The sequence below is a fragment of the Nonomuraea sp. MG754425 genome (assembly GCF_021699195.1).
Lineage (GTDB): Bacteria > Actinomycetota > Actinomycetes > Streptosporangiales > Streptosporangiaceae > Nonomuraea.
The window spans coordinates 1-91428 of sequence record NZ_SSXE01000011.1 but is presented as its reverse complement, the minus strand read 5'-3'; the positions used below and the strand labels follow the sequence as shown (position 1 = coordinate 91428).

The 91428-nt window shown below is 71.0% G+C and carries 78 protein-coding genes and 3 pseudogenes; 36 read left to right on the top strand and 45 right to left on the bottom strand.

Translation table 11 applies throughout. The features are described 5' to 3' along the window. From FAF44_RS06235 to FAF44_RS06185, 11 genes are all read right to left on the bottom strand, one after another. On the bottom strand, nucleotides 1-4213 hold a 4213-nt coding region (locus tag FAF44_RS06235), incomplete at its 3' end, for an AMP-binding protein (protein WP_237102062.1). Then, nucleotides 4206-4511 carry an acyl carrier protein gene (locus FAF44_RS06230; RefSeq protein ID WP_237102061.1) on the bottom strand — a complete coding sequence of 102 codons (306 nt, stop codon included), beginning with the start codon at nucleotides 4509-4511 and terminating at the stop codon, nucleotides 4206-4208. The genes FAF44_RS06235 and FAF44_RS06230, both read right to left, overlap by 8 nt. 28 nt (nucleotides 4512-4539) lie before the next feature. Then, complete coding sequence (locus FAF44_RS06225; RefSeq protein WP_237102060.1) at nucleotides 4540-5886, bottom strand: hypothetical protein; 1347 nt, start codon at nucleotides 5884-5886, stop codon at nucleotides 4540-4542. A 42-nt stretch (nucleotides 5887-5928) separates the two neighbouring features. Beyond that, complete coding sequence (locus FAF44_RS06220) at nucleotides 5929-6780, bottom strand: hypothetical protein (protein ID WP_237102059.1); 852 nt, start codon at nucleotides 6778-6780, stop codon at nucleotides 5929-5931. Nucleotides 6781-6871: 91 nt separating this feature from the next. Continuing rightward, entirely contained in the window at nucleotides 6872-8566 is a 1695-nt protein-coding gene (locus tag FAF44_RS06215; protein ID WP_237102058.1) for a condensation domain-containing protein, read from the bottom strand. Next, nucleotides 8563-11205: an FkbM family methyltransferase gene (locus FAF44_RS06210; protein ID WP_237102057.1), complete on the bottom strand. Its 2643-nt coding sequence runs from the start codon at nucleotides 11203-11205 to the stop codon at nucleotides 8563-8565. Before FAF44_RS06210 ends, FAF44_RS06215 begins: the two co-directional genes overlap by 4 nt. Beyond that, nucleotides 11198-12151 (bottom strand): TauD/TfdA family dioxygenase, encoded by a 954-nt coding sequence (locus tag FAF44_RS06205; RefSeq protein ID WP_237102056.1) that lies wholly within the window; start codon nucleotides 12149-12151, stop codon nucleotides 11198-11200. Before FAF44_RS06205 ends, FAF44_RS06210 begins: the two co-directional genes overlap by 8 nt. Next, a complete protein-coding gene (locus tag FAF44_RS06200) occupies nucleotides 12148-13422 on the bottom strand; it encodes a M20 family metallo-hydrolase (protein ID WP_237102055.1) in 1275 nt (424 codons plus the stop codon). Before FAF44_RS06200 ends, FAF44_RS06205 begins: the two co-directional genes overlap by 4 nt. Nucleotides 13423-13427: 5 nt before the next feature. Continuing rightward, entirely contained in the window at nucleotides 13428-16631 is a 3204-nt protein-coding gene (locus tag FAF44_RS06195) for an amino acid adenylation domain-containing protein (RefSeq protein WP_237102054.1), read from the bottom strand. Then, the gene (locus FAF44_RS06190; protein ID WP_237102053.1) at nucleotides 16621-17844 is read right to left on the bottom strand and encodes a cytochrome P450; all 1224 of its coding nucleotides are present in this window, start codon (nucleotides 17842-17844) and stop codon (nucleotides 16621-16623) included. The genes FAF44_RS06195 and FAF44_RS06190 overlap by 11 nt, the downstream gene beginning before the upstream one ends. An 8-nt stretch (nucleotides 17845-17852) precedes the next feature. Next, nucleotides 17853-19850, bottom strand: coding sequence for a carbamoyltransferase C-terminal domain-containing protein (locus FAF44_RS06185; RefSeq protein ID WP_237102052.1), 1998 nt, complete (start codon nucleotides 19848-19850; stop codon nucleotides 17853-17855). A gap of 505 nt (nucleotides 19851-20355) precedes the next feature. Here FAF44_RS06185 and FAF44_RS06180 point away from each other — a divergent pair. Continuing rightward, nucleotides 20356-20823, top strand: coding sequence for a hemerythrin domain-containing protein (locus FAF44_RS06180; protein WP_237102051.1), 468 nt, complete (start codon nucleotides 20356-20358; stop codon nucleotides 20821-20823). 119 nt (nucleotides 20824-20942) lie between these two features. Here the strand turns inward: FAF44_RS06180 and FAF44_RS06175 are convergent, their stop codons facing one another. Continuing rightward, nucleotides 20943-21641, bottom strand: a complete 699-nt coding sequence (locus tag FAF44_RS06175) for an SDR family oxidoreductase (protein WP_237102050.1) — start codon at nucleotides 21639-21641, stop codon at nucleotides 20943-20945. A 157-nt stretch (nucleotides 21642-21798) separates the two neighbouring features. Here FAF44_RS06175 and FAF44_RS06170 point away from each other — a divergent pair, with 157 nt between their 5' ends. The 5 genes and pseudogenes from FAF44_RS06170 to FAF44_RS06150 form a co-directional block, all read left to right on the top strand. Beyond that, the gene (locus tag FAF44_RS06170) at nucleotides 21799-22689 is read left to right on the top strand and encodes a helix-turn-helix domain-containing protein (RefSeq protein WP_237102049.1); all 891 of its coding nucleotides are present in this window, start codon (nucleotides 21799-21801) and stop codon (nucleotides 22687-22689) included. Nucleotides 22690-22880: 191 nt separating this feature from the next. Next, nucleotides 22881-23423, top strand: coding sequence for an RNA polymerase sigma factor (locus tag FAF44_RS06165; RefSeq protein ID WP_237102048.1), 543 nt, complete (start codon nucleotides 22881-22883; stop codon nucleotides 23421-23423). 97 nt (nucleotides 23424-23520) lie between these two features. Continuing rightward, nucleotides 23521-24021: a hypothetical protein gene (locus FAF44_RS06160; protein WP_237102047.1), complete on the top strand. Its 501-nt coding sequence runs from the start codon at nucleotides 23521-23523 to the stop codon at nucleotides 24019-24021. Nucleotides 24022-24302: 281 nt separating this feature from the next. Then, the gene (locus FAF44_RS06155) at nucleotides 24303-24698 is read left to right on the top strand and encodes a hypothetical protein (protein WP_237102046.1); all 396 of its coding nucleotides are present in this window, start codon (nucleotides 24303-24305) and stop codon (nucleotides 24696-24698) included. Nucleotides 24699-24710: 12 nt separating this feature from the next. Beyond that, nucleotides 24711-26234, top strand: a pseudogene (locus FAF44_RS06150) (BTAD domain-containing putative transcriptional regulator); the annotation flags it as partial. A 264-nt stretch (nucleotides 26235-26498) separates the two neighbouring features. Here FAF44_RS06150 and FAF44_RS56330 read toward each other — a convergent pair. The 5 genes from FAF44_RS56330 to FAF44_RS06130 form a co-directional block, all read right to left on the bottom strand. Then, complete coding sequence (locus FAF44_RS56330; protein WP_368857755.1) at nucleotides 26499-26750, bottom strand: helix-turn-helix domain-containing protein; 252 nt, start codon at nucleotides 26748-26750, stop codon at nucleotides 26499-26501. A gap of 274 nt (nucleotides 26751-27024) precedes the next feature. Further along, entirely contained in the window at nucleotides 27025-27570 is a 546-nt protein-coding gene (locus FAF44_RS06145) for a GNAT family N-acetyltransferase (RefSeq protein WP_237102043.1), read from the bottom strand. Nucleotides 27571-27690: 120 nt separating this feature from the next. Then, entirely contained in the window at nucleotides 27691-29025 is a 1335-nt protein-coding gene (locus FAF44_RS06140) for an IS4 family transposase (protein WP_237102042.1), read from the bottom strand. A 389-nt stretch (nucleotides 29026-29414) separates the two neighbouring features. Then, nucleotides 29415-30857, bottom strand: coding sequence for an MFS transporter (locus FAF44_RS06135; RefSeq protein WP_237102041.1), 1443 nt, complete (start codon nucleotides 30855-30857; stop codon nucleotides 29415-29417). Between the two features lie 155 nt (nucleotides 30858-31012). Next, the gene (locus FAF44_RS06130; RefSeq protein ID WP_237102040.1) at nucleotides 31013-31708 is read right to left on the bottom strand and encodes a methyltransferase domain-containing protein; all 696 of its coding nucleotides are present in this window, start codon (nucleotides 31706-31708) and stop codon (nucleotides 31013-31015) included. Here FAF44_RS06130 and FAF44_RS06125 point away from each other — a divergent pair. From FAF44_RS06125 to FAF44_RS06095, 7 genes are all read left to right on the top strand, one after another. Then, on the top strand, nucleotides 31707-32174 hold the full coding sequence (locus FAF44_RS06125; protein ID WP_237102039.1) for a MerR family transcriptional regulator: 468 nt from the start codon (nucleotides 31707-31709) through the stop codon (nucleotides 32172-32174). The genes FAF44_RS06130 and FAF44_RS06125 overlap by 2 nt on opposite strands. A 388-nt stretch (nucleotides 32175-32562) precedes the next feature. Beyond that, complete coding sequence (locus tag FAF44_RS06120) at nucleotides 32563-33663, top strand: tyrosine-type recombinase/integrase (RefSeq protein ID WP_237102038.1); 1101 nt, start codon at nucleotides 32563-32565, stop codon at nucleotides 33661-33663. A gap of 94 nt (nucleotides 33664-33757) precedes the next feature. Then, nucleotides 33758-34144, top strand: coding sequence for a tetratricopeptide repeat protein (locus FAF44_RS06115; RefSeq protein WP_237102037.1), 387 nt, complete (start codon nucleotides 33758-33760; stop codon nucleotides 34142-34144). Between the two features lie 76 nt (nucleotides 34145-34220). After that, the gene (locus FAF44_RS06110; protein WP_237102036.1) at nucleotides 34221-34742 is read left to right on the top strand and encodes a hypothetical protein; all 522 of its coding nucleotides are present in this window, start codon (nucleotides 34221-34223) and stop codon (nucleotides 34740-34742) included. A 235-nt stretch (nucleotides 34743-34977) separates the two neighbouring features. Continuing rightward, nucleotides 34978-35511 carry a hypothetical protein gene (locus FAF44_RS06105; protein ID WP_237102035.1) on the top strand — a complete coding sequence of 178 codons (534 nt, stop codon included), beginning with the start codon at nucleotides 34978-34980 and terminating at the stop codon, nucleotides 35509-35511. Between the two features lie 161 nt (nucleotides 35512-35672). After that, nucleotides 35673-35825, top strand: a complete 153-nt coding sequence (locus tag FAF44_RS06100) for a hypothetical protein (protein ID WP_237102034.1) — start codon at nucleotides 35673-35675, stop codon at nucleotides 35823-35825. Nucleotides 35826-35958: 133 nt separating this feature from the next. Next, complete coding sequence (locus FAF44_RS06095) at nucleotides 35959-36162, top strand: hypothetical protein (RefSeq protein ID WP_237102033.1); 204 nt, start codon at nucleotides 35959-35961, stop codon at nucleotides 36160-36162. 104 nt (nucleotides 36163-36266) lie between these two features. Here FAF44_RS06095 and FAF44_RS06090 read toward each other — a convergent pair whose 3' ends face one another. The 3 genes from FAF44_RS06090 to FAF44_RS06080 all read right to left on the bottom strand — a co-directional run bounded on the left by FAF44_RS06090 (nucleotide 36267) and on the right by FAF44_RS06080 (nucleotide 39316). Continuing rightward, on the bottom strand, nucleotides 36267-36803 hold the full coding sequence (locus FAF44_RS06090; RefSeq protein WP_237102032.1) for a dihydrofolate reductase family protein: 537 nt from the start codon (nucleotides 36801-36803) through the stop codon (nucleotides 36267-36269). 39 nt (nucleotides 36804-36842) lie between these two features. Beyond that, complete coding sequence (locus tag FAF44_RS06085) at nucleotides 36843-38456, bottom strand: MFS transporter (RefSeq protein WP_237102030.1); 1614 nt, start codon at nucleotides 38454-38456, stop codon at nucleotides 36843-36845. A gap of 65 nt (nucleotides 38457-38521) precedes the next feature. Next, the gene (locus FAF44_RS06080) at nucleotides 38522-39316 is read right to left on the bottom strand and encodes an alpha/beta fold hydrolase (RefSeq protein ID WP_237102029.1); all 795 of its coding nucleotides are present in this window, start codon (nucleotides 39314-39316) and stop codon (nucleotides 38522-38524) included. A gap of 22 nt (nucleotides 39317-39338) precedes the next feature. Between FAF44_RS06080 and FAF44_RS06075 the strand changes: the two genes are divergently transcribed. Continuing rightward, on the top strand, nucleotides 39339-40115 hold the full coding sequence (locus FAF44_RS06075) for a TetR/AcrR family transcriptional regulator (protein ID WP_237102027.1): 777 nt from the start codon (nucleotides 39339-39341) through the stop codon (nucleotides 40113-40115). A gap of 9 nt (nucleotides 40116-40124) precedes the next feature. Here the strand turns inward: FAF44_RS06075 and FAF44_RS06070 are convergent, their stop codons facing one another. The 3 genes from FAF44_RS06070 to FAF44_RS06060 form a co-directional block, all read right to left on the bottom strand. Continuing rightward, entirely contained in the window at nucleotides 40125-41297 is a 1173-nt protein-coding gene (locus FAF44_RS06070) for an MFS transporter (protein ID WP_237102025.1), read from the bottom strand. A gap of 5 nt (nucleotides 41298-41302) precedes the next feature. Then, a complete protein-coding gene (locus tag FAF44_RS06065) occupies nucleotides 41303-41791 on the bottom strand; it encodes a hypothetical protein (protein WP_237102023.1) in 489 nt (162 codons plus the stop codon). Nucleotides 41792-41991: 200 nt separating this feature from the next. Beyond that, complete coding sequence (locus FAF44_RS06060; protein WP_237102021.1) at nucleotides 41992-43215, bottom strand: GNAT family N-acetyltransferase; 1224 nt, start codon at nucleotides 43213-43215, stop codon at nucleotides 41992-41994. A gap of 67 nt (nucleotides 43216-43282) precedes the next feature. Between FAF44_RS06060 and FAF44_RS55690 the strand changes: the two genes are divergently transcribed. Both FAF44_RS55690 and FAF44_RS06050 read left to right on the top strand, forming a co-directional pair. Then, nucleotides 43283-46048 carry an AAA family ATPase gene (locus tag FAF44_RS55690; RefSeq protein ID WP_237102019.1) on the top strand — a complete coding sequence of 922 codons (2766 nt, stop codon included), beginning with the start codon at nucleotides 43283-43285 and terminating at the stop codon, nucleotides 46046-46048. Between the two features lie 39 nt (nucleotides 46049-46087). Then, entirely contained in the window at nucleotides 46088-46744 is a 657-nt protein-coding gene (locus FAF44_RS06050; protein ID WP_237102018.1) for a hemerythrin domain-containing protein, read from the top strand. Here the strand turns inward: FAF44_RS06050 and FAF44_RS06045 are convergent. The 3 genes from FAF44_RS06045 to FAF44_RS06035 form a co-directional block, all read right to left on the bottom strand. Continuing rightward, nucleotides 46680-49871 carry a BTAD domain-containing putative transcriptional regulator gene (locus FAF44_RS06045; protein ID WP_237102017.1) on the bottom strand — a complete coding sequence of 1064 codons (3192 nt, stop codon included), beginning with the start codon at nucleotides 49869-49871 and terminating at the stop codon, nucleotides 46680-46682. The genes FAF44_RS06050 and FAF44_RS06045 overlap by 65 nt on opposite strands. Nucleotides 49872-50066: 195 nt before the next feature. Continuing rightward, nucleotides 50067-50921, bottom strand: coding sequence for an NAD(P)H-binding protein (locus FAF44_RS06040; RefSeq protein WP_237102016.1), 855 nt, complete (start codon nucleotides 50919-50921; stop codon nucleotides 50067-50069). Next, nucleotides 50918-51949, bottom strand: a complete 1032-nt coding sequence (locus FAF44_RS06035; protein ID WP_237102015.1) for an NADP-dependent oxidoreductase — start codon at nucleotides 51947-51949, stop codon at nucleotides 50918-50920. Before FAF44_RS06035 ends, FAF44_RS06040 begins: the two co-directional genes overlap by 4 nt. Before the next feature lie 718 nt (nucleotides 51950-52667). On the opposite strand from FAF44_RS06035, the gene ltrA reads away from it, so the two are divergent. The 4 genes from ltrA to FAF44_RS06015 all read left to right on the top strand — a co-directional run bounded on the left by ltrA (nucleotide 52668) and on the right by FAF44_RS06015 (nucleotide 56316). Continuing rightward, nucleotides 52668-53888 carry a group II intron reverse transcriptase/maturase gene (ltrA, locus tag FAF44_RS06030; RefSeq protein ID WP_272894124.1) on the top strand — a complete coding sequence of 407 codons (1221 nt, stop codon included), beginning with the start codon at nucleotides 52668-52670 and terminating at the stop codon, nucleotides 53886-53888. 157 nt (nucleotides 53889-54045) lie between these two features. Then, nucleotides 54046-54438, top strand: a complete 393-nt coding sequence (locus FAF44_RS06025) for a MarR family winged helix-turn-helix transcriptional regulator (protein WP_237102013.1) — start codon at nucleotides 54046-54048, stop codon at nucleotides 54436-54438. A 112-nt stretch (nucleotides 54439-54550) separates the two neighbouring features. Continuing rightward, nucleotides 54551-55066, top strand: coding sequence for a metalloregulator ArsR/SmtB family transcription factor (locus FAF44_RS06020; RefSeq protein WP_237102012.1), 516 nt, complete (start codon nucleotides 54551-54553; stop codon nucleotides 55064-55066). Further along, complete coding sequence (locus FAF44_RS06015) at nucleotides 55063-56316, top strand: MFS transporter (protein ID WP_237102011.1); 1254 nt, start codon at nucleotides 55063-55065, stop codon at nucleotides 56314-56316. Before FAF44_RS06020 ends, FAF44_RS06015 begins: the two co-directional genes overlap by 4 nt. Nucleotides 56317-56493: 177 nt before the next feature. Here FAF44_RS06015 and FAF44_RS06010 read toward each other — a convergent pair whose 3' ends face one another. The 3 genes from FAF44_RS06010 to FAF44_RS06000 form a co-directional block, all read right to left on the bottom strand. Continuing rightward, nucleotides 56494-57546 carry a protein kinase family protein gene (locus FAF44_RS06010; protein ID WP_237102010.1) on the bottom strand — a complete coding sequence of 351 codons (1053 nt, stop codon included), beginning with the start codon at nucleotides 57544-57546 and terminating at the stop codon, nucleotides 56494-56496. A gap of 39 nt (nucleotides 57547-57585) precedes the next feature. Further along, complete coding sequence (locus FAF44_RS06005; protein ID WP_237102009.1) at nucleotides 57586-58122, bottom strand: DUF302 domain-containing protein; 537 nt, start codon at nucleotides 58120-58122, stop codon at nucleotides 57586-57588. 176 nt (nucleotides 58123-58298) lie between these two features. Then, nucleotides 58299-59195 (bottom strand): aminoglycoside phosphotransferase family protein, encoded by an 897-nt coding sequence (locus FAF44_RS06000; RefSeq protein ID WP_237102008.1) that lies wholly within the window; start codon nucleotides 59193-59195, stop codon nucleotides 58299-58301. A gap of 91 nt (nucleotides 59196-59286) precedes the next feature. Between FAF44_RS06000 and FAF44_RS05995 the strand changes: the two genes are divergently transcribed. Together FAF44_RS05995 and FAF44_RS05990 are read left to right on the top strand one after the other, a co-directional pair. After that, on the top strand, nucleotides 59287-59838 hold the full coding sequence (locus tag FAF44_RS05995; protein ID WP_237102007.1) for an NUDIX hydrolase: 552 nt from the start codon (nucleotides 59287-59289) through the stop codon (nucleotides 59836-59838). A gap of 278 nt (nucleotides 59839-60116) precedes the next feature. Next, on the top strand, nucleotides 60117-60386 hold the full coding sequence (locus tag FAF44_RS05990) for a hypothetical protein (protein WP_237102006.1): 270 nt from the start codon (nucleotides 60117-60119) through the stop codon (nucleotides 60384-60386). A 40-nt stretch (nucleotides 60387-60426) separates the two neighbouring features. Here FAF44_RS05990 and FAF44_RS05985 read toward each other — a convergent pair whose 3' ends face one another. Next, the gene (locus tag FAF44_RS05985) at nucleotides 60427-61299 is read right to left on the bottom strand and encodes a class I SAM-dependent methyltransferase (protein WP_237102005.1); all 873 of its coding nucleotides are present in this window, start codon (nucleotides 61297-61299) and stop codon (nucleotides 60427-60429) included. Between the two features lie 181 nt (nucleotides 61300-61480). Between FAF44_RS05985 and FAF44_RS05980 the strand changes: the two genes are divergently transcribed. Next, nucleotides 61481-62224: an rRNA methyltransferase gene (locus tag FAF44_RS05980; protein ID WP_237102004.1), complete on the top strand. Its 744-nt coding sequence runs from the start codon at nucleotides 61481-61483 to the stop codon at nucleotides 62222-62224. A gap of 47 nt (nucleotides 62225-62271) precedes the next feature. On the opposite strand, the gene FAF44_RS05975 is transcribed toward FAF44_RS05980, so the two are convergent. Genes FAF44_RS05975 through FAF44_RS05965 form a run of 3 tightly spaced genes read right to left on the bottom strand, consistent with a single transcriptional unit; the run spans nucleotide 62272 to nucleotide 65875 of the window. Then, entirely contained in the window at nucleotides 62272-63366 is a 1095-nt protein-coding gene (locus tag FAF44_RS05975) for a sensor histidine kinase (protein ID WP_237102003.1), read from the bottom strand. A gap of 12 nt (nucleotides 63367-63378) precedes the next feature. Further along, nucleotides 63379-64395, bottom strand: coding sequence for an acyltransferase (locus tag FAF44_RS05970; RefSeq protein ID WP_237102002.1), 1017 nt, complete (start codon nucleotides 64393-64395; stop codon nucleotides 63379-63381). Next, nucleotides 64385-65875, bottom strand: a complete 1491-nt coding sequence (locus FAF44_RS05965; RefSeq protein ID WP_237102001.1) for an alpha/beta hydrolase — start codon at nucleotides 65873-65875, stop codon at nucleotides 64385-64387. The genes FAF44_RS05970 and FAF44_RS05965 overlap by 11 nt, the downstream gene beginning before the upstream one ends. Nucleotides 65876-66250: 375 nt before the next feature. On the opposite strand from FAF44_RS05965, the gene FAF44_RS05960 reads away from it, so the two are divergent. Both FAF44_RS05960 and FAF44_RS05955 read left to right on the top strand, forming a co-directional pair. Then, nucleotides 66251-66652, top strand: coding sequence for a cupin domain-containing protein (locus tag FAF44_RS05960; RefSeq protein ID WP_237102000.1), 402 nt, complete (start codon nucleotides 66251-66253; stop codon nucleotides 66650-66652). A 23-nt stretch (nucleotides 66653-66675) separates the two neighbouring features. After that, entirely contained in the window at nucleotides 66676-67698 is a 1023-nt protein-coding gene (locus FAF44_RS05955) for a zinc-dependent alcohol dehydrogenase family protein (RefSeq protein ID WP_237101999.1), read from the top strand. A 45-nt stretch (nucleotides 67699-67743) separates the two neighbouring features. On the opposite strand, the gene FAF44_RS05950 is transcribed toward FAF44_RS05955, so the two are convergent. Beyond that, a complete protein-coding gene (locus FAF44_RS05950; protein ID WP_237101998.1) occupies nucleotides 67744-68007 on the bottom strand; it encodes a hypothetical protein in 264 nt (87 codons plus the stop codon). 32 nt (nucleotides 68008-68039) lie between these two features. Next, nucleotides 68040-68903 (bottom strand): helix-turn-helix transcriptional regulator, encoded by an 864-nt coding sequence (locus FAF44_RS05945; protein ID WP_237101997.1) that lies wholly within the window; start codon nucleotides 68901-68903, stop codon nucleotides 68040-68042. A 101-nt stretch (nucleotides 68904-69004) separates the two neighbouring features. Here FAF44_RS05945 and FAF44_RS05940 point away from each other — a divergent pair, with 101 nt between their 5' ends. Beyond that, complete coding sequence (locus FAF44_RS05940) at nucleotides 69005-69505, top strand: cyclophilin-like fold protein (protein WP_237101996.1); 501 nt, start codon at nucleotides 69005-69007, stop codon at nucleotides 69503-69505. A 41-nt stretch (nucleotides 69506-69546) separates the two neighbouring features. Continuing rightward, complete coding sequence (locus tag FAF44_RS05935; RefSeq protein ID WP_237101995.1) at nucleotides 69547-70965, top strand: hypothetical protein; 1419 nt, start codon at nucleotides 69547-69549, stop codon at nucleotides 70963-70965. An 84-nt stretch (nucleotides 70966-71049) separates the two neighbouring features. Here the strand turns inward: FAF44_RS05935 and FAF44_RS05930 are convergent, their stop codons facing one another. From FAF44_RS05930 to FAF44_RS05920, 3 genes are read right to left on the bottom strand one after another with little or no spacing between them, the layout of a single operon-like run. Continuing rightward, complete coding sequence (locus FAF44_RS05930) at nucleotides 71050-71670, bottom strand: dihydrofolate reductase family protein (RefSeq protein WP_237101993.1); 621 nt, start codon at nucleotides 71668-71670, stop codon at nucleotides 71050-71052. Then, nucleotides 71670-72176 carry an SRPBCC family protein gene (locus FAF44_RS05925; RefSeq protein ID WP_237101992.1) on the bottom strand — a complete coding sequence of 169 codons (507 nt, stop codon included), beginning with the start codon at nucleotides 72174-72176 and terminating at the stop codon, nucleotides 71670-71672. The genes FAF44_RS05930 and FAF44_RS05925 overlap by 1 nt, the downstream gene beginning before the upstream one ends. Then, nucleotides 72169-72525: a metalloregulator ArsR/SmtB family transcription factor gene (locus FAF44_RS05920; RefSeq protein ID WP_237101990.1), complete on the bottom strand. Its 357-nt coding sequence runs from the start codon at nucleotides 72523-72525 to the stop codon at nucleotides 72169-72171. The genes FAF44_RS05925 and FAF44_RS05920 overlap by 8 nt, the downstream gene beginning before the upstream one ends. Nucleotides 72526-72819: 294 nt before the next feature. Here FAF44_RS05920 and FAF44_RS05915 point away from each other — a divergent pair, with 294 nt between their 5' ends. Beyond that, entirely contained in the window at nucleotides 72820-73356 is a 537-nt protein-coding gene (locus FAF44_RS05915; RefSeq protein ID WP_237101988.1) for an EF-hand domain-containing protein, read from the top strand. Nucleotides 73357-73516: 160 nt separating this feature from the next. After that, on the top strand, nucleotides 73517-74053 hold the full coding sequence (locus FAF44_RS05910) for an EF-hand domain-containing protein (protein WP_237101987.1): 537 nt from the start codon (nucleotides 73517-73519) through the stop codon (nucleotides 74051-74053). On the opposite strand, the gene FAF44_RS05905 is transcribed toward FAF44_RS05910, so the two are convergent. After that, entirely contained in the window at nucleotides 74030-74593 is a 564-nt protein-coding gene (locus tag FAF44_RS05905) for a chorismate pyruvate-lyase family protein (protein ID WP_237101986.1), read from the bottom strand. The genes FAF44_RS05910 and FAF44_RS05905 overlap by 24 nt on opposite strands. 278 nt (nucleotides 74594-74871) lie before the next feature. Between FAF44_RS05905 and FAF44_RS05900 the strand changes: the two genes are divergently transcribed. Beyond that, nucleotides 74872-75795 (top strand): class I SAM-dependent methyltransferase, encoded by a 924-nt coding sequence (locus FAF44_RS05900; RefSeq protein ID WP_237102063.1) that lies wholly within the window; start codon nucleotides 74872-74874, stop codon nucleotides 75793-75795. Between the two features lie 46 nt (nucleotides 75796-75841). Here FAF44_RS05900 and FAF44_RS05895 read toward each other — a convergent pair whose 3' ends face one another. Further along, the gene (locus FAF44_RS05895) at nucleotides 75842-76927 is read right to left on the bottom strand and encodes a DUF5937 family protein (RefSeq protein ID WP_237101985.1); all 1086 of its coding nucleotides are present in this window, start codon (nucleotides 76925-76927) and stop codon (nucleotides 75842-75844) included. A 99-nt stretch (nucleotides 76928-77026) separates the two neighbouring features. On the opposite strand from FAF44_RS05895, the gene FAF44_RS05890 reads away from it, so the two are divergent. Together FAF44_RS05890 and FAF44_RS05885 are read left to right on the top strand one after the other, a co-directional pair. Continuing rightward, nucleotides 77027-78328, top strand: coding sequence for an MFS transporter (locus FAF44_RS05890; RefSeq protein WP_237101983.1), 1302 nt, complete (start codon nucleotides 77027-77029; stop codon nucleotides 78326-78328). Beyond that, nucleotides 78322-78666 (top strand): hypothetical protein, encoded by a 345-nt coding sequence (locus FAF44_RS05885; protein ID WP_237101981.1) that lies wholly within the window; start codon nucleotides 78322-78324, stop codon nucleotides 78664-78666. Before FAF44_RS05890 ends, FAF44_RS05885 begins: the two co-directional genes overlap by 7 nt. Before the next feature lie 34 nt (nucleotides 78667-78700). Here the strand turns inward: FAF44_RS05885 and FAF44_RS05880 are convergent, their stop codons facing one another. Then, on the bottom strand, nucleotides 78701-84706 hold the full coding sequence (locus FAF44_RS05880) for a DNRLRE domain-containing protein (protein ID WP_237101980.1): 6006 nt from the start codon (nucleotides 84704-84706) through the stop codon (nucleotides 78701-78703). 545 nt (nucleotides 84707-85251) lie between these two features. Further along, nucleotides 85252-85743 carry a WD40 repeat domain-containing protein gene (locus tag FAF44_RS05875; RefSeq protein WP_237101978.1) on the bottom strand — a complete coding sequence of 164 codons (492 nt, stop codon included), beginning with the start codon at nucleotides 85741-85743 and terminating at the stop codon, nucleotides 85252-85254. Nucleotides 85744-86302: 559 nt separating this feature from the next. Here FAF44_RS05875 and FAF44_RS05870 point away from each other — a divergent pair. After that, nucleotides 86303-86764, top strand: a pseudogene (locus FAF44_RS05870) (zinc-binding dehydrogenase); the annotation flags it as partial. A gap of 146 nt (nucleotides 86765-86910) precedes the next feature. Here FAF44_RS05870 and FAF44_RS05865 read toward each other — a convergent pair. After that, the gene (locus tag FAF44_RS05865) at nucleotides 86911-87828 is read right to left on the bottom strand and encodes an NADP-dependent oxidoreductase (protein WP_237101974.1); all 918 of its coding nucleotides are present in this window, start codon (nucleotides 87826-87828) and stop codon (nucleotides 86911-86913) included. 268 nt (nucleotides 87829-88096) lie between these two features. On the opposite strand from FAF44_RS05865, the gene FAF44_RS05860 reads away from it, so the two are divergent. Genes FAF44_RS05860 through FAF44_RS05850 form a run of 3 tightly spaced genes read left to right on the top strand, consistent with a single transcriptional unit; the run spans nucleotide 88097 to nucleotide 89908 of the window. After that, nucleotides 88097-88666 carry an RNA polymerase sigma factor gene (locus FAF44_RS05860; protein ID WP_237101973.1) on the top strand — a complete coding sequence of 190 codons (570 nt, stop codon included), beginning with the start codon at nucleotides 88097-88099 and terminating at the stop codon, nucleotides 88664-88666. Then, nucleotides 88663-89361, top strand: coding sequence for a hypothetical protein (locus tag FAF44_RS05855; RefSeq protein ID WP_237101971.1), 699 nt, complete (start codon nucleotides 88663-88665; stop codon nucleotides 89359-89361). The genes FAF44_RS05860 and FAF44_RS05855 overlap by 4 nt, the downstream gene beginning before the upstream one ends. Before the next feature lie 49 nt (nucleotides 89362-89410). Beyond that, nucleotides 89411-89908, top strand: coding sequence for a DinB family protein (locus FAF44_RS05850; protein WP_237101970.1), 498 nt, complete (start codon nucleotides 89411-89413; stop codon nucleotides 89906-89908). Between the two features lie 165 nt (nucleotides 89909-90073). On the opposite strand, the pseudogene FAF44_RS55685 reads toward FAF44_RS05850, so the two are convergent. After that, nucleotides 90074-90332: pseudogene (locus tag FAF44_RS55685) on the bottom strand (hypothetical protein); the annotation flags it as partial. A gap of 25 nt (nucleotides 90333-90357) precedes the next feature. Continuing rightward, nucleotides 90358-91428, bottom strand: a 1071-nt coding sequence (locus FAF44_RS05840; RefSeq protein WP_237101968.1) for a hypothetical protein, incomplete at its 5' end; no start/stop codon positions are given.

Here is a 91428-nt window from a genome sequence, read left to right as displayed (position 1 = left end):
GGTCAGGGGAGTCGAGGGCCTCGTCGAGTGCGGCCAGGAGGTCCGCGGCGTGCGCGGGGGCGTAGCGGCCGGGGTCGTAGTCGATGACGGCCTCGACGTGCCGCGGCCCTGGACGCAGCGACAGCGTGGCCTGATAGGGCAGCGCCGGCGAGCCGGTGACGGCCCCCGCCAGGTCCCGCAGCCGGTCGGCGAGCGGATCGGCCGCGGGCCGGCGGGGTGGGCGGCCGACGATGTCCAGGGCGAAGCGTCCCACCCGCGAGCCGAGGTCGGCCCGTCCCGACCAGCGCAGCGCGCCGTAGCCGAGACCGGAGTCGGGGACCTCGTCCACGTCGCGCCGGCACTCCTCGATGGCGGCGGCGCTCAGCGGGACGTGCCGCAAGGCCACCGGATGGTGCACCGCGACCCAGCCCACGGCGCCGCTGAGATCCATGGCCGGCACCGCCAGGCGGCCGTTGCGTTCCAGGTCCACCACGCTGGCGCCGGGGCCTTCCACCGCGTACAGGGCATGGCCGAGCGCGGCCAGCAGGGTGCGTGACGGCGGGGCCGAGGCCCGCGTCAGGCGCTCCCGTCCGGCGGGGATGCGGCGGACGGCGCGCTCACGGTGCCGCGACCGGTCGGCGAAGTCCGAGGTGCGGCCGCTGCCCAGGATGCGCCGCCACTGGTCGGCGTCCAGATCGAACGCGCCGAGGTCGCGCTGCGCGGCGACGGCCCCGGCGTACGCCGCGAAGGTGTGGTCGACGGCGGCCGGACCCCGGTCACCGGGGCCGCGCAGCAGCCGGAGCAGCCGGTCCTCGATGACGTTCCAGGACCAGACGTCGACCACCAGGTGATGGGCGAGCAGGAGCAGCGCGCCCTGGCCGCGCGCGTCCCGCAGGGCCAGCGCCCGGAGCATCACGCCCGCGAACGGGTCGAGCTCCGCGTGCAGCGCGGCGATCACGGCGGACAGTTCCGCGTCGCCGGCGTCCGCGTCGACGGAGGTCACCGGCACGGGAGCCGCCTCGCCGGGGACGAACCGCCGGCCCTGGCCGTCGAAGCGCGCCCGCAGGAGGGGAGTGGCGGCCACCAGGTCGCTCAGGGCCCGTTCGAGGGCGCCGGTCGCGGGCAGGCCGGCGAAGGCGATCACATGACGCTGCGCCCAGGCCCGCGGACGCTCGGGTTCGAGCGCCTGGAACCACTCCTGAGCCGGCCCCAGCGGGATGTGCCGCTCAGCGGACGCGGCCCCGGATACGGACGCGGTCAGCTCGCTCTCGTCCCGCTCGTGCAGCCGGGCCAGGTCGAGATAGCGGGGACGGGCGTAGACGTCGGCGGGCGTGAGATCCAGCCCCGCGGCGCGGGCGAGGCGGACGAACCGCAGCACCGTCAGGGAGTCGCCGCCCTGCTCGAAGAAGGAGTCGTCGGGGCCGGGGGCGGCCCCGACGGCCTCGGCCCAGCAGCGGCCGAGCACGTCGTCCGCCCGCGGCCCCGCCGCGTCGCGACCGGCCGTGGCGGTGGGCGGGGAAGGCAGGTGGTCGCGTGGCAGCGCCGCCTCGTCCACCTGGCCGTTCGCCCGGCGGGGCAGGACGTCCAGGGCCACGAGGTGATGGGGTTGCGCGGCGGCCGGCACCCGATCGCGCAGCGCCCGGCGCAGCGCGGCGACGTCGGCGCAGCCCTGGACGTACAGCGTCAGGACGGTCCGGCCGGCCTCGAAGCGTTCGGCGGCGAGATGCGCGTCGGCGCACAGCCCGCCGGCGCGGGCGGCGGCCTCGACCGCCTGCGGCTGCACCCGGATGCCGCGCACCTTGACCTCGCGATCCAGGCGGCCGCTCACGACGAACTGCCCGTCCTGCGTGAGCCAGGCCACGTCGCCGGTGTGGTAGACGCGCTCGGCCGAGCCGAACGGGTCGGCGCCGAACGAGCGCCGCGTCAGCGGTTCGTCGCCGAGGTAGCCGAGGGCGACGCCCGCCCCCGACAGCATGAGTTCGCCGGGCACGCCCGGCGGCGCGCCGGCCGCGCGGTCGATGACCACGCGCGCGCCCAGGCCGCGGATCGCCCGGCCGATGGGCACGGGGTCGGCGGGGTCGCGCAGTTCGGCCACGACGGCGGTGACGGTGGCCTCCGTGGGCCCGTAGATGTTGAACACCCGGGCGCCGGGAAAGGCCCGCACGTCGGACGCGACGCAGGAGTCCCCGGCGGTGGCGATCATGCGCAGGGTGGGCAGGCGCTCGCCGGCGAGGAGCCGGAACAGCATGGCGGGCAGGAAGGCGTGGGTGACCTCCTGGGCGCGCATCCGCTCGGCCAGCGGCGGGCCGCCGACGGGGTCCGTGTGCACCAGGGTCGCGCCGGTGAGCAGGGCGGTCGTCACGTGGCAGATCCACGGGTCGGTCGTGGGAGGCGCGATCAGCAACATCCGGCTGCCGGCGGAGATGCCGTAGCGGCCGGCCTCTCCCCGTACCAGGTTGTTGAGGGCGTCCCGGCTGACCAGCACGCCTTTGGGCACGCCGGTCGAGCCGGAGGTGAAGATGACGTACGCGGGGGAGCCGGGACCGAGAGGTGGGCGCGGGCCCGCCGGGCCGCCGGAGCAGGCGGCTTCGAGGCCGTCGGCGGTGAGCCGGGCGGCGACGGGCGTCGAGGCCGCCGCGGGCGGCTCCGCCGGGGTGTAGACGGCGCCGAGCCGCAGGACGGCGACGAACGCGGCGATGCGGTCGAAGGTGGCCGGGCCGTCCACCACCACGAGGTCCCCGTGACCGACGCCGGCCGCGCGGAGCCGGCCCGCGAGGTCGTGGACGCGGGCGAGAAGATCCCGCGCGCTGTGGGCGCGATCGTCCACGAGCACGGTCCGTGTGCCGGCGGCGGCCAGGCTCCGCACGATGTCGTCCTCCGGCGGCGCGAACGGGTGCGGCGGGCTCGGCGTCGCGAGCGCCGTGACGCGCGCCCGCGCCGACGGCGGCAGCAGTTCGTCGCCCCCGCACCGTACGCCCGGATCGCACTCCAGCCCGGCGAGCGTGGCGTCCATCGTCTCGCCGACACTGGCGACGAGCGGGGACAGCGGGCCGGCGGGCCCGGTGCGCAGGTGCAGGTGCACGCCTCCGTCGGGTTGCTCGCGGGCCACCGTGGTCAGGCCCGCGACCTGGTCGGTGCTGCGGAGGGTGATCGCGGTGACCTCGGCGTCCGGCAGGGTGAGCGGGGCGGCGGTGAAGGGCTGCATGATGAAGGCGGTCGCGTCACTCCGGCCGGCGCTCAGGGGCACGCCCAGACCGTCCAGGACGTCGAAGCCGACGACGGCGTGCCGGCGGAGCAGGAGCAGGTCGCGGGTGACGGCGGCGGCCTGCCGGCCGACGGGACGGGCCCAGTCGTGCCGCACCCGTACCGGCAGCAGGGCGGTGAGCTGGCCGAACGTCCGCAGCGCGCCGACGTCCCTGGTGTCGACCGCCACCTCCGTGCTGATGTCGCCGGTGCCCAGATGGCGGGCGACGGCGTGCGCGTGCGCGGCCAGGAGGGCGCCGGCCATGGTGGCGCCCAGCTTGCCGGCGGCGGCCCGGAGCCGCGCGGCACGGTCCGGCGGCAGGCTCAGCCGCCACTGCGCCGCGCCGCCGGCGGCGGGGGGCGGCGTGGCCGGGTCGAACCCGGCGAAGGCGTCCTTCCAGTAGGCGGGGCTCCCGGTGTCGGGCCGCGTGGCCGACAGCACCGCCGCGTAGGAGGCGGCGGCGGGGCTTCCGGCGGCGGGGTGAACGCCGGGGGCCATGTCGTCGTAGCAGGCGGCCACGGCCTCGTGCAGCAGGGCCAGCGATCGGCCGTCCGCCACGACGTGGTCGAAGACCTCCAGGACGACCCACCGGTCGTCGTGGACCCGCCAGATGTGCACCGTGCCGAGCGGCCCGTGCCGCAGGTCGAACGCCGCCGCCGCGTGCTCCTCCAGCCGGTCGGGCAGGGCGGGGCCGGGCCGCCCTGCCGCCGGCGGTCCCGACGGGCGCAGGTCGGCGCGGCGCAGCCGGAAGCGGGGCGTGGACCCCACCTGCCAGGAGCCGCCGGGCATGTCACCGCGCCAGCGCAGCCGCAGCGCGTCGAAGCCGCTCAGCGCTTGGACGTAGGCGGCGGCCAGGCGCTGCTCGTCCAGGGCTCCGGAGATCTGGAAGGCGCTGGTGCAGGCCGGCCCGCCGTGGGCGGCGGCCCGGCCGGCCAGCAGCCGTTGCTGGGCGGGATGGGGCGCGATGCCCCCGGCGGCGGGTTCAGTCACCGGTGCCGTGCCCCGTGCGCTCGCGGATCAGGGCGGCCAGCCGGCGGGCCGTGGGGTGGTCGTAGACGTCCACCGGGTCGAGGGAGACGCGGTACTCGCGGAAGAGCGCGCCGATGATGCGGACGATCTGGATGCTGGTCAGCCCATGGCTGAGGAGATCGTCGTCGGGGGGCAGGTCGGCGATGACGATGACGCCGCAGATCTCGCTGACGCGCCGGGTCATCGGGTCGTCCGTGCCCCGGAAGCGGTCGCCGCCGGGCCCGGCGGCCATCGGGGTCGTGGGGGTGTCGATGGTCACTGCTCCTTGTCGTGAAAGGCGGGGACGGTCACGCCGGTGCGCTCAAAGCCTGGGCACGGTCGAGGAAATCGGCGACGAGGCGGCCGGCCGCCGCGGGGTCACTCGCTCCGGCCCTCCAGACGATCCGCCCGTCACCGGTGTGACCGGCGGACGCCGGGGCCAGGAACACCGTCACGTCCGCCTTGGCGGCGCTGTCGGGAGGAGGCAGCGGCGTCCAGCGGACGGGGCCGGTCCGCCGGTGCGCGTGGCGGTTCTCGAACGACAGCACCGCCTGCGCGGGGCCGCCGCCCAGCGCGGTCTCGACCTCGGTCAGCGAGGCATGCGCGCGGTCGGCGGCGAAGGTGAGGGAGCGCTGCCAGCGGCCGATCGCCTGCCGTGGCGTCAGCGCCGGATCAGGGGCCTGGGCGAGTACCGGGACGAAGGCGACGTAGCAGCCGACGACGTCGGCGTCGGCCGCGCCGGTGCGGCGGGTCATGGGAACGTGCAGCGCCAGCCGGGGCGGGCGGGCGCGGGCGGCGAGCGTCTCCGACAGCGCGGTCCCATAGACGGCGGCGACGGGGACGGCCAGGTCCGCGGCCCTGGCGGCGGCCGCGGTGCTCAAGGACTCCGGGAGGGCGAAGCGCAGCGGCGGCTCGGGGGCCGCCGGAGGCCCGGTCGTGGCGGGCGACGTGCTGGGCAGGGTGCCGAGCCCGCCGGCGCGCAGGTGCCGGGCGATCTCCTGGGCGGCCCGCCGGGCGGCCTCCCGCGCGTCGGGGGCGAGGCCGGCGGCGGCCCAGCGCGCGTACCGCCGGTCGTGCTGCTCGGGGACAGCCCGCTGCGCGATCCGCCGGAACATCTCGCTCCACAGCAGGTCGGTGGCGTGCTCGTCGAGCAGGACGTGATGGGTGACCAGGGTGCAGACGGCCTCGTGACCGCCGGACGGCTCGGCGGAGGGCAGCCGGAAGACGATCAGCCGGGTGTACGGGGTGTCGGGGTCGAACAGGTTGACGACCCGGCGGCGTTCCGCGCCCAGCCGCTCGGCCACGGCCTGGTCCGCTTCCGCCGGGCTGAGGCTCGACATGTCGGCCTGTTCGATGACGAAGGCAGGGACGCCCGAGCCGGGTTCGGCGCGGACCTCGATCTCGAAGGCGGAGTCCAGGTCCAGCCGCCAGGCGAAGACGTCGTGGCGGGTCAGCGTCGCGCGGGCCGCGTCGAGCAGCGCGGCCCAGGAGGGCAGGCCGCGGGCGCGTACGGAACTGAGCATCGTGTAGGCGCTGGGATCGCCGGCCCTGGCCTGGGCGCTGAGGATCGCGAGCTGGACGGCGGACAGGACCCGGGCGGTGCCGCGGCGGTCCGCTTCGACGGCCGTCAGGCGTTCGTCGGCGTTGCCGGTCATGGCTGCTGCTCGCCTCCTTCGGCGCTCGGAACGGGAACCGCCTCAGGAGGCGGCCGGCGCGGGGGGCCGGGTCAGCCAGTAGCCGCACATCAAGGTCCGTCGCTGGACGCCCGGCTCCCCGCCGAGGACGCCGTGCAGGGCATCGGGGGCGTTGGGCATGACGAACGCCCGGTTGGGCGCGAAGCCGAGCTGGTGGACCGCCTGGTGGTCGGCGTTGGAGGTGAAGGTGAGCGGCTGGACGTCGCCGGCCTGCGCCGGGTACAACGCGGTCCCCCAGCGGGTGGCGCTGTCGGGGGTGACCGCGCCCTTCAGGTCGAGGTAGACCACGATGGTCAGCAGCTTGGGCAGGGCGTCGACGTGCGCGCCCAGCGCGTCGCTGACGCCGGCGTCGAGGTTGGCGTACAGCTTGAAGTTGGCGGTGTCGAGGCCGCTCAGGTCGGGTGCGGCGAGGTTGCGCTCGACGGTGCCGGCGAACCGGGTGAACAGGCCGCGGACGAACCGGGGATGGCGCAGGGCCAGTCGCAGGCGCAGCCAGGTGTCGCCGGCCAGGCCGTCGCCGGCCAGCGCGTTGTCGACGATGCGCTGCCTGCGTTCGCCGATGTAGGCGGTCGGGGCGGCGCCCGGCAGCCCGGTGACGGCGGCGAAGGCGTCGGCCGCCGGCCAGTCGCGCAGGACGTCCTGGTAGAGGCGCTCGGGCAGGAAGTCGTCGATCGTGGCGACGGCGAAGGGCCGCTCCAGCACCCGCATGCGGTCGAGGGTGGGGGCGAGGTCGGTCTCGGGCACGCCGGTGAACTCGTCCAGCGCTCCGGGGCCCTGCTCGTAGCGGGTGAGGAAGTCCTCGACGAGCGGGTACGCCGCGGCGGTGGCGGGTCGGGCGGTGACGTCAGGGGTCATGTGCGGTGTCCGATCAGGCGCGTGGGCGGATGGGATTGGACGGATGGGATGGACGGGGGTACGGCTGCGCGGGGGTGTCTCCCGCCCACCGTCACGTCCGGGTGTCGATCGCGGCGGCCACCCCTTTCAGGGTGGGATCCTCGTAGACCACGGAGACGGGCAGCTCGATCGCGAACGTCTCACGGACCTGAGCCACCATCAGGGCCACCAGCAGGGAGTGCCCGCCGAGGTGCAGGAAGCTCGCGTCCGGCTCGATGTCGTCGGTGTGCAGCAGGTCGGCCCAGATGCCGTACAGCGTCTCCTCGGTCGCGGACAGCGCCGGGGGGCCGGCGCCCTGGCCGGCGTCCACGGAGGTGGGCGGGGCGGGGGCGGGCCGCAGGTCCGGCACGGGCAGGTCCCAGTCGCGGATCGGCAGGTCCGGCTCGGCGGCGACGATGCGCAGGGCGTCCTGATAGGCACGGGCCAGGTCGTGCGCGGTCCGGGCGTCGATCGTGTCGGTGCGGTGCAGCAGCCGGCCGGCGAGGACGCCCTCGTCGTCCGACCAGAGGTGCAGTTCCAGCGGGTAGCGGATGTCGACGCGGTCGATCGGGAAGCGCTCGATGCGCAGTCCGTCCAGCTCCACGTCCTGGTAGGGCAGGTTGGCGAAGGCCAGGGAGAGCTGCGGCAGCGGTCCGATGCGGCCCGCGTGGAGCTGGGCGAGCCGCCGCACCACCTCGTGGTAGGGAGCCTGGCTGTGGTCGTAGGCGTCGAGCGCGGTGGCGCGCGTCTGCCTGAGCAGGTCGCGGAAGGTCATGGCGTCAGTGAAGCGGAAGCGCAGCGGCAGCACGTTGACGAAGAAGCCGATGAGCGACTCGAAGTCGGGCGGGCGTTCGCCGTAGGGGGTGTTGACGATGACGTCGCTCTGCCCGCCGGCGTGCCGGATCACGGCGGCCAGGGCGGCGTGCAGGACCATGAACACGGTCGCGCGTTCGTGGCGGGCCAGCGTGCCCAGCGCGCGGGAGGTGCCGGCGTCGACGGCGAGTTCGAGGCCGGCGCCCAGGCCGCCGGTGGCGGCGGGCCGGCGGACGTGCGGGGTGAGCGGGAGCTCGGGCAGGTCGCCGACGCCGTGGAGCTGGGTCTGCCAGTAGGCGAGATGGGCGTTCAGCACGGCCGGGTCGCGATCCTGCTGCCAGGTGACGAAGTCGCCGTACGTCGCCGGCAGCGGGGCCGGCGGGGAGGGCCGCCCGGAGCGGTGGGCGGCGTACGACTGGGACAGCTCGGCGGCGAACAGGCTCTTCGACCAGCCGTCGCAGATGATGTGGTGCATCATCCAGAAGAAGATCTGCTCCTGGTCGGCCACGGTGAGCAGCAGGCACCGCAGTCCCGGTTCGGCGCGCAGGTCGAAGGGGACGGCGGCGGCGGCGTTCAGGATGGCCGAGGCCGCTCTGTCGCGCTCCGCGGCCGGGAGGTGCCGCAGGTCGTGGACCGGCAGGTCGACGGGGCGCGCGGGGTGCACGGCCTGGGTGCGGCTCTCCCCGTCGTGGACGGGGAAGGTGGTGCGCAGCACGTCGTGCCGGGCGACGACGTCGGTGAGGCTGCGCCGCAGGGCCTCCTGGTCCAGCGGGCCGGTCAGTCTCAGCGCGGCGGGGACGTTGAAAGCGGGGCTGCCGGGCGCGGCGCGCTGCTGGAGGGCGATGCCGTGCTGTCCCGGCGACAGCGGGCGGGTGCGGACCGCTTCGCCGCCGGCCGCGGCCCGGTCGTGCCGCTCGTCGAGGTCCATGTCGGGTCCGTTCTCGCTGGGGGTCATGGCAGCTCGCGCGGGGGCAGCAGGTCGTGCACCGCGGCTGCGAAGGCGTCGAGTTCCGGTGCTTCGAAGAGGGTCCTGATCGGCAGGTCCGGCAGGTCGTAGCGGCGGCGGACGCGGGTGATCACCCGGGCGGCCGACAGCGACGTGCCGCCGATGGCGAAGAAGTCGTCACCGCCGCCGACCGGTTTGCCCAGGATGTCGCCCCACACGGTCGCGATCTCGGCGGCGAGCGGGCCGGCGGCGGGCCGGTCCGCGGCGGCGGGCGCGGCCGGAAGGTCCCGCAGGAGCGCGCCGCGATCGATCTTCCCGCTGGTGGTCCTGGGCAGGTCGTCGAGGATGGTCACCGTGGCCGGTCGCGCGTGCGGGGGCAGGCGATCGGCCAGGTGCGCGGCGAGCTGACGATCGGACACCGCGGTGACCTCGTTCGTGCCGGGCCGGTCGGGAGCCGCCGGGACCGGCGGCGGGGCGTCGGGGCGGCGCGCGTACAGATAGTGCAGCGCGGAGCCGGTGAACATCTCGTCCTGCCGGGTGACGACGGTGTAGCCGCGCCGGGTGAGCAGGCCGGTCATGACCGCGAGGCGCCCGTCGATGTCGTGGACCTCCGCGACGATCTGCTGAATGTGGTCCCAGTGCCGGTCGTCGATGCCGGACAGCAGGTCGAGCTCCGACTTCTGCACGTCGATCTTCAGCAGGTCGACGCGGGCGATGCCCTCGGCGTCGATGACGTCGCTGAGGCGCGTCAGCCGGCACGGCAGCGCGCGCTGGACCAGCTTCGCCTCGGCCAGGTCGTCCAGCAGGCCGTGCAGTTCGTCCCGGCCGGCGAGGGCGTCCTGCCGGACCTGGTTGGCGATGATCGCGGTCAGGGTCTGCAGCTCCTCGGCGCTGTCGGCGTGCACCGAGGACAGGCCCGTGCTGTGCGGATACCACGTCAGGGTCGCCGTCCCGGTGTGATCGCTCAGCCCCTGGACGCGGACGGTGACGTTACGGCAGCCGTTGGCGCGCAGGTTCGCCCTGAGCAGGCCGGCGGTGGGCAGCGCCGGCTCGAAGGCCAGGACGCGGGCGTCCGGGTGGCGGGCGGCCACGCTGAGGGCGAACAGGCCGACGTTGGCGCCGGCGTCGATGACGTACGCGTTTGCCGGCAGGCCGATGCCGTGCCGCAGGTAGATCTCCCGCTCGAAGATCTCCTCGTACATGAAGTCGGACTCCGCGCGGTGCAGGTCCATGATGCGCAGCCCGTTCGGCAGCCGGCGCAGACGGTCGGACAGGTCCTGGCTCAGGTGACCGTCGCGCAGTCGGGCGAAGGCCAGCAGGCGGGGACCCTGCTCGGTGGGCAGTGGCACCACGGCGGCCTCCGCCACCGCCGGGTGCTCGCGCAGCGCCGTCTCGATCTGCGCGAGATCGACCCGCTTGCCGCTCACCTTGACCAGGCGGTCCGCGCGGCCGGCGAAGGCGAGGTCGCCGTGCTCGTCCAGGCGCCCCAGGTCGCCGGTCCGATAGCGCCGGACGGGCCCGCCGTCGTGGCCGGGGCCGGGCGGGAAGCGGTCGGCGGTCATGGCGGGATCGCCCCGGTAGCCGAGGGCGAGGCTCGGGCCCGCCACGGCGATCTCGGCCGCGCCGTCACCGGCCGGCGCGGCTCCCGCGTCGAGCAGCTCGATCTCGACGCCCGGCAGCGCAGTGCCGATCGGGACGATCGGGGCCGTGTGATCACCGCTGCCCAGGGGGTGCAGGCAGACGATGCCGGCGGTCTCGGTCTGCCCGTACATGTTGAACATGGCCAGATCGGGCCGCCCGCAGGCGGCGCGCCAGGCCGCGACGAGCGGGCCGGGCAGCGGTTCGCTGGCGAGCAGCAGCAGCCGCAGGCGGTCACCGAGCGCCGCGCCGGCCTGCTGTGGCGGCAGCCCGTCCACGGCGTCGAGCAGCACCGACAGCAGCGAGGGGATCAGATCGGCGACGGACACGCCGCTGTCGCGGATCAGCCGCAGCAGCGCGTGCGGGTCCAGGCGCTGGTGCGGCGTCGCGACGACCACGCGGGCCCCGTACAGCAGCGGCAGGAACAGTTGCCGCACGGAGGAGGAGAACGCGAAGGAGGCCACGTGCAGGTAGGCGTCGTGCGGGGTGATGCCGCCGACCGCGGCGGCGAGGGCGTGCAGGTTGTGCCGGACGGCGGCCTGCCCCACCTCCACCAGCTTCAGCGTGCCTCCTGACCCGGAGGTGGGCATCACGTAGGCCAGTCCCGGCCTCGGCGCGGCGGCGCCGGTCGCCGGCGTGAGCGGCTCGCGCGGGTCGCCGGCGAGCGTGACCAGGTCGCCGGCGTCGGCGAGCACCAGGTCCGGGCGGGCCTGCTCAAGGATCAGCCGGCGCGGGGCGTCCTGGTCCAGCGGCAGGTACGCGCACCGCGCCCGCAGGATGCCGAGCAGCGCGGCGACCGTCTCCAGGTCGCGTTCCGCGGGCAGCGCGACCAGGCCGCCGGGCGGCACCCCGGCCCGGCCCAGCCGGTCGGCCGCCAGACCGGCGGCCCGGTCCAGCTCCTGGTAGGTCAGGCTCCGGCCGTGGCACTCGACGGCGACGGCCTGCGGCGTGCGCTCGGCCCAGCGGGCGCAGGCGTCGGCCGGCCACGTCCCCGACACGGACTCAGCCATGGTGACCGACCTGCTCGACCTCGGCCAGGAGGGTCGGGCCGCCCATGGCGACCAGCACTTCGCGCTGACCGGTGAAGGCGGCGCGGCCGTGGGCGGTGAGCATGTTGTCCAGGAACAGCAGGTCTCCCGGCTGCCAGTCGAACTGCCGCCGCTCGGCGTGGTAGGCCGCGCGGATGGTCTCCAGGACGTGCGGCTCCAGGTCGCCGCCGTCCGGGAGCCTGGCGTCCATGGGCAGGTCGTCGCCGTAGATCTCCCGCCACAGGGCTTCGAGGTCGGGGCCGCCGTTGGAGGGATGCCACTGGTGGGCCTGGTTGAACCAGACCCGCTCGCCGGTGACGGGATGGACGATCGCGGCCGGCCGGACCTGGCTCGTCCGCAGGGTGCCGTCGCCCAGCCAGGTGAAGTCGATGTCGTGCGTACGGCAGTAGGACTCGACCGCGGCGGGATCGTCGTCGGCGAAGACCGTGGGCCAGCCGACCCCGGCGCCCTTGCCCTCGTGCATGTGCCGCAGATAGCGCACGGCCGTCGGCGCGGCGGCGCAGCCGGCCACGACGCGCGCGTAGATCCTGCGGCTGTCGGCCAGGGGGGTCTGGCCGCCGCTCCCGGCGGCCCTCCTGCAGTAGAAGGCCAGCGTCGCGGGCCAGCGGGTGCTGTAGGACAGCTCGTTGTGCAGGGCGATGACCTGGTCGGCCGCGTATTCCGTCGAGGTGTAGACGCCGTCGCCCACCGCGCTGCGCGGCGAGGCCCCCTCGACGTAGTCCATGAGCGGCCCGAGCACCACCGCGGCGGCCTCGCGGAACCCGCCGGGAGGCAGGACGGCGAAGCCGCGGACGAGGACGGCTCCCTCCGTGCGGAGCAGGTCACGGATGTCGTCGCGGTGGCGTTCCAGCCAGGTGGTCAGGGTGGGGCCGGAGCGCTGGGGGGAGAGCAGGGACGGCAGGGTCATGGTCGGTACCCGTTTCGGCGGTCGGGGCAGGCGAGGAGGCGGAGCGTCGCGCCGAGGAGCACGCGGGCCCCGGCGAGCAGGTCGGCCGGTGCGGTGTCCTCCTGCGGCACGTGGCTGACCCCGCCGATGCTCGGCACGAAGATCATTCCGGTGGGCGTGATCCCGGCCATGATCTGGGCGTCATGGCCGGCCCCGCTGGACATGACGCGAGCGGCCAGGCCCAGCGCGGCGGCGCTGCCGGCGATGTGCCGCCGTATCCCGGCGTCCATGGCCGCCGGCTCGGAGCGGACCATCCGCCGGCACCGGACGCCGAGCCCGAGGCGGGCCGCGATGGATCCCGCCTGGTCACGTACGGTGTCCTCCGCCTTGGTCAGCCGGGCCGCGTCCGCGTCGCGCAGGTCGACCAGCAGGCGGGCGTGGCCGGCGAGGGTGTTGGCCGAGTTGGGCTCCACCTGGAGGTGGCCGACGCTCGCGACGTGGCAGAGGCCCTGGGCGGCCAGCTCGCGGGTGGCGATGACCAGATGCGCGGCGCCCAGGAGCGCGTCGGCGCGGGCGTTCAGGGGGGTGGTGCCGGCGTGCGCGGCCTCGCCGATGAGGTCGACGGCCAGCACCGCCCGGCCGGTGATGGCGTCCACGATGCCGATCCGCTCGGGACCGGCGTCCAGGATCGGGCCCTGCTCGATGTGGAGTTCCAGATAGCCGCGCACGCTGGGCGGCGGCCACACCGCGCTGGGCAGCGCGTCGAGGTCGCCGCCGGCCAGGGCCAGGGCCGGGGCGAGCGGACGGCCCTCGTGGTCGGCCGGTGGTCCGGGCAGGGAGCCGAGCAGTCCGGCCGCGACCATGGAACCCCAGAACGCCTGCGGGAACAGCGCGCCCTCCTCGTTGGCGAAGGCGATGGCGACCACGTCGCAGTCGAGGTCGATGTGCCGTTCCGCGAGGACCTGGACCACTTCCAGCGCGGACACCACCCCGTACGCGCCGTCCAGCCAGCCGCCGTTGACCACGGTGTCGAGATGCGAGCCGAGCAGCAGGGCCGGGCGGGTCCTGTCGATGGCGGCCCGGCCGAACAGGACGTTGCCCGCGGCGTCGACCTCCGCGTGCAGGTTCGCGCGCCGCGCCTGGTCGATGAGGAAGGCGTCGGCCTGACGGCCGGCCTCGCTGAAGCCGGGCCGCGTGATGCCGCCCTCCGCCGTGCGGCCGAAGGCCGACAGCTCGCGCAGGCGACGCAGCAGCCGCTCACCGTCGATGTCCGGTTCCCCGCCGGAGCCCATGGGAGTCACCTCTCCTCCGCACCGCGTGACGTGCCCGCCGGCCCTGGTGGTGCCGGGGGGCGGCCCTGCTCCAGCAGGGCGGCGAACTCACCGAAGGTCGCGCTCCCGCGGATCAGGTCCAGGACCTGTTCGACCGGCAGGACGCCCGCTTCGGCCAGCAGGGCCGCGACCTGCACGTCGCGCGTCAGGTCGCCGTCGGACGTGGTGAGCGGGGTGCTCACCGTCACCTCGGCGAGCCCATGGACCCGCCGCCACGCGTCGGCCGCCAGCTCGCCGCGTGCTGAGACCGCCGCCGCCCGGACGTGGGCGCTCATGGCCTGGTGCCGCCCGGGAGCCGGCAGCGCCTTGCGGTCCACCTTGCCGTTGCTGTTCAACGGGATCTCCGGCACGGGGATCAGGAAGCTCGGCACCAGGTAGTCGGGCAGGGACTCGCTGAGAAAGGTCCGCAGCACCTCAGGGGTGACGTCGCCGCGGGCGACGTAGTAGCCGGCCAGCGCCACCGTCTCGCGGGTGGCGCCCACCCGGGTCACCGCCGCCTCCGCGACCATCGGGTGCCGCGCGATGGCGGCCTCCACCTCGGCGGGGTCCACGCGGTAGCCCCGGATCTTGAGCTGGTCGTCGACCCTGCCCAGGAACTCCAGCACGCCGTGCGGCGACCAGCGGCCGATGTCGCCGGTGCGGTAGAGGCGCGCGCCGGGCCGGGGGTCGAACGGATCGGGGACGAACCGTTCGCGGGTGAGCTGCTCGCGATGGGCGTACCCGCGCACCACGCAGGCGCCGCCGATGTAGAGCTCGCCGGGCACGCCGATGGGCAGGGGGTTCAGCTCCTCGTCGAGGACGTACATGGTGGTGTTGGCGATGGGACGGCCGATGGGGATCAGGTCGCCGTCCTCGGTGTCGTCCACGACGTGGACGCTGTTGCCGACCGACGCCTCGGTCGGGCCGTACTCGTTGAGTATCGGCGTGTCCGGGTCGAGCCGCCGCCAGTGGCGCAGCGCGCGTACGGAGAAGGCGTCGGCTCCGACGACCAGCGTCCCGGCCAGACTCCGGGCGACGGCCGGCCGGAGCAGCTCGCTGAAGGTGTCCAGTTGCCCCGGGGTCAGTTTGATGAAGGTGAACGGGGCCAGCCGCGCCAGCGCGTCGGCGACGTCGAACAGGCTGAGATCCTCGCCGAGGACGCACACCCGCTCGCCCATCAGCAAGGGGATGTAGAGGTTGGGCACGACCATGTCGAAGGCCACGGAGGAGAAGACCGGCGCCCCGCCGCGGCCGCGCCGGGCGTACACCTCGATGCCGTGCAGCAGGTAGTTCGCCACGCCGCGGTGCGGCACCTCGACGCCCTTCGGCCGGCCCGTCGAGCCCGAGGTGTAGATGACGTACATCAGGTCATCGGCGTCGCTGGTGCGCCCGAGGTCCGTGCCGGGCAGGCGTGCCTCGTCGGGCGCGGGCTCGTCGACGCGGAGGACGCGCCAGGGCCCCGGCGGCAGGGTGCCGGCGTGGCGGCCGTCGGCCAGGACGAGCACCGCCCGCGAGTCCTGCAACATGTACGCCGTGCGCTGCGCGGGCTGGTGCGGATCCAGCGGGACGTAGGCGGCCCCGGCCTTGATGACCGCGAGGAAGGCCACCAGCAGGTTCGCGTCCCGGGAGGTGTGGACCCCCACCGTCACGCCGGCCCGCACGTCGTGTGCTCTCAGGCGGCGCGCGAGCCGGTTGGCTTGGGCGTTCAGCTCCTCGTAGGTGAGCGTGACCCGGCCGTCGGTGACGGCGGTGGCCTGGGGGGTGCGGCGCACCTGCTCCTCGAACAGCTCGTGGACGGGGCGGCCGAGGTCGTAGGGGCGGGGGTGGCGATTCCAGCGCGTCAACGTCAGGTCGCGTTGCGCGGCGGTCAGCGCCGGCAGCGCCCGGTGGTCGTCGTCGCCGGACAGGTAGTGGCGCAGCGCCTCCAGGTGCAGCCGCATGACCTCGTCCAGTTGCCCGGCGGTGAGGCCGGGCGCGGCGGTGATCCGGAGCAGGACGCGGCCCGTCGCCGTCGCGTGGCAGAACTCCGCGGCGATGGTGCCGCTGAAGGGCAGGAAGGCGTGGCCGAGCTCCGCCGCCGAGCGCCCGGCACGTGGGGTGCCCGCCAGCGGCGTGATGCTTCCCTGCCCGCCGTCCAGCAGGTCCGCCTCGATCGACCGGGTGCTGTAGACGAAGGTCGCGTCGAGCACCCGGTCCACGCCGCGGATCCGGTGCAGCCGCGCGGGAGAGAAGGCGCGGGCGTCCTGGGCGGCCGTGCGGGCGTCCCGTACCCGGCGGACCGCGGCCTGCCAGGAGGACGGCAGCGCGACCAGGACGGGCAGGACGGCGGTCAGCATGCCCACGGGACGCGGCCCGCCGAGGTCGTGGAGATCCGTCTCCACCTCGATCGCGACACGGGAGCGGCCGGTGCTCAGCGCCACCGCCTTGCCGTGCACGGTGAGCAGGATGTCGGCGATCGAGACGCCGTGCCGGTCGCTCGCCCGCCGCAGCTCGCCGACCAGTTCCGGTGGCAGCTCGGTCGTCAGCCGCGGCGGCGGGCCTGGCTCCGCTCCGGCGGGCCCTTCCCGCGCGGGGGCGATCCAGTGCTCGGGCGCGGCCGCGGCGACCTCGCGAAAGCCGGCGGCCCACGCCTGGACCGCCGCCGCGTCGGGACGCGGCAGGGTGACGGTCGCAGGCGGCCAGGCCGCTTCGCCGCGGGCGGGCGCGGTGCGGTAGGCGGTGAGCACGTCCAGGAGGAGGTCCGTGAGGCTGTGACGGTCGAGGACGGCGGAGTGGGCCACGAGGACGAGGTGGAACTCCGCCTCCGTCACGCGATGGCCGCTCACCCGCACGAGCGGGGCCCGGCTCAGCTCGAACGGCTTCGCGGCCTCCGCCCGGATCCACCGGCGCAGCTCGGCGCCCGGATCGGGCCGGCCGCGCAGATCCTCGACGGCGGGGGCGAGCTCGGCGGCGGGGTCCACCACCTGCCGTGGCTCCTGGCCGGGACGCAGGTCGAACCGGCTGCGCAGCGCGGGATGCCGGACGGCCGTCAGGCTGACCGCCCGGCGCAGGCGCGCGTCGTCGAAGGGGAGGTGACAGACGAGGTGGGCGACGGCGTTGACGGGGCGGGAGCCGGACGTGCCGCGCACCGGCCACATGCGCGCGAGCTGGTGCTCCGAGACCTGCGACCAGGTCCGTGCCTCACTTCGCATCGTGTCCCCCTTCGTACCTGAGCAGGCGGGCAGGGAGGTGGTCGTAGCCCCAGGTGCGGTTCGATCGCGACCGCCGCGCGCCGCCCGTCACTTCGATGCGGGTCACCCGGACGGCCAGCTCCTCGATGAGGATGCGCAGCTCCTGCTGGGCGAACCAGGCGCCCAGGCAGAAGTGGCTGCCGGCGCCGAAGGTGAGATGGCGGTTGGGCGTGCGGCCGACATCGAAGGTGTGCGCCCGGGGGAAGGCGCTCTCGTCCCGGTTGACGATCGGGTTCCAGATCGTCACCCGCTGCCCTTCCTTGACGAGGGTGCCGTCGATCTCGACGTCCTCGGTGGCGGTACGCATGACGTTCAGGCTCGGCGCGGACCAGCGCAGGACCTCCTCGACGGCCGTCTCCACGAGTGACGGGTCCGCCCGCAGCCGCCGCCACTGATCGGGATGCTCGCCGAAGGCCACGGCGCATCCGGTCAGCGCCTGCCGGGTGCTCTCGTGCCCACCGGCCAGCAGGAGGTGGACGTTGAACAGGATCTCCTCGTCGCTGAGCCGTTCGCCGGCCGCGGAGCGGGAGTTCGCCAGGGCGCTCAGCAGGTCGGGCCGTGGATCCTTCTTACGTCGCGCGAGCACGCCGGCGAAGTGGACGAAGAGCTGGGTGTTGGCGGTCGTCACCTCGGCCGGCGAGACCACGGCGGCCTCAGGCCCGGTGGTGGATCCGAACGCGGTCTCCGTCCACCTGGCCACCGTTCCGCGCTCCTCCGGGTCGATGCCCAGCAGACCTCCCAGGGCCGCCATGGTCAGGCGGCTCGCGACCTCGGTGACGAAGTCGAACGGCCCGGCGTCGGTGAACTCGCCGATGGCCGCGCGCGCCGCCCCGCGCACGTCCGGGAGGAGTGCGCGCAGCGCGGCCGGCGTCAGGTGCCTGCTGATGACGGCCTTGATGCGACGGTGTTCGCCGCGGTCGGACAGCACCAGCATCTTGCCCGCCGCCGGCAGGCGGTCCGCCGTGAGCTGGCCCACCTGGATGCCCTGCTCCGAGGTGAAGGCGCGGGGGCTCCGGTAGACCTTGAGCGCGTCGGCGTAACGCGTCAGCGCCCAGAAACCGGCGCCGTCCCCCAGGTCGTTCCAGTAGACGGGGTGGCGTTCCTGGAGGAACCTCAGCTCGGTCAGGCCGCCGGTGGAGGCGTAGAGGTCCGGATCCGCGAGATCGATGGTCATGGCCCGGCTCACCCGCCCCCCTCTGCGTCGTACTGGGGCAGCGGGAAGCGGGGTTCGGCCAGTGCGGGGACCCCCGCCCAGCGCACCAGCCCGCGGCGGCGCAGGTCCAGGGTCAGGTCCACGGCCTCGTCCTCGGTGACGCCCAGGGCGATGGCGATCTTCCTGACCGGCAGGTCGCCCGTCGCGTACTCCAGCAGTTGCCCGACGTGCGGGCCGGACTGCCGGGCGGGGACCGCCTCGCTCCGCTGCGGGCACAGGGCGGCGAGGTCCGGGCCCTCGATCTCGTGGTCGCCGAGGAAGAGGCGGTCGAGCCGGGTGCCGTACAGGAACTCCATCGTGTGGCGGGGATCCTCGACGATCGGCCTGCCCCGGATGTTCAGACTGGTGTTGAGGACCAGCGGCAGGCCCGTGAGCCGGTGGAACTCCTCGATGAGCGCCCGGAAGCCGCCGGGCAGGTCCGGGCCGACGGTCTGCAGCCGGGAGGTTCCGTCGACGTGGACGACCTCCGCCACGAGCCCGGCGCGTTCGGGCCGGACCGGGCAGATCATCAGCATGAAGGGGCTGTCGCGGGCCGGGAGGTCGAACCATCGCGCGGCGTGCTCGGTGAGGATCGAGGCGGCGAACGGCCGGAAGGACTCCCGGAACTTCACCCGCGCGTTCAGCCGATCCTTCATGCCGGCGATTCCGGGGTGACACAGGATCGACCGCGAGCCCAGCGCGCGCGGCCCGAACTCCGCCCGGTCCTGGAACCAGCCGACGATCTCGCCCCGCGCGATGGCCCGGGCGCCGGCCTGGGCCGCCGAACGCGGGCTGTGGTGACGGACGGCGGACAGGCCCCACTCCCTGGCGAGGGCGTCGATGGTGCGATCCGGTGCGGTGGTCAGGCGCGCGGGGCCGAGGAACGTGTGCCGCATCGGCGGGCCACCGCTGCCGCCGCCGGGGTTCTTGAGCAGGACGTGATGGGCGTACAGCGCGGCGCCGACCGCGTTCCCGTCGTCGGTGGCCGCCGGGAAGATGTGGAGGTTCTCCAGGCCGAACTCCCGGGCGACCCGGGCGTTGAGCATGGAATTGAGAAAACAGCCGCCTGAAAGCACCAGATTCGAACTTCCGGTGCGGGTCAGGAGATCGCCGATCAGATGCATGCAGGCTTCTTCGAATTCCGCCTGGATCTGCGCGGCCAGGTCTTTGTGGAACTGCTGGATCGGGCCGTCGGCGGGGCGGGGGAGTAACTTAACCTCGGCACCGTGACGGACCGCGACTTTGAGATCGACCAAGGCGTCCACCGCGTTTTCGAAGGACAGGGAGCCGCCGTCGGCGGTGACGAAGAGATTGCCGGGCGAGAGCCGCCGGCCGTAGGCGGCGAGGCCCATGGTCTTTCCCGCGTCGTCATACGTCGATCCGTTCTCGGAGAACCCCAGGGCCAGCGTGACGACCCGATAGAGTTCGCCGATGCCGCTCAGTTCGCCGGGAATCCACAGGTCGCCGTCCCGGCGCCGTCCCGCGATGCGGCCGTCTTCGCGGACGTTGCGCCAGACGAGCCGGGGGTCTTCTCCTTCGCGGAAGCTGAAAGCGCTTTCCCGCTCGCGCGCGCGATTGATCAGGGAGCCGTACGAATCGATGACGAGCGCCGCCGCCTCGGGCAGGCCGCTGGTGTAGAAGGCGGCGCTGGCGTGCGCGAGGTGGTGGCCGGGATGCGGCAGGGTCAGGCAGGAGTCCCGGTCCGCCAGCGATCCCAGGGTGTCGATCAACTGGTCTTCCGCGGCCTGGTCCGGTGACTCCGTGGAGGTGGTGATCCAATAGTCGACGCCGGACGCCGTCAGGCCGGCCGAAGCAAGGAGATCGCGTGTCAACCGGGCCATCGCCGGGGCGTACACGTGCGGGGGCACGATTCCCCGCTTGACGCCGGTGGTTCGTTCCAGAGCGAGCGCGGCGGTGACCCGTCCATCTTCGACCAGGCAGGCGCTGCTGTCGTGGCTCAAGTTGTAGCCGACAATTCTCAGCGGCATGTCCCATGTCCTTCCGAATGGCCGAGATCCTGGGTTCGGTGCTGGCGCCGTGGCGATGCGGCTAATGGGTGCGCGGTCGTTCTCATCGGCGTTTCAAGGTGCTGCCGCCGCGCCACCGTGAATGGGCCGCGTGAGATCTGCCGCTGGACGGAAGGCGATTCTGCCCCTGCTGGAATGCGCTGGCTGAGTGCATGCTGATCGGCTCAGGTTGGCGTCCTTTCCCGTTGACGCGCCAGTTCACCATAGGTCAGCGAATGCATAAATCTTGCATATGTCATGCATGCGGTCATGACCGGTTCCTACGTGATCGCCGCCGCCCGGTCGGCCGGGCCTGCGCGACCACGAGGCCGGGACGGCGCGAGCCTGCCGCCCGGCCCGAGTTGATCGCCCGGGGGCCGTCGGTCTAGAGTTCCGGGCAGCGTCGCGTGCCGGTGGCGGACTGCGTCAGGCATGGAGGCGTCGGATCCGGAAGGTGGTCGGATGACCCTTTCCCCGTTCCCCACCCGTGGGTGAGGGCGAGCAGCACAGGCTCACAGCCTGGAACCTTGAACTGCAGGCGGCGCATCAACGCCTGCGCCGCGCACTGCGCCTCGCGCGCGAATCCCTGGAAGCCGGGGATCCCACCGCGGCACGGGCAGACCTCCTGCTGTACTGCAAGGGCTTTTGTGCCGCCCTCGACGGGCATCACGTCCGCGAAGACGCCGGCCTCTTTCCCGAACTGTCCGCGCGCCATCCGTCGCTGCGGCCCACGATCGCCAAGCTCCGGCAGGACCACGAGATGATCGCGGTGCTGCTCGAGCGGTTCGACCGCGCGATCACCTCGGGCGCCACCCCGAACGAGCAGGCCATGCACCTGGACGGCCTCTCCGCGATCATGGAGTCGCACTTCCGGTACGAGGAGCGCGAACTCCTGGGCGTCCTGTCCACGCTGGACCTCGACGCCGATCCGCATGACCTCCTCGGACCGCTCTGATCGCGTCCCTGGCCGATCTCGGCCTGTCAGCCGAATCTGCCGGTCAGTGGCGTGTTCCGGGCAGCGCACCTGCCTGACGTGCCGCACCCCCGGTCAAGCCGCAGGGCGTCGGATCTGCCTCAGACGGGCTGGCCGACCGGCCGGATGGTCAGGGTGTTGAGGTCGACGCCGGCCGGCTGGCCGAGGGCGAAGCAGATGGCTTCGGCGACGGGCTCGGGGGACAGGGCGAAGGGCGGGACGCCGCCCTGCCAGAAGGCGGTGTCGGTCATGCCGGGGCTGACGAGGGTGACGCCGATGCCGCGGCCGGTGGCGTACATGCGCAGGTTCTCGGCCATGCCGGTGACGGCCCACTTGGTGGCGGAGTAGAGGTTGGCGGGGCTGTTCTTCAGGCCGGCGACGCTGCCGACGAGCACCAGCCGCCCGCCCGTGGCCTCGAGGTGGGGCAGGGCGGCGTTGGCCAGCAGGGCGGGGCCGAGGACGTTGGTGAGGACCATGGGCGCCCACAGTTCCGGGTCGCCGTCGGCGATGGTGCGCGGGTGGTCGGCGGGGACGAAGCCGGCGTTGGCCACCGCGGCGTGCAGGGCGCCGAAGTGCGCCACGGTGCGGGTCACGGCGGCCTGGGTGGCCGGCCAGTCAGCGGCGTCGGCGATGATGCCGAGCAGCCGGTCGGGGTGGCCGGTCTCGTCGAGGAAGGACTTGAGTCTGGCCTCGTCGCGGCCGGTGACGGCCACGCGGTGGCCGCGGTCGAGCAGCAGTCGTGCGGTGTGGGCGCCGATGCCGCTGGTCGCGCCGGTGATCAGTACGGTCTTGCCGGTCATGGTCATGCTCCCGGATGTCGGAGGTCCTGGTGGTGCCACCTGCTGAGCCCAGGAAACCCGGCCGGCCGCGCACGCGGCAGAGCGCGTTTATCGGGGGGACAAGCTCAACCCCTCTAGCGCTGCCACTCGCGCGAACGCTGCGGTTACCGTGGAAGGCATGGACGACCGGCCCGACAACCGTGCCCAGATCCGGGACTTCCTCACCACCCGGCGCGCGAAGCTGACCCCGGAGCAGGTCGGGCTGCCCGCCGGCGGCCGGCGCCGGGTCCCCGGGCTGCGCCGCGAGGAAGTCGCGGTGCTGGCCGGTGTGAGCACCGAGTGGTACACGCGGCTGGAGAAGGGCCACATCAGCGGCATCTCGGAAGAGGTACTCGACGCGGTCGCCCAGGCCCTGCGCCTGGACCAGGACGAACGCACCTATCTGTTCGATCTGGCCCACGCCGCCCGCCGCGCACCTTCGCGCCGCACGGACGTCCAGGTCCCGCCGCCGGTCCAGTGGCTGCTGGACTCCATGACGATGTCGGCGGCGTTCGTACGCGACGGCCGCCAGGACATCGTCGCCTGCAATGCGCTGGCCCGGGCCGTGCTCGCGCCGGTCTTCGACAGCCCTGTGACCACGCGGCACGGCCGCGCCAACATCGCCCGCTACGTCTTCCTCGACCCGGGCTCGCAGCAGTTCTTCGTCGACTGGGACGAGGCCGCCGTCGTCAGCGCCGCGCTGCTGCGCGCCAAGGCCGGACGCGAGCCCCACGACCGGGCCCTGCGCGACCTCGTCGGTGAGCTGTCCACGCTCAGCACCGAGTTCCGCGGCCAGTGGGCCGCCCACGACGTGCGTATCCGCCATGACGGCAGCAAGCAGCTCTGGCATCCGCAGGTCGGCGACCTGGAGCTGACCTACCGGTCTCTCGACCTGCCCGTGTCCAGCCGGACGGTCTACGGCCTCACCGTCTACACCGCCGAACCGGGCAGCACCTCCGAAGAGCGGCTCAAGCTCCTGGCCAGCCTGGCGGCCACCCAGCCGGCACACCGTGCCGGCCGGCCGCGTTGAAGCGCGCCGGCCCGCTCACCGGCGCAGCCGGACTGCTGCGCCGCACACGTCAGGCGGATCGCCAAGACGACGGTGATCGCGCCGCCGGTGGCGGCATCTTCGAGGTCTGCCTCATGTGATGTGCGTCGATCCGCTCAGGCAGCCGGGAACTCGACGCTTCGCGCGGACAGTACAGATACGTGGATATGTCGATGCGTGCCCGGATCCGCTCGGGGGATAAGTCGGCCTTCTCGCAGCTCTTCGATGAGTACGCCAAGGCCGTCCACAACCATGCCTTCCGTCTGACCGCCAACTGGAGCGAGGCCGAGGACGTCATGGCGCTGACGTTCCTGGAGGCTTGGCGGTTACGCGGCAGGATCGACGCCGAGGGCGGTTCGCTGCGGCCGTGGCTGCTCGACATCGCCACCAATGTGGCTCGCAACAGCAGACGGGCGGCACGCCGCCACGCCGATGCGCTGTCTCGGATGCCGAGGGAGGAGCCGGTGCCCGACATCGCCGACGAGGCGATCGGGCGCATGGACGACGCCGAGCGACTGGCCGCGGTCAAGCCGGCCTACGGGAAGCTGCGCAAGCGGGAACAGGACGTCTTCGCGCTGTGCGTCTGGGCCGGGCTCGACTACGCCCAGGCGGCCGAGGCGCTCGGCCTCCCGTGGGCACCGTCAGATCCCGTCTGTCGAGAGCCCGCGGAAAACTCGCCGCATTCGGGGAACTCGCCGCGACGACCCGACAGGTAACAGGTGACCGAGGCCCCGTCACGGAGGAGATTCGATGAACATGCCGGCTGAGCGTGGTCTTCCGGAGGGCCGTCACCGACTGCTCAAGGAGTTCGTGATGACCGAGATCGAGCAGAGCCCCCGCACCCGTCTGTCCCGGTTCAAGGTGCTGGCCCCGGTGGGCGCGCTCGCCGCCGCTGCGGCGGTGGCCGTCCCGCTGCTGTTTGGCGGCCCGGCGTACGCGGTGTCCAAGGCGTCCGACGGATTGATCGACATCACCATCAACGAGGCGAAGGACCCCGCCCTCCAGGCCGAACTGCGGGACCTCGGCGCGAACGTCATGGTCAGCTACGTGCCCGCGGGCAAGAAGTGCGGCCCCGAGCCGCGTGCTCGCTTCCTGGGCAAGGAGGAGGCGCCGCTCACGGTGTTCCCGCCGCCCGAGGGGCACGACGGCGCCTTCGTCGTCGACCCGGAGGTGATCAAGGAGGGGCAGACCGGGGTGCTGGAGTTCAGCGTCAGCGACGACGAGAAGGTGGCGGGCATCTGGGCCCGGGTCGCCGAAGGCCCGGTGGCCGACTGCGAACTGATCGACACCACGGACGCTCCGCTCTCGCACTGATGATCCCGGTGCGGCGGTCCGCCTTGGCCATCCTCGTACGGGGGCGACCGCCGCGCAGTGAACGCCCGCCGCGCTGCCGAGCGCTGTGCCCGGACATTTGCCGGACTTTTCTTTTGCCGGTGGAAAAGGGAGTGGGCCGGGAGTAGTGAGTTCGCGCTTTGGTACGCGGTGAAGTGTAGATGCCGAATACGACCGTGGACGGACGACTTGGCCGCGCGTTCCGGGGAGTGTGGGGGCATGGCAGGAATCTGTTCGGGTAAGGCGGAGAAAAGGACACGACGATGAATGTCAAGCTTTCCGGTCTGCGCCTGGCCGCCGTGGTCGGATTGATCGCCGGTGCGATCGGCATGGTCGTCCAGGGTGTGTCAGGCGTGCCCATGCCGGTCGTGCCGCCGGGTCTGGTGCTGCTGGTCGGGTCGGCGCTGCTGATCGTGTTCACCAGGTGGCGCTGGACGCCCGCGCTCGGTGTGCTGGTCGCGCTGGCCGAGGCCGCCGCCATCGCCATCGGCCAACTCGACCGGCTGGCGGATCCGTCCTCGGCGGGCGTCTTCCTGGGCACCTGGGTCAGGGCTCTCGGCGTCGTGCTGGCGATCATCGCTGGTGTCGCGGCCGTCGTGGCCGCCTACCGTCGTACTGATCGCACGAGTCACTCCAGCGGAGCCGGGCGATGTCCGTAATAAGTCCGGGAAATGCCCGGCCGGATCGGTCACCGGATCGACGGTGGGGGACAATCGGTCATGGACGGCGCCGTGGATTCATGGGGTTCAATGGTGTTCGAAGATACCGATCTCGCATTCAACGTGCTCGGGCCGTTGGAGGTATACGTGCGCGGCCGGCTGGTGCCGGGCCAGCCGGAAGCGCCGCGCCGCGCCGTGCAGTTGATCGTGTCACGGCTGCGCACGCTGCTGGGCGGAGCCGTCATCGTCACGTGTGCCGACGGTTACCTCATGGAGGTTCGACCCGAGCGGCTTGATCTGGGACGGTTCCGATACTGGCTGGAGCAGGCGGACATGGCCGTCAAACGGTCGGATCCGCAGACGGAGGCCACCGCCCTGACCGAGGCGCTGGCCCAGTGGCGCGATGAACCGCTGGCAGGCGTCCCGTCCGACTTTCTCGAACAGCAGGTGTGCCGGTTGGTGGAGCAGCGGTTGCGGGCGCTGGAGCGGCGCTTCGACGTCGATCTGCTCCTGGGCCGCCATCGCGACCTCGTTGACGAGCTCATGGAGGCGACCGCGCGGCATCCGTTGCGGGAGCGGTTCTGGGCCCAGCTCATCATGGCTCTGCATCAGAGCGGCCGGAGAGCGGAGGCGCTGGAGGCGTATCACACCGGGCGGCGACACCTCGTCGAGGAGTTGGGCATCGAGCCCGGCGAGGAGCTGCACCGGCTGCAGGTGACGGTTCTCAGGCACAGACCGGACGTCCCGGAGGTCCCGGCGACGGCTCTCCCCGTGCCGAGGCAGTTGCCGTCGCCGATCCCGGTGTTCGTGGGGCGGCGGCGGGAAATCGCCGAGCTGGACCGCCTGACCACCGGCCAGGTGCGCAATCTGGGATCGATCGTGCTGATCAGCGGCACCGCCGGGGTGGGAAAGACCGCGCTGGCACTGCACTGGTCCCGCCGCGCGGTCGATCATTTCCCCGACGGGCAGCTATGGGCCGACCTACGCGGCTACCCGTCGTTCGATGACGAGGCCGGAGCAGGTGCTCACCTCGTTCCTGCGCGCCCTGCGCGTGCCGGAGCGGGAGATCCCACCGGACCTGGAGAGCCAGAGCGCCCTGTGTACCGATCGCTGATGGACGGCCGGCGCGCGCTCGTCGTGCTCGACAGCGCGCCTACCGCCGAACAGGTACGCCCGCTGCTTCCCGGCAGCGCCTGCAACACCGTGGTCGTGACCAGCCGCTCGCGACTCACCGGCCTGGTGGCCGCCGACTGCGCCCGGTCGATCGTCCTGGACGTCCTCAGCCGTCAGGACGGCGTCGAGATGCTCACCACCAGGCTCGGGGCCGATCGGATCGGCGCCGAGCCCGCCGCCGCGCGGCGGATCGCCGAGCGGTGCGCACAACTGCCGCTCGCGCTCGCCGTCACCGCGGCCCGCGTGATCCAGCAGCCTCATCAGACCTTGGCGGCGGTCGCGGACCGGTTGCTGAGCACGCGGGAGACCCTGGACGAGTTCACCGATCCCGACACCGCCATCGATGTCCGCGCCGTCCTCTCGTGGTCCTACCGGACGTTGAGCGAGCCGGCCGCCCGCCTCTCCCGGCTCCTGGGCGTGCACCCCGGGACCCGGATGACCGCCGCCGCCATGGCCGGTTTGGCCGCGGTGCCGGTTGACGACATGCTGCCGCTGCTGAACGAACTGACCGACGCCCACCTCGTCACCGAGTCCGCACCCGGGCGCTACGGCCTGCACACCCTGCTGCACGTCTACGCCACCGAACTCGCCCGGACGTACGACAGCGAGGCTGAGCGGCAGGCGGCACTACGCCGGGCCCTCGACCACTATCTGCACACCGCGTACGCCGCCGCCACGCTGATCGAGCCGGCGGGCGAGCTCGTCGGGGAACCGGCGCAGCCCCTTGTCGCGGCGGCCCGGGCGCGTCAAGGCGTCCAGGCCGCCTTGACGGTAGTCGGCCAGCCACCGCTGCAGCGTCCGATAGGAGACGCCGCCCTCGTCCTGGGCCGCGGCGAGCTGCGCCAGCGGTACTCCCTCGTGCAGGTGCGGCGCGAGCATCTCGTACCGGCTCATGGCCAGGGCGCGCCCCGCTGCCCGGCCTGGCTTGTGCGTGGTGTGCGCTCGCGGTGCTCACCTCGTTATCGTCCGTCCCCACGATGACCAGCCACCACACCCGCGGGTGCCGCGGTTGCGATAACCCGCGAAAGCGGTGACGCTGCCGAGCCGATTCCCGGCATTGCGGGACCCGGGCTCGGGCGCCAGTCAAGCGACGAGGACGGTGGCGATCATCGTCGGTTGTTCCGGTCTGGCGGACGTGGCACAGCGCTGCCGTTCAACTGGTGCGCTCCCAGGTCAGCAGCTTGAAAGGGCCTTCTTTTCGCTCCCGGATGACGAGGGCGTCGTTCGTCAGGTGGAATCCCGCGGAGGCGGCGACCGCCTGGCTGCTTTCGTTCGCGGGCTCGATGCGGAGAAGGATCCGGGTCATGCTCAAGTCCTGGAAGGCATGAAGAGTCATCAGCTCAACAGCTCGCTTGGCCAGCCCCTGCCGTCTGTACTGGGGGCCGATTCCGTACGCGATCTCTGCTTCACCCGGGTTTCCCGTGCCGCGGAGAAGGACCTCTCCTCGTGGCCGATCGTCCTGGACGGTGATAGCTAGGTTGATGCCACGGTTCTCCGCCCTGGCCTGTTGGGCTTTGGCCAAGTACGCCGTAGCGGCGGCCAGGTCGAAGGGGGAGCGGAGTGGCGTCCAACGATCCATTTCCGGATCGTCGAAAAGCTCAACCATGACCGGTAGGTCCTCGTCCCTCCACTCACGTAACCGGAGGTCGAGCTCTCGCACTTCAAGTGATCGTCGCGTCGGCGGGCTGGTGTTGGGCATGATGTTCCTTGGATATTCCGACAGAGGCGCACGAATCTAGAGGAACCTTACTGGGGTTGGGTATCTGTCGGAGTCGGCTAGACCGAGGTTTTGGGGAGGGTTAGCGGCAATGCCGGGAAGTTAAGGATCTTGGGTGTTCGTCAACTCGGGGTCGGTGTGGATGTCGATGGCGGTGGTCGTTCGGTAGTTGGTGCGGTCTACCTGGCCTTTGGCGCGGTGTTTGGAGATTGCTCGTTTGACGATGCGCGGGCAACTGCGCTCACGGCGGGCGGGCAGGAGGTCGTCCAGGACCGCGCGACCGATCCGGCCGACCAGGTCGATGACCGTGTCGGCGATAACACCGGCCGCGTGGATGACCTGGTCGCGGGCGGCCAGCAGTGCGGTGGTGAAGCTGGCTCGTTCGGCCGGGTCGCCGGTGCCGGCGGTGGCATCGGCCATCGCCAGCCGCAGTGCCTGGTAGGTGGTGAGCAGTGCGTAGATCTCCTGGTCGACGCCTTGAGGGGTGCGGGCGCGCAGGACACGGCCGCCTAGGATGGTCGATTTCAGCTCCGCGTAGGTCGTTTCGATCTCCCACCTGTGGTGATACAGCTTCACGATCTCCAGCGCCGGGTAGCGGGCAGAGTCAAGCAGGGTGGTGATCAGCCGGTAACGGCCGGTACGGCGGCCACCGCCTCGCAAGGTCAGGGTGATCTCGGCGTCGATCACCCGCACCGGCACCCCGCCCAGCACCGATTGCCATGATCCGTCCGCCAAGGTCTGCAGCCGGGCGAACTTCCGGCCGTTCTTGCAGCGGATCAGCAGGTCCGCGCCGCTGCCGCCCGGACCGGCGATCGCGGTGACGAGCCCGGCGACGGCGAACCCCCGGTCGCCGAGCAGCAACATCCCCCGCTTGAGGCAGCCGAACACCTGCGGCGCGTAGCTGGTCTCGCCCTTGCCGAACGGCCCGAACGCCACGCCCAGCAACGTGCGGCTACCACACACCACCACCGCGACCAGCCGGACCAGGGGATAGCCCGACCCGCCGTGCGAGCCGCTCTGATGCCCGTAACACCCCAGGTTGGCCGGGCTGTCCGGCACGCTCATCGTGGTGCCGTCCATCGCACACACCAGCAGCCCCCGCCATCGCACGGCCCCGGCCGGCGCACCGGCCGGCAACTCAAACAACGCCCTCAACGGCGCGACCCCCACCCGCCGCAACGCCTGAGCCAGCCCCGACGACGACGGCGCCGGCCACCACCCATCCAGCCCAGCGGTCAACCGGGCCCACACCCGCCGATACCCCTGCCCCTCGAACAACCCACCCGCCAGCAGCAGATACACCACCACCCGCGACGGCAACCGGCGCACCCGCCGTTCCACCCCACCGGCCTCGGCCAGCACGGCATCAACCATCTCAAACGGCACGACCTGCGTCAGCTCACCCAGATGTCCCGGCGCGAACACCCCCGCCGCCACCTGCCGAACCGAACCCATAGCGCAGGCCACAACCGACCTGGCAGACTCAACACCCAACGGAGATCCAGTAGTGATCGAACGGACGATGGTAAGAGATCACCCGTTCTACTGGATCTCCGTTCTCACGTCCCGGAGATCAACAAACCCCTGAACATCACCCAGGATCCTTAACTTCCCGGCATTGGGGTTAGCGGTGCAGGCGACTGTTCAGGAGTGGCGGTCTTGCGGGACGTGGCGTTTTCCGCCTTGGTGGCGATGAGCTGGGCTCGGGGCAATCGAGGAACTGTGGCAAGAAGTGCGCCGCCTGAAACGGAGCGGGTAGGTCCTGAAAAGGCGGCGTGATTTGGCCCCGCCTGCCTGCCCACTGATGGGCGGCGAGACCGGCCGCGTCAGCGGGCGTCCGGGACGCCGGTCATCTGTGGCTTTCCGGACGGTACGAGGACCAGCGAGACCGCCGCGGCCACGGCGGCGACGACGGTGAACATCGTGTAGACGTTGGTGAACCCCTCGATCGAGGGTGTGACGGCGAGACCCGAAGCGGCAACGGTGGAGCCCACCGCGACAAAGATGGCCGAACCGGTTGGATTGAAGGTGTAGACCATACCCGATACCAACCCGGCCTCCTCCTGAGTGACTCGGCCGAGGGCAGCGGTGGTGGCGGCGACGAACACCGGGGCGCCGCCCAGCGCGAACAGCACGGCGCCGGGAAGTGCCTGGGCGTAGACGTTGCCGCTTGCCGACAGGCCGATGAGCAGTCCGTTGCCGATGGCGACCAGGGCCAGGCCGGCGACGGCGACGGGGCGAGTGCCGATGATGCCGACCAGGCGGCCGCCCGCGATGGCACCGACCATCGTGGCCAGGGCCGTGGGCAGGAAGAACAGGCCGGTCTCCAGCGCGCTGTAGCCGCGAAGGTGCTGCAGATACTGCGAAGTGATGAACAGGTCCGCGACGGTCACGCCGGCCGCGACGAGCATGAGAAATGCGCCGGTCGCGACCGGACGACGCACCAGCATGTCCGGGCGTATCAGGGGATTCCGCACGTGGCGTTCGATGACTGTGAACGCCACGTACAAGACGGCAGCGGCCGCGATGGGCACCAGCGTGCCGGGATCCGCCCAGCCGTGGTCACCGGCGTTGGTCATGCCGTAAATGAACGAACCGGTGGCGGCGGTGACGGTCACCGCGCCCAGTACGTCGACGCGCCGGTTGGCGCCCGCGATCCGGCGCTCTGGCACCAGGGCCCGAATGGCGACCAGAGCGACGACGCCGATCGGGATGTTGATGAAAAAGACCCAGCGCCAGCCAGGACCGCTGGTGAGGAGCCCACCAGCGAACACCCCTACGGCGAAGCCGATGCCTCCGAGAGAGGACCACACGCCCAGCGCCTTGTTGCGTTCGGCGCCGTGGAAGATGCCGGTGAGGGCTCGCAGCGCGGCCGGGGACAGCAGCGCGGCCCCGATGCCCTGACAGAGGCGGCCACCGATCAGCAGGTTCTCGTCTTGCGCCAAGCCACTGGCCAGCGAGGCGAGGATGAAGACCACCAGACCGGTCAGGATCATGGAACGCGCGCCGAAGACGTCGGCGAGCCGGCCGCCGAGCAGCAGCAGCCCGCCGAGGAACAGCACGTAGACGCTGACCACCCAGGTGAAGGCCCCACGGCTCAGGCCCAGATCGGCGCCGAGGTCGGGCAGGGCGACGTTGATCACGGTGAGGTCCAGCATCAGCATGAGCTGCGCCGTGCATATCACCGCCAGCGCCTTCCAGCGGCGGGGGTTCGCAGGCTCCCGCGGCTTGTCCGCGTCACGCACCGGATCTTGACGTTTGTGCATCATGTCCTTTCATAATCGTCGTCATAGCGGTCGGCTGGCTGCACGCCGTACTGCGTAGCACCGCGCCGACAAGCGTGATCTTCTGTTGTTGGAGAAGCTCAGATGGATGGTGGGCAAACGGACGCGTGCTTCGCGCCCGCAGCGAAGCCAGCAGATCGCTATCCCTGCGCGGCAACGAGGAACATCGGCACCGCGACGAAGATCCGGTTCGTGCGGGCACGCTCGGCCTGCTCGGCAAGCCAGCTCTCCTCGTCGGTGATCCGGTGCAGCAGGGCGAGCGCGGTGTCATCGGTGAACACACTGGTGCGCACCTCGACGACCGGGTCGGTGAACCCGGCATCGAGCAGCAGGTTGCGGTACCTGCGGGCGACGCGCGGCGACGGGAGCGAGTCCGCCTTCGCGTGGACCAGCCGGCGGGTGGTCTCCGGCTCGCCCGAGTCGATGACGATCGTGTCCCAGTCCTGGCCGAGCAGTACGGCCCGGCCGCCCGGCGCGAGAACCCGGCGGGCCTCGGCCACGGCCCGCACGGGGTCAGAGAGCGTGTGCAACACCTTGTCCGCGCGGTAGCCGGCAACCGACCCGGACTCCAGCGGCAGCTCGCAGGCATCGCCGACGTGGAACTCGCCGGCCGGCCAGCGCTCCCGGGCCACGGCGATCATCTCGGGGTCGTGGTCGACGCCGACCGCGCGGGCCTCGCGCTCGGCCAACTCGGCGACCGCGCGGCCACCGCCGCAGCCGACGTCGACCACGGTTTGGCCGGTGAGGTCGCCGAGCAACTCGTAGGAACGTGTGCGCAGCTCGACAGACATAGGCTGCGCGTCGACGGCGTCGAGGACAGCAAGCAGATTGGACATGCCCGCCATGGTGGTACTTAATGTCGACATGAAGTCAAACCCGATGACAATCGGCCAGGTGGCCGACCGCTTCGGCCTGCCGACACACGTACTGCGGCACTGGGAGTCGGTGGGCCTGCTCTCCCCCGGCCGCGTCGCCGGCGACCGCCGCCGCTACACCCGCGACGACCTGTTCCGGGTGGCGTCGATCGTGATCGCGAAGCAGGCCGGCCTGCCGCTGCCGGATATTCGGGAGTTCCTCGCCGCGCGCGACCCAGCCACCCGCAAGGACGTGCTGCGCCGCAACCAGCGCGTGCTGCAGGCCAGGATGGCAGCCCTGCGCTCAGCTCTCGATCTCCTCGAAGCCGGAATGAACTGCTCGCACGAGGACATCACGACCTGCCCGAACTACCAGGCCCACCTCGCGGGGACGGTACTGGCAGGGGCCAATGATCGAGTGGATCAGTGCTCCTTCCTGATCACCTGAGGGGTATCACTGTTCGTGGTCACCGGAGGCGTAGCGGCTCCACGGGCGCCGGCCACCACAGCGGCCACCCTGCTGGCGTTCACCCTGCTTCGCGCCTGACCGGATACGGGCCCCGCCCCGCCGAGCACGCCCAGCCCTCACCCATGGAGGCCAGCACGTAGAGAGGTCTTCGAAGAGCCCTCGGCCGGCCAAGTTCGCAATTCAGCAGGCGAACGCCTCCGACCACCCTGTCCCCCCTGGCGAGCTTGTCCACGGGACATGGCCAACGCATCACTTCTCTTCAGGAAACAGCCCTTCCGTGAAGTAACCTGGCTCCACGCCGTCTCCCACCCGCAGCTCGGCATCCACGGCTGCCGGGCAGGATCGCGCCGAAATCACTTCACGAAAGGTGGTCGGGCTCCCCGAGCGCCGCGATCCGGCCGACGACAGCCTGTCGGTATGGACGGAGCGCTACCTCGATCTGGCCGTGCGCGGGGTCCGCTCAGCGAAGGTGACCGCCAAGATCTCCCGGCATCTGCGGCGCTTCGGCGCCTGGATCACCGGCGGCCTCGGGCACGACCGGCTCTCGGCCGTCACCGTGCGCGAGGTGAGCGCCTGGCGCGATCACCTGGCCGCCGCCGGCAACCGTGGCCGCGACGGCACGGCCGCGCCGATGGCCGCCGCGACCGTCAACAACCATCTCGCGCACCTGTCGGCGCTGTTCTCCTGGATCAGCGCACACGCCCCCGAAGGGCTGCTACGCCACGGCGATCCGACCAAGCAGGTGGCCTCATTGCCGCTGCCCGCCCCGCAGCCGCGGGCACTGGCCGCCGCCCAGGTACGCACCGTCAAAAACGTCGTGGACCGGATCGAAACCTTCCATGAGCTCAAGGGCCGCCGTCACCGCGGCACCGCGGCCCGTGCTCACGCCCATGCCCGCCCGCTGCGCGACCGGGCCATCGTCTATCTGCTGTTCGGCACCGGGCTGCGCCGCGCCGAGTTGGTCGGTCTGGACCTGGACCAGTTGCAGCCGGCCGATCCCGGCCGGCTGCGCCAGGCCAAGAAGGCCCGCCTGACCGGCGTGCGCGGCAAGGGCCGCACCAGCCGGACCGTGTTCCTGGGCCGCGACGCCCGCCAGGCGCTGGCCGACTACCTGCAACAGGAGCGGCCCGGCGACGCTGCGGCCAGCACTGGGGCGACCGCGCTACTGCTGTCGGCCGCCTCCATCGCCGCCCGCCGCCCCGACGGCCGCCTCTCGGCCCGCTCGATCAACACCATCGTCGGTGAGATCGGCCGCCTGCACGACGCCCAGATGGCCGACCCCGAGCGCAGGCTCGGCACGCTGCGCCCGCACGACGCCCGCCACACCTTTGCCTATGCGCTGTCACAAACCTCCGGCCACAACCGCGCCGAACTCGAGCGCCGCCTCGGCCACGCCAACGACCGCTACCTGCGCCTGTACACCAACCCACCCGACGACATCGCCGCCAGCTACGTCGAAGACCTGTGACCAGGAGACCTGGACACCCCAACATGACGAAAGCGTGGCAGCAATAGCGACGCTAACTGTGGCACGTCACAGGCACGGCCTCTGGGAGGACCGTGTGATCGCGCTCCGATCCGCGCTGGAGGCCACGCGCCGCCTGGACGACCCCGCCGGACAGGCGCCCGCACACCTCGGCCTCGCCCGCGTTCTGGGGCGGAAAGGCGACCTGCACGGGGCCCTGGACTGCTACCACTTGGCGTTGCGCATCCAACGAGTCCTCGGCCATCGGCATGGCGAGGCCATGACGCTGAGCCGCCTCGGTGACACCCTGCACGCGCTCGGCAGGGACTACGCCGCCGCACACGCATGGACGGTGACGCGCACGATGATCGGCCGGCCCGGCAAGCCGAGAACCGGCCGCGCCGTGGGCCGGCGTCTGTTGGACGGGGTCATGAGTGATCACCAAACATCCGGATCTCACGCGGCACGCCGAGGCCGCCCCTGACGAGCGGGGCGCCCGCCGAGTTGGGCTGGACCGGTTCGATTGACGCGTCGGTGAGCCGATACGAAGATTGCCCGGCATGGGATGGAACACTTCCGCACTTTTCGTGCGGGGCCGGTCGATCGACGAGGTCGTCGCCTGTCTGCCGGACGACACCGATTACCTGCCGAGCGGTGACCGATCGAGCGCCGACCAGGCGTGGAGCAATCGTCCCTGGCAACGCCTCCACCTCGCCGACACGGCCGGCTGGTGCCAGATGTGGGACCCCGCCCAGCGGATTCCGACCGACATCGACAATCTGCTCAAGACCGGTGCGCTCGGCGCGTTGAAAGGGACGCGAGCTCTGGCGGTGCTGTTCTCCAGCGTGTCGAGCATTTACGGGTTGTGGCTCCACGATGATGGCGAGCTGGTCCGGGGAATGCTTTTTCACGACGGCGAGCCGGTGATCGACCTGGGCGAGCCGCTGCCGGTGGAGGCCCGCGTCGATATTCCGGAGTGGGGTCCTGACGAGGATTTCCTCTGGGCGTTCATCAACGACGTGACGGGCCTGACCGCCACGGTCGACCAGGTTTTCGAGGTGTACGAGACCATAAGACGCTGAATCCGGCTGACGTCATCCGCAATGCCCGCCAAAAGCCCGGTCCCTGGCCTGGTCACAGCGCGATCCGGCCGGTCGCACCCGTCACGCCTCGCGGGCGTGGCGGGGTCGTGCCGTACGAAGTCCGGAAAATGTCCGGTCGCATGGCCTTGATCGGCCATTGTCAGATGCGGAAAATGGGGTCGCATGCCTTCGCAGCCGTCCCGGACACGTGCCGCCAACAGCGTCAGGAGGCCATGTGGCACTCCCACAGAAAAACCGCCGGCGGGCCGGAGCCGCCATTTCCGGTGCTGCGGCCGTGCTCATTGTCCTGACGAGTGCGGCGGTCAGCGTGATGATCGCGGTCACCACGCCGACGGAAGGCCGAACGTCGGACACCTCTTCCCAAGAGCGAATTCATCTCACGAAGGCGGACACGCCTTTCTCGTCGCCCACTCCGGGAACACTTCAGGCGCCGGTGCCGACGAGCGCTCCCTCGCCCTCCTCCCCGCCGCAAGCACAGCCCGGCCCCACCTGGACCGGAAAACCGGGCGGAGAACTCCCTTACGGGACGTTCAGCAAGGAGGAGTGCGTCAAGCGCGGCGAGGACGGGCTGGCAGCACAGAAATGGTCCGCCTACGCCTGCAAGCAGCTCCCGAAGCGTGACGGGCCGCCGAAGTCCGGCGAACTCGTGGAAGACCTCGAGGTCGTCAGCGGGCGCGCCACCGGCGATCACCGGCTCTGGGTGGTGGACTGGCTGTGCGTGATCAGGATGGAAGAGAACTGCGAGTGAACGGCCGCCGGCGCAGTCGATCCGGCGGCGTTCGCCCGCAAACCCGCCCCACCGGCGCTGTTCGACGTCCTCGGCGAGCCGCTGCCGACGGTGGAACTCGCCCGCCGCTGCCCCCCACCGACTGGTGGCCGGCCGGGGACGCGAGTGAGGTCCGCGCGGCGGTGGCCGCATCCGGCTGGGACGTCACGGCGATCGACCCGCTGAACCTGCTGGCCGCGCCCCCGGGCCTGCTGCCGGAAGCGCCGTGGCCCGGGATGGCGGCGCTAGCGGTGCTGTGGGTGGCCGTCAGTGCCGGAGGCGCGCGGCTGACGTGACGCTCCGGGAGAGGCGCCTGGCCCGCGTCGCTGAGCCTGGTGCGGCGGCGCTCGCGGATGGGCCCGATGAGGCCGTCGCCGATCCCGGAGATGGTCCTGAAGGATCGGGGCTGAAGAAGGTGCAGGCCGTCATGTGACCACTGACCAGCAGGAAGGTGGTGACGACGGCGGCGCGGACGACACGGTCACCGAACAGCAGGTTGGCCGGCACCGTCAAGGTGATCAGGCCGAGCAGGACGGTACGGCGGTCCAGCCGCCCGATCACGACGGGAACCAGCAGCGCGCTGAGGGAGGCGACCAGACCGGGGACGGTGAGCATCAGCCCCGCTGTTCATGATGCCGAACTCCCGGTGAGGGGTGGGCGAGGCCCGTCGATCCCCGGACCACGGGAGCGGCCTGGTCCGCCCCCGTGGTCCGGACGGGCTTTCGTGAAGGGACGGGTCAGGTCTGCTTGCGGTAGACCATGATGACCGTCCCGCTGCTGGTGCTCTTGACCTCGGCGAGGTCCAGCCGCATGGCGGGCAGGCCGTCGAAGAGCCGCTGGCCCTGGCCGACGACCACGGGGTGCACCAGCAGCCGGAGCTCGTCGAGGAGGTTCTGCCGCAGCAGGGAGCGGACGAGGCTGACGCTTCCGCCGACGCCGATGTCCTTGCCCGGCTGCCGCTTCAGCTCGTCGACGGCCGCGGCGAGGTCGCCCTTGAGCAGGACGCTGTTGTTCCACTCGAGGGTGTCGAGGGTGTCGGAGACGACGTACTTGCGGATGTTGTTGAACGTGCTCGCGAACGGCTCGTCGGTGGAGGTGGGCCAGTAGGAGGCCCAGTCCAGGTAGGTGACGCGGCCGAGCAGGACGGCGTCCTGGGCGTCGAGCTGGGCTTGCATCTCGGCGGCCATGCCTTCGTCGAAGTCGTGCTGCCACTGGTCGGGCCCTTCCACGACGCCGTCCAGGGACATGAACAGGCCGGCGAAGATCTTGCGCATGATTTTCTGTTCCCTTCGGTACTGCGGTGTTCGAAATGGTCAGGCGGAGATGTTCACGGGTGATGATTGTTCGGTGGTCATCGTGGTCGCGCGGGGCTCCGGCTCGATCGGGTCCGGCTGCTCCGGCGCGGCAGGGCCGGGGGAGCGGACCCCGCGCAGCGCCGTAGCGGTGACGAGGGCGAGCGCGAGGAAGGCGACGATGCTCAGGGCCGCCACCGTGGTGAGGCCGGAGGTGAACGCGGCCCGGGCATTGCCGAGCAGTTCCGCGCCGATCTCGGCGGGCAGCCGCGGCGCGGTGATCACCGCGCCGACGATGCCCTCCCGCGCGCTCTGGCCCAGGTGTTCCGGCACTCCCGGGGGAAGCGTGAACTGGCTGCGGTAGATGGCGGTACCCACACTGCCGAGGGCGGCGACGCCCAGCGCGACACCGAGTTCGCCGCTGGTCTCCGACATCGCCGACGCCGAGCCGGCGCGTTCGGGTGGTGCGGCGCCGATGATGAGGTCCTGCACCAGCGGCAACCCGACGCCGACCCCGATCATGATGACGACGAACGCGGGGATCAGCACGGCCAGCCCGTCGGCGGTGGGTGTCTGGGTCAGCACGGCGAAGCCCACCGCCGACAGCGCCATCCCGGCCGTGATGACGGCACCGGGACGGAACCGGCGGCTGAGGCGTGGCGCGAGGTTGCCGGCGACGACCATCCCCAGCACCGCGGGCAGTTGCCACAGTCCGGCGTGCAGCGGGGACAGTTCGGCGACCGTCTGGAGATAGAGGTTGATCAGCAGCCAGACCCCGCCCATGACGGCGCCGCTCAGCAGCCCGAGCGTCAGTGCGGCGCTCACTTGGCGGCCGGCGAACAGGCGCAGGTCCAGCAGCGGCGCCGCCAGGACGCGCTGACGGCGGACGAACACCGCTCCCAGCGCCAGACCGGCCACGATGGCCACCGCCGCCTCGGGTCGCAGCCCGTTGGCGGCCAGGTCCTTCAGCCCGTGGACGACCGGCAGGATGGCCGCGAGGGACAGCGCCACGCTCAGCGGGTCCAGCGGTCCGGCCTGGGCCGGGTCACGGTATTCGGGCAGCAGCAGCGGGCCCACCACCACCAGGAGCAGCATCACCGGGACGCCCAGCAGGAAGGCCGAGCCCCACCAGAAGTTCTCCAGCAGGGCGCCGCCGACCACCGGGCCGACCGCGACGCCGCCCATGAAACAGCTCACCCAGACCGCCAGCGCGGTCGTCCGCTGCCGGGGGTCGCGGAACATGTTGGTGATCAGGGCCAGGGTGGACGGCATCAGCGTGGCACCGGCGATCCCCAGCACGGCACGGGCGATGATCAGCGTCTCCGGGCTGCCGGAGCAGGCGGCCAGGATCGAGGCGGCCCCGAACAGGACGGCGCCGATCAGCAGCAGCCGGCGGCGGCCGATGCGGTCGCCGAGCGCGCCCATGGTAACCAGGAAACCGGCGAGCAGGAATCCGTAGATGTCGGTGATCCAGAGCTGCTGGGTGCCGCTGGCGCCGAGATCCGCCGCCAGTTGCGGCAGGGCCAGATACAGCACGCTGGTGTCCAACGCCAGTAGCAGGGTGGGCAGAGCCAGCACGGCGAGCCCGGTCCACTCCCGCCGCGTCGCCCTGAGCGGTGCTGAGGACGAGGTCACGTTGTCTCCTCTCGTCGGACCGCCCGGCCGGTGGTCGTCCCCACCTGTCTTCGGGCGGCGTACCGCTAGCTCAGGATTTTGTGGAGGGTCTGGGCGAACTCCTCCGGATGGCTGTCGAAGCCGCCGTGGTTCCCGGGGAAGTCGACCAGCTCGGTGCCGAGCCGCTCTGCGAGCGCGGCGGCGGCACGCTGGGGGAAGGTGCCGACGGAGGCCCCACCGCCGGCGGCCACGATCCGGGTGGATGCCGCGCGCAGGGCAGCGAGGTCGGGTTCGTACAGCGTGATCGGCAGAAGGCCATGACCGAACAGGCGCTCGCCCGCGGCCACGTCCTCCTCGGACGGCTCCTGCGGCTCGCCGTCCGGCATGGGGGGCGCCTCGAAGCCGCCGAATTCGAAGAACTGGCCCCATGCCGCCCCCTGGCCGTGGGCGCGGTAGGTGTCATGGATGTCATGGAGCGCGGCCCGCGCCTGCTCCCTGTCCGGCAGCAGGTCGGCCAGGGGAGGGTCGTGGGCGACGAGAGTGCGGAGCCGGTCCGGATACTTGGCGACGAGCGCGAGACCGATGACCGCACCGCCACTGTTGCCGAACAGGTGCACGGGCTCCGGCTCCACGAGGTCGAGCACCGCCTTGACGTCGTCGGCGAGCACCTCGGGCATCGCGTCCTGCTCACGGTCGGCGATCGTGCTGCGCCCGAATCCCCGGGGATCGATCGTGACGACGGTGTAGTGCTCGGTCAGCTTCGAGACGAGCGCGGCGAAGCCGCTGCCGTCCATGGGATGGCCGATGACCGCGAGCACCGGCCCGCTGCCCCGGACTTCGTAGGAGATCTGGGCACCCGGCACGTTCACCGTGCGTGACATGGCTACTCCTCAAGGTTTATCAGTGGAACTGGACGGTATAGTACTGACGGGCGTACGGAACTGTCTAGTACTCTTCGTTCAGTTCGACTTTGAGGAAGGTGACGTGAACCCACGAGAGCGGACGCAGCAGAGCGGCGGCCGGCCGGCGGCCGTCAAGCCGGACGACGACATGGAGGTCGGCCGTACCGAGCGGAAGCGACGCGCGATCCTTCAGGCGGCCACCGAGGTGTTCCTGCAGAACGGCTATCTGGGAGCGAGCATGGATCAGGTGGCCGCCCGAGCCGCCGTGTCCAAGCAGACCGTCTACAAACAGTTCGAGGACAAGGAACGCCTGTTCGCCGAGATCATCCTGGGCACCAACGATCAACTGGTGAACGGATTCGGGCAGGCCGCCCATCGTCTCGACCAGGCCACCGATGCGCGGCAGGCGCTGCGCGAAGTCGCGCGCGGTTTCCTCGAAAGCCTCACCCGGTCGGACGTCATCCAGTTGCGCCGGCTGGTCATCGCCGAGGCCGACCGGTTCCCCGAGCTGTCCGGAGCCTGGTTCGAGCACGGCTTCCACCGGTCGCTGGTGCTTCTGGGAGAGGCGATGCAGCGGCTTGCCGAGCGCGGGATGCTACGCGAGCTGCCCGATCCGACCCTGGCCGCCTACCAGTTCGCCGGGCTCATCATGTACAAGCCGATGAACCAGGTGATGTTCGCCGGCACGCTGGCCAAGCCACCCATCGAAGAGCTCGAACGCATCGCCGACGAGGCGGTGCAGGTGTTCCTCGCGGCCTACGACGGTGACCGCGCCTGACCGGGATGCTCAGCGGTGCGGCCCCAGGCTCAGCAGGCCCAGGAACACCGCACCCAGCACCGCGGTGACCATGAAGGCGCCGAGCACCATCGTCGGTCCCAGCTCGGCCTCCAGGATCCAGCCGCCCAGCGAAGGAGAGACGATGGCGCCGGCGCGGCCGAGCCCATGGGTCCAGCCGATGGCCGTCGCGCGCAGGGCGACCGGATAGGAGTCGGCGACAGAGGCGGTGATCAGGTTGAGCGCGCTGTGCGCACCGGCGCCGATGAGCGCGATCAGGCCGAGGAAGACGACGGTGCTGCCCGGGTGCAGCACGCAGCCCAGGATGCCCAGACCCGCCAGCAGGGCGCTCAGCCCCGCGACCCGCCTGGTTCCCCAGCGCAGGCACAGCGCGGCCAGCGCGAACGATCCGGCCAGCGCGCCGAGGTTGAGCACCGTGGAGAACCGCAGCGCGGAAGCGAGCGGGTGACTCAGGTCGTGCATGAGGGTCGTCAGCCAGGTGTTCAGCCCGTACCAGGTGAGCAACATCATGAGGTTGGCCAGGGGGAACAGCATCGTGCTGAGCAGCAGCCCGGGTGCGAACAACACGGAGAACCCGATCGGATCGGGCGCCCGGCCGCGGTACTCCGCCGAGTCGGGCAGCCGCAGGAAGGCCACGATCAGGACGATGACCGAGGCGACGCCGCCGATGAGGAACATCACGCGCCAGTCGGCGACGGGCAGCACGACCAGCCCGGTCAGGGAGGCGAGCATGCCACCGGCGGGCAGGCCCGCCATCAGCACGGTGAAGACGACTCCGGTGCGATCCGCCGGCGCCAGCTCTCTGGCCAGGGCCAGCACGACGGGCAGGACCGCGCCCATGCCGACCCCGGCCAGCAGCCGGAAGACGCCCAGGTGCCAGGGCGCTCCCGCCAGGGCGCACGCGATCGTCCAGACGGTGAACCAGGCGAGCGAACCCAGGACGAACGGCCGGCGGCCGAACAGGTCGCTGAGCCTGCCGACGACCAGGGCGCCGACGAGCATGCCCAGGTAGGCCGCGCTGCCCAGCGTGCCGGCGTCGGCCCGGGTGAGCTCCCATCCGGGCTCCCGCAGCAGGGACGGCAGCAGCGCGCCGTACACGATGAGGTCGTAGCCCTCGGCGATCACCACGAGTGCGCAGATCGTGATGGCCGACCACCTGCCCACGCCCCTCATTGCGGATGATCACCCCGGGTCCTGGGGATCCTGCGTCGCGGTTTGAAGACCGACAGCGCCGTCGCCGTCACCAGCATGACCAACTGCGCGGCAGGCACGGCCACCTGGCCCCACTGCCGGTCCGTCGCGACGCCCCGTCCGCCCGCGGTGGCGGCGGCCATCCCCACGGGATCGAACAGGAACGCGCCGAGGCAGATGACGCCCAGGATCAGGACCAGCTTGGCCGCCACCCAGGAGTGGCGGAACACCCCCCAATGGCTGCTCAGCCCCAGCGTGACGCCGGTGGCCAGAGCGGTGAGGCTGAGCGGTATCCCGCCCGCGAACACCAGGAACGGCATCAGGCGGTAGGCGGCGTGCGCCAGCTCCGGCTCCTCCGCCAGGGTCGCCGCCGTGTTCAGCACGACCAGTGCCCACACCTCACCGAGCAACGCCACCGCTGCGATGACGTGGACGACCAGGACCGTCTTCCTGATACGCGGCCGCATCGCACCCGCCTCCCTCCCCGAACCCGACGGCCTCATCCTCGCCGCTTCGCCCAGGTCCGGGCGTCGGCCGGAGGGAGGCCGTCCGGGTACGCCCAGGAGCGTAGGGCGACCGGCCGAGGCCGGGGCCCGCCGAGAGCGGTCGCGGTGACGTCAAGGACGATCTGGTCCTCCGGGCGTGCCTGGATCCGGCCGGACGCCGATCAGAAGGCGGGGAACGCCCAGCCTGAGGGGTGAAACGGTGCCCGCTCGCCGCGGAAGGCGAGCGAGGCGGCGGCGAGCGCCCCGGGGCGCAGTTCCTCCACCCGGCCGGCCGCCGCCAGGGCCGCCAGGGTGGTGCCGCCCAGGTAGGCCGCGCCCAGTTCGGCGGAGGTCAGTCGCAGGTCGGGCCGGGTCCGGGTGCGTTCGCAGGTGACGGAGTCGCCGTCGGCCCGCAGGCGGTAGCGCCCCGCGTTCCACGGGCAGAACGTGTCCTGCACCTCCAGGACCAGCTCCAGCGGGGCCGAGTAGCGGCGTGCCGTCAGCGCGCGGTCGACGTCCACCAGGCGGACCCAGAGGTTGTCGATCACGGTGGTGCGGGCCGCACGCGGGTCGGTCAGCAGGTGCTTCAGCGGGTCGTCGACGGCTCCGTCGTAGCTGAGGCCGGCGTGGGCGTCGAGGTCGATGAGGTAGCGCCACAAGGCGGCGTTGGACTGCCGGGTGGTGGCCGCGACCTCGATGACCTGCGCCAGCCGCGGCTTGGAGCGGTAGAGGGCGTAGCCGGTGACCTCGCCGCCGGGTTCGAAGTGGACGGCGAAGCGCAGTGCCGTCCCGCCGTCGCGCGCGCGTTCGCCGTCGGCCAGCCTCGCCTCCCAGAACCGGTCCGTACGGTCCACCCAGCCGACCCCGGCAAGGCGGGCGGTGTCGTAGACCTTCTCCAGCAGCGGCCGGGCCTGCCGGCGGTCGAGCAGGCGGATCGTCCCGTCGCCGAGGTCGGTGCCGGGCCTCAGGGCCAGGAGCTTCTTGTCGGCCTGGATCTCGGCCACGTGGCTGGCGACGCCGTAGCCGAAGCGGCCATAGATCGTGGCCTCGGCGGCGTTGAGCGCGGTGATCGGTTCGCCGCCTGATTCGTGCAGGTCAGTGAGCTGCTTGCGCATCATCTCGGTGAGGATGCCGCGGCGCCGGTGCGTGGGCAGGACCGCGACGAGCGTGATGCCGGCGACGGGCGTCACCGCGCCGGGGATCGTCATGACGCGGCCGTAGATCGACGCGCCGCCGACGATCTCCTCGCCGTCGAAGGCGGCGATCGTGCGTCCGGGCTCGATGGAGACGGCGGCGTTCCTGAGGCCGCCCTCGTACCAGTCCTGGCCGTAGGTCGTGGTGATCATGCGAGCCCACGCGTCGAGCTCGTCGGCGCGGATGGTCCGCAGGGGGTACGTGGCTGTCATGCTTCGACAGTGACCGGGTAAACAGCCGTTGCGCATCGAGTGATCTGTGTATTTATATGCTGGTTCCGTGGTGGCGGAGCGCGTGGTCAGCCCGGTGTTCATCGGCAGGGGCGAGGAGCTGTCGGCACTGGCGGCGGCCCTGGACACGGCTGTGGGGCAGGGGCCCGCCGTGGCGCTGGTGGCCGGGGAGGCCGGGATCGGCAAGTCGCGGCTGCTCGCCGAGTTCGCGCGGTCGCTGGGCCCGGCCGTGCGGGTGGTCGAGGGCGCCTGCGCGGAACTGGGCAGTGACGGCCTGCCGTACGCGCCGTTCGTGACGGTGCTGCGCAGGCTGATCCGGGTCGAAGGGGTGCTGCCTGGGCCCTACCGTCAGCTTGCCCGCTGGTTCCCGGAGCTCGGCGAGGCGGGCGACGCGGAAGGCGGCAAGCACCGGCTGTTCGAGGAGGTCCTGACGCTGGTCGAGCGCGTGGCCGCGGACCAGCCGCTGGTCGTCTCGATCGAGGACCTGCACTGGGCCGACGCCGCCACCCGCGAGTTGCTCGGCTTCCTGGCCAGGAACCTGACCCAGACCGGCGTGCTCCTGGCGATCACCTACCGGCCGCCGGAGACGGGCGACGGGCGGCTCGGGCCGCTGCTGTCGGAGCTGGGCCGCCGCCCGCGCACCACCACGCTGCGCCTGGACCGCCTGGACCGGCAGGGCGTGGGCCGGCAACTGGCCGCGATCCTCGGCGCCGAGCCGGACACGGCCGCGGTACGCCGCGTCCACGAACGCAGCGACGGCAACCCGCTGTTCGTCGAGGCGCTCGCCCGCGCCGGTGAGCGGACCCCGGACAGCCTGCGCGACCTGCTGCTGCACGGCCCGCGGTCGCTGCCGGGCCCGGCCCGCGGGCTGCTGGGCATCGCTTCGGTCGCGGGCGGCCGGGTCGGCCACCGGCTGCTGGCGCAGGTGGCCGGGCAGGACGGGGCCGAGCTGGACACCCTGCTGCGCGAGCTCGTCGACCGCGGCCTGCTCGTCACGGCAGGGGACGGCTACGACTTTCGCCATGCCCTGATCCGGCAGGCGGTGTACGAGGACCTGCTGCCCGGCGAGCGGGCGCGCCTGCACGCGTGCTACGCCGGGGCCCTGCGCGACTCCGGCGCCCACGCGGAGCTGGCCGCGCACGCCTACGCCGCCGGTGACCGCGGCCCGGCCCTGTCCGCCGCCTACCTGGCCGCGAGCCAGGCGCGCAGGTCCTACGCCTACGAGGAGCAGGTCCGCCTGCTCGATCAGGTCCTCGAACTCTGGGACCCGCGGGCGCGGCTGGGCGCCGACCGGATCGATGTCCTGACCGGCGCGGCCGAGGCCTGCATGCTCAGCGGCGACTACGCGCGCGGGGTCGAGTACGCCAGCGCCGGGCTGGCCGCCGTGGACGAGCGGCGCGAGCCGGAGCGGGCCGCCCAACTGCTGGAACATCGAGGCAGGCTGCGGCATCGGCTGGAGGCGACCGGCGTCGCCGACTGGGAACGGGCCCTGGAACTGGTGCCCGCCACCTCCGACGGCGTTCAGCGGGGGCGGCTGCTCGGGGTGCTGGCCATGGGCCTGCTGCCGGAGACGGACAGGGCCCGCGAGCTGTTCGCGGAGGCGCTCGCCATCGGCCGGCGCACCGGCGATGCCACGGTGACGGTCCGTGGGCTGCTGGGCGTCGGGTCCCTGACGCGCGACCTCGGGATGCTGGCGCAGGCCCGGACGCTGGCCGCGCGGCTCGACGGCCACGACCTGCTCATGACCGTCCCGATGTACGAGGCCACGCTGCACACCAAGGCGGGCGACCAGCACCACGCCATCGAGGCGGCCCGCGACGGCATCCGCCACGCCCGCCGGTACGGGCTGGGCCGCAGCCGGGGCGCCGAACTCGCGCGCTTCGCCGGATACAGCCTGATCCTGGCCGGGGCGTGGGACGAGGCGTCCGCCCTGCTGGAGGAGAGCCTTCAGGAGGATCCGCCACCGCTGCCGCGGCAGGCCCTGCGCGCGCTCGACGGCTACCTGGCGCTGCTGCGCGGGGACCTGGCCAGGGCGGCCGCCGCCGCGGCGGACGTGGAGCACCCCGGTGACGGAGGTCTGTTCCCCCGCTATCGGCTCCTCTGCCTGCTCGCCGTCGCCCAGGGCGACCACGAGAGGGCCGGCCTGCTCCTGGACCGGGCGCTGGCCGATCCGGCGCTCACCCGGATCTACAGCAGCGACGCCCGGCCGGTCCTGGTCGCCGGCGCATTGGCGCAGCGCAGCCGGCTCACCCACGGTGACGGTGCGGACCTGCGCAAACGGGTCGCGAAACGGCAGGCCGAACTCGCCGCGGCCGATGCGACGCTCGGCGTGGACGGGCCGCTCGACCGCGCCTGGCAGATCATGCTGCACGCGCTGATCGAGGACGACGGCTGGGACCACGTCGCGGATGCCTGGCGGGACCTGCGGCAGCCGTACGAGCTGGCGCTGAGCCTGTTCCACGGCGCGCGAGCCGCGCTGGCGGCGGACGACCGGGCCGGGGCGACGGCCCGCCTCAGGCAGGCCGCGCGGCTGGCCGAAGACCTGGGCGCCGCGCCGCTCGCCCGCGAGATCGCCCTGCTCGGCCGGCCCCGACCGGCTCAGGACAAGCTCACGGAGCGCGAACACGACGTGCTCAGGTTGATCGCCGAGGGCCTGAGCAACCGGCAGATCGCCGCCCGGCTGCACATCTCACCGAGTACGGCGGGAGTGCACGTCTCCCACATCCTGAGCAAACTGGGCGCCACGACCCGCACCGAGGCGGCGGTCATCGCCCACCGTCAGCAACTCGTGCACAAGCGGCAAGTCGGCGACTGATCGGTGACAAGTGGCCGGGCGCAGGCTGAGGCCATGGAGATGACCCGAACCATTCAGATCCCGGCCGTTGCCGTACGACGCCCGGAAGACCCCGAGCCCGATCTCACCGCGATGTACGTCATCCACCGGGCGATGCTGGGTGACCTGCGTCGCCTGGCCGAAGACCACGGCGGCGGCGACGCGGCGATCCGCCGCTATGCGACTCTCCTGCTGTTCGAGGTCGACCATCATCACACCAACGAGGACGACCTGCTGTGGCCCGTCATCGAACGCGCCGCCGGCCGAGCTGTCGATCTGGCGCCGTTCACCGACGACCACCTCGCGCTGGAGGCGGTACTGGCCCGCTGCCGGGCCGCCCTCACCGGGGACCTGACCCGGCTGCGTCAGTCGCTCGGCGAGTTGCACGCGATGCTGGTCGAGCACATCGCCGATGAGGAGAGCGAGGTCTTCCCCATCATCAAGCGCTTCGTCCCGGCGGACGCCTACCAGTGGTGTGAGGACCGGATAGCCCGGCGGGCCGGGCTCGGCCAGATGCGTTTCACCGTCCCGTGGCTGTCCAGTTGGGCGACCTCGGAGGAACTCGACGGCATGCTGCGCCGGGTCGGGTCGCGCTTCCGGCTCGCGCTGGCCCTCACCCGAGGCCGGTACCAGAGGCTGGAACGAGCCGCGATCGCGCTGCCTCGGCCCACGCCCTGACCCCTGCCCGCTCGGCGATCTCCAGGGCCTGACGGAAGTGCGCCGTGGCGGGCCGGCCGAGGTACCCGGCCAGGTCACCGAGAACCTGCGCCGTCGGCCAGACGGCCAGGTATCCGGTGCCGCCCACCGGCATGCCGGCGTACGGAAGCAGTGCCTGGTAAGCCTGCTGGACGCGCGCGGTGTCGCCGAGAGCGATCCCGAGCAGGCCCCGAACGGTCGTGAGAAGGTGCCAGAAGTAGTCATGCCTGATGGGTGGCGGCTGCTCGCCGGCCGATTCGCGAGCCTCGGCCACCCGTCCGGCATGACACAGTGCCAACGCGTACAGCTCAGCAGATTGATCGCGCCAGGACTCATAACCGGCAAGGGCCGAAAGGGCGGCCAGTTCGGGCAGCAGCGGCGTGAGGTCGCCGCGCATCAGATGCAGGCCGTACCTGGCGAGGGCGAGCAGGCCGACCTCGTGCTGCCACATGCCCAGCCGCCCGGCCAGTTCGGCTCCCGTCCGCAGGTGGGCGTCAGCTCCGCGGTCGTCCCCGGCCAGTCCGGCGCGCAGCCCGCGATAGAAGCTCACCGCGGCCCTGGAGATCGGCAGGTCGTAGCTCTCCGCCACCCGCAGGGCCTCCGAGGCGTGCGCGTCCGCCGCGGTGAAATCGGCACGGCAGGTGGCCGACAGCATGAGGACGAGGTGACCCAGCGCCTCGACAGTGACCCTGGGGCCGGACAGTTCGAGGAGCTCACGGCCGATCTGCTCGCGTTCGGCCAGCTCACCGTGGCGGAAGGTCTGGTGGAAGGCGCCGTTGAGCGCGAGGATGAGCAGCTCGGGGTCACCCAGCCGGCGTGCCATGGCGACGGCCGCCCGTGCGGCGTCGTACCCGCGTTCGGTCGCCTCGCCCTCCAGCTCGAAGGCGAGCGCGGTGAGCAGGCGGCAACGGGCCACGCCATCGGCCGGTGGCAGGCTGTCCAGAGCATGCTCGACCGCCTCCACGAGGTCGGTGTCCAGCCGGGCGTACTCCCTGCTGCTCCAGAAGGTGGGCACCTCGAACGAGGCGATCACCCGCGCCAGCAACTCAGCATCGCCGTACGGCAACGCGGCCCTGACGGCCTCCTCCCGATGGGCACGGGCCTGCACCAGCCGGCCCGTGTTGGCCATGGCGGACACCATGGACAGCGTCAGATCGAGCCGCTCGCGGGGATCGCCCCGGAAGTGATCGATCGCCTGCTGCCACAGCGCCACGGCCTCGTGATGGGCGAAGCGGCGCTCGGCCTGACGCGCGGCCGGCACGGAGTAGTGTGCCGCCTCCGGCGATCGTCCGGCGGCGGTGAAGTGGTAGGCCAGGGTCGCGACGTCGTCCGGATGGTGTCGCTCGATGGCGCGGGCCACCCGCTCGTGCAGGCGCAGCCGGCGGTTGCGGGAGATGTCTTCGTACAACATGTCGCGGACCAGCATGTGGGAGAAGGCCAGCCGCGCGTCGGCCCGCTCGGTCAGCAGACCGGTGACCAGTCCGGCTTCCACGGCGTCCAGCAGGCCGTCCTCCTCGCCGCCGCTCACGGCTGCCAGCGTGTCGAGGTCGCACTCCCGGCCGATGACCGCGATCGTGCGCAGGACGGTCTGGGCGGGCGCGGGAAGACGAGCGACCCGGCGGCGCAGCACGTCACGAACCCCGGCCGGTACGGCGAGCGTGCCCTCCGCGTTCAGCAGTTTGGCCATCTCTCTGACGAAGAACGGGTTGCCGCCGGTGCGCTCGGCGATCTGGGCCACGACGTCGTCGTCGGCCGGGCAGATGAGCCGTACCAGATCAGCCACCTCAGCCGGAGCCAGCCCGGTCAGCTCGATCCGGATCGGCTCATGCGCGGCCAACGTGGCCAGCGCATCGGCGAGGTCATCGGTGATCGCGGTGTGCCGATACGAACCGATGACGACCACCGGCAACCCTTTGGCGGACGAGACCACATGAGTCAGCAGCGCCAGGGTTTCCGCGTCGGCGCGGTGCAGGTCGTCCAGAACGATCAGCACGGGCGCGCAGGAGGCGAGGAACGCGCCGACGGCCTGGTGCAGGCGGAACCGCGCCGCCGCCACATCGCCCGCCGCGGGCACGTCCGCGAGCAGCGGCGCCAGGGCCTGCGGATCCTCCGGCGGGGTACGGGCCGTCAACGAGCGCAGCAGCTCGGCCCACGCCCAGGCGGGAGGCGCGCCCTCGTATTCCGGGCACCGTCCCCAGCCGGTCGTCCAGCCCTTGGCGACCCGCACCTGCTCCAGCAGGGCGGTCTTGCCGGCACCGGGCTCACCGCTGACCAACACGACGCCGCTCTCGACCGCCGCGACCGCGACGCGTTCGGCCCGCCTCCCCACATAGGGCTGAGAGAGCACGACCGGGCGCTCAGGCACGACCTGCGGCGACGCGTTCTCCGTCAGGTGCGCCGCCTGCGCCAGGACATCGGCCTCCAACTGCCGTAACTCCGGCCCTGGGTCGATCCCCAGATCCTCGGCCAGCCGAGCGCGAGCCCTCCGCAGCGCGCTGAGCGCCTCACCCTGCCTGCCGCACCGGTACAGCGCTCTGGCCAGCAACGCCCAGGCCCGTTCGCGCAGCGGATGCTCATCGACCAGCCGTTCCAGATCCGGTACGACGGACGCCGCCCCGCGCGACCTGATCACCGCGTCCGCGTGCCGTTCGAGGGCTGACAGCCGCAACTCGTCCAGTCTGGCGATCTCGGCGTCGGCCCAGTGCGCCCCCATGAACTCGGCATATGCCGGTCCGCGCCACAGTTCCAGGGCCTTGGCCAGCTTCTCGGGGGTACCCGTCGGATCGCGTACCGCGCGTTCGAAGGCCCAGGCGTCGACAGCCATCGGATCCACGCTGATCGCGTATCCGGGCGGGACGGTCACCAGCACCTTCGCAGGGGCACGCGGCGGGCGGTCCGGCTCCAGCACGCGGCGCAGATTGGAGATGTAGGCCTGCACCGCGGCCAGCGCCTTGGGCGGCACCTCGTCGGCGTACACGTCCTCGATCAGCCGGTCGACGGAGACCGCCTGCCCCCCGGCGGCCAGCAGCCGGGCGATCACTGATCGTTGCCGTGGCCGTCCGAGCGCCACCGGCTCGCCGTCGAAACAGGCGGCAAGGGGACCGAGCACCTGAAAGGTGAGAACGACGCCACCTCCTCGCACCGGAGCTGCTCCAGCCACGATATCCAGCCTCGCCCCGACGACGCGATCCGCGGAGGGTCGGGGTGGGCGCGGGCGGCGCCGTCGGCGTTGACGGCCGCCGCGATCGCGATGGCGTGCTGTCTCGGCTGCCGAGCTTCCTGGAAGGGAGGTGCCGGTACGCGGCTACGGGGCCGGCATCGGGCTTCTCCTCCATTGGTCGAGGTGGGCGTCGATGAACTCGCCCATCGAGGTGGGCTCGCGCCCGGTGATCCGCTTCACGGCGGGGGAGAGCTCGCTGAAACCGCCGTGCCGGACGCGGTGGTAGAGGTCGTCGAGAATGCCCGCCATCCAGGGGTCGAGGCCGTCGAGGGTTTCGCGCGGGGGCGGGTCCTCGGCGCGGATCCGGTGGCCGAGACGCGCGGAGAGCTCCTGCGCGACGTTCGCGACCGGAACCGCGTCCGGACCGGTGATCGTGTGCGCCCGGCCGTGGTGATCCTCCGGCGCGCGCAGCGCGGCCACGGCGACGTCGGCGATGTCGCGTGCGTCCACCCACGCGATCGGGGCGCCGCCCGAGGGCAGGCTCAGGACGCGGTCGTCCCGGATGGCGTCGCGGTAGAACCGAGGGTCGGTCAGGACCTGGTGGAACCAGGACGGACGGAGCAGGGTCCAGGAAGCGGCCCGAGTGACGACCGCGTCCTCGACCCGGCGCGCCCAGTGGTCCGGTGAGAGGGTCTCGGCCCCCTGCTCTGACAGCAGGACGACATGCGCGTCCGGGTTCACCTCGACCAGCTCGGCGACGAGTCCGGGGGCGTCGGGACGGTCGGGGCGCATCAGGTAGATCGCGTCCACGGCGGCGACCGCCGCGCGCCAGGTCGCCTGGTCGTCCCAGTCGAAACGGACCGGATGGGTTCCGGTGTCCGGCGTCCTGGCGGGCTGCGACGACCCGGCGTGGACGAGGATGCCGGAGCGGCGTAGCCGGGCGGCCACCTCGCGTCCTGTCTTGCCTCGGGCTCCGGTCACCAGCACTGTGCGGGTCATGCCTGCTCCTGGAGCCGGACGACGGCCTTGCCGATCGTGGGCGCTCCGCTGTGCAGCAGGCCCAGCAGGGCTTCGGGTATCCGTTCGATGCCGTCCAGGACCGTCTGCCGGTGGACGATCTCGCCCGAGCGTACCCAGGAACCCACCTCGGCGCGGAAGGCGGGCATCTGGTCCTGGTGGTCGGTGACCAGGAAGCCGCGCGCGGTCGCCCGCTTGGTGACCAACTGGTAGAGGTTCCGCAGGCCGTGCGGCTCCCGGCCGTCGTACTGGCTGGCCATCCCGCACAGGGCCAGCCGGGCGCCGACCCGGAGATGGTCGATCGCGGCCTCCAACTGGGCGCCGCCGACGTTGTCGAAGACCACGTCGATGCCGTCCGGGGCGGCCTGTGCGAGGCGCGCACCAGCCGCACCGTCGTGATGGTCGAAGGCGGTGTCGAAACCGAGGTCGTCGACCAGATGGCGCACCTTGGCGGACGATCCCGCACTGCCGATCACCCGCTTGGCCCCCCGCAGCCGGGCGATCTGACCGGCGATGCTCCCGACCGCCCCGGCCGCTCCCGTGACGAACACCGTGTCGCCGGAGCGCACCGACGCCACTTGGGTGATGCCCAGCCATGCGGTCAGGCCCGTCGCGCCGAGCACGCCGAGATGGGTTTCGGCGGGCAGATCGTCGGTGTCGATCGGTACGATCCCGGCCGCGTCGATCACGGTGGCCTCACGCAGGCCGAGGAAGTGCTCGACCACCTGGCCCGGCTTGACCCCGTCCGCACGGGACTCGACGACCACGCCGATCGCTCCCCCTTCCAGCGGCGCCCGCAGCGGGAAGGGCGGGATGTAGGACGGGCGGTCGTCCATCCGGCCACGCATGTACGGGTCCACCGACAGGTGCGTGTTACGGACCAGGACCTGGCCGGGCCGCAGTTCGGGAATCTGGGTTTCGACCAGCGCGAAGTCGTCGGCCGAGACCTGCCCTTGCGGCCGTCGCGCCAGGTGCCATTCCCGGGCTCGTCCCTTGCTGGTGACCGTCATCGGAATACCTCCCGTAGATACTTGAGCCAATCAAGCATCTACACCTTGGCACATATACTTGAGTTCATCAAGTTCTTGGTAGAATCGGCGCCATGTTGCGTCCTGGAAGCTGGTCCAGGCCCACGGGTGAAAGTCCCGTCCGGGTAGGCACTGGAGCGCCCGGTAGCAGGCCCCGGTCCGTCGTGGAGACATGGCGGGCTGAGCGGGGTGTCGAGAGCCTCTTTGGAGGGAGCGAGCACGCGGGCCGTAGCGTTAGGCGAACCTTGCAGCCTCGTCAGATTCACAACGGAGAAGCCGAGCCGCTCATGTCACGGCGAAGGCCATGTCCGGTGGGCCTTGTTCCAGGGTCAGCCCGCCAGGTTCTCCCGGGGTACGGAGGATGGCACGTGTGCATGGTCTGGGCCGGAACAGGAGAGACCCGTCTGACCACGCCTTTCGTCGGGCAAGAGACCGGGCGTATAAGCCGATGGTGAAGTCGCTCGGAGGGCAGCGGGAGTCCGAGGGGGTCGTAGTACCGCTGATCGGCGTGCACCATAACGCGCCGGGAGGGAAGGACCCTCGCTTTGATCATGTTCGCGGCGAGGGTAAGCGCGAGGGCATGGCCGGGGTGACCCGGTCCAACCACCCCGATGGGCGAGCGTCCATCGCCAAAGTGCGAAAACTTCAACGCGGGCTATGGACTGCGGCCAAGCAGTCTGAGGAGCGGCGTTTCCACGCCCTGTATGACCGTATCCACCGGGGTGACGTCCTGTGGGAGGCGTGGGAGCGAGTCCGGAGGAATCGGGGAGCGGCCGGGGTGGATCGGATCACCCTGGCGCACGTGGAGGAGTACGGGGTCGGGCGGATGCTCGCCGAACTCCAAGACGATCTCCGGGCAGGTGTGTACCGTCCCGCGCCGGCCAGGCGCGTGGACATTGCCAAGTCCTCAGGTGGCAAGCGGCCCTTGGGGATACCGACGATTCGTGACCGGGTGGCGCAGGCGGCGGCCAAGCTCGTACTGGAGCCCATTTTCGAGGCGGACTTCTTGGAGGTCTCCTACGGGTTCCGGCCGAAACGGTCGGCGTTGCAGGCCAAGGAGATGATCCGTAAACGGTTCATCGATGGCCACACCCATGTCGCCGAGTTCGACATCGCCAGCTTCTTCGCCGAGATCGACCATGGCCGGTTGCTTGCCGAGGTGGGGCGGCGGGTGTCGGATCGCCGGGTTCTCAAGTTGATCCGCTTGTGGCTTCAGGCGGGGGTGATGGCGGATGGGGAAGTCGCGCGGACGGTCGCGGGCACTCCTCAGGGCGGAGTGATTTCGCCTTTGTTGTCCAATATCTACCTGCATCTTCTCGATGCCGAGCTGAGCAGGCGGGGGGTGGGGGTGCTGGTGCGGTACGCGGACGACGGTGTCGTCTGTTGCCGGTCGGCCGCCCAGGCCCACGCCGCGCTCGCGGTGGTAGAGGGGGTCCTCACGTCGCTGGGGTTGAGGCTGCATCACGGCAAGTCGAAGGTTGTTGACCTCAGGGAAGGCCGGGAAGGTTTCGACTTCCTGGGCTGTCACTTCCGGGCTCGTTTTTCGGGCCGGATGTGGGAGAAGTACGGCGTGGTCCGCTTCTACCTGCATCGCTGGCCCTCGGCGCAGGCGATGAACCGCTTGCGTGAGAAGGTCCGGACGCGGACGGGTCGCCGCCGGTCGGGAACGGATATCCGGGTGATCATCGCGGATCTCAATCCGGTCCTGCGCGGCTGGGGCAACTACTTTCGCACCGGGAATGCCGCCAGAAAGTTCGGTCAGGTGGATGACTACGTGGTGTGGATGCTGCGCCGCTTGATGATCAAGAAGCGGGGTCGCAATCTGCGGGCGGGTCAACACCAGGCATGGACTCGTGAGTGGTTTGAAGGGCATGGCCTGCTCCGCCTACGCGGAACCGTCCGCTATCCGAAGACGGCGTAACCACGTCGAGAAGATCATCGGTAAGCCGTGTGCGGGAAAACCGCACGCACGGAATTGAAAGGGGGATGGGGAAACGGGCCTACGGGCACCGCGCCCCTGACTACCAATGGCTGCACCTTCGGGGCCCGTCGCCGCATCGACCGATGCCGAGCGGGCGATGTTCGACTTCGTCGACGCCTACGACCGCGCATACGAAACGGCCGCCCTGGAGCACGGGCTGAGCGTGGCGCAGGCCTGTGTGCTCGGGCGGCTCACCCGGCAGATCGGGATGCGGGAACTGGCCGACGAACTCGGCTGCGACGCGTCCAATGTCACCCAGATCATCCGCAGGCTCGAGGCGCGCGATCTCGTCCACCGTCGGCCTCACCCCGACGACGGCCGCTCCCGGCAGATCGTCCGGACCGCCGATGGAGCCGCCCTCTACGCCGCCTTCGAGGTGTCCTTCGAGTTCGCCCGGTCCGCCACCGCCAACCTCAGCGCCCGCGAACGGGACCAACTGGCCACCCTGCTCCGCAAGGCCCTCAACGGAACACGGGAGCCGAACGGCTGACCCTTCGGGGGTGCTGCACCTGGGCTGCTGCTCGATCGGCTCGGACCGGTGCCCGCCCTGACTCCCAAAGACATGTTTGCGCTTTCCGTATCAGGTGGTGAACAATGCCGGCATGCACGACTCTGACACCGCACGTCTGCGCGCCTTCGCCCATCCGCTTCGACTACGGATCCTGTCGCTGCTGACCGGCACCAGCATGAGCGCCGCGGAACTCGCCCGCGAACTGGGCGACACGCAAGCCAACGTGAGCTACCACCTGCGCATGCTCCGCCAGGCAGGGCTGGTCGAGGTGATGGAAGAGGTTTCGGTGCGAGGGGGCAAGGCCAAGCGTTACGGCCACGACCCGTCCAGTGGGGCCAACATGCCCATGACGATCGGCGAGGAGCAGGTGCTGATGGCCGCCGCGCTCAGCACCGAACTGCGCCGGCGAGCCGACAGCTTCAAACCGGGGTCGAAGAACGCGGTCGTCGACGCCGACCTGTGGGTCACGCCGGAGTTGTGGTCGGAGATCCGGACGGCGGCGCTCGAACTCGCCCGCCGACTGCACGCCGGAGCCATGCCGCCGCACGCGTCGGGGACGATCCGCACCAGCACCACCATGGCCCTGTTCGAGATGAACGAGCAGTGAGCCGCGCGGTCCAGCCCTTACGGCACAAGAACTTCCGGTGGCTCGCCGCGGCCAGGACGATCGACCACCTGGGCAACGGCATGGCCCCGGTCGCGCTGGCTTTCGCCGTGCTGGATCTGACCGGTTCGGCGGCCGATCTCGGCCTCGTGGTCGCCACGCGGGCGATCGCCAGCGTGGCGCTGATGCTCTTCGGAGGGGTCCTCGCCGATCGGCTGCCGCGCAGGCTGATCCTGGAGGGCGCCGCGCTGCTCGCGGCGGCCAGCCAGATGGTCGCCGCGGTCGGCGTGCTCGGTGGGTTCGCCTCCATCCCGCTGCTCGCCACCCTGGGTGCGATCAACGGCGCCGCAACGGCGGCGACGATGCCGGCCGCGTCGGCGATCATGCCGCAGACGGTTCCGGCTGATCTGCTCCGCGAGGCCAACGCCCTGGTCAGGACCGGCATGTACAGCGCGATGATCATCGGTGCGTCGGCGGGCGGCCTGGCGGTCGCCACGGTCGGCTCCGGCTGGGCGTTGGCCATCGACGCGGCGACTTTCGTGGTGACGGCAGGATGCTTCGCGGGCGTGCGCACTCCCACGACGTCGGGCCGGCCGCGCAGCCGACCGCTCGCCGAGCTGTACCAAGGGTGGCGGGAGTTCAGCAGCCGCAGTTGGGTGATCGCGATCGGCCTGCAGTTCCTGGTGCTCAACGCGGTGTTGTCGGGAGCCGTCCAGGTGCTCGGCCCGGTGATCGCCGACGACACGATCGGACGTACGGCATGGGGGCTGGTCACCTCCGCCCAGATGCTGGGCGCCGTGCTGGGGGGCGTACTGGCCGCGCACTGGCAACCGAAGAGGGCCTTGCGGTACGGCGCGGCGCTCGCCGCGGTCACAGCCGTACCGGTCTTCATGCTCGCGCACCAACCGCACCTCGTCGCATTATCGGCCGGGATGCTGGTAGGCGGTCTGGCGATCGAGCAGTTCGGGGTGGCATGGGATGTCTCCCTGCAGGAGAACATTCCCCCGGAGGTCCTCGCCCGCGTCTATTCCTTCGAAGCCGTGTGCTCCTACGCCGCCATTCCGCTCGGGCAGATCGTGGCTGGGCCACTCGCCGCGGCCATCGGCATCACCACGACGCTCGACGCCGCGGCAGCCTTGATCATCCTGGCGACTCTCGGGGCCCTCACGGTGCCCGGCGTCCGGCATCTCTCCAGACGCACCGGCGCCGAGCCCCTGCCCCGTCCGATCGACCAGGCCGGCGCGACACAGTGAACGCGCCAAGATCCAGCAGCACCGCACGGGCGCGGTACAGGAGTCCGTGGACGCGGGTCGAGGTTGAGATCCGCCGTCACGCACGTACGGGCCTGCGCCCGTGCGCCGGTTCCGTCCCTCCGTCTGATGGCCTGGAGGTCAGGGGAAGGACGGTCTCACCCGAGCGGGAGGTGACCTTCAGCCGATCGGCAGGGCGTGCCGTTCGGCAACCTGGCGGATCTCCTCCAGCGGGTACGGCGTCTTCCTGCTCTCACTCTGCAGCTCGTGGTAGAAGTCGTTCAGCACGGTGGCCAGCGGGCTGTGCCGCGACAGCAGGGCCGCGACCCCGCCGGGCACGCCGGCCGGCCGCTCTCCCGCCGCCCAGTCCCGCACCAGTTCGCGCCGCCCCGGCCAGTCGGCGCCGTGGAAGGCGCCGGCCAGCCAGTTCACCAGGTACGTCAGCGTGTAGGTGCGGTCGTAGGTCAGGTGCCGGCGATAGAAGAGCTGTTCCCCCTCCGACAGGTCGAATCGGGACGACACGGCCTGCCCGAAGTCGGTCAGGTAGCAGCGGCGCCCGTCGGTGAGGACGTTCTTGAAGTGCGCGTCGAAGTGCAGCAGGCCGCCCGCGTTCATGACGGACACGGCCGCACGCAACCCCTGGTCCGCCAGGGCGCACGCGCGGTCGGCGTCGCCCGCGCGTACCCGCTCCTCCAGCCACTGGTGCAGGTTGTACGGGAAGTGCTCCAGGAAGAGCGTCAGGCTCGCCGGAGCCCCGGCCAGCGCCTCAAGGCGGCGGCGCACGCCGGGCTCGCCCTCCCAGAACGTGACCGCCCGATCGATGTCGGCCAGCTCTCCGTACAGCGGGGCGGGCTCGGCGTCAGGCAGCACCCGCCAGTGATACAGCAGCGGGAAGCCTGGGCAGCGGCCGGACAGCACCCACTCGGTGGTCATCGTGTGCGCGGCCAGCTCGCGCCAGGCGCCGAAGCCGGGCGAGCCGATGCCGTACTGGCAGAACGGCGGCAGCCCGAACAGGTCGGCCGTCGAGTGCGGGTGGCGCAGTTCGGGCTCGGTGAGGGGCACGCGTTTGACGAAGACCGAGGTGCCGCCGACCTCCAGCCGCGCGGACGTCCCGCCGATGCCGGTTCCGAGCGGCACGGCCGCGCGCTCCAGCAGATCGGCCAACTCCCGGTCGCCGTAGCGGGCCATGGCCGTGGAAACGTCATGGTGGGCGGTCAGCCGGGTGTCCGTCATCGTGATCACGTTACCGGCTCGACGAGAACATCGGCTTCGTCAGCGTCGAGCCCGAAGTTCGCGCGGCACCGGGGCGCCGAGCGCATCCAGCAGGCCGGCCAGCTTGTCGTCGAGCTCGCGTCCCACGGCGGCGATCTCGGGGTTGCCGTAACTGCCGAAGCGGCTGCTGGGCAGGTCGACCTGCAACGTCACGACACCGGACGCGCCGGCGCAGAGCACCGTGCGGAGCGGGGCGCTCAGCATGATCGCGGGGTCGTGGTGGAACATCCGCTGCGCGATCGTGTGGTTGCCCATGAGGTACTGGACGCACGGCCACTCGTCACCGGCCAGGCTCATGAGTGGCGTGATGTCGAAGCGCCAGAAGATCACGAAACCGTGCGGGGCGTTCTCGCGGGCCTGCTCGATCACCTCGTCCCACGACGCCTGCCGCCGGACGAGATCCTCGACGCGGGCGGCGTCCAGGGCGGGTACGAGCCTCTCGTAGGTGCCCATCGCCTCGGCGAACGAGCCGGGCACGGGAATCTGCAGGCGCACGTTGCTGTGCGTGATGGACGTCGCCGTGTTCGGAGCCTGCATGACCGTCCCCCTTCCCGCCTTGGTCCACTTCTAGCGGGTGCCGGGTTCGTGTGTCGAGGTGACACGCGCCGCCGGTCCGCGATCCCGGCTCGACGGCCGACGGCATGGGGCGATCGGCCGGCACATGAGCCACGGCGCGCCGGCCGAGATCGAGGACAAGCTCGAAGGCGCGGGCGTCAAACGCCTTTCAGGACACGATCAAGTGCCGCCCGGCCCGCGGGTCCCCAGTGCGGCTTGCCTCCGGGCAGGCCCCGGTCTCCGTTCTGCCCCATGAGCATCAGGAAGAGGCTCTTCATGGCGGCCAGCCCCCGGGCGCGCCGGATCGCCGCCTCGTCCGCGTGCGCGTACGCGTCGAAGAACCGTGCGGCCGTGCCCGCGGGGAGCAGCACCCATGCGGCGGCGAGGTCCCACGCCGGATCGCCGGCGAACAAGGCGCCGAAATCGATGACGCCCGAGAGCGTCCCGTCCGAGACGACGACGTTCGCGGGATGGAGGTCGCCGTGCACCCACAGCGGCGGGCCCTCCCACTCGGGGGCCTCGACGGCATCGGCCCAGACGGCCCGGACGGCGCGGACATCGCCGACGGCGTCGGGGTCAATGGCCTGCAAGAACTGTTCGAAGCCGCCTGTGCACCCCTTGGGGTGAGCGCCGAGGTCCGAACTTGCCGGGGCGTCGGCGGGCGCCTCCACATGGAGCGCCTGGAGGAAGCCCGCCAGCGTGTCGGCCGCGTGGGTGCCGCGGCTGATCGAGCCGTGGTCCAGCGGCTCGCCGGGAACCCAGGTCAGCACGGTCCAGTGCTTGGGGAAGCGTTCGGACGGTTCGCCGGACCGCACCGGGGCCGGCACCGGGAGCGGTAGGCGCGGGCCCAGCACGGGTAGCCATCGCCGCTCCTTGAACTGGAGTTCCGCGGTGGGGTCCATACGCTGCATGCGTACGACCAGCTCGTCCCCGAGACGCCACATCTGGTTACCCCAGCCGCCCGCCACCTCGCGGATGGTCAGCCCCGCGAGGTCTGGATGTTGCTCCAGCAGCAGTTCGCGGACCAGGTTCGCGGTGATCTCGATCTCGGTCATGCGGAGTAATAGTACCGAGGCGCCGGACGGAGCAGCTCTCACTCCCTCTGACGGCACCGATCAGGATCAGTTGATCCATAGGCTTGGTCGGGTGGGTGATGCCAGGGCCAGTGAGTGGACGCTGATGGGTGAGCTGGACGAGCCGGCCGGGTTCCTGGAAGTCCGTGGCCGCCGATACCGCTACCCGGACGGCAACGAGGACGTGTGGGACATCCTCATGGGCGGCGCGAGCGTCGCCGTCGTCGCCGTGACCGACGACGAGCAGGTGGTGCTGGCCCGGCAGTACCGGCCGGGGCCCGGACGGGTGCTGCTGGAGTTGCCGGGCGGAAACGCTGACGGGGACGAGCCGGTCGAGGCCGCGGCGGCTCGGGAACTGCTGGAGGAGACCGGTTACGAGGCGGCGACGCTCGAAGTGGTCATGCAGACCTTTCTGTCGTCGTATGCCGCGCATCGCCGCCACGCGGTCCTGGCCCGCGGGTGCCGGAAAGTCGCCGAGCCGAGGCTGGACGACGCCGAGTTCATCGAGACCGTGCTGATGCCGGTCGGCGCGTTCATCCAGCACGTGCTCAGCGGGCAGATGACCGACACCGACGTCGCCTTCGCGGGGCTGGCCGCCGCCGGATACCTGAAGCCGGCCGGCTGACTGTTCGCACGCGCCGCTGAGCGCCTCCAGGGGCGCATCCGCAACCCCCCGACGGCACCGTGGTCCCGCGCGTCATCTGTGGCCGGGATCGTCAGCACCGTACAAGCGCATCACCGAGGACCGGAACTGTCTGGCCGCGTCCCGCGCATCCAGGCGGCCGATGCGGAGGTGATGGTCGGCTGCGTGGCCGAGCGCGATCGTCGCGGCGATCAGCCAGCCGGTCTCCAGGTCGGTCGTGAACTCGCCGCTGTCACGGCCGCGGCGGATCGGCCCGCACCTTGACCGACGACGCGGTCTGGATGACCGACGGCACGGAGCTCACCCGCGCCCAGTTGATCGCCCACGCGGCACCGGCCCGCAAGAATGTCATGTCCGTCCAGATGCGGATCGACGACCTGTTCGTCAACGGTCACGAGTTCGGCGCCCGCTGCCGCCTCACCACAGAGCATCGCAAGCTCGGGCATCTGGTGATCGAATGGATCATGATCGGCGAAGTCGCCGACGACGGCCGGGTGCGGCGTATCCACCAACTCGGTCGTACCGCATAAGGGCTCCAACCGGCCGGCCTGTGCGGACCGAACACACCTGCTAACGCTGAAAGTGCCAGAACAGCATCGACGGCGTCCCGACGATTGCCGCGTGCGCCGCCTCGGGCGCCAGGTCGCACAGGGCCCACGGCCATACGTCCCACGGCTGCAGGAGCTCGGTTCGTTCGCCGGGCGCCCCTGGTGAGTGCAGGGGCTCCTCGCACCGCCGTACCTGGAGTCCGGCCGCCAGCGCGGCCCGCAGGTAGTCGCCGACCAGGTGGCGGTAGGTGGCCACCCTCCCCGGACGGCCGTCGGGCAGCCGAACGGGCGGGACCACCCCCCGGGCCACGCCCTCGGGATGGATGTCGGCGATCACCAGGTGCCCACCGGGCCGCAACACCCGGGCGAACTCGGTCAGGGCCGGGCCCAGCGCGGGCACATGTGTCAACGCCAACGAGCAGACCACCAGGTCAACGGATTCGCTGGGCACCGGCAGCGACGACAGGTCCCCCAGGTGGAACTCCGCCTGGGGGACCCGCCGGCGCGCCCGCTCCAGCATGTCGGGAGAGCTGTCCACGCCGCGCACCCGGTGGCCGCGCCCGGCCAGACAGGCCGCGATCCTGCCGGTGCCGCACGCCGCGTCCAGCGCCTCGCCGACCGGCAGCCCGTCGACGATCTCCCTGATGAAGGGCTCGTCGACGTCGAACGCGGCATTGGGCCCGTCGTAGGTCTGCGACCAGATCCGGTAACCCTCCACGGTATCCACGGAGGCAACCTCGACCGCGGCGCCGGAAAGGGAGTCGTCGTCAAGGAACGTGCGAATCTCGGACAGGCGCTTCTCGATGAACGCACGGTCGTGCTCGCCGGTGTGGGCCCGCATCAGGGCGATGCCCTCAAGCCCGAGCACGTACGCCAAAGGATGCTCGTAGATCACCGCGACACGCTAACCGTGGCTGCTGCGGAGAAGCCATCGAATTTCGAGCGGACGGGGGCGCGCCGGGATGACGGGAGACACAAGATGGGGCGAAGATTCCCCCTATTCTGTAGCTCGTGGGGAATCGAGGACATTCGGCGTCGGGGAGCGTGGTGGTGGACGAGGCCGACCGCCGGACCGCATGACGTACCGCCACGCGATCGACCGGACCAATCATCAGGACCTGGCCAGCGGCGCGGTGCTGCATTCGGCTCCAGGGTTTCCCGCGTTCCCCGTCCGGCTGGCCGGCGAGATCTTCCAGCGTGCGCTGGCTCTGCGCGGCGGCGACCGTCCCGCCGTGCTCTGGGACCCCTGCTGCGGCAGCGGTTACCTGCTGACCGTGCTGGCGTTGCTGTACCGGCGGCAGATCGCCTCGGTGCTGGCCTGCGACCTCGCCCCCGAAGCGCGACACCTGGCCGCACGCAATCTCGGCCTGCTGAGCCAGGCCGGTCTGGCAGCTCGCGCCGCCGATCTGGAAGAGCGCGCCGCCCGCTTCGGCAAACCGGCCTACGACTCGGCCGCGCGTGCCGCCCGCCGGCTCGCCGCCGGACTCGACGCCGCCGGAGGGGACGTGCCGCACGCGGTGCGCCAAGCCGACGCGCTCGACCCCGCCCAGCTCCAGCGGGCACTCGGCCACCACACACCCGACATCGTGATCACCGACGTCCCCTACGGCGAACAGACCCACTGGCACGGACCCAGCGCGGCGGCAGGGGTCACCGGCCTGGTCGAGGCGCTCACGGCCGTGCTCCCGCACGACAGCGTGATCGCGGTGACGGTGCGGGGCCGCAAGGTTCCCACGGACCGCGGGCCACGCCCCCAGGCATCCTTCAAAATCGGCACCCGAGCCGTCGCGCTGTTCCGAACGTCCGCACCTTCGTGGTGAGGTCCTTGCCCGGGGCCGCTGAGCGCGATAGGCAGGCGGCACCTTGATCACGTCTTCTCCGGCAGTGGGATGCGGGCGTGTACGGTGAAGCCGCCCTCATGGGCGGGCCCGGCGCGCATCTCACCGCCGCACAGTGACACCCGCTCGGCCATCCCCGCCAGCCCGAGCCCCGGCCGGACAACACCGGGACGCGGTCGCCCGTCATCGTTGATCTCCACCTCCACCAGGTCGGGCAGGTACGCCAGCCGTACCCGTGCCCGTGCTCCGTCCGCGTGCTTGCGCGTGTTGGTGAGCGCCTCCTGAACGATGCGGTAGACCGCGTGGTCCACGGTCGTCGGCAGCTCAACCGCCTCTCCCGAGGCTTCCAGCGTCGCGTTGCCCGACTCCTCGATCAGCGCCGGCAGCCGCGCCACCCCGACGCCCGCCTGGTTCTCGATCGGCTCGCCGTCGGTACGCAGCACGTCCAGCAGGCGGCGCATCTCCGTCATCGCCTGGCGGGCGGTGTTCTCACCGGTGAGCAGGGCGAGCCGGGCACGTTCCGGGTCGGTCGGGATCGTCCGCCTGGCCACGCCCATGTAGAGGCCGACCACGCTGACATGGTGGGCGATCACGTCGTGCAGTTCGCGGGCGATGCGGCGGCGTTCGGCGCGAACCGCGTTCTCGGCGATCTGCACCTCACGCCGGTGGGACAACTCGGCCTGCAGGCGCACGATGTACCCGGCCGCCACCGGCAACGCCGGGGCCAGTGCGAGAGGCAGGATCATCGCGGGCGAGCCGCCCGCGATCGCCGCCGGCATGTTGTGGACCACCCAGCCGCCGGCCACGGCCAGCGCCGCCGTGACGATCGAGGCAGGCGCCGGGGTATGTCTGCCCACGGTGTAAAGAGCGATGAGCATGGCGCTGACCGGCGCATCGTAGGGGAACGGCAGTGTGCCCACCAGGTAGAGCACGCCGACGAGCCCGGCCACGACGATCGGCTGCCGCCGCCGCAGCAACATCAGTCCCGCCGACGCCACCGCGATCGACACCACCCTGACGTCCAACCCCGTATACGGGAAGCCGAGCAGCTCGGCCGCCAGCACCAGCGCGGCCGTCGCGGCGTCGCGCACCCAGGGGCGATCCCGCCAGATCGTGCTGATCATTCCTCCAGGGCATCACAGGTGGCGAGCGCGGGGCAATCGCCGTCGGGGCCGCGGCGGGCTTGCCGGCACCAGCAGCCCGATCAGCACCGTCGCGCAGAGCGGCAGCCAGGCCAGCCGCAGTGCCGGCCAGGCCGCGCCGGTCGGCTGGCCGGTGAGCCCGGCGATCGGGCCGAATCGGAGCGTGACCAGCGAGATGAGGGCGAGCGCCGTCTGGTGCCAGAGGTAGAGCGGGACCGCGGCGTCGCTGATCACGGCCGTGATCCTGAAGCCTGTGGCGCGATGGCCGAGTCGGTCGCCCGCCAACGCGGCGAGCCCGCACTGCGCGCAGCCGAAGGCGAGCAGGACCGCGTTCGGCGGTGCGACATCCGGCATCGGCACGCCCGCCGTGCCGATCGGGTGAGCGCCGAGGACGATCAGTGCCGCCGCGAGTATCCCGCCCCCGCCGAGCAGCCACGCGCCGTTGATGCGGCGCTGCCTCCATGCCAGACCCAGAAGGAACGGCACCGCCCAGACCGAGACCGCGTTGACGTAGCCCAGCCATCCCGACGAGGGCCAGGTGAAACGGAGGAAATCGACGACGGCCACGCAGAGCGCGGGAACGAGAGCCGCCTTCCAGCCATGGCCCAGCACCGCCCGGCGCAGCCACGGAGCGATCGCGGTCAGCAGCAGGTACGGCACCAGGAACCACAGCGGCTGGAGCACGGAGCCGAGGATCTCCCGGATGGTGGCGAGGGAGAATCCGTTGACCGACAGGACGGCCGTGCCCGCGGCCCAGGCGAGCAGGAAGGCCGGCACCGTTCTCAGAGGCGGCGCGCTCCGGGGCTCCCCACATGCGTATCCGCTCGCGAAGAAGAACACCGGCAGGGTCTGCAGCAGCCAGGTGACGGGCGCCCACTCCGGCAGGGCCATGGGTGTGCTCGTCACGTGCAGGCCGTCCGTGACGACGTAGGAGGTGACGAGCCACTGCCCGAGGACACCGGCCGTGACCGACGCGGCGAGCAGCACGTCGACGCGCTGCTCACGACGCACGCGCCGTCCCCGTCACCGCGATGTGCGCGATCCGCGCCAAGGTCGGGCTGCCCGGCCTGAGGTACGTGTGATGCCGGACGTCGCCGCCATCGACGATCCGCGCGCCGAACTCGGTATTCACCGGATCGGTGCCGAACCCGAACGGCCCGATGAGCACGCCGGGGCGGAACACGTCGTCGTTGCCACCGAGCGCCGCCCAGACCCGCGCCCGAGTACGCAGGTCCGACACCCTCCTGACGCCCAGGCCAGGACTCCCCGTGACGATGAGGTCGTCGACCGGTGATCCCGCGACGGCGCGACCGCAGACCACGGAGCCATAGCTGTGGCAGACCAGGCTGACCCGTACGTTCGGCGGCAGCGCGGAGATCAAGGACCTCAGCCGCTCGGCCCCCCGCTCCGCCGGCCAGGTGGTCACGATCTCCGGGTTGACCAGGTCGGGCGTGTCGTAGCCCAGCCAGCCGAGCACCGCGGTCCCCGGGCCCAGGGTGGCGGCCTCGTCGTGGAGCGCGTGGGCGGCCCGCCCGGGGCTCTCCGGGGAGTCGTCGAAGGAGGCCAGACTCTGCCCGGAGCCGGGCACGTAGACGATGACCCTCGCCGCGCCCGCGAGATCTCCCACGACCTCGATCGCCTGGCCGTCGCCCTTGCGGCTCAACGCCAGGAACTGGCGGCCGGGCCACGCGGTGCGGGCGTAGCGGTCCTGGAGCGCGGGAGCGGTGAAGGAGGGCGGGAGAGGCAACTCGTCCACCACCGGCCGACCGGCGGCAGCCGTTCCCACGGCGAGCACGACGGCCGGCAGCAGCGCCCGGAAGGGCGGCGTACGCGAACGACGGGCATGCGCCGCCGAGCGGGACTCCACCCGTTCGTACACGGTGACCGCGTACGGGCGCACCGGGTGCTCGTACGGGTGCTCGCTGACCTTGCGGAAGCCCGGGTTCTCGTCGAGGTGCCGGTAGAGACCGCGGGCCTCGGGCCATTCGTGCACCAGCACCAGGACGGCACCCGGCTCCATGAACGAACGGAACCGCCCGAAGAGCGCGCGCAGCCGTTCGCCGCGGCCCGCGTAGTACAACGTTTCGGCGCAGATGACCAGGTCGAAGGTACCGCCGGGGTCCTCGTTGAGCAAGTCCAGCGTCGCGAACCGCGCCGCGCCGCCCGCCTTCGCCGCCGCCCGGCTGACCGCCCGATCCGAGATGTCCACCCCCCAGCACTCCGCGCCCGGGTACGCAGCGGCCAGCCGGCGGGTGAACGCCCCTTCGCTGCATCCCACGTCCAGGATCCTGCGGTAGGCGCCGTGGGGCACGTGCCGCAACGTCGTCTCGTACTTGTCGATCTCATAGGGCTCGGTCTCGTATCGCCACGGGTCAGGAACGTGATGAACCCACTCGAAGTAGTGGCGGAGGAAGCGACCCTGGGCGGAGGCGGGAAGCAGCGAAAGGAGCCGGTAGAGCAACCGGTGCAGGCGATCGTGGACGGTGGGCATGTGTTCAAGCCTGCTGATGCCCACGCCTGAGTTCATCGACGGTGGGAACGATCTCTCGCCGAGACCACGTTCCTGGCGTCGCGACGTCTTCAGTACTCCAGTACTGGGACACAGGGCCTTCCGGTCCCGGGCGCGCGCCGGGCAAAGGAACGCTGTGGAGCAGGCCATCTTCTCCCACCGGGACAGATAGCCGAACCGGTTGGCGGAAACAGGGCGGCTGAAGGAGGTGCTGCCGATGCCGAACGACAAGCCCACCGGCGCGCAGGCCAGGTTCGGGAGCTCAGGCACGCGATCACCCATCCGGCCCGCTGCGCCGGCCGGCCGGACGCGATGACCCAACCGAAGAAGATCATCCAACCGGGAGGCTGACCGACCATGCAGCTCATCAAGCAGCCGCCCACCAGCAAGGCCCCGGCGGACCTGTTCACCGGGGACGTCTGGTGGGATGTGATCTACCGGGGCGAGGAAGCCTCGCGGGCACGGGCGAACATGGTCCGCTTCGCGCCGGGCGCCCGCACGGCCTGGCACTCCCACGGGCTCGGCCAGACCCTCTACATCGTGGCGGGCGTCGCGCTGATCCAGTCGCGTGGCGGGCAACTGATCGAGGCCCATCCAGGCGACATCATCCACACCCCGCCGGGCGAGGAGCACTGGCACGGCGCCGCTCCCGACCACTTCATGATCCACCTGGCCCTGTGGGAGGGCGACGACACCACCTGGCTGGAGCACGTCAGCGACGCCGACTACGGCGCGGCACGCTCCAGCACCCGCCACTGAGACCACACCGAAGGGAATCCATCATGCGCGGAGTAGTCCTGCACGCCCCGGGCGACGTCCGGGTCGAGGACCGGCCGGACCCGGCGATCATCGAACCCACCGATGCGGTCATCCGGGTGACCGCGTCCTGCGTGTGCGGGTCCGACCTGTGGCCTTACCGCGGGGTGGAGCAACTCGACGGACCTGCCCCGATGGGCCACGAGTACGTCGGTGTCGTCGAAGAGGTCGGCAGCCAGGTCACCACGATCAGGCCGGGCCAGTTCGTCGTCGGCTCCTTCTTCGCCTCTGACAACACCTGCGAGATCTGCCGGTCGGGCTACCAGAGCGCGTGCGTGCACCGCGTGCTGATGGGCGGCATCGGCACCCAGGCCGAGTACGCACGCATCCCGCTCGCCGACGGCACCCTCGTCGCCACGCCCGGCATGCCGGAGCCTGACCTGGTCCCGAGCCTGCTGGCCGCCTCCGACGTGCTGGGCACCGGCTGGTTCGCCGCCGTCGCCGCACAGGCCGGGCCCGGCAGGACGGTCGCCGTGGTGGGTGACGGCGCGGTGGGGCTGTGCGCGGTCCTGGCCGCCAGGCAACTCGGCGCCGAACGCGTCATCGCCATCAGCCGTCACGACTCCCGCCAGCGGCTGGCCGTGGAGTTCGGTGCCACCGACATCGTCACCGAACGCGGCGACGACGGCGTCGCCCGCATCAAGGAACTCACCGATGGGCTCGGCGCGCACAGCGTCGTCGAGGCGGTCGGCACCCAGGAGTCGATGACCCAGGCCATCGGCTCCACCCGGCCCGGCGGGCACATGGGTTTCGTCGGCGTCTCCCACGACGTCTCCCTGCCCGGCGACGAACTGTTCTTCTCCCTCATCCACCTCCACGGCGGCCCCGCGCCGGTCCGCCAGTACCTGCCGGAGCTGATCGACCTCATCTGGAACCGGCGGATCGACCCCGGCAAGGTCTTCGACCTCACCCTGCCCCTGGATCAGGCGGCCGGGGCCTACCGCGCGATGGATGAGCGCCGCGCCATCAAGGCCCTGCTACTGCCCTGACCCCCATTCGTCACCGGAGCCTCGGGACCATGCTCTCGCCTTCCATCACGCGGACTCGCAGACGCAGAGCTGAAGCGGCGAGTCCACGGCGAAGGGCCGGCCGGACCAGTCGCCGAAGCGCTCGACGAGCCGAAGGCCGCCGAGCGAGACGAGCAGCGGCAGTTCCTGCGGGAAGATGCTCCTGATGTCGAGCGGTGCGACGACGAAGTCGGGCTCGGAGTCAGTCGAGAGATGCCACGTCCCGCGGGTGACCTGCGCGGGCGCATCGGGGATCAGCTTGTGCCCGGTAGCGCACCCGAGTTCCAGCACCCGCCCGCCGTGCCGATCGGCGTCGGCGCGTGTCAGGTGTGTTCCGTGTGTGGGTGGGTGGCGGTCCAGGAGGCGAGCAGGCGGAGGGCGTCTTCGGAGGGGGAGCCGGGTTCGGCGGTGTAGATCGTCATGGACAGGTCGGGTTCGGCGCGCAGGTCCATGCTCTCGTAGGCGAGGGTGAGGTCGCCGACGACGTGGTGGTGGAAGTGCTTGACGCCGGTGCCGTGCGTGCGGACGTCGTGGGCCGCCCAGCGGCGGCGGAAGTCGTCGTTGCGGGTGGACAGTTCTCCGACCAGGTCGTGCAGGTCTTTGTCGTGCGGGTCTTGGCCGGCGGCGGTACGCAGGTTGGCCACGGTCATGTCGGCGGCCAGGTCCCAGTCGGGGAAGAAGCGGCGGGCGGCGCTGTCGAGGAAGGTGAAGCGGGCGAAATTGGGCGGCCGGGCCGGGCCGGTGTAGAGGTCGTGGTACATGGCCCGGCCCAGGTGGTTGGCGGCCAGCAGGTCTGAGCGGTGGTTGCCGATGATCGCCGGGGCGGTGATGGTGTCGAGCATCCCCTGCAGGCGGGGCCGTACGGTCGGCTGCCGGGGGCGGCGCCGGCGCAGGATGGCGTTGCTGCCGTCGGCCTCGTGCGCGAGGCGGAGCAGGTGGGCGCGTTCGGCGTCGTCCAGGCGCAGGGCGCGGGCGATCGCGTCGAGGACGCCGGCCGAGACTCCGGCCAGGGAGCCGCGTTCGAGCTTGGCGTAGTACTCCACGCTCATCCCGGCCAGGGCGGCGACCTCGCTGCGCCGCAGCCCGGGAACGCGCCGCCGGCCCGCGACGGGCAGGCCCGCCTGCGCGGGGGTGATCTTGGCGCGCCGTGAGGTGAGGAATTCGCGCACTTCGGACCGGTTGTCCATGCCACGACGGTACGCCGGGTCTTCGGCGCGTGGGATGTACTGGCCGTACACCCATCAGGAGTGACTTCCTCCCGCGGGCAGGCCCGGATGTGCTGGAGGTCATGATCACGACCACCACCGCGTGGACCCGCCGCCTGGCCGCCTGCCTGCTGTCCGCCTCCCTGGCCGCATGCTCGTTCTCAGCAGGCCCGCCGACGTCTTCGCCGGGCACGTCGAACGCCGCCTCGGGGATGCCGGTGGTCCTGCGGTTCGGCGACCAAGCCGTCACCGCGACGTTGACCGACACGATGATGTCGCGGCGGTTCACCGCGATGCTGCCGCTGACCGTGCACCTGACGGACGCCTGGGGGCAGGCGAAAGCGGGGCCGCTGCCGCGCCCGCTCACGGCCGAGGGCGGCACGCCGGTCCATGATCCCACCACCGGCGGCATCTATTTCTGGCCCGTGAGCGGGATGATCGCCGTCTACTACGACGACCTCGGTCAAACGGTGCCCGACCCCGGCCTGATCCGCCTCGGCACCGTCGAGGCGGGCCTGGACAGCCTTTCCGGCGCGGGCGACCGTCTCACGGTCCGCATCGAGCCGGCCATGACCACCTCCTGACCGACCGCCCCCCACCATCGCGTCTCGGTAATCTTCAGCAGATGATCACCTATGAGGAGTTGACCCCGTCCGAACGAAAGGTGTGGGACGGCTTTCCCGCCGGCCGCCGGGTGGACCTGTCGGGCCTGAAGGACAGGCGGCGGACGGTGCGGGCCTCTGTGCTGAGGGCGCTGCTGCTGCGGGCCTCGGGCGAACCCGGCGACGAGGCGTCGCTGCTGAACGTGGTGGGCGCACGCGTCACCGGCTCGCTGATCCTCAACGGCTGTGAGATCCGGCATTTGCTGATGTTGGAGGACTGCGAGCTGGAGGGACGGGTGAGTCTGGCCGGGGCCACCACCCAGGCCATCGGGTTCGTCGGCTGCCGCCTGCCCGGCATCTGGGCGCCGTCGGCCCGCATCGGTGGCCGGCTCGACCTGCGCCGCTCGATCATCGGGAACGTGGACTACAACCCGCTGCAGCTCCTGCACACCCACATCGCCGGCGCGCTGCGTCTGGACGACGCCGTGGTGATCGCCCCGGGCAGGCTCGCGCTGTCGGCGGGCGGCCTGCAGATGGACGGCGCCATCGTGGGCGACCGGATGCGCACCGAGGGCGGAGTGCTGCTGCCCGGGGCGCGGCTGTCCGGTGGCCTCTTCATGGCGGACGCCCATCTGAGCTGCCCGGACGGCACCGCCTTCGGCGCCGACAACGCGACCGCCTCCAGCATGCGCTGCGCGTTCACCGTTGAAGGCGCCGTGCGGCTGCGTGGTGTGCAGGTCGCGGACCTGCTGTCGTTCGAAGGCGCGAACCTGACGACCCTGTCGGTGGTCGGCGCCCGCGCGGCCGAGCTGGACCTGCGCTTCGCCGTCCCGCCAACCTCGGTGGACCTGCGCAACGTCCAGGTGTCCTGGGCCTACGACGCCGCCGCCACCTGGCCCAGCGAGCTTCGGCTCCACGGGTTCACCTACGACTCGCTCGACGGGAGCGACGCCGCCGCCCGCCTGGGGTGGATACGGCGCAACCCCGCCTACGCCGCGCAGCCGTACGAGCAGCTCGCGGGGCACTTTCGCCGGGTCGGCCACGACGACGAGGCGCGCCGGGTGCTGCTGGCCAAGCAGCGGCACCGGCGCGCGACCGCCCGGCCGCTGTCGCGGGTGTGGGGTTATCTGTTCGACGCCACCGTGGGATACGGTTACCGGCCCTGGCTGGCGGCGGTGTGGCTGGCGGTGCTGGTGCCGGCGGCCACGCTGGTGTTCGGGTCGCACACCCCGATCCCGGTCAAGAAGGGCGAAGGGGCGCCGTTCAACGCCCTCGTCTACACCCTCGACCTGCTGATCCCCATCGGCGGACTCGGGCAGCGCACCGCCTGGTACTGGCCCGACCAAACGGTTCAGTGGCTGGCCTACCTGCTGATCGCCATCGGGTGGGCCCTGACCACAGCCATCGTGGCCGGCGCGACCCGGGCGCTGGTCAAAACCTGATCGCGCACCGGACGCGGCTCCCCGGGGCCGATTCGGCCGGACACTTCGGTAGCCGGCCCAGTGTGCGTCGGGGGATCGAGACGGTTACCGCTCCCGCACCGCGTAGGTCAGGTGGGTCGCCCGCTGCGTCGGCTCCGCGCGGACCTGCGTCAGAGCCACGCGGCCCGCGTCCACGCCCTCGAACAGGCGGATTCCGGAGCCGAACAGCACGGGTGAGAGCGCGATGGAGAACTCGTCGACCAGGCCGGCGTTCACGTACTCCAGGATCGTCGCCCCGCCGCCCGCGATGCGGACGTCGCGGTCGCCGGCGGCCTGCCGGGCCTGGTCGAGCGCGGTCTCGATGCCGTCGTTGACGAAGTGGAAGACGGTCCCACCCGGACGCTCCCAGGGGTCACGCTTCTCGTGCGTCACGACGAACACCGGCGTGTGGAACGGTGCCTCCTCCGGCCACATCTGCTCGCCGGCGTCGAACATGCGCCTGCCCATCACGCTCGCGCCGGTGCGCTCGAACGTCTCCCGTACGATGTCGTTGTCGCGCCCTTCCTCACCACCCTCGCCGAGCTTCAGGTTCTCCCGGAAGAACCGCTGCGGGAAGATCCACCGCTGCAGTTCCATCCACTGCCGCCCCATCAGCTCCCCGAGGGACCCGGGTGCGATGAAACCGTCCAGCGACATCGACACGCTGAAGAACACCTTCCCGGTCATCAGCCCTCGGCTCCCTTCCGGACGATCTCGGTGACGTAGGCAGCCAGGTTGCTCAGGGTCTGCCCGCCGGCCTCGATCGCGTGGTACTTCTCGACCGCTTCGTCGCGCTGCTTCTTGGTGGGGAACACCGTGCGCATCTCGATCCGGGTCGCCGCCCCGTCGGGCGCGAACGCGAGGACCGACACGAAGGCGTTCGGGTCGTCGCGGTGTTCGCCGTGCAGCAGCGCGATCCCCTCCGGCGGGACGATCTCGGTCCAGGTGATCCACTCCTGGTAGTCCGTCCCGTCCGGCCCGTGCATCACGAAGTCCCACTCTCCGCCGACGCGGAACTCGAAGGACCGTGTGGTGGTGGTGAATCCCTCCGGCCCCCACCACTGCGACAGGTGCCGCACCTCGGTGAACGCCTCGAACACCAGCTCCCGTGGGGCGTCGATGACCCGGGAGATCACAATCTCGCGGTCGGCCGTCGCGGACTGCGCCGGCGTTCCTTGACTCGTCTCACTCATCAGTTACTTCCCTTTCCTGACTTGCCTGCTTGAGGTCCTGCACGTAGGCCTCCAGCCGGTCGAAGCTCTCGTTCCAGAACCGCTCGAACCCGCCGGTCCACTCGTGGACCGGTCGCAGCCCGCGGGCGTCGAGGCCGTACAGGCGCTGTTTGCCCGCTTTGCGGTCCCGCACCAGCCCGACCTCGCGGAGCACCCGCAGGTGTTTGGACGCCCGTGGCTGGGTCATCCCCAGCTCCTGGGCTAACTCGGTCACCGGCCGCTCACCCGCCCGCAGCAGCACCAGGATCTCCCGGCGCTGCGGCTCGGCGATCGCGTTGAAGACGTCCGACGTCGTCGCTGCTCGTGCCATGGCTGCCATCATATGCCCATATCGGCATGCGTCAATTCAGGGGAGTCGGGGGCAGGCTTGAAGGTGACAGTTACCTGTCCCTAATTCCGTGCGCCGATCCACGACGCCGTCCAGCGGCGGAGGTGTCCGATTCCTTTGGCGTCCTGTGTCACCGTTTCGGCTCTTTCCATGATCACGACTTCGTCGTGTGCGGCACGACCGCGAGCCATCCGCTCCTGGTAGCCCCGTTCTCAGTCGCTGAAAGTGCTCATAACATCTCTCTCAGCAACCGCCCCCACCTGAGGAGACAGTGACGTGTCCGAGAATGCTGCCTACCGCCTGGCCCGCCTGCAAGCCCGATTCGCGCTCCTGGATGTCACCGGAGACGGGCAGCTACGCGCTGAGGACTTCGACCGCCTGGCCGAACGAGTGATCAACGCTCTCGGGATGGATCGGAACTCGGACAAGGCCCACGCGCTCGTCACCGGTTGCCGCACGTACTGGCAGGGACTTGCCGGCGCCACCGAAGAGGAGCAGGGCGGCGCTGTCACCTTCGACGCCTACTCGGCGACCACCCCTGACTCCGACCACTTCGACGTCTACGGCCAACCCTACGCCCGCGCTCTGGTCGCCTTGGCCGACCGCAACGACGACGGGTACGTCGAGCCGGCCGACTTCCTTGCCTGCATGTCGGCGATCGGCTTCGACCTGCAACGGGTCAAGGAACTGTTCAACATACTGTCGCGCAAGGGCCGGATCGCCACCGGCGACTGGCAGAAGGCGATCAAGGACTACTACGTCAACGACTCTCCCGACGTCCCCGGGCAACTGCTGTCCCGGCGATCCTTGTGACGGCCGAAGCGAAGTGACGGCCGAAGCGAGGCTCGGGCGATGGTGACGGGGCTCGGCATTCGATGTGCCATCACTCAGAGTGGGAGTAACGTTGCTTAAAGTGAGTGAGGGATGGCCGGAACCCGGTTCCATCCCTTCGGTGCCCACGGGGAGGCATGAGATGTCCGAGGACCACCCATCGCGCCTGGCCCGGCTGCGGGCGCGTTTCCTGCTGCTGGACGTCAACGGCGACGGTTACCTGCAGGCCGCGGACTTCGACCTGCTGGCCTGGCGCGTGCTGGACGCGCTCCCCGTCAAGCCGGACTCGGTCCAGGCCGCGGCCCTCCGGGAGGGCTGCCGGACCTATTGGCAAGGGCTGGTCACCACGTCGGGCAAGGACGCCGACGGCCTCGTCAGCTTCGTGGAATACGCGGCGGCCATCCCCGACGACGCCCACTACACCCACTACGGCCAGCCCTACGCCCGCGCCCTCGCCGCCCTGGCCGACTGGAATGAGGACGGCCAGGTCGAACGGGCCGACTTCCTGTCCTGCATGATCGCTATGGGTTTCGCCGAACCGCAGGTCGAGCGGATCTACGCAGAACTGAGCTTCGACGGCGCCGTCCCCGCCGAAGACTGGAAGGCGGCGATCAGGGACTTCTACGTCAGCGCGGCAGCGGACATCCCCGGGCGGCTACTCGCCCGCCGACCAGTGTGACGCCGAGCCGATCGGCACCGGTTCGCCGCGCTGCGTGGTGATCGGTGAGACGACTTCGGGATTGTAGATCTCCCAGATGAGCATCAGGGGCCTCCCCGAGGCGTGAATGAGATACGCCTTGGACGAGGCCTCGTGCCGTGCGCCGAACGGAGCGGCGTCCCATGGTGCCAGGCCCGTGACCAGCGGTTCGCGGACGTGATAGGTGAAGTTGGCGATCAGGTTGAGGCCGATGGGGCGCGTCAGGTCCTCGGCCAGGCAGCGGCCGATGGGGTTGCCCGCCGGAATGATCACCTCGTTGCGGGAGACCGGCCTGCCGTGCTGGTCCAGCAGCAGAGAGCGGCGGACGAAGGCGGTGGCGCCGGGGGCGAGTTGGAGCAGCGCGGGTGAGCGGTCGGGCAGGTGACCGATGGGCCGGGCGCGCACGCTGCGGACACTGGCGCTGATCGACCCGCCGGTGAGTGCCTGGAGCAGCAGCGTGGTCGATCCGTTGCCGGCCAGCAGCATGCGCGTGAGCGGGCTGCTGAAACGGTTGACCGGCACCGGTTGAAGCCCGGCGGGACAGTATGGCGCGCCGCCTCGTACCGGCGGGTGCGTCGGGGACGTCTTCGTACGGGAGCCGCCGCCGAGACCAGGAACGGAAGCGGCCTGTGCCGATTGGCCGGCCATCACACGGTTCTCCATGTCAGCGGGCTGATCGCGGTGATGCGGGCAAGGGAGTCGGCCCGCGGCTGACCGTCTCCGGTGGGGCGTGCCGCGCGGAACGTGGGGTCCTCGAACATGGTCATGTCTCCTCAAAGAATGCGCGGCGTTTGACGGCCATGCTATGCATACTCAATGTAGTCATAAAGTCGCTCTCAGTTGTAGTCGTTGTCTGCAGACCAAGCTGTGAACGGCACCAACGAAAGGGCGGACACACAGTGGCGCACAGCGTTGAAGCACCGAACCCACCCACCTACCTGCTGGGCTCCTCACCCGCCGAACGCGAGAGGCTGATCGCCCAGTGCGATCTTCTCCGTGACGCCTCCCGCGATCTGCTGAGCCGTCTGCCTCTGCCTCGAGACGCACACGCCCTCGACTTCGGCTGCGGGCCCTTGGGCATCCTGGACCTGCTCAGTGATGCGGTGGGTCCCCATGGCACCGTCGTCGGCCTCGACAACGACCAGCAGATGATCACCTCGGCCGAGCTGTCCATCGAGGAGCGAAAGCTGGCCAACGTCTCCGTCACGTGCGGGACGCTGCCATGGAACGGTGGGTCCGGCTTCGATCTGGTCCACTGCCGGCTCCTCCTGATCAACAGCGCCGACCCCGAAGCGATCACGTCATCGATGGTCGCCGCCACTCGCCCGGGTGGCTGGATCGCCATCCAGGAGTTCGACTGGGCGACCTGGCAGTGCGACCCGCCGCACCCGGCCTGGGACCGGCTCAAGGGCCTGCTCGCAGCAGCCTTCGGGGGAGATGTGCAGATCGGTTCGCGGCTCCCGTCACTCCTGCGAACCGCCGGAGCCGGAGACAACCTCCAGGTTGCCGCGCACACCTACTACTGGCGTCCGCATGACCCGTACCAGGTGCTCCTGCTGCACTTCGCCGAACTCTTCCGCGAGCGGATGGCGTCGCGCGGTGTCGACCGGGGACACCTGACCTCCCTCGTCTCGATGCTTCGAGACCACCTGGCTCACCCCGGCACCATCGTCAGGGAGAGTCTGCTCGTCCAGGCGTGGGCGCAGAAGCCGCTTCGGCCATGAGTCTCCGAGGCTGAACCAAGCGCTCGTGTGGCGGCGACCGGAGCGCTCAGCGCAGTACGGCCGCCAGCAGGTCCGCCCCCAGCGCCGTCAGCTCAGGCAGATTGACGGTGTAACGGACGTAACGACCACGCCGCTGAGCCGTGAGCAGGCCCGCTCGGCGCAGGACAGCGAGGTGCCGGGAAACCTCCGGGGGTGAGAGTTCCCAGGCGTGGGCCAGCTCACCGGTGGTGTGCGGGCCGCGGGCCAGGGTGCGCAGCAGCCGCAGCCGTACCGGATGCGCGAGTGCCTCCAGCCGTGACGTGACCGTTTCCAGCGACACCGGCTCCGGCGGACTCGCCTCGGCCACCGGGTACTGCACCACCGGCTGCCACCCGGGCGCGTGGATCACCACCAGGTGCGGGCGGCCGAAGACGCTGGGGAGGAAGGTGACGCCGGTGTCGTGGGCGGCGGTCGCACTGTCCTGCAACTTGTCCACGATGATGTGGTTGCCGTCCGGCGCCAGGGTCACGGCGCCGGAGACCGATGCGAGCGCCGCCTCGATGCCCTGGCGCTTCAGCAGGTCGTTCTTCAGCCGCAGGTCGGTGGCGAGTCGCACGGCGACGCCCGTCCAGGCGGCGTCGAAGAATGCCACGGCACACTGTTCGAGGGTGTGACGCACCCGCGCCCGCACCGCGGCCGGGTCCGCGAGCAGCCGTTCCGCGAATGCCTCCTGGAGCGCGCCGCGGGCCTGGGCCAGGTCCAGGGCCCGCTCGCGCGCCGTCGCGTCGGCCAGCGGCGACGGCCCGGCGAAGTGAACCCGGTTGCTGCCGCACGTGGTGATGAGCGCGGCGGTCACATAGCCTTCGTCGTCGATCCGGTCCACGTCGTCCAACTCCTCGGCGAGGGTCGGCCGGGGACGGGCGGGGACCAGGAAGTCGGCTCGTGAGGAACGCCAGAGGAACTCCGCCTCCCTGAGCCGCTCGGCCAGCTCAGGCCGGAGCCCGGCCCAGACGTCACCGGCCCAGCCGGCGAACTGCGGGTGATGCGCGGGTTCGGCCAGCACGTGCAGCATCGCGGTCAGCTCGGCCAGCGGGGAGGCGGCGAACCGCAGCCGCCCGGACGACCGGCCGCCGATGTCGATCCTCACCGTCATCCCGACATCATCGCTGGTCCGCTGGCCGACGACCGCGTCGGTTGACGGTATCCGTCAACCGGCATGGTCGGCTCGGCGGCCGAACGCACCGTTGACGCCATGGCAACCACCACCAAGATCCGGCCGCGCGCCCTCGTCCATGCCTCCGGAGGCCCCCGCTATGCCGTCGCCCTGGCCGTGGACGCGCTCGGCACCGGCCTGCTGCGGCCCTTCCTGCTGCTCTACGGGATGTCCGTGCTGCGGCTGTCCGCACCGGCCACCGGCATCGCCATGACGGTCGGCGCCGTCGTGGGCCTGGTGTGCCTGCCCGCGGTCGGCCGATGGCTGGACCGGGGCGCGCGCAGCACGGTCGTGGCAGCGTCGATGCTGGTACGGGTGCTGGGCGTGGCGCTGCTGCTGGCCGCCCCGGCGGGGCACGTCTGGCTGTTCACGGCGGCGGCGCTCTTCCTCGGCATCGGCAACCAGGCATGGCCGGCCGCCCACGCGGCCCTCGTGTCCACGGTCGCCGACGGCCGGGAACGCGACGCCGCCCTCGCGGGGGGCCGCGCCCTGCGCAACGCCGGCCTGGGCGCCGGCGCGCTCCTCGCCACCGCATGCCTGGCGGCCGGCACCGCCGCGTTGCAGGCGCTGGCAGCCGTCACCGGGCTCGCCTACCTCGCCGCGGCGGCCCTGGCGTGGTCGGTCCGCGTGCACGCTCATCCGGCCGCTGCCACGGCCAAGGGCGGGGACGACGAGCCCGCACCCCGGATGCGCGCGCTGCTGGCCGCCAACATGATCTACGTCTTCTGCCTCAACGTCCCCGAGATCGCGCTCCCTCTTGTGCTGGTGACGCGGCTGCACGCCGCCCCGGTGTGGTTGGGGGGCATCTTCGTGGCCAACACCGTGCTGGTGGTCACCCTGCAGGTTCCGGTCACCGTCCTGATGTCCCGCTTCCCTCGCCGGTCCGTGCTGGCCCTCGCCGGTGTGGTGCTCACCGCGTCCTACCTCGGCTTCCTCGCGGCCACCTTCCTGGGACACGGCTGGGGTGCGCCGGCCGTCGCCGCGGTGTCCGTGGTCTGCACCCTCGGCGAGATCATGTACGCGGGCAGCGCCACGGCGCTCGTCACCGCCCTCGCCCCGGGGCACGTCCTGGGACGAGCCCTCGCCCGCTTCCAGCTCTCCACGGGCTTCGGCCTCGCCGTCTCCCCGGCGGTCATCACCGCTCTCGCCCCCCACGGCCCGGCCGCCCTCTGGGGCAGCCTCGCCGCCGCGACCCTCCTGTCCGCCTCCGCCGTGCGATCACCAGCTCGCGCGGATCTGAATAAAGGAGCTGACCTTGACCGCCACGAATCGGTAGACGATCATCGATTGACCGGAAAACGGACCGAAGAAGGTACGGAAGGTCGGGTTGGTGCATGGTGAAGGTCATCAGATTCTGGCTGGTTCTCGCATTCATCTCGCTGACGACCTCCTGCGTGCTGGAGAACAACCTTTTCTCGGTGGGCGCGATCGCCGGTTTCCTGGCGGCCGGTTCTCTGGGTGTCCGCCGGCTACGGGACGGGAAACTTCGCGGTACGGGCGAGATGTTCGGCGGCCTCACCTGGATACTCCTGGGCACGATCACCCTGTACCTCGGCTGCCTCCTTTCCTGGCCGTTCCCCGTCGGACCGGCCATCTCCCTGGCCTTTGTCGCCGTCGCGATGGTCCTGGGCGTCCGGAAGGACCTCCGGCAGAGGCGCGAAGCGAGGTCCGCCTCATGAATGGCGACGGACCTCGCGAGGGAAAGCTAACGCACTACCACCAGCAGACCTCGGGGCCCGCGTAGGCTACGAGCCGGTAGGTGTCCTTGTCCCTGCTACGCGTGGCGACGCACTGGCCCTTCTTGTTCTTCTTCACGCAGACTTTCACCTTGTCGTAGACCTTCTTGTATTTCTTCTCCTTGCAGCATGTCTTGTAGGCGTTGGCGCGGCACCATGAAATGGCTCCCGCGTACCAGATGGTCGCCGCGCCGAAGCAAGGAGCGCAGCCGACCCCGAGCGTGGCCGTGCAGGCGACGGCGCAGGCGGCGACCATGCCGCTGTACACGCCGGACGCGACGGTGGCGCAACTCTGGAATCTGGCGTCGTCGAAGACCTGGTAGGTCGCCCCGTAACATTCCCGGCCATCGAGGTCGCGTCCGTTGACGGGATCCTGCAGGGCATAGTCCTGCCTGTTGGCGCATCCGCCCTGTACGGGGTCGGACTGCAACATCCGGCCCGTCACGGGGTTGTACACCCGGACGCCCATGAGAATGACGTCGCCCACCGTGTCGGCGGAGCGTTGCTTGGTGCCCAGCCAGCCGTACCGGTTCGCGCCGGCGGGCGTTTCGCGGGGGGAGCCGAATTCGGTGTACTCGGTGTAGGAGGTGATGCCGGTCGAGCCGGGATCGGCGGTGGCGACGATGTCGCCGTGCAGGTTCGCCAACTGGAGTTGCAGGTGGCCGTTGCTGGCTTGGGTGGCGAGCAGCCCGTTGGGCCCGTTGAGGTAGCGGGTCCAGGAGCCGTCCGCCTCGGCCGTCCAGGAGGGGGTGTCGGCGCTGGAGGAGTAGTGATGGGTGGCCGTGCCGGCGCTGTCGGTCTCCGCGACGACGCGGCCCAGGGGGTCCAGGGCGAAGGTCTGCGTCCGGCCCGCCTGTGTGAGCGAGGCGATCACGTCGTTGGCGTGGTATGCGCTGGTGAGCGCAGTGCCGCCGGACATGTGCGTGCCCGGGGCGGTTGTCACACGGCCGAAGTCGTCGTAGGTGTAGCCGTCGCCGGTGATGCGGTCGGCGGCGTCATACGTGTACGTGGTCGTCGTGGGGGTGGCGCTCGTCGAGCAGGCGCCTGCCTGCGCTCCCGGGTAGCTCTTGAAGCTCGTGCGGTTCGAGTTCCGGTCGAACCCGTACTGCCTGGTGGCGCAGGTGCCGTCGTAGGTGTCCTGGACCTCGGTGAGCCGTCCGGCGGCGTCGTAGGCGTACTGTTGTCGGTCGGCGGGGCTCTGCGAGCGCACGACGCGCGACATGACGTCGGACTGCTCGGTGAAGTTCAGCCAGACCTGGTCGTTCTTGCCGTACTCGAGCCCGGTCTGCGCTCCCGCGTTGTCGAAGCTGGAGGTCACCGTGAGTCCGCCGGGCAGGGACTCCGTGGTGAGGCGGCCGTCCGCGTCGTAGGCGTAGCCGAAGGTGGCGACCCCGGTGATGGCGACCTGTGTCGGCTTGCCGCGCCGTTCTGCTCTGCCGGCGGCGTCGACGCCGTCGTAGGTCATGCTGACCGTGCCCTTGCCGTCGTCGACGGTGGCCGTGCGGCCGAAGGCGTCGTAGGTGAAGGTGGACGTGCCCCCGCCGGCGTCGGTCTGGGAGGACACCCGGCCCAGAGCGTCATGGGTGGTCGTGATGCTCTTCCCGCCGGCGCTCACGGTGGTGGGCGAGCCGGTTGCGGCGTCGTAGCCGTAGGTGATGTCCGGTACGGCGACACCGCCCGCGGCGGGCGGGCTGACCTCGACCCGCAGCGAGGACAGACGGCCGGCCGCGTCATAACTGGACGTCGTGGTCCTCGTCGTGCTGCCCGAGGTCTCGGTCTTGGTGGTGAGCTGGCCGTAGTAGCCGTGGGACATGGTCGCCGCCGGGATCGGAGTGCCCGCGGGCTGCGCCGCCGGAGCGTTGTGGCACTGCATGCCGGCCCACTGCGGCCTGTTCCCGCAGGCGGGCACGCTGGGATGCGGCCCCGCTGTGTAGTAGCTGGTCAGGATGGCGCCGGCGTCGGTGCCGTTGGATGCGGGCATCCGTGACTCGATCGTGCGCCCGGAGGAGTCGTATCGGGTGCGGCGGACGATGTCGGCCTGTCCTGGCATGACCGTGGTGACGCTGGTCGGCGCGCGCAGAGTCCAGCCGGACGTGTCACCGGACCTGATCGGGTCGTACCCGGTCCTGGTCGTCTGGACGTCGCTCGCGCCGGGCGCGACGGTGCCGTCCACGACGGAGGGCCTGACCTCGCTCGTGGTCACGAGGGAGTAGTCGACGTCGCTGGTCGGCTTGCCCTCGTCGTAGGTGTAGGTGGTGTGCCGCCGGGCCGACACCAGTTCTCCCGAGGCGAGTTGCACGGTATGGGTCGGACCTACCTCCTCCAGGAGGTCGGCGAACTGGGAGAAGGTGCTGAGGTCGGCCAGCAGGTATGCACGTTCGGCCGAGCCGGCGGTCGCGGCCACGTACGGGTCGGTGGCGTCGCCGGGTGCCAGCGCCTGGGCGCGGTTGGACGGCGACAGGCTCCAGACGACGTTGCCCAGGTCGTTGTACTGCGTGGCGGAGATCTGCCAGGCTCCCGCGCCGAAGTCGGCGGCATTGACAGGACGGCCGTTGACGTCCATGTAGGTCAGCGAGCCGTGCGCCCAGTCGTTCACGGACGGACTGTAGGTGCCGTCGCTGCCGCGGACCGGCACATGGGAGGCCGGGAAGACGGCGGCTCCCGTGACCGGCAGGTTCGCCGCCTGGCCCCACTTGGTGGTCTGCGTGGCGGTGAGATCGAGGGGAGCGCCGGTGCCGGCGATCGGCACGTCGTACGCGACGGCGGTCGTGAGGGCCGCGGTCCCCTCCTCGCGCTGGACGTGTGCGAGGCGTCCCCGAGTGTCGTAGGCGAGCTGCCACGGTGCCTGTCCAGGTGGGGTGAGCTGGGAAACTCTCCCCTCGCCCGTGTAGTAGTAGACGCCGGCCAGGCCCGTGCGGGGGTCGGTGACCCGGCGCAGATGCCCCGTCGAGTCGTACTCGTAGGACGCCAGCACGGTCGTCCTCATCGCATTCGACTCGGGATCGAACGCGACGAGTGACGCGGACGCGATCTGATCCTTGACGTCGCCCCAGCCGGAACCCACGCCGGTCGCTGTCGTGCTGGTGGCGTAGGAGAACGTCAGCGCCCGGCAACCGGGCGTCAGCGTGGCACCGCACGAGACGCCGTCGGAGACGGGGGACAGGATGCGCGTGATTCTCCCCTGCGTGTCCCGCTGGTAGGTGATGGCGGAATCGGTCGCCGGCTTCTCCGTCCGGGCCACGACCCAGCTCCCCGCCACCTTGATGTAGGTGGTCTTCGCACCGTTGGGGTCCGTGACGACGAGTTGCTCTCCCGAGGTGGCGATACGGCTGCCGTCGGAGGCTTCCGCGATGCCGACGAAGTCGTCGTCGTCCTTGGTGTAGGTGTAGGTGGAGCCGTCCGGGCCGAGCAACTGGATCCATCCCGCGTTGCCGTGGTCGGACGGCGTGAACTCGGCCACCCAGGAGGGGGTCGCCGGGAAGCTGGCCTGCCAGCCCGGGCCGAACACCTTGGCCTCGGCCGGAACCGTCGGCTCGAAGGACGGGTCCAGGGAACGGTGGGTACGTGCCAACTCGACGCCGAACGCACCGGCGTCGGTGACCTTCATCGAGAAGTCGCCGTTCAGGAGAGCGACCGTGCCCGGACCGAGGTCCTGGGTCGCGTGAGTGCCGCCGAGCGCGGACCGGCTGAGCTCCATCTCCACCGGCCGGGAGCACTCGGTCTCGGACGATCCGCCGCTGAAGCAGGCGCGAAGCTGGACGGCGCCGTCCAGGCCACCGATGTCCTTCAGCGTCTTGGCCAGGTCCCAGGAATGACCCGGGAAATCGGCCGCGGTGTTCGTACGGACGAGCGGCCATCCCGCGATCGGGGTGCCGGTGCCGGGCACGAACACGTCCCCGGCCGGTACCTGCTGCCAGGTCGCCCAGGGGTAGGAACTCGTGGCGTACTCGTAGGTGACGGCCGTACGGCTCGGCGGCGCCGCGGCGTCGAGCGTCACCAGGCGGTGCGTCCGCGTCTGCTTCTGAGCGGTGACCAGGCCACCCGGGCCGACGCCGAAACTGTAGGAGACGGTCGGTGAGGTGTTGTGGGCCTTGTCGCGAGTCTTCACATAGATGGTGTGCCAGCCGTCGGAGAGGTACTGCTCGATCGTGCGGGACTCACCGAGCGAGTCCTCCCACAGCCCGGCTTCCTCCAGTTCGATCGGGAACGGCAGGTCGACGCCCCAGATGTACTCCGTGACGTCCTTCGACGTCGATCCGAAACCGCACTCGGTCTCCGACTCCATCCGGGGGCCCCACGAGTTCTCGGCGTAGGGGAAGGAACACCACACCTCCGGCGCGGCGGGCGGCGTGGCGTCGATGTTCACGCTCTGCCATTGTGACCAGGCGGACGCCAGAGTCCCGTCGACCGCGCGGCTGCGCCAGCGCAATCTCCACCCGTCGCTGAGCACGCCCTGCGGAATCGTGACCTTGGCGACCTCACCCGCTCGGACATCATCGGCCGAACCCGACCAGATCAGACCGCTGCCCTGGCCGCCGGCGGAAGGGTCGTGCTCGACCTCGAAGTCCGCTCGCAGGGTCGCGGCGGTTCCGCGCACTCCGGCGTGCAGGGTCGGGGTCGTCGTCGTGGTGAACAGCCTGCCGCTGATCTGCGGATCCTGGCCGACCGGGGGGTTCAGCGGCCGGGTGGGGCTGGCCACGGGGACGGTGCGCAGGTGCTCCACCCACGGGGTCGCCCCGAACGTCACGACCAGCTTGGGCGCGTCAGCTCCGCCGTCGCGGAAGTCCCAGGCGAAGGTCGGCCGGCTCTTGTCCTCCGTGGTGGCGCGCAGCATCAACCCATGACCGGCGGCTCCGGTCGCCCACGCCTGGGCGATCTCGGTGACGGCGATGCTCCAGGGCACGTCGGCGGCGGGGGAGGAGTTGGGGGTGCAGATGCTCGGCGGTGTGGACGTCACCTGGCCGGCGGTGGTCACGGCCGGCTGGGAACTCCAGAAGACGTTCTCCGTGTTCCAGGCTCCGGTGATGCGCTGAATCTGGAGTCGCTGGTCAGTGGGGCAACCCCACAGATCGCCGACGAGTTCCAGCCGTGCGTTCGTCACGGCCTGTCCGGCGAGGGCCGCAGCGTCGAAGGACAGCAGCGAACGGTAGAAGACCTTGGCCGACCAGTCGGAACAGGTCCAGTCGGTCAGGCTGACCTCGATCTTGTAGGCGAGCCACTGGTCGCCGTCGGGGCAGGGCGAATTGATCGCGCGTCCCTGTCCCAGAGGCAGGGTGACGGCGGAGTCGACCGTCACCGGGTAGGTCGTGGCGGGGTCGAGGAGAAAGTCCGGATCAGGCTTGAGTACCAGAACCTGACGTCCGTCGCTGGTCGTCGTCACCTTCGTATCGACGGCGCCGGTCGGGGGAGACTGCGTTTCAGGCGATCGCGCCTGGCCGGGCGGGACCGCCTGGTTCCCGGACATGACCGGTCTCGGCGCGGCCGCGAACACCTTTCCCTTGTCGTCTGCCAGCCGTAATCCGCCCTGCCTGGTTTCGGAAAGCGTCAGCCCTTCGCCGTGCAGCGGAAAGACGAACTCGACGGACTCGGCAGGACGTTGCCGCAGTACCACCTCCTGCCGGACGCCGGTGGACAGCGCGGTCACGACCAGGTCGGCCCCCGGCCCGGCGGCGTCGGTGAACGTGGCCTTGTTCCCGGCCAGAGTGGGAACCGGCAGCGCCTTCGGCCAGGAGACGGCGAATTCCTTGTCTTCCTCCGGCGCCAGTTTCACCAGCGGTCTGCCGGAGCCGCCACCGGAAATCTCTACCCGGCCCAGCGTGGCCTTCGGCCGCACCAGCCCTTCGGCGGCGACAAGGGTGGTGTCGACGGGCGTCCACGCGTCATCCTGCTTTATTCTCGCGGGACCGCTGGACGCCTCCAAGGTGATGGTGCCGTCAGGGTTGGCGTAGGTGAGCGTGGATTCGGTGGTCTCTTCCGCGACCATTACCCGGCTGTTCTGCAGCCGCGCGGACAATGCGGCGGACACGCGGTCCGGCCGTTCTGTCACCGGCGTCGTGGCCTGTGCCTGGTTTGCAGATGAGGCAGGTAAGGGGGGCGCTGCCTGCGCGGCGCCGGGAGGTGTGAGAGTGACGAGCACTGCGGTCGCGGTGATGACGGTGCCAATAATCCGGCTGGTTTTCCGAGTACGGTTTCCGGGCACGCCAAAACCGCGGCGATGAGGGGTGGCCATCGGGCTCCTGTTACATCATTGGGGCCAGAGCATGGAGAGTGTACCCACGAAGATCGAAAATTTGCCAGTAAAGAAATGTGACAAACGCGCCACGGAAAGTGGCTTTCCACAATCTCTTATAGGTGGCCTGTTTTACGGCTTGCTCACCACTATTGCATTCAGCATTTTTTGATGTTACGGTTTATGGCCGTTTAATGTGGCTGCGATTTGCGCCTCATGCTGAGTTTCGCGTCAACCGGCGCAGGCGTCCTTCCCGTGGTACGCGCGGTCCGAGGTGAGGGAGGCCCAGGCGGCGGGTGTCAGCCAGTTGGCGACCCGGGCGCAGACCCTCCGCGCCAGGGCGTCGGGGCGAGATCGATCTCCCTGACCGTGCCGCCGGCCGAGACGAGGACGAGCCGCTCGACCCCGCTCTCGTCGAAGTACAGCCGTTTGAGCGGGGCGGGTCCCATGGGGACGGCATCACCCAGCCGGCGCATCGCGGGAAGCTCCCAGAGCTGGGCGTCGCCGCCGGTCTCCTGGACCGCGAGGAGCCGGCCGTCCCGGCTGAGCGCGACAGCGCCGTCGCTCTTCACCAGGCCGGCGGTCGGGACGGGCTCGCCCACCGGGACCATGTCCCGCACGTCCCAGACCGTGGTGGAGTTGAGGCCGCGCACGGCGAGGAACGTCCCGTCGGAGGAGAAGGCCAGCCGTCCGGCTCCCTCCAGATACTGGCGCTTGGGCAGCGAGCCGATCTCCCGTCCCGAGGACAGCTCGCGCAGGACGACGGCGCCGTCGTCCCGCAGGATCGCCACGGCGGAGCCGTCGGGGCGCGCGGCCCAGGTGACGGCCTGGCCGGTTCACGCACCGACCACCGCCTCGACGACGTGGCCAGGTCCCACAGCTCGATGTCCTGCCGCTGGTCCACGATTCTCAGTACCAGCAGCCGCCGGCCGTCAGGACTGAGTGCGGCGGCCAGGCCCTCGCCGTGCGGGCCCACAGACAACCGCCGGCGTTCGGACGCCGCTGGGCCGATCACGGTCACGGTCCCGTCCGCGGCGAGCACGCTCGCGGCCCCCGTGTGCGAGAAGGACACCAGACCCTCCAGGGAGCCGGAGTCGTGCCAGGCGAGCAGCGGCAATCGCTCGGGCATGCCCTCCTCGAACAGCGGCCGCCCGGTGGCCGCCTCGGTGAGGCGCAGCATGGTGCGCCCGCCGGAGCCCGGCCCGATCCACGCGCCGAGCCCGCCGCCGGGGCCGAGGAGCATGAGCCGGCCGCCGGGAGCGGGCAGCGTCCGGTCGACTGCGGTCAGCGACCTGACGTCCACGAGCCTGACCGTGCCCGAGCCGTCCTGGACGGCGGCGAGAGCCCGGTCGGGGCTACGCCACCGTCATCGGCACGGCCGGGGAGCACCACCACGACTTCTTGCGCACGCTGGGCTGCGCGCCGACGACGTACGGGCCGGGCCTGGTCGAACGGGTCCGCGCGCTGGCACCGGGCGGGGTGGACGCGGTGTTCGACTGCGCAGGAGGGGCGCTGCCCGACCTGATCGCCATCACCGGGAACCCGGCGCGCGTGGTGACGATCGCTCCCGACCGCACCGCAGCGGCCCTCGGCGTGCACCTGTCGCACGGCGTGCCGGCCGGCGACACAGCGGCGGCCGTAGGAGCCGCCGACCCGCTGGCGGTGCACGGCCTCGGTATCGCGGTCGAGCTCGCCGGGCAGGGCCGGCTGCGCGTGCCGGTCGCAGCGGCGTTCCCGCTCACCGAGGCGGCCGCAGCGCACGAGCTGAGCGAACGCCGCCACTCTCGCGGGAAGATCGTGCTGGTGAACTGACCGGCCCGGCCCAGGCAGACGCTCCGCCTCAGCTCCCCGGCCCGCCTGCGTGCCCGAACCACCTTCACGCAATTGACCCGCTGGACGACGCCGGAACCCGCCGGCGGCGTCCACGGCGCTCAGCCGTACCAGGGGCAGGCGGTGGCTCAGGTGCGCACCCGGATGACGGTCTTACCCTTGCGCCGCCCGGCCGGGTTGAGCGCGGGGATGGCGTCGTCGAGGGTCGTGACGGTTCCGATGTGCGTGCGAAGGCGTCCGTCTCGCACCCGGTCGACGATCTCCACCAGTTGGCTCGGAACGGACTCGACGACGAAGTCGACCGCCAAGCCGTCGGCGGGGCGAGTCGCAACGGGCCCGACCACCGACACCAGCGTCCCGCCAGGACGGATGATGCCCGCCGAGCGCCTTTGGATGTCACCGCCGATGACATCGAAGACCAGGTCGACCCCGCCGATGTCGTCGAGATCCTCGTGGTCGAGGTCGAGGAACTCGTTCGCGCCGAAGTCGAGCGCCGCCTGGCGGTCCGCCGCCCGGCCGGTGCCGATGACGTAGGCGCCGAACTCCCGCGCGAGCTGCGTCACCACGGATCCGACCGCGCCGGCGGCGCCGTGTGCGAGGACGCTCTGCCCCGCCTGCAGACGGCCGTGCTGCAACAGGCCCTGCCACGCGGTCAGGCCCGAGATCGGCAGACTCGCTCCCACCGTGAGGTCGACGTTCCCCGGCAGCGGCGCGAGGTTGCGTGCCTCCACGGCTGCGTACTCGGCCAGCGTTCCGTCGCGGTGCCAGTCCGTGATCCCGAACACCCGCTGTCCCAGGGAGAGCCCCGTCGTGCCGTAGCCGAGCGAGGAGACCACTCCGGCGAACTCGTGGCCGATGATCGCCTGGGCGCGATCGTGACCGGAGCGATCGACCCACGTCGAGGGCCACTCCCACTCCGCGGGCACGAAACCCGACGCGTGGACCTCAACGACGACGTCGTTGATCGCCGGCGTCGGCTCAGGCCGCTCGGCGAGGGTGATCCCGGCCGCTTCGGCGGCCCGATCCATCGCGACGATCGCCTTCATGAGTGCCTCCGTACCTCTCGTGCCCGCCGACTCTGCGCGCTCCCCTTGGGCCTGCTACCCACGAACGCCAGTCAACACGACACAGCTATGAGCCCGTCAGGCAGAAGCACCCGGTCGGACCTCGGAGCCGAGGACGAGCAGGCGTTGTTGCCGGCAGCGTCGTTGCGGGCGTGGCACTTCATCGGTTCGGCTCGAAGACGGGCGTGAACCATTTCGGTCCGGCGCGGTAAGAGTACGTGTGACCGGCATACGCCAAGAAGGGGTCGCCATGCATGACCCCATACGCGACGTCATCAAGGCTGACGATGCGGCCCTCATCGAGAGGTCGCTGACCGAGCCGGAGACCTTCGCCGTTCTGTTCGACCGGCATGCGCCGTACCTCCATCGTTACGTGGTCCGGCGACTGGGCCCCAGCGATGCCGAGGACGTCGTGGCCGACACCTTTCTGACCGCCTTCCAGCGCCGGGGCGATTTCGACAAGGCCCGCGCCGACGCTCGCCCCTGGCTGTACGGCATCGCCTCCAACCTGATCGGCAAGCATCGGCGCACCGAGATGAGCCTCTACCGCGCCTACATCCGCAGTGGGGTGCATCCGGCGGAGGTGTCCGGCGCACCGGTCGAGGACGGGGTCGGCACCCTGGCCGTCAACCGGCCGCTGGCACAGGCGTTACTGAAACTCAACCGAGCCGATCGCGATGTGCTGCTGCTCGTCGCCTGGGCCGAACTGAGCTACCAGGAGGTCGCGGACGCACTTGCCATCCCTCTGGGGACCGTGCGCTCGCGACTCAACCGGGCCCGCACCCGGGTTCGTCAGACACTGGAACGAGGAGCAGAATGATGGACGAGCTCAAGACCATGTGGGCGACTGTTCCCCCGGGCACTCCAGACGACCTCGCCGGAGCGCGGCGGCGGCTGCTGGACGGAATGGACGGCCCACCCGCGCGCCGGCGCATCCTCGGGGGAGGCCGGGCGATCTTCACCGGTCCACGGCTGCTGGTCGCGGCCGGTGTCGCGGTGGCCGCTGTCGCCGTACCGCTGGTGATCGGGGACGGCGACCCCGCTTACGCGGTGGCGAAGAACCCCGACGGCACGCTGATCGTGACGATCTACGAGCTGCAGGATCCCGAAGGCTTGCAGGCCGCGCTGAACGACCAGGGCATCAAGGCCGACGTCACCTACAACCCACGGGACAAGAAGTGCGCGCCCGGCCGGTTCGTCGGCGCGGACTACATGTACGGCTCGCCTGACCCCAGGCACATGACCGCGGAGCAACGTCAGGAGTTCTACCGGCCAGAGCACTGGCGGTCCAGGGACGTCACCCGCCCCATCGCCAAGGACAAGTTCAGGATCTCCCCGAACTTCATGAGGCATGGAGAGACCCTGGTGCTGGAGTTCAGGCTCGGCAACGATCCGGGGGTCGGCTGGAGCCTGGGGACCTGGCTGGCCAAGGCGGGCAGCTCCGTGCGGCCCTGCACCCTCGTGGATGAGGGCGGGTACGACAAGGAGCACGCCAAGGAGATGGCGGGAGGCTGACAGTGAGGCTCCTGCGGGCGAGTGGCGGGGCGACTGTTACGTTCTGGGCATGAAAAGAGTCCCGTTCACCGGCGATGAGAAGGAAAGCCTCCAGGCCAGCATGGACCGGCATCGCGACGCGGTGCTGTGGAAGGTCGAGGGCCTGGACGACGAGGCCCTGCGACGCCCCATGACCCCGTCCGGGACGAACCTCCTGGGCCTGGTCAAGCATCTGGCGGCCGTCGAGTACTGGTGGTTCGCCGACACGTTCGGGCAGGAGCACGAGGAGCTCCCGTTCGACGACGATGACGAGGACGCCGACCTGCGCGTCGACCCCGGCGAGAGCACGGCCGACGTCCTCGCCTTCTACGCCCGCGCCCGCGCGTCCTCGGACGCGGTCATCGAGAAGTTCGGCCTCGAGGACCTCGGCACCAACGAGCGCGGCGAGAAGATGACGCTGCGCTGGGTGCTCATCCACATGATCGAAGAGACCGCCCGGCACGTCGGCCACATGGACATCGTGCGCGAACTCATCGACGGCGCGAGCGGCGACCACCCGCGCGCCTAGTGCGGTGAGCGGAAGCGATCACCAGGTCGGGTGCGGATTTTCGGGCGGCCGGTGTGAGGGGCCGGCCGCCCCGGCGGAGACCCTTCTCGTCACGGATGCGGACACGTTCGCGGCGTTGGGCGGCCGGCACGTCGGGGTGACGGGCGTGGGCGTTACGCCGGCGCAGGCCAGCCCGATCTCGTTGACGCGGTGGATCGCATCGCGCACGGTGACCTCATCGGCCTGCGCCAGGTGAGCGATAACCGGCACGGTGTTGCCACCCGCTGAGGCCAGCAGGATCATCGTCCGCCGGTAGCGGACCGTGCTCATCGTGCCGCACAATCCGCTGCAGCTTCTGCCCTTCCTGGTCCGTGAGCCTGCGGACCTTGACCAGTTGCGTGACCCCGCCTCCAAAGCGCCGATCGAACGTGATCAGCACCGTCATGCTGCTCGGCATGGCTTCCGCAGCTTCAGCTCAAGGGAATCCAGTGGATGGCGCCGAGATATGAATCAACGCCAACGATTTGCCACCGTTCCCCCTTCCGGAGGGGAATTGTAAAGGAACTGTACACCCCTTCCAGGAATACATAATCTTCGGTGCGGTATTGGCCGCGCCGGTCGATCAGAGCGAACTGTCCATGGCATCCGTCTTCGCCTAACGTCTGGATGAATATGAGACCGTCCTGCTCGACGTCGAAATATTTTGTCGCCCCCCAGCCGCCTGCCACATCGCCGGTGATTTCAGGGTCGATCTTGATGGGCTCCTCGAACAAGGAGGCAAGGCTGGCCTTGCCTTTGACTGCCAGATTGCCGTCGACCCCCAGGTCGCCGATGACTGTCAGCCCGCTCGAACCAATGGTGGTGAGCTTGTCCCCGGTTCCCGGAGAGCCGACCGCAAGATCGCTCAGGGTCGGGTTGTTGACGGTGATGGTGAGGCTGGCGTACTGGTAGACCGGCTGGAAGCCGGTGGCTGGTTGCCGGGTTCCGGAGGTGACGGATGCCTTCAGGGTGAAGGTGGTGTCTTTGCGGATCTGGTATTTGTCTTTCCGGATGGTGCAGAAGGTTTTGTCTCCGGCGCAGAGGACCGTGCCGTCGCCGTCGTACAGCTCGAAGTAGGTGCCGTTGCTCTCCCAGGTGAAATGGATGTCATCGCCGGCGTTGAAGTTCGTCTTGGGAGTGGTCGGTTTGTTCGGGTCGCCGGCCACGAAGCTGTGCAGGTAGAAGAGGGGTGCTGCGGTGGGCAGGGTTAGTTCGAGTGTGTCCTTGAGGGTGCATGCGCCGGCGCTCGTGCCCGAGGTTTCGGTGCACAGGAAGATGAGCGGGCTGCCGGTGGTGGTGGCGAGTTTGCCGTCGATGCTGAAGGTCAGCGGTTCTTCAATGATTTCGAACTGCGGTATTCCGGGGCGAAAGACGACGTGGTGGTAGTTCGTGTTGCCGCTGAGTCTGGAGTTGGCCCAGTTTGGTAGACACCTGATCTCTGGGGAACCCTGGTCCCCGGAAGAAGGAGTCTGCAGTGCCAAACAACTATCCGCCGGAGTTTC

What these genes read in the sequence shown, in the direction of transcription:
- FAF44_RS06080 (WP_237102029.1), bottom strand. Translation starts at nt 39,316, where the DNA reads ATGTCACGCACGGTGAACGTGCCGGGTGCCCAGATCTCCTACGAAGTC.
- FAF44_RS06090 (WP_237102032.1), bottom strand. Translation starts at nt 36,803, where the DNA reads ATGCGCAAGATCTTCGCCGGCCTGTTCATGTCCCTGGACGGCGTCGTG.
- FAF44_RS06110 (WP_237102036.1), top strand. Translation starts at nt 34,221, where the DNA reads ATGGGATGGAACACTTCCGCACTTTTCGTGCGGGGCCGGTCGATCGAC.
- FAF44_RS06130 (WP_237102040.1), bottom strand. Translation starts at nt 31,708, where the DNA reads ATGTCCAATCTGCTTGCTGTCCTCGACGCCGTCGACGCGCAGCCTATG.
- FAF44_RS05930 (WP_237101993.1), bottom strand. Translation starts at nt 71,670, where the DNA reads ATGACCGGGAAGGTGTTCTTCAGCGTGTCGATGTCGCTGGACGGTTTC.
- FAF44_RS06040 (WP_237102016.1), bottom strand. Translation starts at nt 50,921, where the DNA reads ATGACCCGCACAGTGCTGGTGACCGGAGCCCGAGGCAAGACAGGACGC.
- FAF44_RS06000 (WP_237102008.1), bottom strand. Translation starts at nt 59,195, where the DNA reads ATGACCGAGATCGAGATCACCGCGAACCTGGTCCGCGAACTGCTGCTG.
- FAF44_RS05920 (WP_237101990.1), bottom strand. Translation starts at nt 72,525, where the DNA reads ATGGCACGAGCAGCGACGACGTCGGACGTCTTCAACGCGATCGCCGAG.
- FAF44_RS05940 (WP_237101996.1), top strand. Translation starts at nt 69,005, where the DNA reads ATGATCACGACCACCACCGCGTGGACCCGCCGCCTGGCCGCCTGCCTG.
- FAF44_RS06010 (WP_237102010.1), bottom strand. Translation starts at nt 57,546, where the DNA reads ATGACGGACACCCGGCTGACCGCCCACCATGACGTTTCCACGGCCATG.
- FAF44_RS06190 (WP_237102053.1), bottom strand. Translation starts at nt 17,844, where the DNA reads ATGACCATCGATCTCGCGGATCCGGACCTCTACGCCTCCACCGGCGGC.
- FAF44_RS56330 (WP_368857755.1), bottom strand. Translation starts at nt 26,750, where the DNA reads ATGCTCGCGCCGCACCTGCACGAGGGAGTACCGCTGGCGCAGCTCGCC.
- FAF44_RS05980 (WP_237102004.1), top strand. Translation starts at nt 61,481, where the DNA reads ATGACGTACCGCCACGCGATCGACCGGACCAATCATCAGGACCTGGCC.
- FAF44_RS06175 (WP_237102050.1), bottom strand. Translation starts at nt 21,641, where the DNA reads ATGACCGGCAAGACCGTACTGATCACCGGCGCGACCAGCGGCATCGGC.
- FAF44_RS06155 (WP_237102046.1), top strand. Translation starts at nt 24,303, where the DNA reads ATGAATGTCAAGCTTTCCGGTCTGCGCCTGGCCGCCGTGGTCGGATTG.
- FAF44_RS06200 (WP_237102055.1), bottom strand. Translation starts at nt 13,422, where the DNA reads ATGGGCTCCGGCGGGGAACCGGACATCGACGGTGAGCGGCTGCTGCGT.
- FAF44_RS06205 (WP_237102056.1), bottom strand. Translation starts at nt 12,151, where the DNA reads ATGACCCTGCCGTCCCTGCTCTCCCCCCAGCGCTCCGGCCCCACCCTG.
- FAF44_RS05865 (WP_237101974.1), bottom strand. Translation starts at nt 87,828, where the DNA reads ATGAAGGCGATCGTCGCGATGGATCGGGCCGCCGAAGCGGCCGGGATC.
- FAF44_RS06170 (WP_237102049.1), top strand. Translation starts at nt 21,799, where the DNA reads ATGGACGACCGGCCCGACAACCGTGCCCAGATCCGGGACTTCCTCACC.
- FAF44_RS05955 (WP_237101999.1), top strand. Translation starts at nt 66,676, where the DNA reads ATGCGCGGAGTAGTCCTGCACGCCCCGGGCGACGTCCGGGTCGAGGAC.
- FAF44_RS06125 (WP_237102039.1), top strand. Translation starts at nt 31,707, where the DNA reads ATGCCCGCCATGGTGGTACTTAATGTCGACATGAAGTCAAACCCGATG.
- FAF44_RS06185 (WP_237102052.1), bottom strand. Translation starts at nt 19,850, where the DNA reads ATGCCGCTGAGAATTGTCGGCTACAACTTGAGCCACGACAGCAGCGCC.
- FAF44_RS05935 (WP_237101995.1), top strand. Translation starts at nt 69,547, where the DNA reads ATGATCACCTATGAGGAGTTGACCCCGTCCGAACGAAAGGTGTGGGAC.
- FAF44_RS05855 (WP_237101971.1), top strand. Translation starts at nt 88,663, where the DNA reads ATGATGGACGAGCTCAAGACCATGTGGGCGACTGTTCCCCCGGGCACT.
- FAF44_RS06065 (WP_237102023.1), bottom strand. Translation starts at nt 41,791, where the DNA reads ATGCGGCCGCGTATCAGGAAGACGGTCCTGGTCGTCCACGTCATCGCA.
- FAF44_RS06160 (WP_237102047.1), top strand. Translation starts at nt 23,521, where the DNA reads ATGACCGAGATCGAGCAGAGCCCCCGCACCCGTCTGTCCCGGTTCAAG.
- FAF44_RS06215 (WP_237102058.1), bottom strand. Translation starts at nt 8,566, where the DNA reads ATGACCCCCAGCGAGAACGGACCCGACATGGACCTCGACGAGCGGCAC.
- FAF44_RS05895 (WP_237101985.1), bottom strand. Translation starts at nt 76,927, where the DNA reads ATGACGGTGAGGATCGACATCGGCGGCCGGTCGTCCGGGCGGCTGCGG.
- FAF44_RS06210 (WP_237102057.1), bottom strand. Translation starts at nt 11,205, where the DNA reads ATGGCTGAGTCCGTGTCGGGGACGTGGCCGGCCGACGCCTGCGCCCGC.
- FAF44_RS06135 (WP_237102041.1), bottom strand. Translation starts at nt 30,857, where the DNA reads ATGATGCACAAACGTCAAGATCCGGTGCGTGACGCGGACAAGCCGCGG.
- FAF44_RS05945 (WP_237101997.1), bottom strand. Translation starts at nt 68,903, where the DNA reads ATGGACAACCGGTCCGAAGTGCGCGAATTCCTCACCTCACGGCGCGCC.
- FAF44_RS05960 (WP_237102000.1), top strand. Translation starts at nt 66,251, where the DNA reads ATGCAGCTCATCAAGCAGCCGCCCACCAGCAAGGCCCCGGCGGACCTG.
- FAF44_RS05925 (WP_237101992.1), bottom strand. Translation starts at nt 72,176, where the DNA reads ATGAGTGAGACGAGTCAAGGAACGCCGGCGCAGTCCGCGACGGCCGAC.
- FAF44_RS06020 (WP_237102012.1), top strand. Translation starts at nt 54,551, where the DNA reads ATGCACGACTCTGACACCGCACGTCTGCGCGCCTTCGCCCATCCGCTT.
- FAF44_RS05890 (WP_237101983.1), top strand. Translation starts at nt 77,027, where the DNA reads ATGGCAACCACCACCAAGATCCGGCCGCGCGCCCTCGTCCATGCCTCC.
- FAF44_RS06225 (WP_237102060.1), bottom strand. Translation starts at nt 5,886, where the DNA reads ATGACCGGCAACGCCGACGAACGCCTGACGGCCGTCGAAGCGGACCGC.
- FAF44_RS05975 (WP_237102003.1), bottom strand. Translation starts at nt 63,366, where the DNA reads ATGATCAGCACGATCTGGCGGGATCGCCCCTGGGTGCGCGACGCCGCG.
- FAF44_RS06005 (WP_237102009.1), bottom strand. Translation starts at nt 58,122, where the DNA reads ATGCAGGCTCCGAACACGGCGACGTCCATCACGCACAGCAACGTGCGC.
- FAF44_RS05885 (WP_237101981.1), top strand. Translation starts at nt 78,322, where the DNA reads ATGGTGAAGGTCATCAGATTCTGGCTGGTTCTCGCATTCATCTCGCTG.
- FAF44_RS06165 (WP_237102048.1), top strand. Translation starts at nt 22,881, where the DNA reads ATGCGTGCCCGGATCCGCTCGGGGGATAAGTCGGCCTTCTCGCAGCTC.
- FAF44_RS06195 (WP_237102054.1), bottom strand. Translation starts at nt 16,631, where the DNA reads ATGCGAAGTGAGGCACGGACCTGGTCGCAGGTCTCGGAGCACCAGCTC.
- FAF44_RS05880 (WP_237101980.1), bottom strand. Translation starts at nt 84,706, where the DNA reads ATGGTCGCGGAAGAGACCACCGAATCCACGCTCACCTACGCCAACCCT.
- FAF44_RS05910 (WP_237101987.1), top strand. Translation starts at nt 73,517, where the DNA reads ATGTCCGAGGACCACCCATCGCGCCTGGCCCGGCTGCGGGCGCGTTTC.
- FAF44_RS06050 (WP_237102018.1), top strand. Translation starts at nt 46,088, where the DNA reads ATGACCCGAACCATTCAGATCCCGGCCGTTGCCGTACGACGCCCGGAA.
- FAF44_RS06035 (WP_237102015.1), bottom strand. Translation starts at nt 51,949, where the DNA reads ATGACGGTCACCAGCAAGGGACGAGCCCGGGAATGGCACCTGGCGCGA.
- FAF44_RS06060 (WP_237102021.1), bottom strand. Translation starts at nt 43,215, where the DNA reads ATGACAGCCACGTACCCCCTGCGGACCATCCGCGCCGACGAGCTCGAC.
- FAF44_RS06025 (WP_237102013.1), top strand. Translation starts at nt 54,046, where the DNA reads ATGTTCGACTTCGTCGACGCCTACGACCGCGCATACGAAACGGCCGCC.
- FAF44_RS05860 (WP_237101973.1), top strand. Translation starts at nt 88,097, where the DNA reads ATGCATGACCCCATACGCGACGTCATCAAGGCTGACGATGCGGCCCTC.
- FAF44_RS06145 (WP_237102043.1), bottom strand. Translation starts at nt 27,570, where the DNA reads ATGCCCAACACCAGCCCGCCGACGCGACGATCACTTGAAGTGCGAGAG.
- FAF44_RS06220 (WP_237102059.1), bottom strand. Translation starts at nt 6,780, where the DNA reads ATGACCCCTGACGTCACCGCCCGACCCGCCACCGCCGCGGCGTACCCG.
- FAF44_RS05965 (WP_237102001.1), bottom strand. Translation starts at nt 65,875, where the DNA reads ATGCCCACCGTCCACGATCGCCTGCACCGGTTGCTCTACCGGCTCCTT.
- FAF44_RS05900 (WP_237102063.1), top strand. Translation starts at nt 74,872, where the DNA reads ATGCTATGCATACTCAATGTAGTCATAAAGTCGCTCTCAGTTGTAGTC.
- FAF44_RS05850 (WP_237101970.1), top strand. Translation starts at nt 89,411, where the DNA reads ATGAAAAGAGTCCCGTTCACCGGCGATGAGAAGGAAAGCCTCCAGGCC.